We start from the raw sequence: 112709 nt of genomic DNA, 5'->3' as shown, positions 1-112709 counted from the left end.
GCAACACTGGCGAATCGTGCGAGACCTTGACGGCTTCGCGCATGTAGCGCTCGAGGTCGCGTTGCTCGTGGACGATTTCCATGGCGCGGCCGCCCAGCACGTACGATGGACGCACGACCAGCGGGTAGCCGATTTCCTGCGCCAGCGCCAGGGCGTCGGCTTCCGTGCGCGCGGTGCGGTTAGGCGGCTGGCGCAGTTCCAGCTTGTGCAGCATTTGCTGGAAACGCTCGCGGTCTTCGGCCGCATCGATCATGTCGGGCGAGGTGCCGATGATCGGCACGCCATTCGCTTCCAGGTCCAGCGCCAGTTTCAATGGCGTCTGGCCGCCGTACTGCACGATCACGCCCACCGGTTTTTCGATGGCGACGATTTCCAGCACGTCTTCCAGGGTCAGCGACTCGAAATACAGACGGTCCGAGGTATCGTAGTCGGTCGAAACCGTTTCTGGGTTGCAATTGACCATGATGGTTTCGTAGCCGTCTTCGCGCATGGCGAGGGCAGCGTGGACGCAGCAATAGTCAAACTCGATACCCTGGCCGATACGGTTCGGGCCACCGCCCAGTACCATGATCTTTTTCTTGTCGGTCGGATTCGATTCGCACTCTTCGTCGTACGTGGAATACATGTACGCCGTATCGGTCGAAAATTCCGCTGCGCAGGTGTCGACGCGCTTGTAGACGGGACGGATGTTCAGCGCATGGCGCTGCTGGCGCACGGCCGTGTCGGTCGTCTGCAGCAGGAAGCCCAGGCGGCGGTCCGAGAAGCCCTTCTGTTTCAACTTGTACAGGGTGTTCTTGTCCAGGTTTTCCAGCTTCTGCGTGTCCAGCCACAGTTCCAGGTCGACGATTTCCTTGATCTGGATCAGGAACCATGGGTCGATCTTGGTCAGGTTGTGCACTTCTTCCAGGGTGAAGCCCTGGGCAAACGCGTCGCCCACGTACCAGATGCGCTCAGGACCAGGCTCGCCCAGTTCTTCTTCGATCTTTTCGCGGTCCTTGGTCTTTTCGTTCATGCCGTCCACGCCCACTTCCAGGCCGCGCAAGGCTTTCTGGAACGATTCCTGGAAGGTACGGCCGATGGCCATCACTTCGCCGACGGATTTCATCTGCGTCGTCAGGTGGTGGTCGGCGGTCGGGAACTTCTCGAACGTGAAACGGGGGATCTTCGTGACGACGTAATCGATCGACGGCTCGAACGAGGCTGGCGTGGCGCCGCCCGTGATTTCATTGCGCAGTTCGTCCAGGGTGAAACCGACGGCCAGCTTGGCGGCGATCTTGGCGATCGGGAAGCCCGTCGCTTTCGAGGCCAGGGCCGACGAACGCGACACGCGCGGGTTCATCTCGATGACGATCATGCGGCCATCGACGGGGTTGATCGAGAATTGCACGTTCGAGCCACCGGTGTCGACGCCGATCTCGCGCAGCACTGCCAGCGAGGCATTGCGCATGATCTGGTATTCCTTGTCCGTCAGGGTTTGCGCTGGCGCCACCGTGATGGAGTCGCCCGTGTGCACGCCCATCGGATCGAGGTTTTCGATCGAGCAGATGATGATGCAGTTGTCCGCCTTGTCGCGCACCACTTCCATCTCGTACTCTTTCCAGCCCAGCAACGATTCTTCGATCAGCAACTCTTTCGTCGGCGAAGCTTCCAGGCCGCGCTTGCAGATGGTTTCGAATTCTTCTTCGTTGTAGGCGATGCCGCCGCCGGAACCGCCCATGGTGAACGATGGACGGATGATGGTCGGGAAGCCCAGGGTGCGCTGCACGGCCCACGATTCTTCCATCGAGTGCGCCACGCCGGAACGGGCCGAACCGAGGCCGATCTTGGTCATCGCGTCCTTGAACTTGGAACGGTCTTCGGCCTTGTCGATGGCTTCCGGCGATGCGCCGATCAGTTCGACGTTGTATTTTGCCAGCACGCCATTGTTGAACAGGTCCAGCGCGCAGTTCAGCGCCGTCTGGCCGCCCATCGTCGGCAGGATCGCGTCAGGACGCTCCTTGGCGATGATGCGTTCAACGACCGACCAGGTGATCGGTTCGATATAGGTCACGTCGGCCATTTCCGGATCTGTCATGATGGTCGCCGGATTGCTGTTGACCAGGATGACTTTGTAGCCCTCTTCGCGCAGGGCCTTGCACGCTTGCGCGCCGGAATAATCGAATTCGCAGGCCTGGCCGATCACGATCGGGCCAGCGCCAATAATCAGAATACTTTTAATATCTAAACGTTTAGGCATTTTTCTTTTTCTCCTCCGCAGCCATCAGGTTGATGAAGCGGTCAAACAGGTAAGCAACATCCATCGGGCCCGGCGACGCTTCAGGGTGACCCTGGAAGCAGAAGGCCGGCTTGTCCGTGCGGGCAAAGCCCTGCAGGGAACCGTCGAACAGCGATTCATGGGTCACGCGGCAGTTCGCGGGCAGAGTTGCCGCGTCGACTGCGAAACCGTGGTTTTGCGAGGTAATCAAGACTTGCTTGGTTTCCAGGTCTTGCACCGGGTGGTTGGCGCCGTGGTGGCCGAACTTCATCTTCAAGGTTTTCGCGCCGGAAGCCAATGCCATGATCTGGTGGCCGAGGCAGATGCCGAAGGTCGGGATGCCCTTCTCGATCAGCTCCTTGGTCGCCGCGATCGCGTAGTCGCACGGTTCCGGATCGCCGGGGCCGTTCGACAGGAAGATGCCGTCCGGGTTCAACGCCAGTGCATCGGCGGCGGAAGCTTGCGCGGGCAGCACGGTGACTTTGCAGCCGCGTGCCGTCAGCATGCGCAGGATGTTGCGCTTGACGCCGTAGTCGAAGGCGACCACGTGGTATTTCGCATCCGCATCGGCCAGCTGGCCGTAGCCTTGGCCCAAGGTCCATTCCGTTTCGCGGTATTCGTAGGCGTCCTTGCTTGAGACTACTTTAGCCAGGTCCATGCCGGCCAGGCCGGGGAAGGAGCGGGCCAGTTCCAGCGCTTGCGCGGCGGATGGCTCGTTGCCTTGCGTGCCGACGAGGATGGCGCCGCCCTGCGCACCTTTTTCACGCAGGATGCGCGTGAGCTTGCGTGTATCGATGCCGGCGATGGCGACGATATTTTCAGCTTTGAGGTAGTCGGACAGGGAGAGGGTGGAACGGAAATTGGATGCCAGCAATGGCAGATCGCGGATGATGAGGCCAGCGGCGTGAACCTTGGAAGATTCGACGTCTTCCGGATTGACGCCCGTATTGCCGATATGCGGATAGGTCAGGGTGACCATCTGGCGGCAATAGCTTGGGTCGGTAAGGATTTCCTGATACCCGGTCATCGAGGTGTTGAAAACAACCTCGCCCGTGGTATGACCGGCGGCACCGATCGAAAAACCTTTAAAGATCGTTCCATCAGCAAGCGCTAATATGGCTGGAACGGCAGGGCCAGAAAAAAATGGCGGCAAGGGCAACTCCTGATAAAGTTACCGTAGCTGCGCCACGTCAGACCGACCGCCTAGTTACCCGAGCCAGATGCACTCAGGGTGTTTCAACGGTCATTTTGAATGAGGGGATGGGTAGTCGCTACGGTATATGTGTGATTGGCTAAACCTTTGAATTATAACCAAAAGGAAGCTTTTCCACAAGGAAGAAAATACAGAAGCCCCGGCATTTTTTTGCGCAGCAGCATAAATCCTGCGCTCCATGAAAAAATCTATGGTCACCCTCCTTTTTGCAAGCTGATTTTGTATGATGTGAGTAGGCTTGCTTAAATCTATCCGGCGTCTGGTTGGAGATGGATCTCCGCGCCACGATGAGAGTCGCGCCTGTCGGTCCTTAAAAGCCGCTCGGCCTTTGACAGCCGATTTTTTAGCCAGGTTATCCGTCAGGCCGGTGTGCCGTTCACGTCATCCAATGTCAGCAGTCGCAAAACCAGGTAGGTGTGCTGTAAAGCAGTGAGTCTTGGGAGGCCCTCATGTTGTCATGGGCGCCTCTTTTATTTCAAATTCGGTATGGTGGGCCGCGATGGCCCATGCCGTGCGCGCCAGTTTGTTGGCCAATGCGCAGGCCACCACATTCGAGTGGCGTCGCGTGAGCATGGCGTGCACCCACTGCGCCAGGCGCCCACGTTGACGCTCCAGCCTCTGCATGTAAGCCCGCGCGCACTGCACCAGCAAGCGCCGCAGATTCTTGTCGCCGCGCTTGCTGATGCCCAGCAACTTGTTTTTACCGCCGGTACTGTACTGGCGTGGCACAAGCCCAACGGCGGCGGCGAAGTCACGCCCGCAGCGGTAGTGTTTGCCGTCACCCACTTCGGCGGCCAGCACGCTGGCCGTGATCGGACCGATGCCGGGCACTGTCATGAGTCGCCGGCCTAAATCGTCCTCGGTCACTTGCCGGGTCAGGTCCTTCTCAATATCGGCAATCTGCTTGTCGAGATACTTGAAATGGGCATGCAATCGCTCCAGCAGCAGCATCAACCGTGCTGGCAGGCCGCTGTTCTGCCAGCACGGAAGGCAATTTGTTGATCGCAGCGTGGCCAACCGGCAAGCTGATGCCAAACTCCAGCAGAAAGCCGTGGATTTGGTTGCTCGCCCTGACACGCTCGCGTACCAGCGATTCGCGCACGCGGTGCAGCGCCGAAAGCGTCTGTTGAGCCTCGTTCTTGGGCGTGACAAAACGCATGGCGGGACGGCTGGCCGCCTCGCAAATGGCTTCGGCATCGATGAAGTCGCTCTTATTGCTCTTGACGAAGGGGCGCACGAACTGCGGCGAGATCAGCTTGGCTTCATGGCCAAAGCCGGCCAGTTGCCGGGCGATGAAGTGCGCTCCGGCACAGGCCTCCATGATGATGGTGCAGGGATGGAAAGTGGCGAGAAACGCGATCAGTTGTGGGCGGCTGAACTTCTTGCGCAGCAGTGTTTTACCTTGGCGATCCTGTCCGTGGACATGAAAGCTGTGTTTGCCGAGATCGATGCCGATGAGCGTAACGTTTTCCATGATGGCCTCCTTCAGAAATGAAAACACCCTATAAGTTTAGTAACTTATAGGGTGGAGGGTGACCATCTCATTAGCCGCCCGGCTTGCGCGGAGCGGCTTGCAAAGCAATACCGGTTACTACTTACACTAGCGCCGCAATGCCCGCTTTCGCGATTTGTGCATCTTCCGCAGACTTGACGCCCGAGACGCCGACGGCGCCCACGTAGTGACCATCAAACACGATGGGCACGCCGCCTTCGAGCAAGCCGTCGATTTCCGGCGCGCTCAGGAAGGACACGCGGCCGCCATTGATCATCTCTTCATAGATGCGCGATTCGCGGCGGCCCAGCGCGGCCGTCTTGGCTTTCGATGGGGCGATGTGCGACGAGATCGGCGCCACGCCATCCATGCGCTGCAGCCACAGCAGGTGGCCGCCGTCGTCGACGATGGCGATCGTGACCGCCCAGTTATTCTTGACCGCTTCCGCTTCGGCGGCGGCAGCGATTTTCTTTACGTCGTCCAGGGTCAAAATCGGTTTCGATTGCATGGTGCATCCTTGTTATGTTGAAACAAAATTGTATACGAAATGCGCGGCGGCGCTATCCATCACTGCTCGCGTTTGGCTTTCAGCTTTTGCTTGAGCTGCGCCATCACGGCAAAGGTCGCCTGCTCGCCCGCCAGGATGGCCTGGTTGCGGCTGTTGAAATCGTTGCCCTTCATGGTGCCCAGGCTGGGCTGGATCACCACGTCCGCATCTTTCAGCTCGAACTGGTTGATGCGCTGGCCCATGATGGCAAACGTCTGCATCAGCACTTCCATCGAGCTGATGGCCTTTTGCGTATCCGTTTGCGACGAAATATTCACGGCGATGATGAAATCGGCGCCCATGTCGCGTGCAAAGCGCACGGGCACGGGAGCGACCAGGCCGCCATCGACATAGGTGTGACCGGCGATCGTCACGGGCTGGAACACGCCGGGCACGGCCGACGAGGCGCGCACGGCCATGCCGGTGTTGCCGCGCTGGAACAGGATCGGCTGGCCATTTTTCAAATCGGTCGCCACCACGCCAAACGGAATCTTCAGCTTTTCCAGCGGCACGCCGCCGACAGCCTTGTTGACATAGCTTTGCAGCGCTTCGCCTTTCAGCACGCCGGACGACTTGCCGAACAGGGGCAAGGCCCAGTCGGAAATAGCCGCCTCGTCCATGTCGAACGCCATCTTTTGCAGGGCGAAGCCGGAGTTGCCCGCCGCATACATGGCGCCCACCACGCTGCCGGCGCTGGTGCCCGTGACGATGTCAGCCTGGATGCCCTGCGATTCGAGCGCCTTGATCACGCCGATATGCGCGAAACCGCGCGCCGCGCCGCCGCCCAGCGCCAGGCCGATCTTGATCTTGCGCGGCGTGACGACGGTGGGTTCCGGCGGCGTCAATACTTGTATCGGTTTCGGGGCGGTGGTATCGCAGCCGGCCAGCGCAAAGGCGGCCAGGGCAAGCAGGGTCAGGCGTTTAGGGAACATGGTGGAGAGGGAAAACCGCGCGCGGCAGTGACAATAAAGGAGAGCCGATTGTAGCGCAAGCGGAGCCGCCCGCACTGAAGGCCATCTTAAATGTTTAAAAATGACAATATTTCGAACCGTGCGCGCCACGCCGGCTGCTAGACTGGCCCCTGGCTTCCCACCTCCCCCACTTCCATTGAGCGGCTTATGAAAACAGACCTGTTCCACCTCATCGCGCACCCATGCTTGGTCGTTGCAGCCCTGCTGGGTGCGGCCTGCGCCAACGCCGCCCCCGTCGCGGCGACGGAGCGGCCGGATAGCATCGCGGCGAGAATGGAGGGCTTTACTTGTACGGGGAACATACAAATTCCCAATGATACGCAGGAGCACACGATTGAGCTCAGCTTCGACGCCCCCGACCAGCATGGCGCGCAAGGCACCCACCTGGTTGACGGGCGCGGCAAAGCGGGTAACTTTTACGGCTGCCGGCAAAGCGGCGACAGCCTGTCTTGCACATATGACGCAGGGCCGGCCAGCGGCCCGCTGACCATGCACTTTACCGGCAACTTGACGCAGGTAAAGGGCGAGTTCAATTCCCCTTTCGAAAATAGCGCCACCATGCAATTTTCCGCACGCTGCCAAAAATCGGCGCCGTAGCAGCGTCCAGTTTGCCGAAACGGTCGTGGGCGGCGTGCGCGAAAACCTGCAGAACTTGCTCAAGGAAATAGCATTAATCGACAATCCCTCGTGACAATCGACTTGAGCGATATCAACACGCCGCGCCAGTTGCATGCGGCGCTGGCCGCCGCGCTGGGCTTTCCTTCCTTCTACGGCATGAACTGGGATGCCTTCCACGATGCCATCACGGGCCTGGTGGACATGCCGCAACAGCTGGAGCTGAGCGGCTGGCCAGCCTTCGCCGCGCGCCTGCCCGGCGAAGCGGCCATCCTGCAGCGCATTCTGGCGCGCATGGCGCAGGACATGCCGGACGAGGCGGCGCAGGTGCGCCATGCCTGAGCCTGCGACATTTTCTATTTCGAATACCCCTGCTCATTGAACTGTCCCGCATCCAGCGTCGCCCAGGCATGGCGGATGCCCCACCACATCAGATAGGCATTACCGCCGCCGCGCGCGCGGAACCACGGTTTCACGGGGTCGATGGGCCGCACCTTGGCAGGCGGCAGTATCAATACACCGGTCGTCTGGCCGGCGTCGCCGGTGCCCGCCACCAGCACGTTCTGGCCAAAGTGATTCGCCTGCGCGATGCCCAGCGCCACATTCGTCAGGGCCGTGGCGGCGCCCATTTCTCCCAGCAAGGCTGGCGTATTGAAGGTCTGCCGGAGGAAATCGAAGGCCGGCAATTCCATCGTCAAGGTTTGCGCCAGGTGAGCGATGCGATCCGATGACGCCGGATGCGTGTTGTGCGCGTCGTGGATCACATAGCCGATCTGCGTGTCCAGCTTGCGCCCGTTGCTGGCCGCTTGCGCCAGTGTCGCCTGCCACGCCTGCACCGTCGGCGGCGGCAAGCCCTTTTCCGCCGCAAAAGCGCTGACCTGCCGCGTGGCCGGATAGCCTATCCACGCCAGCGCATCGCGCTCCGTTTTGTAATGGGGGCCGGCCAGCACCAGCAAAACCATGTTTTCATTGATCTGCTCATCTTTCGGAAAACTGGGCGCATCCCAGCTCATCACCCACACCGTTTCCTTCGGATGCGCCTGCAGGTAATCGAGGGCGGCGGCCAGGGAAATGAATCCGGCATTCGCGCCACCGGCCGTCACGCGCACATCGGGCGGGGTGGATTTGGTCCAGGAGTTGGGGAAACTTGGATTCCCGATTGAAAACGTATCGATGATTTCCTCGCGCAGGACCTCGCCTGCCTGGGCAGAATCAAACCGTTCTGCAGGCACCGCGTATTCGACATGGATACCCGCCAGTTCATTCCAGCCTTTTTTGTGTTTGAAGTCGTGGGCGTTATAAAAATAAGTGGGATTGGAAAAATAGACCCCATGAAACCTCAAGATCATATTTGAAACATAAGAATAGTGAAAACTACTGAAATCGCTTTTACTTTTCTCCACTTGTGAAATATCTGAAACAAACCTGATTTTTGAAAAAATCTCTGGATATAGTTCAAACATATCATCTTTCTTATTTGGACGGACTCTCCCCAATGTCCACAAAAGCTGCCATTCTGTCGAATAATCCTGACGTTGCAAAGGATTTAACCATTGCACACCGACAACTTGCGCAATAAATTTCTCATCAACATTCGGTGCTCCTAATTTAGTGTTATCGGTAGGGAATTCGTGGGCAACTGTGTTGACGGACACTCCCATTGTCGCCATGATCGAAGCGATTGTAGATAATAGGTATTTTTTCACCATGACGGATCTTTCATAATTTAAAAGTAATACCCCATAGAAATATTTATACTTATTTGTTTTCTCGGCAATTTTTTATTTTTCCCGGAATGGATCCCTCTGTAGAAAATTTACTCCAGTCAATAACTGTTTTTCCCTCCAAATCTCCTTTTGCGAAATATCTATGAAATATTTTCATATCTTTATTATCTAACCGCCCTTCAAGAAACCGCCAATCCGCCATCGTCCGCAACTCCCGCAAATCCGTTTCCAGCAAATGACAACAGCCCACGGCAACGTCATACGCCAGGGCCTTTCTGGAGTGTTCGCTGTTGGTCAGGATGGTGGAATGATCGGTGGCATAAGTACCGACGTTACCGGCCAGGCCAGCCTGGATTTTCCGCTGGCGCCATGCCGTGTATTGCGCGCTTGCCGTCTCGGGATGGTCTTCTTCCGTGACTTGTTTGCCTTTCTCGACCTTGCCTTCGCGCTTGGCCATCATGCGCAGGGACGCGTGGTATTCGTATTGCAGGGCAGCTTCGCTCCCCTCGTTGCCGCGCGCGGCATCGGTGCGCTGTTGTTCGCCATGCAGGCCGCCGCGCGGTATCTGCAGCTCACGCTCGCCGTGCAAGGGGTCGCCCTCCGGGTGGGCCACATCCTTGTTGCGATCCCAGCCGTGCGGATGCAGGCCCATGTCGAAACTGGGGCAGATAGCGCCAAACAACTTCGCCTGCGGGAAGAAGGTCTCTGGCAGGTCGGGCGCTTCCAGCGGGATTTTCCAGTACTTGTCGGGCGAGGCATTGATACGCTTGCGCATCACGGTGGTGGCCACGATCGCGATGGGCGCAAACGCCACGGTGAGTATCCGGAACAGCCAGTTATCTTGCGCTTCCACACCCTTTTCCACGCTATAGGTGGAGATCATGGAAGGCGGGTTCCAGAAATGGTCGCTGCCAAAGTCAATGGCAGGACGATGGTCGCCCCAGTAGTCGTACGCGCCTTTTACACCGACGGGAAAACCCTCGGCAAACACGCGCTGGGTCAATATTCCCTCCCCGCCCGCTCTGGCGATTTCACCCGGATCGAGCTTGCCCTGGCGGTCTTTCTTCGGCAGGCCATTCTTGTCCAGCACAGGGCCGGCCAGGCCGCGCCAGCCGATGCCTTGCACCGTCAATGATGAGATCACCTGGTCGTGCGGATTGCAATACAGGGTCACGCGTCCCACGGTGGCGCCCCGCACGCCATAACTGTCAATATCGTGCTGCGCCTTGAACGGGTGGTTCGCACTGCTCATGGCCTGGTCGATTTTCCCGGCTGGCCATTGTGCGGCGCGCCGCTCGCCGATGAGGGCAAAGAAGGCCGCCAGCGTGTCGATGCGCGCCGCGGCCGTCTGGCGGCCAGTGCTGCCGTCCGCCGCCGTCAGATTCGACGACGTCCAGTTCTCCGCCATGTTGTCTTCCACCACGCTGTACGGCGGATTGCACAGAACATAATTATCGGCAATGCAAGGCCACAGCCGCCCTTGGGAGTCCGACACCTTGGGCAGGCGTTCGCCCAGGAAGGCCGCCGCCATGCTGACCATATTCCCCTGGCTATGGCATACGATGGTGATCGGCACGTCGGCCTGCTTTTGCCGGATGGCCTCGATCAACCGGGCCAGGCGGTAGGCGGCCAGCACGAAATACGGCCGTGGCGGGCAGGCATACACCTGCCTGTCATTGGTCGGGTTCATGTGCTGGATCTGCATCCACAGAAACAGCTGGTCCGACAAGCCTTCGCCCCACAGGTCCGGCAGCGACGTGCAGCCATTGGCGAAGGGTCCGCCGCCCCAGTAATTCTGTTCGTTCAGGAATATGCCATCGCCATACGCCTGCAACTCGATATCATTGGCTGCGTAACCCCAGCGAAAGCGGATCACGGGCGAATAGCCATCGCCTTCCATGAAGGTTCTGGGTTTCATCAGGGGATTGATGAAACCGTCGCGCGTCAGTTGCTGCAGATAGCGGGCCGGCGTCATGGCGATGCCCTCCTGGCCGCCGCGCCCGGCATCGTGTACGCGCCGGTGCAGGCGTGCATTCAATCCCGCGCACAGACCGGTTTCAGCCTCGTCATACCACTCGCCATCGGAGTTGACGCCATGCACGAAGATCATGATGCCCGGCAAAGGCAGGCGCGTGGTAATCGGCAGCGTGTCATGGTCGAAGCGCAGCAGGCCGTCTTTTTCGCCTATCTGCAAGTATTTGCTTTCATCGAAGGGCAAGGAACCCGCCTTGGGCTTGTGTACACTCATGCTTGACTCCCATTCATGACGCAGAACGTGCAATATCGTTGCTCAGTCGCGCGGCCTGAAAATACGCACCTTGAGTTTTTCCAGGCTGTCGCCCACGATGGCCGCGCCCTTGCCTTCGCTGTCGGCATCGACCACTTGCTGCGCGCCATCCTCGCGCTCGACGACGATCTTGACGCCACTGACGGGACTGCCATCGAGGCCGGAAAGCACCTGCGGCATGCGGCCCAGGTCGCCCTCGTCAAAGCTCGGCAGTTCAGCCTTGTTGCTGGCCGGTCCATTCCAGTGATGGCCGTCGGTCTTGATGGTCAGCGCACCCGGACCACCGAGTTCCACGCTGCCGCCCGCCAGTTTCAGATAGGCGCCGCCGGCTGTCATGAAGGTGATTTCATCCTGCGCCATGCCGATCAGGCGGGTATTTGCCGTCAATTTCAGGGCCTTGGCGGCGTTGAGCTGCATCTCGTCAAACTGGCTCTGCATGAGAAATTTGCCATGGTGCGCGATCTGGGCGATACCGCCCTTGTGGGCAAACACGGATACGCCATCGCCGGCCTGTACGCTGCAGCGCTGGCCCGCGATCACGTGCACATGCTGCTGCGCCACCGTGTCGACATTCACGCCGGCGTAGCTGACGATGGTCTTCGGGCTGCTCAGCGCCAGCCCCGCAGGCGCCGTCAGGCTGGCAGTGGGCGCCTCGGCACCAGCGACCGCCTCCTTCAAGGCGGCGGCGGGCGCCACGTCGACCGGCAGCGCCTGATGCGCGCCAGCGTACTCGCCCAACGATTTGAACAGGTTCAAACATTCCTGCATCAGGGCCACATGCTCCTCGGCCGATAACTGGCCGCCTGTGGCGTCAAGCCGCCGCCAGGCCGACAGCAGCAGTGCCTTGCCGCTGCGCACGGCGCCGCCATGATCGCTGCGCAACTCGAAACCATCGCCGCGCTGCCGGCCCGCACCGCCGGCACGCGGCTCGACGAGAAAGCCAAGGTTAAGCTCGGTGGTGGCGTGATCGCTGGCCAGCTGGGCACTGATCTGCCGGGGCGTATCGTCAAAACGCAGCTGATTGCCACCCTGGCCACGCACTTCGCGGCTGCGCATGCCCGCCAGGTAGCGGTTGCCCGGCAGCGCACAGCGCTTGCTGAGCGCCGGTGGCGGCGCCACGGCGTTGAACAATTGCCCCAGCACAATGGGCCGGTCAGGGTCGCCCGCCAAAAAACCGATCAGCACTTCCGACCCGACTCTCGGCAAGGCCAAGGTGCCGCACTGGTGCGCGCTGCCCTGTCCATCGCCAGCCCAGTTGCTGACGACGCGCAGCCAGGCCGTGTCGCGCTCCGTGTCCGAGGCGCCGGAACCTTGCGCATGCGCATGATCGGCGGCGCGCGTGGCGGGAAAGCGCACCTTGATGCGCCCTTGCTCGTCGCAATGCACTTCTTCACCGCTGGGTCCGACGACGATGGCGCTTTGCAGTTGCGGCTGGGGCACATCGCGCTGCGGATCGAATGCGGGGACCAGGACCACGCTGGTGCGCACGCAACTGAAGCGCATGCGATAACGCGGTGTTTGCGGCCCGAATGTTTCTTGCCCCGGCCAAGCGCTGGCGGCGAACAGGCGCGCAATGCGCGCATCCAGGGCTTGCGGCAGATTGTTGCTGGCATGCACCTCCAATGCCGTGACAAGGAAACGCCGGCCATCCGGCCGATGCTGGTCGATCTCGGCATGACCTTCCAGGCTGAACTGCTGGCCCGCGCACATCGAGCGCACCACGCCCTCGCCATGAAAACACTTGGTTTCGACGTCGTGGCGCGCCATCGCCAGCAAGCCCAGTTGTCGAAAATCCTCAACGTCATTGCCCATGTGCGGCGTCGCCACAAGATAGTCGTCGAGGCTGGCGGCAAAACTATTGCCGCTGGCCCCCTGATCCGCCATCCCGCCAGCTTCCACCTGCATGAACTGGCGATTGCGCGGCGCCGCATAATCCCAGCTGTGGTAGCCGGCTCTACCGGCTTGCAAGGTGCGCACGGCGCCCCAGGCCGTGATGGTATCGCTCTCTTCGGTGGCGTCCGCGCGGTGGTAGCGGATCACTGGCGCCACATTCTCCGGCAGGCGGCTGGCATCATCGAACAGCAACAGGACGTGCGAGGGCACGGCGTCGGACGCCCCGTTCTGCGCGGCGCCAGGCTGGATGACCCAGGAAATGCCGCGCCGCCGCAGCAGGCGCCGGATGAATGCGGCATCGGATTCATTGTGCTGCATGGTCAATTCACGGGCCGGAAAAGGACGGTCGGCCAGGGCCTGATCGATTTTGCAAGCGAACGTGGCGCCGATGATGGTGTTGCCTAGCCGCCATTCGGCAATCAGCAATTCGACGATCTCCAGCTCCGTCTTGCCTCGAAAAACCCGTGTAGTGCGGCGTTTTTCCATCAAGGTCAGCGTATCGTGCAGCACCAGCTGGTAGGTGGCGAGGCCGCCATCGCTCAGCCCGGCGGAAGCCTGCGCGACGATGCCGCACACGCTGCGCAATTGCCCCATATCGGTGACAATCTGCAACTCCGCCGGGACGCCGATGAACTGCTTGAGCGGCAAATTCGCGTCAAGCGAGACGCAACGTATGCTGTACTCGAGGCTGGCGCAAATGGCTTCGCGGCCATCTACCTGCTGCGGCAACAGGACATCGTCGTTGACGCCGTCCGCATACGCCAGCCGCAGGCGCAACGGCCGGTTACCGGAGTTCAACTCCTTCGCCGCCTGCATGAATTGCATGAATTCGTCCGCGCTATCCATTCACTCTCCCTGAATGCCGATACACATCGCCCCAAGCTCATCAGTATTCATACATTTACCAACGGCCAATTGCGGCGCATCAAGCGGCACCGGGAAATCGGACGCCATAGTGCATTGCGTCGCAGTCGCTGCCTGCCGCTCCCGCCAGCAAACGTGCTGCCTGCCCCAGGCGGGCTGCGCCCTGCTCCATCCTGGCCGTCAGGCTGCTGCCGTGCACATCGGCTGCGCGCAGGATCAGGCGGATTTCGTACTGCACGCAAGGCAGGCCAAACAGGCTCAACATGCTTTTCAACGCCAGTGCAGCTGAGTTTCCAGGAAGAAAATCGTCGAACTGTGCCCGCGTCAAAGGGCCCAGGTCCAGGCGCACGCGCAAATCCCGGCGCCGGCAGCGCGCACCGAGCATGGCGCCCTGCCCCAGGCTCACATTGCTAAGGTTGAGCAGGGAATACTCATCGCTTGGACGCAAGTGCCAGGCGCTGATGAAGGACTCGATGCGCAAGGACACGCCGAAATAGTCGCCCAGCACCCCGGCCATCAATTCGGCGCTGACGGGCCGCTGCCGCAGTGCCGCCGCATAGTAAGCGAGCGCTTCCGGCGGCAATGCGCCGGTGCCAGCCAAGTGCGACGGCCAGGCGCCAGCCAGCGCCAGTTGCAGTGACAGGAACCCGGGGCGGCCGCTTGCGTCGACCTGGCACTCGATCCGGCTGCCGGCCCAGGCCTGATACAGCAGCACGGGAGCGCGTTGCGACAGGGCGTCGAGAAATGCGCGCGCGCCCGCATTGCCCGTCGCCCGCTCCTGGCGCACCAGCCGCTCCGTATAGTGCAGGGGCAAGGTGCCGTTCACACCCAGCAAACCCGTGAAACTGGGGCGCAGGTGCAGGCGGCCATGCTCGCTGTCATGCCACACCGCCTCGATCTCGCAGGCAGGAAACACCAGGGCAACGCTATGATGGAAACGCACGCCATCGTGCAATGCGGAATCGGTGCACGCCCCCTGCCGGCATAGCCAGCGTTCGAGCAAGCGCACCGTCTGGAAGAAGCCGAAACGGTACGGCGCCTGGGACAACAGCGCGATTACGCCAGTACTTGCTGGCCATTGCGGGGCAGGCATCGCAGCAACTCCTTCCCACTTTTGTGCGACATCAGAAGCAAGCGGCAATAGCTGTTCACATGCACATACATGCCCAGCACATGGTCGATCACTTGCGCAAAGACATGCAGGCCGCTGCCGACATACGCTTCTTCCTCCACGGTCAGCAAGACGTCGATGCCAAATACCAGCACACCGCCACTGGCGTCGGGCATCCAGGTACTGCTGGCGCGGTGCGTCATGGCCTTGATACCTTGAATTTGCCGTTGCGACATCAAGGAAGCGGGCAAATCATGCAGCGCCAGCATTTCCTGAAACAAGGCCACACCATCGTCCAGCAAAGATTGATGATTCAAGGACAGCAATGCCAGCAAGCGGGCCTGCGCGGCCAAGTCGGCCTTGAAGCGATACGCCGGACTCGGCTGACGCAACAGGCGCACCGGTAACGCGCCAGCCGCCCCCTCGTGCCGCAAGTCGCCACCGGGCGCGCCGAATGGCAATGCGCTCGGCAAATCGCGATTGCTGCAGGTCAGGTCGACCGATACCGTCGCCATGCCGGCATGCGTATCGTCCTCGTCGCTGTCGACAAACGCCAGGCTGCTTTCGTAACCGGGATGGCTGAGCGCCCGCGCCTCATCGCGCCGCAACACCCAGTAGCGGCGCTTCGCTCCGCCAGGCTGCCCGTGGTGCATGGCATAAAACGGCTGGCATTGCGTGACCGTACTGGCATGCTCGCCCTGCCGCACCAGGCGCACGGCGTCGACACTATGGATGTCATACGCATGCGCGTATTTATGTTCGGCGAGCAGCGGATACTCGCTGTGCGTTTGCGTCAGCCTGATCGGCGCTGCTGCCTGCTGGAACAGGTTCATCACCGGCGTGCAGCCAAGCAGCAAATTTGTTGCCGATATGGAGCGCAGCAGACGTGCGGCAGCGCTGCTGGCAGCGATGTCCCGCAGGCCGAGGTGCAAGCTCCAACGCTCGCATCCAGGCGGCAACAGCGGTGTAATCAAGCCGAGGTCGATATCAAAAAACTGGAACTTTTCAGGGAAGGCAAAGTATTCGGTCAGCAAACAATAGGCACGATGCGTGCCTGGCTTGCGCGGCAACAGCGCTTCCTCCGGCAAAAAGCCGACGGCGCGCAGCGGCACTTGCGCCAGCGGCAACCGCACGCCGCCGGCCTCGATCCAGGCATGCGCGGCATGCAGGAACAGGGCATCGCGCAAGGTGGCGGTGAGCGATGGCGTGCCGTCGATGAAGACGCGCAAGGCAGGCAAGGTCAATTGCTCCAGCGTGCCGGTGGCTGACGTGGACACGATATCGATGGCGAGCGCGGTCGATATGTCGGGGGGCAGATGGATCGCCGCCGTCGCATCAATCATGGGAAGGAAACGCGCGCCAGCAAGGCTGAGCGGCGCCAGCACCACGTCATAGGCGGTGCGAAACTTGCAGACGACGCCCTGATACTGCGGTGCATGCATCAAGGTTCCACGCGGCAAGATATCGATGCCGTCGCGCGCCTGGCCCGGTGCGCCACCGGCGTCCACATGGGCAATCGAACACGCGGGAAACGGCCGCAGGTAGTGCGGAAAATTTACTTCCAGCATGGACTCGCTGAAAACATGGCGTGCATCATCGATCTTCTTGGCCGTGCGGGCATTACACAGGGCATACGCTTCGATCAGGCGTTCAATGTGCGGGTCCTGGCAGTTGCTGCCCACGATACCCAGTGCGGCAGCGACGCCAGGATAGCGAGCGGCAAATTCCTGCTGATGCGTACGCAACATGCCCAATTCCAGCTCATAATATTTCAGCAAAGATTCCATGCCGGCGACTCCCAAGCAGGACGGGCGACACACGTCGCCAGACGGAAACTGCATTATTCAACAATGATAGAAAAGTAAGTTGCGCGGGAACAATAAGTCGACCTGCGGCGTGGCAGCAGCGGCGTTTCCTGCTGAAATATGCTTGACAGTCCGGCCCAACTTCCCTTACATTGAGTGCATGTCCTCCTTTAAACATTCCTCCCCTTCCCTGCTGTCGCTATCGCGACTACTACTAGCACGCGCATAAGTTTGCCGCATTGCTTCGCCTGGCCACACGCCGGCGTGTTTCAAAAACCCTGGAAGGTTTGATGATGTTTGCACCATCCCCATTCGTACACATAATCCCCACTGCGACCGCCCCCGCTGGCATCGCTGCTGCACTGCTATCGCTACCGATCGCTTGCCTGGCCTAGTGTTGCGTGGCCGCCCGGCAAGCTTGCGCCACAACCATTGATTTCCCCCCTATCTTCAGGAGTACCCGATCATGATGTTGCAGAACCCAGCTTCCAAATACCGCGCCTTTCCTCCAGTTAAATTGACCGACCGTCAATGGCCGAACCAGATCATCAGCAAACCGCCGATCTGGATGAGCACCGACTTGCGCGACGGCAACCAGTCGCTGATCGAGCCGATGAGCGCGGAAAAGAAGCTGCGGTTCTTCGAGATGCTGATCGCCATCGGCCTGAAGGAAATCGAAGTGGGTTTCCCATCGGCATCGCAGACGGATTTCGATTTCGTCCGCAAGCTCGTCGATGAAGGCCGCATCCCGGACGACGTCACCATCATCGTGCTGACGCAGTCGCGTGAAGAGCTGATCCGCCGCACGGTGGAATCGGTCGTCGGCGCCAAGCGCGCCATCGTCCACCTGTACAACTCCGTGGCGCCCGTGTTCCGCAAGGTCGTGTTCGGCATGTCGCGCGAAGAAATCACGAACATCGCCACCACCGGCACCACCCTGGTAAAACAGCTGGTGGCCCAGCATCCGCAAACGGAATGGGGCTTTGAATACACGCCGGAATCGTTCTCCACGACGGAACTCGATTTCTCCAAGCATATCTGCGATGCCGTCAGCGCCATCTGGAAGCCGACGCCCGCCAACAAGATGATCATCAACCTGCCGTCGACCGTGGAATGCAGCACGCCCAACGTGTATGCGGACCAGATCGAATGGATGTCGCGCAAACTGGCGCGCCGCGATTCCATCATCATCAGCGTGCACCCGCATAACGACCGCGGCACGGCCGTCGCGTCGGCCGAGCTGGCCGTGATGGCGGGCGCCGACCGCGTGGAAGGCTGTTTGTTCGGCAATGGCGAGCGCACCGGCAACGTCGACCTGGTGACGTTGGCGATGAACTTGTACACGCAGGGCGTGCATCCGGGCCTGGATTTCTCCGACATCGACAGCGTGCGCAAGTGCGTGGAAGAGTGCAACCAGTTGCCCGTCCACCCGCGCCATCCGTATGCGGGCGACCTGGTCTTCACGGCGTTCTCCGGCTCGCACCAGGATGCGATCAAGAAAGGTTTTGCCAAACAGCAACCGGACAGCATCTGGGAAGTGCCGTACCTGCCGATCGACCCGGCCGACCTGGGCCGCAGCTACGACGCCGTGATCCGCGTCAACAGCCAGTCCGGCAAGGGCGGCATGGCGTATTTGCTGGAACAGGAATACGGCCTGGTCTTGCCGCGCCGCCTGCAGATCGAATTCTCGCGCGCCGTGCAAGCCGTGGCCGACGCCACGGGCCGCGAAATCGCCGCGCAGGATATCCATGAAATATTCCAGAAGGAATACCTGGAGCAGACGGCCCCATACGCCTACGCCTCGCACCGCATGGTGGAAGACACGAGCAGCGACGAATCCGTGCAGATCGACATCAGCCTGTCGCACCGCCAGACGCCGCTGGCCCTGCAAGGCGGCGGCAACGGCCCCATCGACGCCTTCGTCAATGCGCTCGGTCTCGACATCAAGCTGATGGATTACCATGAACACTCGATCGGCTCCGGCGCCAATGCGCAAGCGGCTTGCTATGTGGAATTGCGCCTCGACAACGGCCCGACCCTGTTCGGCGCCGCCATCGACAGCAATATCGTCACCGCCTCGTTCAAGGCTGTCTTGTCGGCTGTGAACCGCCGCATCGGGCAGACGGACGCCGAAAAAACAACAGCTGCCGACGTGGCTGCCAGCGCCGCCTGAGTCTTTTCAGCACGCTCCATAGGGAGAAAAAGCGGTACGGCTTGATCGCCGTGCCGCTTTTTCATTTCTACTGGGCAATTAGTAGTGCAAATCATGTATCGCCAGCCGTATAATCGATTCATAACAAGACCACCGGAGACAGATCATTAGCTACCGAGGGAATCAGTATGAAATTGACGGACATGAAGATAGGCGTGCGCCTGGGCGCCGGTTTTGGCGTGGTGCTGCTGCTGATGGCAGTGCTGGTGGGCACGGGCCTGCTGCGCCTGGACAAGATCGGCGCGCTCAGCGAAGCCATCATCGAGAAAGACTGGGCCAAGGCCGACGCCATCGCCACCATCCGTAGCACCACGCGTTCGAACGCGGCACTGGTGCTGGAACTGTTCATCCATGAAGATCCGGCCCGCGCCAACGCCATCCACGGCGAAATCGATGCCAACAAGGCCACCATCACCGATGCGCTGGTCGTGCTCGACCGCCTGATCGTGCTGCCCGAAGGCAAGGAACTGCTGGCCACCCTGAAGCAGCAGCGCAAGGCCTATGTCGTGTCGTTCAGCGAGGCCGACAAGCTGCTGGTGGCGGGACAGCGCGCGGAAGCGGCCGTGCACGTGCGCGACGACACCCTGCCCGCCCTGAATCAGTTGCAAAAGACGGTGAACCACCTGAATGAAATCCAGCGCGGCGTGGTCGTGCATGGCGGCCAGCAAATCAAGCAGAATATTTCCGCAGCGAATGTGCTGATGGCCAGCCTGGGCACGGCCGCGCTGCTGCTGGGCGTGCTCTTTGCCTGGTGGGTCACACGCTCGATCACCACGCCGATCGCGTATGCCTTGCGCGTGGCGCAAGCCGTGGCCGGAGGCGACCTGAGCAGTAAAATCGTGGCTGACGGCAAGGATGAAGCGGGTCAGCTGCTGCAGGCGCTGCGCGACATGAATACCAACCTGGCCACGCTGGTGGGGCAAGTGCGCGGCGGCACAGGCACGATTGCCGTGGCGTCGAGCCAGATTGCCAGCGGCAATGCCGACCTGTCGGCCCGCACGGAAGCACAAGCCAGCGCGCTGGAAGAAACGGCCTCGTCGATGATCGAACTGACGGGCACCGTGCGCAGCAATAGCGACAATGCGCGCCAGGCCGACAGCCTGGCCCGCTCGGCGTCCATCATCGCGCAGCGCGGCGGCTCGGCCATGGCGGAAGTGATCGGCACCATGGATGCCATCAATGCATCGTCGCGCAAGATCGTCGACATCATCGCCGTCATCGATGGCATCGCCTTCCAGACGAATATCCTGGCCCTGAACGCGGCTGTCGAGGCGGCGCGTGCCGGCGAACAGGGACGGGGCTTTGCCGTCGTGGCTTCCGAAGTGCGCAACCTGGCGCAACGCTCGGCAGCGGCGGCCAAGGAAATCAAGGAACTGATCGCCGACTCCGTCAGCAGGGTCGACCAGGGCGCGCAACTGGTCAGCCAGGCGGGTGCCACGATGGATGAAGTGGTGGCCAGCGTGGGCCGGGTCAGCGCCATCGTCGGTGAAATCAGCGTTGCCAACCACGAGCAAAGCGAAGGCATCGAGCAGATCAACGCCGCCATCATGCAGATGGACCAGACGACGCAGCAAAACGCGGCCCTGGTCGAGGAAGCGGCCGCGGCGGCGGCAGCCATGCATGAACAGGCGGGCGACCTGGAAACCCTCGTCAGCCAGTTCAAGCTGGAACAGAGCGCCGGCGACAAGACGCCAAGCCGTCCTGCTCCCTCCGTCCCGCGCTTGCACTAAGTTGCTTATTCTTGCTTATTCCACCTGGCGCGCCAGGCGGATGCCGGAAAATTGCCAGCGCGCACCAGCCGGGAAGAAATTGCGGTAGCTGGCGCGCGCATGGCCGGCCGGCGTGGCGCACGACGAGCCGCGCAACACATACTGATTCAGCATGAACTTGCCGTTGTATTCGCCGAGCGCCCCGGGCGCCGTACGGTAACCGGGATACGGCGCGTAGCTGCTGCTGGTCCATTGCCAGCAGTGGCCGAACATTTGCAGCAAGCCTGCACCCGGCGCGCCGGCGGCCGGATGCAGCTGGCCCGTTTCCACCGCGACGCCTTGCGCCGCCACTTCCCACTCCGCTTCCGTCGGCAGGCGCGCGCCAGCCCAGTGCGCATAGGCATCCGCCTCGAACAGGGACAAATGCGTGGCCGGCGCATGCGGGTCGAGCGGACGCAAGCCAAATAAGGTGAATTCCTGCCAGTGGCCGGCGTCATCGCGCTGCCAGTACAGCGGACATGCCAGTTGCTGCGTACGCACCCAGTCCCAGCCTTCGGCCAGCCACAAATGCGCCGTGCGGTAGCCGCCCGCCTCGATGAAGGCGAGATATTCGCCATTCGTCACCAGCGCGCTGGCCAGTTCGAACGGCGCCACGTATTGCGGATGGCGCGGCAGTTCATTATCAAAACAAAAACCATCGCCCGCATGGCCGATCTGCGCCAGGCCACCGTCAAAGGCGAGCCAGGCCGTGGGCTGCGCAGCTTGCGGTGCTGGCGGAGCGGCGTTGTCAAGATAAGCGGGAAACAGGGCGCTCTGCGCCAGCAGGTGCTTGACATCCGTCAACAGCAACTCCTGGTGCTGCTGCTCGTGTTCGAGGCCCAGCGCCAGCAGCATGGTCAGCCGTTCGCGCTCGTCGCGCGCCAGTTCGCCCGCCAGCAGGCGCGCGATGCGCGCATCGACGTTGGCCCGATAGGCGCGCACGACATCCATGCCGGGTCGCGTCAGCAAACCCCGCTGCGCACGCGGGTGCTTTTCACCCACGCCGTTGTAATAGGAATTGAACAGCACGCGGAAGGCGGGATGGAACGGCGCGAACGCCGCTTCCATGCTTTCCAGAATAAACGTTTCGAAAAACCAGGTGGTATGCGCGAGATGCCATTTCACGGGACTGGCATCCGGCATCGATTGGGCGCCGCAATCCTCGTTGGACAGGGGTTCGGCCAGCCGCAGCGAATGCTGGCGCACTTGATGGTAATGATCGATCAGCATCTGTTTCTTAATCCCTGATAACCCGCGCGTAAATGACGGCAAACCACTGCTGCGGGTCTGTCCAGACTTGCACGGTGGAAAAACCCGCCTGCTCCAGCAAGCCGACGAAGGTGGCGCGTGTGTATTTGTAGCTGTCTTCCGTATGGATGCGCTCGCCTTTCGCGAAGCGCCGATGACCACCTTTCCAGTGAACAATTTGTTCACTGCGCGCTTCCAGGTGCATTTCGACGCGGCGCTCCTCGGCGTTGAAAAAGCCGTGGTGCTGCCAGGCGCGCACGTCGAAGTCGGCGCCGATCAGGCCGTTCACGTGGCGCAGCATGTTCAGGTTGAAGGCCGCCGTCACGCCCAAGGCGTCGTCGTACGCCGCGTCGAGGATGGCATCATCCTTGATCAGGTCGACGCCGATCAGCAGGCCGCCATCGCCGTCCGCATTCGCACGCAGACGGCGCAGAAAGCTGGTCGCTTGCTCAGGCGCAAAATTGCCGATCGACGAGCCTGGATAGAAGAACAATCGCCGCGCGTCGCGCACGCTGTCAGGCAAGTCCAGGCGGCTGGAGAAATCCAGGCCCAGGCCCGTCATTTCGATGTGCGGAAAGCGTTGCTGCAGCCGGCTCAGCGATTCGCTGAGGAAATCATAGGAAATATCCACGGCCACATATTGCGCCGGGTGCAGCAGGGGGAACAGGCTGGCGGCCTTGGCGCAATTGCCCGCGCCCAGGTCGATCAGGGTGCTGCCCGGCCCCACGGCATGGGCGATCTCGGCGCCGTGTCGGGCGAAGATGGCCGCTTCCGTGCGCGTCGGATAGTACTCGGACAAGGCGCAGATGGCTTCGAACAGTTTCGAACCGAGCGCGTCGTACAGGTACTTGGGCGAGGTCCATGCATCGCGCGCCAGCAGGCCGCTGCTGATCTCGGCTATCGTGGCAGGAGTGGCGCTGGCCGCGCTGGCGTGGCTGGCGGGACGGAAATCGGACTGCTGTTGCGCAAGTGGCATGGTCATGGGCTGGCGTCGTCAATGTTAGGTTCACGAAGGGCTTGCACGGTCAGCCACCGGGCGCGCCGCCCCTGCCATAGCGGTTTGCGCGCGCCTTGCCGATGACTTTTTCTCATCATAGCGGAATCCGCGCAAGCCAGCCGTGCGGCAGGTAACTTAAGGTCAAACTGGCAGTGTGCACACAAAATTGGTATTGCCAAGCAAAAAGCATAAGCCTGTCGTATACTACACATTGCCGGCCAAACAATCCGCGCCCCTTTTGCAATTCCCAGGCCCCCCTCTCCCCCGCGTGCCTCCCTTTACGATAGCCGTTATTAATCAAGATCACCATGCTCGAATTGCGCCATCTGTCGAAGTCCTATGCCCATGCCCGTCCCGTGCTGGCCAATATTTCCTGCCGCTTCAAGGCCGGGGAATTCATCGCCATCATGGGCGACTCGGGTGTGGGCAAGTCGACACTGCTGAATCTGATCGCCGGCCTCGATACGCCCGACGCGGGTGCCGAAGCGCACCCTATCCTGGTGGACGGCATTGCCATGTCCAGCCTCGATGACGCCGCCGCCACCCGGCTGCGTCGCGCCCGCATGGGCTTTATTTTCCAGGCCTTCCACGTCTTGCCGCACCTGACCCTGCTGCAAAACGTGGCCCTGCCGCTGCTGCTCAACGGACTGCCCCAGGAGCGTGCCACCAGCATGCTCGAGGCGGTCGGCCTGGGCGGACGCGGCGGCGACTTTCCGCAGCAATTGTCCGGCGGCGAAATGCAGCGCGTGGCCATCGCCCGCGCACTCGTGCACAAGCCCGCGCTGGTGCTGGCCGACGAGCCTACCGGCAACCTCGACCCGGACACGGCGCACAGCATCCTGCAATTGCTGCGCGCCGAAATCAAGGCCAACGGCAGTTGCGCGATCATGGTCACGCATTCGCTGGCCGCCGCCGAAATGGCGGACCGGACCATGATCCTGACGAAAAGCGGATTACAAAATACAACAATCGTCAACCAAATTGATCAAACAATCAGTTAATTTAACTGACCATCTGTCACAAGTTTTGTTATCGTAGTATTATTTAAACACTTGCCTGGTTATCAATGTTGTAACGCAAATGGTGTACTACGTCACCCGGACAGCCGTACTGCGATGACGAACTATAGCCGGGACCGCGTAAAGTGGTCTCGTCCCTTGCATAACCTGAAGGAGGAGTAAATGAACGTTCGGCAAAAGAAGCTGGAAATGATTGAGGCGATGAACCGGGCGCGTGCGCTCGAACCATCGAGTTTTGTGCCCAACAAGCTGCTCGACACCCTGATCGAGAAGATGAACCTGAAAAATGATGCGGAGCTGTGCCGTGTACTGGAAGTGCAGCCTCCCATCATCAGCAAGATTCGTCACGGCAAACTGTCGGTCGGTGCAACGATTTTATTGCGCATGCATGAAAAATCGGACATCACCATCCGCGAACTGAAGGAACTGTCCGCCACGCCAGTCCATTGATATACCCGCTGTTGTAATGCCATGCCAGGCACCCAGGTCCCCGGCGCCATGAACTTTTGCCATACAATTCGCGCAGTTCGCTCACCGCACCGCATCCGGACATGATAGCGAAGAGACCCAGCCCAAACCATGCTGACCGTTTCTCTGCCTTCCCGCTCCCGCCCCCTCCCAGATTCTGCCCCTGCATTTCCACTCAAACTTGATCTGACACAACACGCATAGTCCGCGCAGGCATCAAGGTCAGCTTTTAACCAGCGATCCCAACCGCATGTCCAGCGATCCTCTTGCGCCGCCCGTGCTGCGCCTGACGCTCACGCGCGATCCCCTCGCCAAGGCCGGCGACTGCCCTGCCGCGCCCGGCTGGCATGCCGAAACCCACGTGCTGTCCGGCGCGCGCGGCATCGGCAGTTGCCGCATCGCCCTCGATATCGGCCCGGCCGACGTGGTGCAATTGCTGCTGTGCGATGGCAATTCCTTGCTGGCAGGCAGCCTGGACCTGCCACGCTACCTGGGGCCTGCCACATTGGCGCGCGATGGCGCGCCCGCCAGCATCGAAGTGGGGCTGGCCTTGCGCCCGCAGGCGGCGCGGCAGCCGCCCGGCGCCAGCCGCGACGGCCTGGGTGCCTGGATGCTGCGGGCCGTGCGCGTGTACCGCTGCGGTGCCGCCGCCATGACGGCGCTGGCGGCGGCGGGCGCCTTCCAGGACCGCCAGCTGGAACAGCGCCTGGGCCTGTACCGCTGCGGCATCGAGGCGGGCAGCATGACGGCCGTCCCCAGCCTGCCCGCCGGGCCGGAACCGGTGCTGCTGCTGTTGCACGGCACGGCCTCGTCGACCCAGCGCAGCTTTGCCGGCCTGTGGCGCAACGGCCTGGCGCCGCAACTGGCGGCGCAGTACGGCAACCGCATCTACGGCTATGAGCACCGCAGCCTCAGCGACAGCCCCATCGAGAATGCGCTGGCCCTCGTGCGCCAGTTGCCGCACGGCGCCGTGCTGCACCTGCTGAGCCATTCGCGCGGCGGCCTGGTGGGTGAATTGCTGGCGCGGGCGCAGCGCATCGACAGCCGCGGCGCCGTCGACCTGGCCGGCGACGGCCTGGAGCGGCTGAGCGAAAACACGGTGGGCGGCGAAGCGTTCAACAGCCACGATATCGAGCACTTCACGGCGCAGGCGCGGCTGGGCGGGCGCAGCGGCCACGACGCGGATGCGGCGCGCTTGCGCGCGCTCAGCGTAGAGCTGAAAACGCGCGCCATCCGCATCGCCCGCTTCGTGCGCGTGGCCTGCCCGGCGCGCGGCACCACCCTGATGTCGGGCCGGCTCGACCGCTGGGCCAGCGTGATGTTCAAGCTGCTGCTGCACGGCGGCGTACCCGACGGCGCCATGGCCTTCCTGCTGGCCGTGGTGCGGCAGCGCTGCGATGCGCGCATCCTGCCGGGCCTTGAAGCGATGATGCCCGACTCGCCCCTGGTGGCGCTGCTCAACGCGCCCGACGTGCGCGTGGCCAGCCCGCTGCATGTACTGGCCGGCGCGTGCAGCGGCGATGGCTTGCTGGGCTGGCTGGGCGACTGCCTCGACGACCAGCTGTACGGCGGCCAGAATGACCTGGTGGTCAATTGTGCCTCGATGGCCGGCGGCGCCACGCGCAGCACGCCGGTGCGGCAACTGCTGCTGCGCGGGCCGCACGCGCACCACCTGAACTACTTCGAGCGCGCGCCATCGAGCCAGGCCGCCGTGCAGGCACTCAGCGGCAACGAGACGGCCTACCAGCCGCTGCCCGGCATCGAGCAGGGCCCGCTGGCGCGCGGCGGCGAAGTACCGAAACGGCGCGCGCACGCGCCCATCGTGCTGCTGCTGCCCGACATCATGGGCAGCCACCTGCAAGTGGGCAGCAACCGCATCTGGTTCGACCCCGTCAACCTGGTCGAAGGGCGCATCGAACGCCTGGCCGTGGGCCAGCCGCACATTGTCAGCGCCGGCTGGGTCGAATCCTGCTATGAACCATTTGCCCGCTTCCTCGCGCAAAGCCAGGAAGTGCGGCCCTTTACCTATGACTGGCGTTTGTCGCTGCAGCACTCCAGCAGCGCCTTCCTGCCCGTGCTCGACGACGCCATGCGCGACGCGGAACAGCGTGGACAGCCGCTGCGCATCGTGGCCCACGGCATGGGCGGGCTGGTGGCGCGCCTGGCCCTGAAGGACCGCTGGCAGCGCTTCGGCACCCTGCCCGGCAGCCGCTTGCTGCAGGTAGGCACGGCCAACCGCGGCACGCAGGCGATGGTGCAAGTGCTGCTGGGACGCGACCGGCTGGTGCAGATGCTGGCAAGCTGGATAGGCTGGAAGCACACGCGGCGCCAGTTTCTCGGCTTCGTGCGCGCCTTTCCCGGCGTGCTGGACATGCTGCCATGGCCGCAGGCGGGCGGCATCGATTATTTCGACGCCGCCGCCTGGGCGCGGCTGGCCGCAGGCGATGTTCAAGCGGACCTGCCCGGCGGCTGGCAGGCGCCCGAAGCCCAGGCGCTGGCCGCGGCGCGCGCCACCGTGGCCCTGCTGGAAGCGGCCCCGCTCGACGCGCGCCATTGCAGCTACCTGGCCGGCTGCGCCGCCACGCCGGTGGCGCTGCGCCTGCGCGACGGCGGCATCGAGACGGCCTGGTCGCCGGACGGCGATGGCCGCACGGCCTGGCAAGGCGCGGTGCCGGACGGCGTGGCGGCCTGCTACCTGCCGGTGGCGCACGGCGACCTGCTGCTGCAAAAGGACTACTACCCGGCCATCGCGCAGCTGCTCGACAGCGGCCAGGCCGCCGCCCTGCCGCGCCACCCGCCGCACGCGCCCGGCGGCGTACCACCGCGCTTCCATCCGTATGCTCCCGACGCCACGCCGCTGTACCCGCAGCCGCAGGAATTGCTCGACGCGGCCCTCGGCGCCGCCGGCCCCGCCAGCGCGCCGGAGCGCCGCGCGCCGCAGCTGAGCCTATCCCTCATCCACGGCAGCATGGCCTCGGCCGACGCGCCCGTCATGAGCGGCTGCTACGCCTCCGAATCGCTGCGCGGCAGCATGAGCTTTCTCGACCGCCTGCTGGCCGGCAAGCTGCAGGAAATCCACGCGCTGGGGCGCTTTCCGCAGCGTCCCGACTCCGCCCTCGTGGTGCTGCAGCCCGACGCGGCGCGCCGGCCCGGCGGCGCCATCGTCATCGGCCTGGGCGCTCTGGGCGAGCTGACGCCGGGCGAACTGGCGCGCGCCTTTGCCGGCGGCCTGCTCGAATACGCGTGCGTCTGCCTGCAGGTGCGCGCCGCCGGCCATGTGGCCGCGCCGCCGATGGGCGAACACGGCTTGCGCGTGGCCAGCCTGCTGTCCGGTTCCGGCTATGGCGGCCTGAGCATCGCCCTGTGCGCGCGCGCCCTGATCGACGGCGCGCGCAGCGCCAACCGGCGCCTGGAAGACGCGGGCATGGCGTGCCGCATCGGCCACATCGCCATCTACGAACAGTCCGAGGCGCGCGCCATCGCCGCCGCCGTGGCCATCGAACAGATCATGGCCGAGGCGCGCTACCAGGGCAGCTTCACGTTCGAGCGGCGCATCCGCCACAGCCCCGGCGGCTACCGGCGCATCCTGCCCAGCCTGAGCGGCGACAACGGCTGGCGCCGCGTGCAGATCGTCGCAGCGGACCTTTCCGGCGCCTTGCGCTTCACCGTGCTGACGGACCGCGCGCACAACAGCGTCGACGAGGAGCCGAACCAGCGACAAGCCGTCGATGGCCTGATCATGGATGCCACCGACAACACCACCGACCAGCCGGGCCTGTCGCGCGCCCTGTACGAACTGATGCTGCCCAATGGCCTGAAGGCGGCCATCCCCGAGATGCGCGGCCTGATCCTGGCCGTCGACCAGAGCGCCGCCATCTATCCGTGGGAGCTGATGCGCGACGAGGCGGGCAGCGAGGAAAGTCCGTTGTCGACGCGCATCGGCATGGTGCGCCAGCTGGCCAGCCTGCGCGAACAGCCGCCCGCCGTCAGCCCGCCCAGCAACAGCGTGCTGGTGATCGGCGACACCGATTCCGGCCTGCCAGAGCTGCCCGCCGCGCAGGCCGAGGCGCAGGACGTGGCGCGCATGTTCGGCGCGTACGGCTACCAGGTACGCGAGCTGCTGCGCCCTCAGGCGCAGCGCGTGCTGGTACACCTGTTCGACGAACGCTATTTCGCCATCCACCTGGCCGGCCATGGCGAAGTGGCCGGCCCAGGCATCGCCCATACGGGCCTGGTGCTGGGACCGAAGACGCGGCTGACGGCGGCGCAGGTGGGTAAATTGAAGCGCGTGCCGCAATTCGTCTTCATCAATTGCTGCCACCTGGGCGACATGCGTCCGGACGCCATCGCACCGTGGTCGAAACTGGCCGCCAGCCTGGCCACGGCCTTCATTGAAATGGGCTCGCAGGCGGTGATCGCGGCCGGCTGGCGCATCGACGACCAGGCGGCCAGCATCTTCGCGCACAGCTTTTATCACGCCATGCTGAGCGGCGAATACTTCGGCGACGCCGTGCGCCTGGCGCGCGAAGCGGCCTACCTGCAGTTCCCCGCCTCGAACACCTGGGGCGCCTACCAGGCGTATGGCGACGACCGCTACCGCTTTCCGAATACCCAGAGCCGGCCCTGGCAAGCGCCCGACTATCACTACCACGGCCACTTGCTGGCCGACCTGGAAACCCTGCACGCGCGCCTGGCGGGCGCCGATCCTGCGCGCCGCGCGGCCATCGAGGAAAAGCTGGGCAGCATCGAGGAAGCCGTGCGCGCGCGCTTCTTCGGCTGCGCCGACATCCGCGAAAACATGGCCGCCGCGCGCGCCGGCCTCGGTGGCCTGGAAAACACCCTGCGCGCCATCGAACACTATCGGGCGGCGCACAGCGCGGCCGACGGCAAGGTGGGCTTGCGCGCGCTGGCGCACTGGGCGGAACTGGAGATACGCCAGGGCGCGGCCCTGTGCGGCCTCGATGCGGGCGCCGGCATCGCGGTGCCGGCCGTGCCCGACCCGGCGCAGGGACGCCAGTTGCTGCAGGATGGAAAACAGCATATCGACCTGCTGGTGGCGCTGGCACCCACGGCGCAGCGCCTGGCCCTGCTGGGGCGCTACTGGGCCTTGCAAGCGCGCCTGGCCTGCACCGAAGGAAGTTCGGGCGCGCCGGCACTGCGCGCCATGACGGACGCCTGCCTGGCCGCGCTGGACGAAGCGCGGCGGCGCAGCGGCGTGGCCGACTGCGACCTGATTTTCCAGGTGCTGGCGGGCGCCCTGCTGCTGAAAGCCCATGGCGACAGCGGCGCCTGGCGCGCGCTCGATCCGCAACTGGGCGATTTGCTGCACGACGCCATCGCCTATGCGCGCCAGCGCCACGCGGACGAACACCGCGCCATCGACGCCGGCGCCCCCGTGCGCGCCGCCCTGCTGGCGGCCCTGTGGCAGGTGCCGGACGGCCAGCCTTTCGACGCGCCCGCGCGCGCCGCCTTCCTGGCCCTGTACCACGACGCCGTGCGGCGCCACGGCAGCATCGGCGAACCCGAAACGATCACGGCGCCGCTGCGCTTCCTGCTCGAACTGCTGCCGCCCGACAGCGCGGACACCGGCTTGCGCAGCGCCGTGCAGGCACTGGCCAGCCAGCTGCAGGCCTCACTTCCCCGCGTCGGTCTTAGCCAGGCACCACCCCGTAATGGCGCGCATAGCGTTCGTCCAGATTCGCCAGCGGCATCATCATGAACATGTCGGCGCTTTCGAAATCAGGATCCCAGGCCGGTTCGCCGCAAATCCAGGCGCCCGAACGCAGATAGCCCTTGATCAGCGGCGGCACTTGCGGCTTGTGCGCCGCTTCCACCTGGTGGATGGGGAAAGGCAGGTGCGGCGTGACGCGGTATTCGCTTGGGGCCATGTGCTTTTCGGCCAGCGCCTGGTACACGGCGACGGCGTTATGGCCACCATCGGCCAGGCTGATGCTGGCGCAGCCGACCAGGTAGTCGCAGCGCTCGCGGCGCATGTACTCGGCCAGGCCCGACCACAGCAGCATGATCACGCTGCCGCCCCGGTATTTCGGGTGGATGCAGGCGCGGCCCGCTTCGACCATGCGTCCGCGCAGGTTCTTCAGGCGGCTCAGGTCGAACTCGTTTTCCGAATACAGGCGGCCGATCTTGGCCGCCTTGGCGGCGCTCAGCACGCGGTAGGTGCCCACCACTTTCAGGGTATCGGCATCGCGCACGATCAGGTGATCGCAGTGCGCATCGAATTCATCGCTGTCGAGGCCATCGGCGTTCGCCAGCGAGCTCAATCCCATGGTTTCGATAAACACCTTGTAACGCAAACGCTGGACTTCGCGCACTTCCGCCGCGGTAGTGGCCTGGCTCAGCACCAGTTGGACCGGCCGGGCCTTGGCTTCGTTTGATGCGACTATGTTCTGCATGGTTTCATCCCCTGTGATCAAGACGACTCCAGCGTACTTGTCTAATATGTCAGGAAAATGACAGCCGAATGTCATTTCCATGACGCAAGTCAATGTCATTCGGGGATCGTGCATAATTACCACACTCGCCCAGCCGAAAGAGCCAATGAAAGACCAGGACGCACCGCACATCACGCCCTATACCAAGCCTGCCGCCGGCTGGGATGCCTTGAAACACGTGGCCATCAGCCTGCGCCAGGAGCGCGTCGCGCCCGGGAATTTAAAGGCGCTGCTGGCGCAAAACCAGCCCGACGGTTTTGACTGTCCCGGCTGCGCCTGGCCCGACCGCAACCACGCTTCCACGTTTGCCTTTTGCGAAAACGGCGCCAAGGCCGTCGCCGCCGAAGCGACCAGCCGCCGCGCCGGCCCGGAGCTGTTTGCCAGCCATACCGTCACGCAGCTGCTGGAACAATCGGACTACGCGCTCGAGCAGCACGGCCGCCTGACCGAACCGATGGTGTACCATCCTGCCAGCGACCGCTATGTGCCAATCGCCTGGGACGACGCCTACGCCCTCGTGGGGCGCCACCTGCGCGCCCTGCCCGACCCGAACCAGGCCGCGTTCTATACGTCGGGCCGCGCCAGCAACGAAGCGGCCTTCTTGTACCAGCTGATGGCGCGCCTGTACGGCACCAATAACTTCCCCGACTGCTCCAACCTGTGCCACGAGGCGACCAGCCGCGGCTTGCCGGCCACCGTGGGCATCGGCAAGGGCACGGTGACCCTGGCCGACTTCGAACTGGCCGACACCATCCTCATCTTCGGCCAGAATCCCTCCACCAACCACCCGCGCATGCTGGGCGAATTGCGCGACTGCGCGCGCCGCGGCGGCAGCATCGTCTCCATCAATCCCCTGCGTGAACGGGGCTTGCAGCGCTTCATGGACCCGCAAAGCGCGCTGGAAATGGCCACCCTGGGCAGCACTCGCCTGGCCGGCCTTTTCGTGCAGCCCACCCTGGGCGGCGACTTCGCCCTGATCAAGGCCGTCGCCAAGAGGGTCGTCGAGCATGACGATGCGGCGCAAGCGGCCGGCGAACCCGCCGTCATCGACCACGCCTTCATCGCGGAACACTGCAGCGGCTTCGACGCCTTCCGCGACGACCTGCGCGCAGAGAATTGGCAACTGCTCGTGGCAGAATCGGGCGTGAATCGTGCGCAGATCGAGGCGCTGACGGACGTTTTTATTCATGGCCAGCGCATCATCGCCACCTGGGGCATGGGCCTGACGCAGCACAAGCACAGCGTGGCGGCCATCCGCATGCTGTCGAACCTGATGATGCTGCGCGGCCAGATCGGCAAGCCCGGCGCCGGCTTATGCCCCGTGCGCGGCCACTCCAACGTGCAGGGCGACCGCACGGTGGGCATCGAGGAAAAGCCCACCAGCGCCTTCCTCGACCGCCTGGGCCAGGTGTATGGTTTCGCGCCGCCGCGCACGCACGGCCACGACGTGGTGGCCAGCATCGAAGCCATGCAGCGCGGCGACGTCAAGGTCTTCATCGCGCTGGGCGGCAATTTCGCCGCCGCCACGCCGGACACGCCACTGACCTTTGCCGCGCTGCGCCAGTGCGCGCTGACGGTGCAGGTGGCCACCAAGCTCAATCGCAGCCACTTGGTCATCGGCAGGGAAGCCCTGCTGCTGCCCACCCTGGGCCGCACGGAGATCGACCTGCAGCACGGCGTAGCGCAGGGCGTGACGGTGGAAGACTCGATGAGCATGGTGCATATCTCGTACGGCCGCAATGCGCCCGCTTCGCCGCAGCTGCGCTCGGAAGTGGCCATCGCGGCCGGCATGGCCGAAGCGACCGTGGGGAGCAGCCTGGTGGACTGGCGCGCGTATGCGGCAGACTATGCGCGTATCCGCGACGATATCGAAAAGGTATTCGACGATTTTTACGACTACAACGCCAGGGTGGCGCAGCCGGGCGGCTTTCATCTGACGGTGGCTTCGCGCGAACGCGTGTGGAAGACGGCCAGCGGCAAGGCCAGCTTCCTGGTCGCCCCGCTGCCGCTGGACACGCCGCTGCACCGCGCTAGAGCGCGCCACGGCGAACGCCTGATGGTGTTAATGAGCACGCGCTCGCACGACCAGTACAACACCACCATCTACGGCATGGATGACCGCTACCGCGGCGTGTACGGCACGCGCAAGGTGGTCTTCGCCAACGCGGAAGATATCGCCATGCTGGGCTTTGCCGATGGCGAGCTGGTGGACCTGATCGGCGCCTGGGACGATGGCGTGACGCGCCGCGCCGATGGCTTCCGGCTGGTGGCATACGATATCCCGCGCGGCTGCCTGGGCGCGTACTACCCCGAGACGAACGCGCTGGTGCCGCTGGCCAGCACGGCCGACGGCGCCGGCACGCCGACGTCGAAATCCGTGCCCGTGCTGCTGCAACGCAGTGAAGTTAAAGCGTGATGCCTGGCGTGTAATCGACGTAGGCATCCTGGCGGCAAAAGCCCACCAGCTTCATGCCCGCCTGCGTGGCGATGGAAATGGCCAACGAACTGGGGGCGGAAATCGTCGCCAACAACGGAATCTGCATGCGCGCCGCCTTGCGCGCCAGCTCGTAGCTACCGCGGCTGGACAGGAAGACGAAGCCGCGCCGCATGTCGATGTCGTGCAGCGCAAGGTGGCCAATCAGTTTATCGAGACCGTTATGGCGGCCGACATCCTCGAACACGTGCACGATATCGCCGTCGGGCGTGCACCACGCAGCCGCGTGCACGCCGCCCGTTTCCCGCATCAGCGCCTGGTGTTCGCGCAGGCCTGCGGAGGCGCGCGCCAATGCGGCCGGCAGGTCGACGCGGATCAGGGACGGCGGCAGCGCTTGCGGCTGCAAGTCGAGCATGTCGATGCTGTCGATGCCGCACACGCCGCAGCCCGTGCGGCCCGTCAACTGGCGGCGCCGGTCCTTCAGGCGCACGAAATCTTCCTGGGCGATGCTCAACGCCACTTCGGCCGAATCAGCGCGCAGGAACACTTCGCAGTCAAAGATGGCGCCGGCGGAAGCGACCACGCCTTCCGTCAACGCGAAGCCATAGGCAAATGCCTCCAGGTCGCGCGGGGTGGCCATCATGACGACGTGGGAAATGCCATTGAAGACCAGCGCGACGGGGATTTCCTCGGCGACGTGGTCGATGGCTGGGGTAGAGACGCCCGCTTGGTGGCGGACGATGGCGCGCTCGACGAAGCCGGCGCGTTCGATATCTGTATCTTCTGACATGGCAACCATGGGGGAACTATCACAGGCCCCATGGTAAACCAGAACGGCCAGGCAGGGGTGCGGCCCCTGCCCGCGCCATCAATCCTTCTTCGGACGGCCCGTTTTCAGCTGCGGCAAGCCGGCCAGCACGTTTTGCAGGGTGGCCAGGTCGATCTGGCTGATCAGCGCCACGCCGATGCGCAGCAATTCGCTTTTCTTGATTTCGAAACCGGCCTTCAGGCAAGCTTTTTTCACCTGGCCCAGGACTTCGTATTCCGCTTCCGGCATGGTGAAGCTGTCGCGCACGAGTTTCGGCTTGCGGGCTTTTTCCTTGACGGCGGCGACCTTGGCGACCGGCGCTTTTTTCGCCGGCGCAGGCTTGGCAGCCGCTTTGGCCACCGGTTTCGCTGGCGGTTTCGCTGGCGGTTTCGCTGGCGGTTTCGCTACCGGTTTGACGGCGGCTTTCGCTGCAGGCTTGGCGGCGGGCTTCGCGGCAACCTTAGCCGCTGGCTTGGCAACGGCTTTGGCGACGACGGCCTTGGCCGCCGGCTTGGCGGCGGGCGCCTTGGCTGCGGCAGCTTTCGCTGCTATTGGTTTCGCTGCTACTGGTTTCGCCGCCACAGGCTTGGCGGCGACAGGCTTGACTGCGGCCGGTTTGGCGGCCACCGGCTTGGCCGCAGGCTTCACGGCTGGCTTGGCTGCAGGCTTGGCGGCTGGCGCGGCCTTGGCCGCTGCCGCATTGATCGAAGCGCTGGTGGGAAACATCGATACGGGTGCGCTGTCGGCTTTTTTCGCTGGGACGGTTTTGGTCATGGATTTTCCAATCTAGTAAATAATATAAACAATATATACTGTTTTTAAAAATATTGCTTGCTGCACATCAAGCCATGCGCACGGCATGGCGCAATGACCCACTATGCGCTGGCGCGGATGGTGAAATCGACCCCGACCTCATCCCAGAATTCCTGCTCCTTCTCGATCCAGAACGACACGGTGGGATGGTGCGCCACCCAGCCGCGCTTGATGTCGAGTTCAATGCGGTTCTTCATGCGCAGGCGCAGTTCGCTGAAATCGGCTTCGATGCGCGCATGCATGAGCAGGATCGACAGGCGCAAAGCCAGCACGGCCTTGGCAAAATCGGGATCGGACAGCACTTCGCCGATCTTGCGCAAGTTGCCCTTCTGCGCCAGGATCAGCCGGCTCATGGTCTTCTGTTCGCGCGTGGTAAAACCGGGCAAGTCGGCGTTTTCCACGATGTAGGAGGCATGCTTGTGGTAGCCCGTCTGCGACACGGCCAGGCCCACTTCGTGCAGCAGGCTGCTCCAGCGCAGGGATTTCACCAGGGCGTCGGAGGTGGGCTTGAGCTGCGCGTACATGGCCAGCGCCTGCTCGGCCACCCGGCCGGCGCGCTGCTGGTCGATATGGAATTTTTCCATGCAGCCCTGCACCGATTGTTCGCGGCGGTCACGCTTGGTCGAACGCAGGTACAAATCCCACATCACGCCCATGCGCAAGCCCGCTTCGATCGGCGTCATGGCGGGAATGGCCAGTTCGCGGAACAGGCCGATCAAAATGGCCAGGCCGCCGACGATGGTGCTGGCGCGGTCGGGGCGCAAGCCGGGCATGTCGATGCGGCTGGTGTGACCGAGTTCGATGAAGCGGCGCGCCAGCGCGTCGAGGCTGACGCTCGTGAGCAAGCCGTCACCGAGTTTGTTGCGGGCGATGATGTCGGCGATGGTGCGGATGGTGCCGGAAGAGCCGTAAGCCGTCTTCCAGTGCTGCGGGCGGTACGGCGGCGCGGCATCCTCGAAATGGCTGCGCGCCGACAGGATGGCCGCCTCGAACGACGGCGCGTCGATGCGCCCGCCGATGAAGAACGACAGGCTTTGCTTGACCGTGCCCAGGCTGAACGACTCGACGCGCTCGATATCGTTGCCGCGCCCCAGTATCAGTTCGGTCGAGCCGCCGCCGATATCCATCACCAGCCGGCGTTCGCCGGGAATGGCCAGCGCATTGGCCACGCCCATGTAGATCAAGCGTCCCTCTTCCTCGCCCGAGATGATCTCGATCGGATGGCCGATGGCTTGCTCGGCCAGCGGCAGGAAGACGGCGCCGTTGCGCGCCACGCGCATGGCCGATGTGGCCACCACGCGCACGGCATCGAGTTCAAAGCCGGCGAGGATGGCGCGAAAGCGCTGCAGGCAGGCCAGCGCGCCCTGCATGGCCGCTTCGGTCAGGTCGCCATTGGCGTCCAGGCCTGCGGCCAGGCGTATCGGGTCGCGCACGCTCTTGACCACGCGGATCGTGTCGCCATCATGCTTGCCGACGTGTAAACGAAAACTGTTGGACCCCAGGTCCACCGCTGCATACATACTGGCCTCTTGTCTTGTCATTACTGTGCCAACTGAAAAAGTTGGCAAACTCAGTTGCTAAACTATATAAATCATTTAAACGATTTAAAAATCCTACCACACTACCCCCATCGTATGACAGCGGCGTGACAGGATTGTGACAAAACGGCGAGCAACGGTAACGCTCAAGAACACCTGACAAAACCGTAGCGAGCGGAAGGAAGTTGTGGTTGAGACGCGCAACTGTACGAAGGTACGGGGACGCCGAGTCAGTGAGCATCGCAAACGATAAATTCCGACGCGCAGTAAGTTTTGACAGGTGTTCTACGGCACGATGGTGGTGAACAGATAGACAGCGAAAATCACCAGGTGCACCGTGCCCTGCATGACCGTGGTGCGGCCCGTGCCCAGCGACAGGGTGGCCACCATCAGCGACAGCAGCAACAGCACCGTCGACTTGATATCGAGACCCAGCGTGATCGTCAGGCCCGTGGCCAGCGACACCACCACCACGGCGGGTATCGTCAGCCCGATGCTGGCCAGCGCGGAGCCGAGCGCCAGGTTCAGGCTCGTTTGCAAACGGTTTGCGCGCGCGGCGCGCACGGCGGCCAGGCCCTCGGGCAGCAGCACGATGGCGGCGATGACGATGCCGACCAGGGTTTTCGGCGCACCCATGGCGGCAATCGCCGTCTCCAGCGCGGGCGCCAGCGACTTGGCCAGCAGCACCACGGCGCCCAGACACACCAGCAGCGCGCCGGCGCTGACCCAGGCGACGGTGGGCGTGGGCGGCGCCGCATGCACCTCTTCATCACCGACGGCTTCCTTGGGCAGGAAGTAATCGCGGTGGCGCACCGTCTGCACCAGCACGAAGGTGCCGTACAGGACGAGGGAAATGACGGCGATGAAGATCAGCTGGCTGGAATTGTAGAAGGGACCGGCTGCGCTCGAGGTGTAGTTCGGCAGCACCAGGGTCAGAACGGCGATGGCCGCCAGGGTGGCCAGCGACGCGCTCACGCCCAGCAGGCCGAAGGTCTGCTCCTTGTGGCGCCCGGCGCCCAGCAGCAGGCAGATGCCGACGATGCCGTTCAGGATGATCATGATGGCGGCAAACACGGTGTCGCGCGCCAGGCCCGTCGTTTCCGGCCCGCCGGCCAGCATCAGCGAGACGATGAGCGCCACCTCGATCAGGGTCACGGCCAGCGCCAGCACCAGCGTGCCATACGGTTCACCGATGCGGTGCGCCACCACTTCCGCGTGGTACACGGCGGCCAGCACGCTGCCGATCAGGCCCACCACCAGCAGGATCTGGTAGGCACCGCCGAGATTGAAGGTGGAACCGAACAGGAACAGCCAGCCGGCAATCGGCGCGGCAAGCGGCCATACAGGCAGGGATTTGAGCATTTTCATTATGGGCCTGGCAAGAGTAAAAAAGGGGAACTGCGGTGCGGACGGCTCAGGGCAGCCTGGCGTGCGCTCGATAGCATAACTTGCTTAGCTTAAATGAAAGTTAGGGTATGCACACGTTCGGGAACTGGTGCCCCGCGTTCCAGCGCCTTGCTGCAGTGCACCTGCTTGCTACCAGTAACTATAGTCCCTTTGGTAACATGCCGTTGCAATTTTCTTGTGTTTTTGCTTCCGGCTGGCGTCATAATGCAGAGCCAGCCCTCGCGGCACCGACCAAGGACAGACCATGATTTCCAAAAACAGCGCCGCCATGCGCACGTTCTTCTTCTTCGCGGGCAGCGTATTTTGCGCCGTCGCACACGCGGACGCACCGCCGGTGCGCGCAGCGCAGGTGGACGCGAACTGGGCCACCGCGCCCGCGCCTGCCGCGGAGGCGCGCTGGCAAGACAGCCTGCCGCCCGCGCCACCCGTGGAAGCACGCGAAGAAAAGATCCTGCCCAAAAGCGAATGGCTCACTGTCGAACCGATGAAGGCGCCTGACCGGCGCTGCGATCCCGGCCTCGATGCCTTGTTCCTGCCCAAGGAGTGCGGCAAGGAGCCCAGCTGGTTGGGCTCGCGCAAGAAATAAGCCGATTTAAATATCGAGGGTGCTGACACCCTGCGCTTCCACGACCCTGTTGCGGCCAGCCTGCTTGGCCGCCTGCAGCGCCTCGTCGGCCCGCTTGAACAGGCTGACGGTGCTGTCTTCGGCTCGGATGGTGGTCACGCCCAGGCTGGCCGTCAGTTGCAACACGGCGCGCTCCGTCTTGACGGGCAGCACCTCCACGGCGGCGCGGATGCGCTCGGCCACCATCAGCGCATCGTCCAGGGTCGTGCGCGGCAGTTGAATGGCGAATTCGGCGCCACCGAGGCGACCCATCAGATCGCTGTCGCGCAGTTGCTGGCGGCACGTGTCGACGATGGTTTTCAGCACCGCATCACCCACCGGATGGCCATAGCTGTCGTTGACTCTTTTGAAGTGGTCGATATTGAGCACCACCAGCGCCGTCGGCAAGCCGGGCCGGCGCGCCAACGCCATCCACGGCGCCAGCGCCTGATAAAATCCGCGCCGGTTCGGCACGCCCGTGGCCGCGTCGAGCACTTCCAGGCGCGCCAGCTCGCCGCCCAGCTTTTCGCGCGACAGCAGCAAATAGCCGAAGGCGTTCGTCAGCATCATCAGGTACAGGGCGCCAAAGCCGGCCAGCTGCAGCAGTTCCGCGTCAAAATCGGGGATCGTGGCGGCCAGCACGCCGCGCGCGGCGATCAGCAAGGACAGCAGGCCCATGCTGACGACGAGGAAACGGCGCAGCATGCTCGCCTCGCGCCATTTCAGGCACAGCGCGGCCACACCGGCGAGGAAGAAGCCGGCCACGATCAGCGAACCGCCGGCGCTGCGCAGCAGCGGCGCCACGTCGAACAGATAACAGGCGGCAAACAGCCCCACCGACACACCCAGCGCCGGCAAGACATAGCGGCGCCAGCCGCTGCGCCCGGCCGCCTGCCACAGCGCGCCCGCATCGAGCGCCATGCCGGCAAACAGCAGGCTGTTGCCCAGCAAGATGGAGAGGGAATCTGGCAGCACGCCGCGGAAATACAGCAGGCACCAGGCCACGGCCTGGCATTGCTTGGCCACCGCCCAGGTGGACATGCTGAGCGACTTCTTGCGCTCGTACTCGAAGAAGAACAGGGCCGCGCACAGGCTCAGGTTGCCGAGTGCCAGGGCCAGTACCAGGGTCTTGATATCCATGGGCTACGCCATCGCCGCGCAAGCGCGGCAGGCCAGGTCAGATTTCGTGTTCGACATTGGTGCTGCCGTCGCCGATCTTGCTGGCCCAGGCCTGCACGAAATACTGCTTTTCCACCTCGTTGGGCGCCTCGTGCCAGAACACGATGAGGGTGCCCTTGTGGTCGTGGATTTGCGCCACTTTTTCAATGAAGCCGAAGTTAGCGGCTACGTCGGCCAGCGCCGCTGCGTAACCGTACACGCGCGTCAACCGCTCGATGCGGTCGGGCTCCGTAAAACTGTTCGTCGCCGTAATGATGGGGTGATCCAAAAACATGCTTGTCTCCATGGTGCCCGACTGCGCAGCCGTGCCGCCACGCGCCGTATGCATATACATATACGCATGCTCGGCGCGGATTAATCGGGTATGCTCACGGGAGCTTATCAGATTTCTCTGAATGCAACAAAGCATCTCCCCCAGTCCACTCAGCGAAGTCGTCCCATGCCGGAAAACAGAAGCACCACCCCACTTGCCCCGCAGGTGCATACCTGTGGCGACCGGCGCCGCCTGGAATTCCAACCCGGCATGATCCAGAGCGAAATGCTGCTGTCGCGCCCCGACCATCTGCTGCTGCGCTATGCGCGTGCCATGATGTGCTTTACCCTGTTCGTGCCGCGCCCGCGGCACATCCTGATGGTCGGCCTGGGCGGCGGTTCGTTGCTGAAATTCTGCTACCGCCACCTGCCCGGGACGCGCATCACGGTGCTGGAACTGCGCGCCGACGTGATCGCCCTGCGCGAGCAATTCATGCTGCCCCCCGACGATGCGCGCCTGCGCATCATCGAGACGGACGCCGTCAGCTATATCCGCCAGCATCCGGGCTGCGCCGACGTGCTGCTGCTCGATGGCTACGACGAAACGGGTTTGCCGCCGGCACTGGGCAGCGCGCGCTTCTATGCAGACTGCCTGCGCGCCCTGCTGCCCGGCGGCGTGCTGGTGGCCAACCTGTTCAGTTATGACGAGCACTATCCCGCCATGCTGGCGCGCCTGATGCTGACCTTTCGTGGCGCCGTCTGCCACTTCGACGGCATCGCCGGCAATAACCGCATCGTCTTCGCCGCCAAGCCCGAACAAGGCGCCGACGGCCGCGCCGTGCGCGTGGTGCGCCTGGTGCGCTGGCGCCGGATATGCGGCCTGGCGTTCCTGAACCGCTGGCTGCCGGCATGGCAGTTGTGGCGTGTGCGCCGCCGGTCAGGCAGCGACAACGACTGAAAGTCGTCTTCCCCGGTCATAGATATTGTTGCTTATTAGCAGTGTTTTGGTGCAAAATCAGCATGATGGATGTGGTTTATGACAAACTACGGCCTGCGTGGGGCCGGCAGGCGCCGCCGAACCCATGTGTCCATGAAGTGAGATAGGAAAAACCATGCTGCGTGGCCGCCTGCCATTGTCGATTTCCGCCGCGGCCGCGCTGACCTTTGCCTGCGGCGTCAGCGTGACGGCCGTGCTGTTTGCCGCCATCAGCCAGCTCGAATACGACAAGATGAGCCTGAGCCTGCAGCAACGCGCCGGCGCCAGGGTGGCCGCCATCGAGCAGGGGCTCGACGATGCGGTCGAGGTGCTGACGACAACCAACCAGCTGTTTGCCGCCGTCGTGCCCGTCACGCGCGAACAATTCCACGATTTCACCACGCCGCTGCTGCAGCGCCACCCGTTCATCCAGGCCTTCAATTTCCACCGCATCGTGCCGCATGCGCAGCGCGCCGCCTTCGAGACCGAACTGCGGCGCATCGTGCCCGGCTACACCATGACGGAAATGCGCGATGGCGTCGTCGTGCCCGCCACGACGCGCACCAGCTACCTGGTGGTCGATTACCTCGAACCCCTGCAGGGCAACCGCCCCGCCTTTGGCCTGAACGTCAGCCCGAGCGGCGTGCTGGCGCGCGCGCTGGAACAGGCGATCATCAGCGGCCAGACCACCGCCACCGGCCTGCTGGCCCTGGCGCAAGGGCCGCAACGGGGCTTCGTCATCGTGCGTCCCGTCTACCGCCACGGCGTGCCCCTGCAAACGATACCGCAGCGGCGCGCGGCGCTGATCGGCGATACGGCCGTCATCGTGCGCGCGGGGGAACTGGTGCAGAAAATCCTCGCCGGCGCCGACCTGTTGGGCGACTCGCAGCTTGAACTCAGTGTCTACGCCGACGCCGGCGCCGATCCGCGCCAATTGATCTTCCGCCATGGACAGGCGCCTGCCGACGAACCGGGCGGCGCCTGGGAGTCGCTGCCCCGCTGGCTGCACTTTGCCTACCATAACCATTATGACCGGGCCTTCACTTCCGCCGGCCGGCCCTGGCACGTGCGCGTGGTGGCCCATCCGCGTCCCTTCCTGGCCGACCACCTGGGCTCATTGTTTACACTGATCACGGGCTTGCTGTTCAGCGCACTGACGGCCGCCTTCGTGCAGTCGCTGACGCAGCGCTCGCGCCGCGTGCAGCTGCTGGTGGAGCAGCGCACGGCCGACCTCAAGCGCAGCAATGAGCTGCTCAGCGCCGACGTGCGGGCGCGCCAGCGTACGGAGCGCGCCTTGCAGGAAAGCGAAAAGCGCTTCCGCCGCCTGCTGGCCCTGTCCTCGGACTGGTACTGGGAACAGGACGCCCACTTCTGCTTCACGCACATCACCAGCGGTTTCACGGACAAGTCGAACATGCCGCTGGAACGCTTCATCGGCATGACGCGCTGGGACAATAACGCGGAGATGCGCAATTCGCGCTGGGGCAAGCAGCATATCGCCAACCTGGAAGCGCACCTGCCCTTTTCCAACCTCGAATATGCGATGCAGGACCGCGATGGCCAGCTGCGCTGGTTCAGCATCAATGGCGAACCGCTGTTCAACGAACTCGGTGAATTTCGCGGCTACCGGGGCACGGGATCCGAAATCACGGAGCGCAAGCTGGCCGAGCAGCAAATCCAGCACATCGCCCACCACGACGTGCTGACGGGCTTGCCCAACCGCGCGCTGCTGCGCGACCGCCTGGCGCAGGCGATGGCCCTGTCGCGCCGCAAGAACCGCGCATTGTGGGTGCTGTTGATCGACCTCGACCGTTTCAAGTTCGTCAACGACAGCCTCGGACACAAGGCCGGCGACCTGCTGCTGAAAACCATCGCCACGCGCCTGCAGGCCAGCCTACGCGAAAGCGACACGGTGGCGCGCCTGTCCGGCGATGAATTCGTCGCCATCCTGTGCGAGCAGGCGGACGAAGTGCTCAGCGGCGCCATCGTGCAGCGCGTGATGGATGCCGTGGCCCAGCCCGTGCTATTGGACGGCAAGGAATTTTTCGTCACCTGCAGCATCGGCGTGGCCGTGTATGACATGTCGCGCTACGACGCCCCTGGCGACGTGACCCTGAATGGCGAGACGCAGAACCTGATCGAACAGGCCGACATCGCCATGTACTGCGCCAAGAAACAGGGCCGCAACAACATCAAGTTCTACACGACGGCCATGAACCAGGCCACCCTGGAGCGCCTGCGCATCGAGACGGCGCTGCGCAACGCGCTGGAACGCGAGCAGTTCGTGCTGCATTACCAGCCGCAGGTGGACCTGGCCAGCGGACGCATCGTCGGCGTGGAAGCGCTGCTGCGCTGGCAGCATCCGGATCTGGGCATGGTGGCGCCGCAGCGCTTCATCGCGCTGGCCGAAGATACGGGGCTGATCGTGCCGATCGGCGCCTGGGTCATGCGCGAAGCGTGCGCGCAGGTGAAGCGCTGGCATGCGGCGGGACTCGACACCTTGCGCCTTGCCGTGAACCTGTCGGCGCGCCAGTTCAACGAGCCGAACCTGGTCGCGTCGATTGCCGACGTGCTGCTGGAAACGGGCCTGCCGCCCGCCTGCCTGGAACTGGAACTGACGGAAAGCCTGTTCATGCACGACGTGGCGCTGGCCGTCAGCCAGCTGCACGACATGAAGGCGCTGGGGGTGCAGCTGTCGATCGACGACTTCGGCACCGGCTATTCCAGCTTTGCCTACCTGCGCACCTTTCCCATCGACGTGCTGAAGATCGACCGCAGCTTCGTCGGCGACGTGGCGCGCGACGCGGACGATGCGGCCATCGTCGTCTCCATCATCGCCCTGGCGCACAATCTGAAGCTGCGCGTGGTGGCCGAAGGCGTCGAAACGGCGGAGCAACTCGATTACCTGCGCCGCCATGGCTGCGACGAAGCGCAAGGCTATTACTTCAGCCGGCCGCTGCCCGCGCACGAGGTGGAAGCCCTGCTGCGGGCGGAAGAAACACCCGTCATGCTGTAGCCGGCGGCGGCACCCTGGCGCCCAATTGCAGCTCCTGCCAGTCGGACTCGATGCCCGCCTGCGCCAAAAACGACGCCACATCTGATGCGCGGGCCGGATCGATATCCTGTTGCGGATGCGCCCACAACAGATCGCACTCCGAGCAAACGATCACCTGTTGCTCCGTTTTGCGGATGGTCGCATGCAGCAGGTCGCCATATTCGCCGCAGGTGGGGCACTCCATGCTCTTCTCCGTCATGCCCGGCCTTACAGCTTCTGTTGCAGGAATTCGAGGAAGCAGCTGATGCGCTGCGCCAGCTGCGTGTTGCGGTAATACACGGCGTGGATCTGCTGCCGGTAGCCCGTATAGAACGGCTGCAGCACCTGCACCAGCCGGCCGGCCGCGATGTCGTCCTTCGTCATGAAGTCGGACAGGCAGACGATGCCCTGGTCGTGCAGGGCAAGCTGGCGCAGGGTTTCGCCGCTGGACGCGGCCAGCGCGGGCACGATCTGCAGGCTGTTGCCCGCTTCGTGGCGCAGCGGCCAGTTATTCCCCAGTTCATATTGCGCAAAGCCCAGCAGCGCATGGCCGGACAGCGCTTCCGGCGTGGCGGGTTCGCCGTGGCGCGCCAGATAGGCGGGCGTGGCCAGCACGTGCAGCGGACTGGCACTGAGGGGGCGCGCATGCAGGGTCGAGTCGACCAGGGCGCCGATGCGGATGGCGATATCGGTGCGGTGCTCGAGCAGGTCGGCGATCTGGTCGTTGCTGGTCAACTCCAGGCGGATGTCAGGGTACATGGCGCGAAATTCCGCCACGTGGGGCACCACGCAATGCAGCATGAAGGGCGAGGCGGCATCGACGGACAGGCGTCCGGCCGGCTTCTGGCGGCGGATGCGGATCGACTCTTCCACGTCTTCCATCGACGCGAGGATGGCGCGCGCCTTGTCCAAAAATAGCTGCCCTTCTTCCGTCAGCTCCATGCGACGCGTGGTGCGCGTCAAGAGCGAGGTGGCCAGCTTGTCTTCCAGGCGCGACAGGGCGCGGCTGACGCCCGAGGTGGTTTGTCCCAGGTGCACGGCGGCCGCGCTCAGGGTGCCGCTGTCGATGACGGTGACGAAGATTTTCAGGTCGTCCGAATTGATATCCATTGTTGCCCAATTTTCACATATCGCGCCATTATAATGGAATCATGGCAACAGTGAAGGCAGCAGGCAACGTCAGGCAACGTAGAACAAAATGGCGATAAAATGGCAGCTACTGCCGGCCAGCACGAACAGGTGCCAGATGCCGTGGCCATGACGCAGCTTGTGGTCGGTGGCATAGAAAGCGATGCCGCCCGTGTAGCACAGGCCGCCTGCCACCAGCCACAGGAAGCCGTTCCACTCGAGCGCCGCCAGCAGCGGCTTGATGCCGATGACGATCAGCCAGCCCATGGCCACGTAAATCACCAGCGACAGGATGCGCGCGCCTTTCGCGTACACATATTCCTGCACGATGCCAAGCAGCGCCAGGCCCCAGACAACGCCGAACAGCGACCAGCCCCACGGCCCGCGCAGTGTCACCAGCATGAATGGCGTGTAGGTCCCCGCGATGAGCAGGTAGATGGCGCAGTGATCGAGCCGCTGCAGCACGGCCTTGGCCTTGCCGCGCACGCTGTGGTACAGGGTGGAAGTGAGGTAGAGCGTGAGCAGCATGGCCGCATACACGCTGCAGCTGACGATTTTCCAGGCGTCGCCCGTGCGGGCCGCGACAACGATCAGGATGACGCCGCCGATGGCCGCCAGCGCGGCGCCCACCGTATGGGAAATGCTGTTGAAGCGTTCACCGTGGTACATGGCTTAATACCGCTTTGCCAAGACACAGCAGACATCCGGGGTCAGACCCGCCGGGTCTGACCCCGGCCCTACGCTGCGGGTTTTAATCAAGCAACTTCCGCCTTCTTGCGTGCCGGACGGCGCGCTGGCGTCTTGCGCGGCGCCTTGGCTGGCTTGTCTTCCGCTACAGGCGCGATTTCCACCGGTGCCGCTTCGACGACAGGAGCTGATTCCACAACATCGACCGCCTTCTTTGCAGGCTTCTTCGCCGCTGCCGCCTTGCGGGCCGGCGTACGTGGCTTGGCCTTCGGCTTCGCTTCGGCGACGGCTTCCACGATCGCTTCGGCTACCGGCTCAGGCATGGCTTCCACCACCGGCACCACCTCGACGTCGACAACTTCGGCGCGCGCTTCACGGGCGCCATCGCCATTCTTGCGGCCACCGCGGCCATTGCGGCGCGAACCGCGCTTGGCGTTGCCTTCTTCTGCCACCACCTCGGCGACGGCTTCGGCTACCTCGTGCTGCGCTTCCGGCTGCGGCGCCGGGGCATACTGCTCGACGACGACTGTTTCCACGTCGGCCACCGGCACGAAGGCCTGTGGCGCGGACTCACCGCGGCGTGGCTCATTCTGCTTGCGGCCGCCACGGCCATTGCGGCGTGAATCGCGGCGGCTGCCGCCTTCGCGATGATTGCCCTCTTCCACCGTCACGCCGGTCTCGCCGCTGGCGCTTGCCTCGCTGGCCACTTCGCCGTTCACGGCGGCCGGCACGGCCACCAGGCCGCTGCTGCGGTAGACATAGGCGCCCGATTTTTCATCGCGGCCAAATTCCAGCAAGCCGCGCGTCTGCGCTTCTTCCAGCAGGTTGCCGAAGGTGCGGAAACCGTAATAGGACTCGCTGAAATCGGGCTTGCGGCGCTTGATCGCTTCCTTCAGCATCGAAGCCCAGATCTTGCCGCTGTCGCCGCGCTCCGAGACCAGCGCGTCGAACGTTTCGACGGCCATCTCGATCGCTTCCGTCTTGCGCGACTCGTATTTTTCCTTGCGGCGCACTTCTTCGTCCGGCGAACGCTTGGCGGCCGGGGTTTCGCGCGCATCGCGCTTGGCGGCCGTACGGCGGCTTTCGCGCACCAGGTCATCGTAGAAAATGAATTCGTCGCAGTTCGCCACCAGCAGGTCGGAAGTCGACTGCTTGACGCCCACGCCGATCACCTGCTTGGCGTTTTCGCGCAGTTTCGACACGAGCGGCGAAAAATCGGAATCGCCGCTGATGATGACGAAGGTGTTGACGTGGGCCTTGGTGTAGCACAGGTCCAGCGCATCGACCACCAGGCGGATGTCGGCCGAATTCTTGCCGGACTGGCGCACGTGGGGAATTTCGATCAGTTCGAAGTTCGCCTCATGCATGGTGCCCTTGAAACTTTTATAACGGTCCCAGTCGCAATATGCCTTCTTGACAACGATGCTGCCCTTGAGCAACAAGCGTTCGAGGATGGGCTTGATATCGAATTTTTCGTAATTTGCATCTCGCACGCCGAGCGCGACGTTCTCGAAGTCGCAAAACACGGCCATGCTGAGGTTTTCTGGGGATGACGCCATAAGGGTGAATTCTCGCTGATGATAAGGGCGGACGGGAAGCGCAACGCCTCCCTTTTCGCCTAGTATATTCGCCCATCCCCCGTTTCGGCGACAACTATCGTGCGCGGCAGCCTATTGCGCACCGCCGGCGGCGCTCGCGCTGGCGCCGGCAACGGGCCAAACGACGCTTTCATCGACCGAATACAGCTGGCACGGCAGGCTGCTGCGCCGCTGGCACGAGGCCAGTGCGCGGACATCGGGACTTTCGCCCTCCTCGGCCCAGCCCCAGGCGCCGCTGGCCGACAGGGCAAAGGCGCGCGGCGCGGTTTTCTCCAGGAAGTCCCGGTAGGCGGCGCGCCCCTGCTCTTCCAGGTAGGGCACCGCGGCGATGTCGTCCTGCGGCGCGAAATGCGTGGCGGGCGGCGACGGCGCATCGGCCACGCGGTAGACCTGGCGCACCGGCATGCCGATCTGTCGCAGGAAGCGCTCGGTGGCAGGCAGCCACACGGCCACCCCATCGCGGCTGCCCAGGGTCAGGTGCGCGTCGCGCTTGAACGGGCCATAGGCGACCAGTTGCGCCTGCCCGCCAGACCCCGTGAACGAGCGGAACAGGCGCTGCGCCAGGGCCGGCCCGAAATACGAGTCGTTGGCGCCATACAGCCACAGGCTGGGGATGTGGTTGTAGGCGCCCAGGGTGGCGAAGGACTTGGTCAGCGCCCCTTGCCAGTCGCAGCCGGGCATGTCGACGCGCAAGCCGCCGGAAAAATTGAGCACGCCCCGTACGCCGGGCACCATCCGGGTGGCGAGCGCCAGCGCCGCCATGCCGCCGTACGACTGCCCCGCGACGACCATGCGCTGCGGGTCGACCCAGCTCTGGCGGCGCGCATACGCCAGCGCGGCCAGCAGGTCACGCGCCTGGCCCTGGGCGTTGCCCAGCATGTCGCAGCCGACATCGCGGTAGGCGCCCGTGGAGCGCGCAAAGCCGGCGCGCATGGGCAGCATCACGGCATAGCCGCGGCGCACGAATTCCGTGGCCATGTAGATAAAACGCTCGCGCTGCTGCAGCCGCGCAGGGCCGGCTTGCTTGCCGTGATTCATCAACAGCAAGGGAAACGGACCGGGGCCGGCGGGACGGAATACCGTCGTTTCCAGCACCTCGCGCAAGCCGTCGCCTGCCGGCACCATGATGACCTGCTCGTTCAGGCGCGCATCGAGCGGCAATGGCACACGCTGGGCTTGCGAAGAAAGGCAGAGCGAGCCCAGCAGCAAACTCGGCAAAAAAAGGCGGGCAATGCGGGAAATGGCAGACTCCGTGGATGACTTCCCTGCCAGTCTAGACAGTGAAATACCACAGAACAATATAAAAAAATTACGTGATGTATATATTTTTTGCGGCAACCACCTGTGGGAAAAATTGTTGCCTTGCACCAACCACTTTTTCCAATGGCGGGAGTAAACTGGAAGCCTACTGAAGGAGTTGCCATGTCCATATCCGCCCTCACCACCGGCACCTCGGGGCTGACCGCCAACCAGCGCGCGCTGGATGTGGCCGCCAACAATATCGCCAATGCGAATACACCGGGCTTCCAGCCGCAGCAAGCCCAGTTCCAGGAAGCCAGCCCGGCCGGCACGGGCGTGACCCTCTCCGTCGAAGGGCGCAAGCTGGCCGCCAGCGAAAGCGTCAGCGGCGCCAATGCGAATGCGGCCAAGGCGGCCGAAAGCCGGCCGAACGGCGTGGGCCTCGCGTCCGAGCTGACGGATAATCTCGTCTACAAGGCCGGTTTCAACCTGTCGGCGAATGTTGTCAAGGCGGCCGACCAGGCCCTGGGCAGCCTGATCGACGTCAAGACTTAAGCACAGCGACTATCGACAAGATAGTTTAATTTTTCATTTCCAGCGCCAACGGCGCCAGCGCCGGTTGAATCAGCGCCAGCAGCCGTTCGGCCGGAATGCCGTCGCGCGCCTGCACCGACAGACCGTGCAGCAAGGCCGCATAATAGTCGCCCAACGCCTGCACGTCCGCCTCCTCTTTCAATTCCCCTGCCAGCTGCGCCGCGCGCAGGCGCTCGATGACGGCTTGCGTGCGTGCGCGGCGGTGCTGCGCCAGCCAGTCGGCGATGCCCGCGTTTTCAGCGCTCGTGTTCGTGGCCGCAGTAACCACCATGCAGCCTTGCGGCTGGCCGCTGCGCGTATACAGCAGCACGGCCTCTTCCAGCATACGCGCCACCGCGTCGCGCACATTCAGGCTGGCCGCCAGCGCGTGCACGGCAAACGCCCCCTCGCCCGTTTCATACAGCTCCACGGCTTCGCGGAACAACTGCTCCTTCGAGCCGAACGCCGCATAGATGCGCGCCGAGGCGATGCCCAGCGCCGCCACCAGGTCGGCCATCGATACACCCTCGTAGCCGCGCGTCCAGAATGCGTCGCGCGCCTTTGCCAACGCCAGCGCGCGGTCAAATTCCCTCGGTCTTCCTGCCATTTTGATCCTCTGCTTGCGAACTGGCGGCCAGTATAACGCCTGGCGCCCACGGCACGTTCGCACTTTATTTTGCATCGGTGTCTTGACCGCGCCAACAATTTCGCCTATTCTTTGTCGATCGACAAACAATAGGAGCCGATATGAAAACCATCCAAGGACCGAGCCTGCACCTGGCACAATTCGCCGCCGACACGGCGCCCTTCAACACCCTGCCTGCCATCGCCGAGTGGGCGGCCGGCATGGGCTTCAAGGCCCTGCAGATTCCCGCTTGGGATGCACGCCTGTTCGACGTGGCGCAGGCCGCGCACAGCCAGGCATATTGCGACGAACTGGTCGCCATGCTGGCCGGCCATGGTCTCGTCATCAGCGAACTGACGACGCACATCCTCGGCCAGCTGGTCGCCGTGCACCCTGCCTACGACGCGCTGTGCGACAGCTTCGCGCCCGAACACCTGCACGGCCAGCCCGAAGCCCGCACGGCGTGGGCCATCGAGCAGGTAAAACTGGCGGCCATGGCCTCGAAGCGCCTGGGCCTGACCGACATGGGCACGTTTTCCGGCTCGTTCGCCTGGCCCTACCTGTTCCCGTTCCCGCAGCGCCCGCCCGGCCTGATCGAGACGGCCTTTGACGAACTGGCGCGCCGCTGGCTGCCCATTCTCGACGTGTGCGAGGAACAGGGCATCAACCTGTGCTACGAAATCCACCCGAGCGAAGACCTGCATGACGGCATCAGCTTCGAAATGTTTTACGAGCGCGTGGGACGCCACCCGCGCTGCAAGATGCTGTTCGACCCCAGCCACTTCGTGCTGCAGCAGCTGAACTACCTGGAATTCATCGACATCTACAAGGACCATATCCGCATGTTCCATGTGAAGGATGCGGAGTTCAATCCGACGGGGCGGCAAGGCATCTACGGCGGTTACCAGTCGTGGGAAAACCGCGCCGGGCGTTTCCGCTCGCTCGGCGATGGCCAGGTCGACTTCAAGGCGATTTTTTCCAAGATGGCGCAGAACGATTACGCGGGCTGGGCGACGCTGGAGTGGGAGTGCTGCCTGAAGGACCAGGAAGTGGGCGCGCGCGAAGGCGTGGCCTTCATCAACGCCCACATCATTCCCGTCACGGACAAGATCTTCGACGACTTCGCCGGCGCCCCCGTCAGCGCGCAACAGATCCAACAATTGCTGGGCATCCAGCACAACTAATCAAGGAAACCATATGAACGACTTCATTCACGACTACGTCCGCATCGACGGCCAGCGCCTGCATTGCGTCATCGCCGGCGAAGGCAAACCCGTGCTGCTGATCCCCGGCTGGCCGCAAACCTGGTATGCGTGGCGCCACGTGATGGCGGCGCTGGCCGCGAATGGCTACCAGGCCATCGCCATCGACCCGCCGGGCAGCGGTCACTCGGACCGCCCGGCCGGCGGCTACGACACGGGCGCCGTGGCGACTACCCTGCACCGTGCCATGTTGGCACTGGGGCACGCGCAGTACGACGTGGTCGGCCACGACATCGGCATGTGGGTCGGCTATGCGCTGGCCAGCGATTTCCCGCAGGCCGTGACGAAACTGGCGCTGACGGAAGCCGTGATTCCAGGCCTGGCGCCCGCGCCGCCGATTTTTGTCGCGCCGTCCGACAATATCTTCCTGTGGCACTTCATGTTCAACCAGGTGCTGGACTTGCCGGAAATGCTCACGGCGGGCAAGGAGCGCGAGTACATCCGCTTCATCTTCGACCGCTGGTCGTACCGCCGCGACAAGGTGGCCGTCGACGTGTATGCGGACGCCTACGCCACGCCGGGCGCCCTGCGCGCCGGTTTCGCCTACTACCGTGCCATACCCGAGACAATCAAGCAAAACCTTGAGCGGGCGAACAAGAGCCTGGCCATGCCCGTGCTGGCCATCGGTGCCGACCACGCGACGAATGACGCGCCCCTGCTGACCATGCAGGGCAAGGCGGACAATTTGAAAGGCGCCATCGTCGCTGAATGCGGCCACTTCATCATGGAAGAACAGCCGGAGGCGTTCATCGCCCATCTGCTGCCGTTCCTGGCCGGAGAACCAGTGTGAGTCTCGATCCGCTGATCGCCGCCTGGCTGGAACAGACAAAAGATGCACCGCCGCCCGCCTCGCTGGCACACTTGCGCGCAGCCACGGAAACGGGCTTGCGCCAGCTGCACGGGCCACTGGAAGACGTCGGGGCCATCAAGGATTACGTGCTGCCCGGCGAGCATGCGCTGGCCGTGCGCGCCTACGTGCCGGCCGGCGCGCAGACGGGCCAGCGCTTGCCCGCCATCGTCTTTGCGCATGGGGGCGGATGGTGTCTGTGCTCGCTGGACCTGTACGACAACCCGTGCCGCGCACTGGCCAACGCCACCGGCTGCGTGATCTTTTCCGTCGACTACCGGCTGGCACCCGAGCACAAGTTCCCCGTGCCGCTGGACGACTTTTACCGGGCAGTCTGCTGGGTGGCGGACCATGCCGAGGCGCTGGGCATCGATGCGAAGCGACTCGCCGTGGGCGGCGACAGCGCGGGCGGCAACCTGGCGGCGGCAGCGGCCCTGATGGCACGCGACCAGGCCGGTCCCGCGCTGGCGCACCAGTTGCTGCTGTACCCGGCGCTTGATTTTGCCTTCGATACGCCGTCCTACCAGCGCTATGCGGAGGGCCATTCGCTGACCCGCGAGGCCATGCGTTTTTGCTGGTCGGCGTATCTGAATGAACCGGCCGACGGCATGCAGCCTTACGCGGCGCCCCTGCGGGCAACTTCGCTCAAGGACCTCCCGCCGGCGACCGTGCTGGTATGCGAATATGACCCGCTGCACGACGAGGGGATTACGTATGCACAGCGGCTGCGCGACGATGGCGTGGCGGCCGAGTGCGTGCAGCTTGACGGCATGATCCACGCGGCTATGCACATGCTGGGCCTGGCGCCAGCGGCGCGGGGATTGTTCGACGTGGCGGGCCAGGCGATGAAAAAAGCACTGGCAATGTAAGAAAATCGGCCGCCGGGGATGGCTCCACGGCGGCCGATTTTGTCACTTCGTTACGTTACTCCACCAGTTTGCGCACCTCGATGGCATTGAGCCACTTCACGTGGCGCGGCCCCGTGCGAATATCCTTGGCCGAGATCAGCGCGATTTCGCCATCGTTGTCGTCGAGCGCCTTGCCATTTTTTTCGTAGTAGACGACCACGCCCTCGCCGGCTGGCGCGTTATACAGCTCGCCCCAGGAAAACACCACCGCGTAGCCATCGGTGGCGGTGGCGATGATGGCAAGCTTCTTGACGTCGTTGTGGCCGGGCGCGTCGAGCACCGCCTTGTCGAGGATGTCACGCAGGCGCACGCCCTTGTAACTGGTCATGGTCTCGGCCTTGTCGCCGTTATGGCGCGTGACGGCGATTTCCCCGCCGTTGGCCGGCGGCAGCTGGCGCAGGTCGGCCACCTTCAGGGTCAAGGGCGTTTCCACCATGCCCGTGACAGTCAGCGCGTGGCTCATGTTGTCGCGCGCCGGCGCCGGGTCGGCCCTCGCGGGCGCCATTGCCAGCAGTGAGGCCGAAACGAGGCCTGTCAGTATTGTCTTCAACATGCTGTGTCCTTTCATGGAACAATCAAAAAATCAGAACTGATACTGTGCATTAGCCAGCCAGGTACGGCCCGCGCTGGGGAAACCGTCAGCCAGCGCGTAATTGCGGTCGCCCATATTTGCCACACCCGCTTCCAGGGTCAAGGCTGGCAAGGGACGGTACACGGCCTTCAGGTTCAGCGTCGCAAAACCACCGAGTTCCAGGGTGTTCGAGACCCAGCGCCCGCTATTCGATTCCGCAATGGCCACCACGTCGACCTGGCGCGCCGCGTGCAGCACGGCATGCGCCGTCAGCTTGTGGCGCGGCACATCCGTCAGGCGCATGGCGCGGTCGCTGACGTTCTTCATGTCCGTGTAGGTGTAGTTGCCACCCCAGTCCAGCCAGGCGCCGGCGCTCCCGCGCAAGCCCAGTTCCACGCCGCTGATATGCGCCCTGCCCGCGTTGCGCATCTGCGCGCGCACGCCCACGACATTCGCCACGCTCTGGATCTTGTCCTTCACGTCGCTGTAGAACAGCGCCGCCTCCAGATTGGCGCCCTGCACGTTTCCTTGATACCCCAGCTCATAGTTCATCGCCTGTTCCGCGCGCAGGGCCGGATTTTCGATGTACGTGCCCAGGCGCTGCGAATAACGGTCCTTCAGGGTCGGCAGGCGCGACTTGCGCGCCACCGTGGCGTACACGCGCGATTCAAGACCGGTCTTGTGGAACACGCCCGCCTGCAGGTCGGTGGCAGATTGATTCTCTGGCAAGGTATACGCATTGCCGGCGCTGTAGACGGTGTCCGGGCGCAGTGCATTGCGCGACACGCCCAGCGACAGTTCCGTCGCCGCATTGAGGGCGATGCTGTCTTCCGCGCCCAGGGTCCACAGGGCATCCTTGTACCAGGTGGTGCGCACGCCCTTGGCGTCGAGCTCCTGGTGTTCGTCGGCCTTGTAGCTGGCCACAAAACGCAGGCTGTGCGCGGCCAGGCGGAACGATTCGAGTTCCACCGCGCCGCCATTCGTGCGGTCGTTATAGATGCTGCGCCCGCCGCTGACGCTGCCCTGACCGCTGGTTTTCAGGGTCGTGTAGCTGCCGTTCGTATAAGACGTGATTTCATTGTCGTAGCTGTCGTGGTACAGGCGCAGTTTCAGGCGCTCGGCGTCGCCCAGGCGCGTCTGCGAGACGAAATACACGCTTTCCTTGTTCCAGTACGGCCATTGCCAGTAGCGCGTGCCGACGGGATTCGTCGATGGCGGCTGGCCTTTTTCGCCATGCTGCTTGTAGTAGCTGAGCGCGTATTCGTCGCCCGCATGCGCGCCATCGGGCGTGTAGCCGACCTTGAACGACAGTTTATGGTCCTTGCGATACGCGTTGTTGCGCGTGCCACCATCTTCCGTGGCCGTCGGGCGGAAATCGGACGACAGGGGAAAGCCGTCGCTGTCGATGTACGACACGCCCGCCTGCAGATACCACAAGCCCTGGTTCGTGCCCACGTTGGCCGACACCTGGCGCTCGCTGCCCGAACCGAATCCCACTGACGCATCACCTTCCATCAACGCCGTCGGTTTGCGCGACACCAGGTTGATGGCGCCGCCCAGGGTATTGGCGCCGTAGGCCACGGAACTGTAGCCTTTCGCTACCTGGATGGCGGCCAGGTCGCCAGTCGTGAAGCGGTTGAAATCGACATAGCCGTCATACGGCACGTAGACGGGAATGCCGTCGATGTACAGGGGCACCTGGCGCGCATCGAAGCCGCGGACGGCGACGGTTTTTTCGTTGCGCGAATTGGTCGACAGCGACACGCCCGACAGCAGATTCAAGGCATCGCCCACATTGTCGCGGTTAAAGCGGCGCATCTCGGCGCGACTCACTTGCGCGCCCACCTGCTGTTCCATCTGGCCTGCCTGCTCGCGCTGGCCGACCACCGTCACCGTGCCCAGCACGAACGGCGCCGCCGCATCCGCGTCTTCCTTGCCAGCGGCCTGCTGGACCAGCGCCAGCATCACGGCGCCTGCCATTACCTGTTTCAACATCGTCTATATCTTTCCATTATCGTTGTATATCTTCCTATATAGCGATATACAAAAAAGTACAAAAAAAGCAGCCACGCATGCGGCGGCCTTCATCCAACAGCGCAATATACAGACGTATATAACGATGCTCAAGCGACAAGCGCCGAAACGCTTGCGCAGGTCAATTTTCGCAACATTTCTCCTGCACCGCACCATTTCGCTGTGCGAACGAATGTTTCACAAAACGATTGACACGTCCCATTTGGCTAGGCAAACTGATTTCCAGGGAGCCTGAAAATGAATGCCAATATGACAAATATTCAAGCCGCAGCAGATCCGGAACTCATCGTCTTCAGCGATGACGAGGAGGGCAAGGACCGCCAGTTCGTCAACGCGCTGGCGCGCGGGCTGGAAGTGCTGCGTTGCTTCCGTCCCGGCGAAGTCTATCTGTCGAACGCGGACATGGCCAAGCGCACGGGCATCCCGAAACCGACGATTTCACGCCTCACCTACACCCTCACCAAACTCGGCTACCTGAATTACTCGGACAGTCTGGGCAAGTACCAGCTGGGCGCCGGCGTGCTGGCGCTCGGTTACCGCATGCTGTCGAACCTCGATGTGCGCAAGATGGCGCGCCCCCTGATGGAAGAACTGGCCGAACATGCGCAAGCCTCCGTCTCGCTGGGCACGCGCGACCGCCTCAGCATGGTGTACGTGGAGACGTGCCGCAGCAGCGCCAACGTCACCCTGCGCCTTGACGTCGGCTCGCGCATTCCCCTGATGACGACGGCCATGGGCAAGGCCCTGCTGTGCATCCTGCCGCAGGCCGAACGCGACTACCTGATGGACCATGCGCGCGTCCACGAGACCGAGCGCTGGCCGCGCATCAAGGCCGGCATCGAACAAGGCTTCAAGGATTACCAGGACCGGGGCTTTTGCATCTCGGCCGGCGAGTGGCAGAACGACGTGCATGCCGTGGGCGTACCCATGCTGGGCGCGGATGGCGAACAGGTGATGGCTTTCAATTGCGGCGGCCCCGCCTTTTTGCTGTCGCGCGAAAAACTCGAGTCCGACCTGGGGCCGCGCCTGGTCACCCTCGTCAAGACAGTGGAAAAAAACCTGGGCCGCGGTTAGACTGCGCGCCCTTTCTCAACGATAGCTCAAATCAAAGCGCCGAGGAAACCGATGATACGCGACGAAGAAACCCTGAACATCCTGCTCGACAGCATCGCCCGTTTCGTGCGCGAAGTGCTGGTGCCGAACGAGGCGCTGGTGGCCGAAACGGATACGATCCCGCCCGCCATCGTGGCGCAGATGCGCGAACTGGGCTTGTTCGGCCTGTCGATTCCGGAAGCCTACGGCGGCCTGGAACTGAGCATGGAAGAGGAAGTCAGGGTCGCGTTCGAGATCGCCCGCACCTCGCCCGCCTTCCGCTCGCTGATCGGCACCAACAACGGCATCGGCTCGCAAGGCATCGTGATCGATGGCACGGAAGCGCAGAAGCTGCATTATTTGCCAAAACTGGCTGCCGGCGAGATCATCGGCTCGTTCGCGCTGACGGAAGCGGGGTCAGGATCCGATGCGGCCTCGCTGCGCACGACGGCCGTGCGCGACGGCGACTTTTATATTCTCAACGGCAGCAAGCGCTATATCACCAACGCACCCGAAGCGAGCATTTTTACCGTCATGGCCCGCACGGACCCCGTCAAGCGCGGCGCCTCGGCCATTTCCGCCTTCATCGTGGAAAAGGATACGCCGGGCCTCTCGCTGGGAAAAATCGACAAGAAGATGGGCCAGCAAGGCGCGCATACCTGCGACGTCATCTTCGAGAATTGCCGCGTGCCGGCCGCGAACATCATCGGCGGCAAGGAAGGCGTGGGTTTCAAGACGGCCATGAAGGTGCTCGACAAGGGCCGGCTGCACATCGCCGCCGTCTGCGTGGGCGCGGCCGAACGCATGCTGGCCGACGCGCTGGCCTACGCCATGGAGCGCCAGCAGTTCGGCCAGCCCATCGCGGAATTCCAGCTGATCCAGGCCATGCTGGCCGACAGCAAGGCGGAAATCTACGCGGCGCGCAGCATGGTGCTCGACGCGGCGCGCCGGCGCGACAACAAGGAAGACATTTCGACGGAAGCGTCGTGCTGCAAGCTGTTCGCCTCCGAAATGTGCGGCAGGGTCGCTGACCGCTCCGTGCAGATCCACGGCGGCGCCGGCTACATCAGCGAATACGCGGCCGAACGCTTCTACCGCGACGTGCGCCTGTTCCGCATCTATGAAGGCACGACGCAGATCCAGCAGATCGTCATCGCCCGCAACATGATCAAGGCAGCGCAAAAGTGAAGGAGGCCGCGATGGACATCCCTTCCCTGCTGGCCGGCTTGCCGGCGCGCCTGTCGGCCATTCCCGCCTACTGGGCCGCGCGTGCGCCGGACGCGCCGGCGCTGCATGAAGGTGGCTGCAGCTGGACCTACGCGCAGCTGCAGCATGGCGTGGAAAGTGCAGCGCAGCTGCTGCGCCAGCTGGACGTGCGCGCAGGCGACCGTCTGATGGTGGTGGGCGAAAATGGCGCGCTGCAGGTGGCGCTGATTTTTGCTGCCGCCAGCATCGACGCGTGGATCGTCAACGTCAATGCGCGGCTGTCAGCGCGCGAGATCGACACCATCGCCACGCACAGTTCCGCGCGGCGCGTGCTGTTCCTGGCCGGCGCCTCGCCGGAAGCGGCCGCGCACGCGGCGCGGCGCGGCGCCAGCCCTGTCACCGTCGATGGCATGGGCGAGCTGCTGGCGGGAGAGTTGAACGAAGCGTCCATTCCGGAAGCCTGCGTGCCCGGCAACGAACAGGTGGCCGCGCTGATCTACACGACGGGCACCACGGGGCAGTCCAAAGGCGTGATGCTCACGCACCGCAACCTGCTGTTCATTGCCGCTGTCTCCAGCACCTTGCGCGGCCTGACGCGCACCGACCGCGCCTACGGCGTGCTGCCGATTTCGCACGTGTACGGCCTGGCCTCGGTGGCGCTGGGCACCCTGTATGCGGGCGCCGCCCTGTACCTGGTGCCGCGCTTTTCCGTCGATGGCTTGCTCTCGGCCTTGAAGGATGACGGCTTGACCATCGTGCAGGGCGTGCCGGCCATGTACGCCAAGCTGCTGCAAACCCTGGGCGGCGCCGATACCCCGCTGCCGACGCGGCTGCGCTTTGCGTATGCGGGCGGCTCGCCGCTGGCGCCGTCGCTCAAGCACGAGGTGGAAAAGCTGCTGGGCACCGCGCTGCACAATGGCTACGGCATGACGGAAAGCGCACCCACCATCAGCCAGACGCGCCTGGAAACGCCGCGCCGCGACGATTCCGTCGGCATGCCGATACCGGGCGTGGAAGTGCGCGTGGTGAGCGTCGACGGCCTTGACGTGGCGCCGGGCGAGCCGGGCGAATTGTGGATACGCGGGCCGAACATCATGGCTGGCTATTACCGCGAACCGGCCATGACGGCGGCCACCATGCGCGACGGCGGCTGGCTCAATACGGGCGACATGGCGCGCCAGGACCCGGACGGCGCCCTCTTCATCGTCGGCCGCACCAAGGAATTGATCATCCGCTCCGGCTTCAATGTGTATCCGCTGGAAGTGGAAACGGCCCTGAACGCCCACCCGTCCGTGGTGCAGTCGGCCGTGGTGGGACGCACCACGGCCGATGGCAACGAGGACGTCATCGCCTATGTGGAACTGGACCCGCGCCAGCCCGCCAGCGTGGCACAATTGCAGGCCTGGCTGGCGCAGACCCTGTCGCCATACAAATGCCCGTCCGCCATCATCGTCATGGAAGCGCTGCCGGCCGCCGCCACGGGCAAGATTTTAAAGGGGCAGCTGCGGCAAATGGCGCAGAATGCACGATGAGTTGACCATGCAGTACCAGAACCGACAATAAAACCAAGCCACATCACCGGAGGAGACACGATGAAACGCACCTACACACGCATCGCCATGGCAGCGCTGGTTGCCAGCGCCTGGATGACGCAGGCCAGCGCCGACGAATTCCTGGTCGGCGCAGAAATCCCGCTGACGGGCAACCTGGCGCGGGTCGGCGCCGGCATGCAGGAGGGGATCATGGTCGCGGCCGAAGTCTTCAACAAGACCAACGGCAAGCACACCATCAAGATCATCACCGTCGACGACGAATCGGCGCCCGCCAAGGCCATCGCCGCCGTGGAAAAGCTGGCCAGCCAGGGCGTGGTGGCCATCACGGGCGGCTATGGTTCGAACAATATCTCGCCCGCCTCGGACACGGCGAACAAACTGGGCCTCGTCTATATCACTTCGGGCGGCGTGGACGACAGCCTGGTGGCCAGCGGGCGCAAGAATTTTTTCCGCATCAATAACACGGCCGGCTACGAAAAAGCCATGCTGGGATTGCTGCAGGACGTGGGCGCGAAATCCGTCTCCATCGTGTATTCGACCAAGGACGCCACCACGGGCCTGGCCAAGGATGTGGAAAAGGCCCTGGCGGCCAAGGGCGTGAAAGTGACGACGCACTCGTTCGACCCGGCGATCACGGACTTCAAGCCCATCATCAACAAGATCAAGCTGCAGGATAAATCGGAAGTCGTGGCCATGGTCGGCTACGAAAACGACTACGTGGGCATCATCCGCGCCGCCCGCGTCCTGAAGCCGAAGATCAAGGCCATGGTGGGCGTGTGGTCGCTGGCAACGCCGAAAATGGCGGCCGACTTCCCCGACCTGATGCCGAACGTATTCGGCACGGCCCTGCTGCCCTTCCCCACGGAATTCAAGACAGCCGACGGCAAGGCCTTCAGCGACGCCTACAAGCAGCTGTACAAGAAGGAGCCGGACTACCTGGGCCAGTTCGGCTATGTGCAGTCGATGCTGCTGTTCGAAGCCATCGCGCGCGCGGCCGACAAGGGCACCATCAAGAAAGGCGGCGTGGCCGAGGAAATGCGCAAGACGGACCGCGAAACCCTGATCGGCCGGGTGCAGTTTGCTGCCAACGGCGACAACCAGAATTTCGTGCACCGCATGGCCCAGCACCAGGACAAGAAAGTGGTGATCGTCTGGCCGAAGGAACACGCGACGGGCAAGCTGGCCTATCCCGCCCTGCCCTGGTAACAGCAGCCTCCCGCTGCACACGCGCACGCCTGCCGGGCGTGCACCGATGAACGGCAGCCCTGGCGCATCTTCGCGATGTCCTTGGGCTGCCTGACGGGATGACGACATGACAGAATTAATCTTGCAAGCCCTGTATTCGGGCTTGCTGCAGGGCGGCTCCTACGCCCTGATCGCACTGGGACTGGCGCTGGTCTTCGGCACCATGAAAGTGATCAACCTGGCGCACGGCGAACTGGTGCTGCTGGCCGCCTACATCGCCTACAGCGTGGAATCGGGCCTGGGACTTGGTCCCATGTTCGCCATTCCCATCGCACTGGTGATCGTCAGCCTCACGTCCGTGGGCGTCTACCTGATCGTCAGCCGCATCAAGAAGGACCGCGAAATCAATTCGCTGATCCTCACCTACGGCATCGGCGTCATCCTCACCAATTTCATCCTGCTGGTCTGGAAGGCCGACATCCGTTCGACCTCGTCGAGCTGGCTGCAGGAAGGCATCGAGATCGGTCCGTTCTTCAGCATGCGCAGCGAAGTGATTTTCTTTGGCGTCAGCCTGGTGCTGATGGCGGCCCTGTGGCGCTGGCTGGCCACCAGCTGGTATGGCCGCGCCGTGCGCGCCGTGTCCAGCAACCGCGACGCGGCCAAGCTGATGGGCATCGATCCGGGCCGCACGGAACTGGTGTCGTTTCTGGTCGCCGGCATCCTGGCCGCCTTCGCCGGCGTCGCCCTGTTCAGCTATGGCGTGATCCAGCCGGCCTACGGCGGCGCGCTGACGGTGAAAGCCTTCATCATCACGGTATTGGCCGGCATCGGTTCGATTCCCGGCGTGCTGCTGGCCGCCGTGCTGCTGGGCGTGGCCGAAGCCCTGACCGTCACCCTGGCCAGCTCCGCGCTGCAGGAATTGTCCGGCATGGTGCTGTTCCTGCTGGTGCTGTTCATCATGCCGAACGGCTTGTTCGGCGCACAACGGAGGCGCGGATGAAGCGCTCGACACTGATCTCCACGGCGGGCCTGCTGCTGGCCGCCTATATCGCCGTGCCGCTGGCCTTGGGCGGCAACCAGTATGTGATGAGCATGGTGGTGGCGGCGCTGATCATCGGCGGCGTGGCCATGTCCTGGGCCCTGCTGGGCAACCTGGGCGGCATGGTCAGCTTCGGCCATGCCGCCTTCTTCGGCGTGGGCGCGTATGTCTCCGCGCTGGCCACCGTGAAACTGGGCTTGCCCGTGTTTGCCGCCATGCTGCTGGGCGGCGCGGGCGCGGCCATCGCCGCCATCATCATGCTGCCCGTGCTGCGCCTGCGCGGGCCGTATTTTGCGCTGGCCATCCTCGCCTACGCGCACATCTTCCGCATCCTGGCCACGGAATGGAGCTCGGTGACGGGCGGCGCCGGCGGCATCAACAATATCCCGGCCTTGCCCACCGTCTTCGGCTTCGATCTGGCCAGCAAGACGGGTGCCTACCTGGTGGTGCTGACGCTGGTGGTGGCATGCGCCTTCGCCTACAGCCGCATCCGCGCCAGCCACTACGGCATCGCCCTGCGCGCCATGCACGACAGCGAAGACGCCACGCGCGTCGTCGGCGTCAACAGCACCTTGCTGAAAGGCGCGATGCTGCTCGTATCGGCCTTCATGGCGGGCCTGTTCGGTGCCTTCAACGCCCATTACATCAACTTCCTGGAGCCGGACTACGCCTTCAACAGCCTGTGGGTGACACTACCGATCGTGGCGGCCATCTTCGGCGGCTACCGCACGATACTCGGCCCCGTGCTGGGCGCCGTGGTGGTCTACCTGGTCGACCAGCTGATCTTCAAGTCGCTGATCCCCACGGGCCACCAGCTGGTGCTGGGCGTGCTGCTGGTGGCGATGATCGTCTTCAGCCCGAACGGTTTGCTGCCGCTACTGCGCAAACTGTTCAACGCGAAGGAGAAAGCACATGCTTGAACTCGATAATGTGTCCGTGCGCTTCGGCGGCCTGACGGCCGTCGACAGCGTCACGTTAAAGGTGGGCAGCCACGACGTGATCGGCCTCGTGGGTGCGAATGGCGCCGGCAAGACCACCCTGTTCAATGCGATTTCCGGCCTGGTGCGCCCCACCAGCGGCAGCATCCGCTTCGAGGGACGCGACATCATGGCCACGCCCATGTACCAGCGCGCGCGCCTGGGGCTGGGCCGCACCTTCCAGATTCCGCAACCGATGCATGAACTGACGGTGCGCGAAAACCTCGTCGTGGCGCAGCGCTTCGGCACCGGCAAGGTAGACCAGCGCAAGATCGATGAAATCCTCGATTTCACGAGCTTGGCGGACAAGGCGCAGCGCGACGCGGCCAGCGAACTGGCGCTGACGGAGTTGAAAGCGCTGGAAGTGGCCAAGGCGCTGGCGACCAACCCGAAGCTGCTGCTGCTCGATGAAGTGCTGGCCGGTCTGGAAACAAACGGCAAGCGCCGCTTCATGGGCATGCTGAAGGACTTGCATGCCGCCTTTGGCGTGGGCATCGTCATGATCGAGCACGATATCGAGACCATCAGCAATCTGTGCCAGCGCGTGGCCGTGCTCAATTTTGGCCAGCTGATCGCCGACGGCACGCCGGACGCCGTCTTCCGCGATCCGGCCGTGATCGAAAGTTATACAGGGGCAGCCCATGCTTGAGATAGAAAACCTGCGCGCCGGCTATGGCGCCATCAATGTGCTGTGGGATGTCTCGCTGTCGATCCAGAAGGGCAAGCTGACCACCATCATCGGCCCGAACGGGGCCGGCAAGACCACCCTGCTGCGCGCCATCATGGGCCTGCTGCCCGTGGGCGCGGGAAGCATCGCGCTCGATGGCCAGTCCATCAACGGCACGCCGACGTGGAAGATGAGCGACGCCAGGGTGACGATGATCCCGGAAGGACGCATGACGTTTCGCGACATGAGCGTGGAAGAAAACCTGATCATGGGCGCGTTTCCGAAGGAGCACCGCAGCCACATGCCGGCGCGCCTGGCCGAAGCCTACGCCATGTTCCCGCGCCTGCACGAACGGCGCAAGCAGCTGGCCGGATCACTGTCCGGCGGCGAGGCGCAGATGCTGGCCATGGCGCGGGGCCTGATGTCGGACCCGTCGCTGCTCATCATCGACGAGCCTTCGCTGGGCCTGGCGCCGCTGGTGGTCAACGAGCTGTTCGAGATCCTCGCGCGCCTGAACGACGGCAAGCGCACCATCATCCTCGTCGAGCAGAACACGGCGCGCGCCGTGGGCGTGGCCGACCACGTCTACCTGATGCAAAGCGGCAAGGTGGCGCTGTCGCAAAAAGCCGATGAGGTCGACCTCGAACACCTGCACGAACTGTATTTTGCGCGCTAATCGGCAGCAAACACCAGTCCCGGCATCCTGGCCACGCAATCGAGATTCAAGGGTGCACGCGGGTCGCGCAGGAAGGCCAGCGTCAGCTGCCCGCCGCAGCGGTTGAACATGGCGCCATGCGCCTGACCCGGTATCTGCACGAAACGCGCATTGGGCATGCTGCGCAGCAGGCGCCGGCCCCAGGCTGGCGGCGTCACCGGATCGAATTCGCCGGCCAGTATCAGCACCGGCACGTCGCTTTTCACGGCATCGTTTGCCTGCGCCGCGGCTGCGGCCATGCGCCCGGGCTGCTCGAACGGCATTTCCTCGCCGCACCAGACCGACAGGCGCAGCCCCCAGTTGAAGCTGGAAGGTACGCTGCGCAGCAATGGCAGCAAGCCTTGCGGGCGGCCCTGCGCCGCGTCGCTGATCAGGCGGGGCAAGGCGGGAATCAGCGCCGGCTGCTGCAAGCCCTCGGCCAGGGCGTTGACGATGTCGCGCCGGCGCAGCACGCGCCCGGGCGCTGCAATGCCGTCGCGGTCGGCGCGCGCAAGCAAGGTCATGAAAACGCCGCGCAGGTCCGGGTAGCGCAAGTCGCACGCCGGTTCCGTCGCGCAGCCGTCGAGCACCAGGTCGATGGCGCGCCGCAGCGGCGCGGCGGCCATTTCGTCATAGTTGATATCGACCGGCAGCACCGAGTCGAGCACCACGCTGCGCACACCCTCGGGATGGCGCGCCAGCACCGTCTGGGCCAGGCGCGTGCCGTAGGAGTAGCCGATCAGGTTCCACTGCGCGATGCCGAGCAGGCGGCGCAGGTCGTCGAGGTCGTCCGCCGATTCCGCCGACGTGTAGCCATCGAGGTCGATACCGGACGCCACCAAGTCGGCGCGGCAGCGCGCAACGGCCTCGGTCTGCACCGCCGGCGTGGCATCCGCCGCACGTAGCGCGTTCAGTTCAGGACAGGCCAGCGAAGGCTGCGCAAACTTGTTGCCGCGTCCTTCCAGCAATATCTGATCGCGTTCCAGCAAAAACGGATTGCCTTTGCCGCTGGTGCGCCCGTCGATGCTGCTCAGGCCCGGCCCGCCGGGCAGATACACGACGGGGTCGGCTGCGGGAGCTGCTGCACTGCTGCGGAAAATCATGACCGGCAAGGCGATGGCGCGGCTATCGGCCTTGCCCCGATGTTCGGGTACCGTCAGCATGCCGCACTCTATCTTTTCGCCCGGCAGCACCGGCACCGCACAGGCGGAAGGCGTAAAGGCCGGTTTGACCGGCAGCGTATCGGGCGCGGCAGCGGCCGCGCTTGAAAAACACGCGGCGGCAAGGATGGCTTGGCGAAATGGGAGCAAGGAACCTCCTGGCAGCATGGGCAGACGACAGGATCGAGTGGCAGGCTGGCTACTCAATTACTTGCCAGATTACTACACAATCGCGGCCCTGGCCGCAAGAGTCTGCTACCGGGGTGGCGCGGCGTTGACCGGCCTGCGGCCATCACTCCTCGTCATCCTCCTCATCCTCGTCGGCCAGCTTGTCGAACACCAGCAGCTCACTCTTGCCCAGTCCGGTCATCACGAAGGGATCGTCGCCAGGAAAGCGGCCCGTATCGACCAGCATGCGCAGCTTGCTCAAGCGGTCGCCCAGCGCCAGCGCTTGCGCCTGCGGATCGGCATCGGAATCTGCTTGCCCGGCCTGCCCGATCGCGCGGGTCACGGACTCGGGAAACTCCCATAATTCGGCGATCCGTACCGACAGGATGCGCGCTTGCGCAAACACCTGGGCAATGAAGGCGTCCGATTGCGGGAAGGCATCGGGCGCATGCATCTGGTCGATCAGGCGGAACGCCACCACCAGGCCGACATTGGCCAGCAATCCAGCCAGATAGGCGTCGAAGGCGTTGGCCTGCATGGCGGGCGCGACCAGGTTGGCCGCCAGCGCACATTTCTCGGACTGGCGCCAGATCAGCGGCGCCGTACGTATGGTCAAGCCGCCGCTTTGCATGCTGACGATGGGACGGAAGGCGACGCGGGCCAGCAGCATGCGCATGCCGTTTTGCCCAAGCAGCATGATGGCGCCTTCCATGTTGTTAATCGACGGGCTGGCGTTGTAGCGCGAATGGTAGCGGGGCCGGTTCGCTTCACGGTAAACCTCGGCCACCAGCAGCACGTCCTGGGCCAGTTGGCGCGACAGCTCGGCCGCGCTCATGTTTTCATTTTGCAAGGTCCGCATCAACTGCGGAATGATGGCCGGAATGCGCGGTATCAGCGCGGCGCCAGTGATCGGCTCACTGGCCAGGCGCGTCAATTCGTCCAGAATCTGCTGTTCCGCCTGCTTTGTCGCCTGCGCCGAACCGGCGGCCGCCAGCCAGCGGTAGTAGATGGCATCGATCTCGGTGATGCTGGCTGGCTGCCGTGCCATCTCGGGCGCCGCCGCTGCCGTGAGGGGCGCAAGCTTGTTTTTTTGGTCGCCGCCGTTCAGTAATTTTCCTATCCAACCCATTTTATTCTTCTAGCCCTATCTGCATCACTATCGCGACATCCGCCCCGCGATTTTACTTGATGACAGCCGTGCCGGTACGGCGGGCGTGACCAGCGTTGCCCATCTGCCGCAAAGTGCTACAGTGGCGCCCTCGCAGCTACCCTTCTTTGCAAGGTAAATCATGAGCAATATGCTGGCCCAGTACGTCACCACCCAGGCCTGCAACAACGCCTGGGCCAACCACCGCCTGCTGAAGGCTTGCGGACAGCTGACCCAGGCCGAGTTCCAGGCCGCGCGCGTCAGCTTTTTTCCCACCATCCAGTCCACCCTGAACCACATCCTCACATGCGACTGGTTTTACCTCGATGCGCTCGAGCGCGAGCTGCGCGGCGAAGCGCCGCATGCCGACTGCTATGTCTTCTTTGAAAAGGACGAGCCATTTACCGACTGCGCCACGCTGCAGGCGGCACAGCAGGCATCCGACGCGCGCCTGATCGCCCATTGCCGCAGCCTGTGCGACCTTGACCTGGCGCGGCCCGTGACGATCCTGCGCGACACGCCGCAAGTCGACACGCGACTGCGCATGCTGGCGCATCTGTTCCAGCACCAGATCCACCACCGGGGGCAAGTGCACGCCATGCTGGCCGGCACGCGCATCGCACCGCCCCAGCTCGACGAATTCTATTGCGCCGGCGAAGCGGACGAGCGGGCGCAGGATTTCCTGGAACTGGGCTGGACGGAAGACGCCGTCTGGGCTCCCCGCTGAATCACTCCTCGGCGTGGCAGCAGACGCACAGCTTGTTGCCATCGAGGTCGCGGAAGTAGGCGCCATAGTAATTCGCGTGGTAATGGAGGCGCAAGCCGGGCGCCCCTTCGCAGGTGGCGCCCAGCGCCAGCGCAGCCTGGTAGCTGCGGTCCACCTGGGCGCGGCTGGCCGCCAGGAGGGCCGTCATCTGCCCATTGCCGGGCGCGGCCGGCAAGCCGTCATGCGGCGCCGTCAGCACGAACAGGGGGCGCGGCGCCTGCTGCGCCATCCAGCCGGCCCAGGGTTGGGCGGGATCATGAAATTTCTCGATCAGATCGAGTTCACCCAGCAAGGCCGTGTAGAAGGCGTAGGCGCGGGGAAAGTCATTGGTGCCGAGGCAAATATGGGACAGCATGCTGCTCCTTGATGAATTCAGGCGGGTGTGCGGCGAAATGCGCCAGCTGATTATAATGGCGCATCGCTTTTTGACACGCTCCCATGCCAGACCTCGACCGCCTTCAGCTACACCCGCCGGCCAGCAGCGACCTTCCCGCCTTGCTGGCCTTCGAACTCGAAAACCGCGCGTATTTTGAAAACTGGGTCACGGCGCGCGCGTCATCCTACTATCACAGGGAAGCCATCGCCGCCGCCATCGAGCAGGCGCAGCGCGAGCGCCAGCAAGACCTCGTCTACCAGTACCTGGCAAAACTGGACGGGCAAATCATCGGCCGGGTCAACCTGACGGCCGTTACCCGCCCCTATTTCAATAAAGCAACGCTCGGTTACCGCATCGGCGAACGGTTCGGCGGACGCGGCTACGCCACCCGCGTGGTCGCCCTGTTGCTGGAAGAGGCTTTCGGCCCACTGGAACTGTGGCGCCTGGAAGCGACGGCGCGGCCGCAAAACCTGGGCTCGGTCGCCGTCATGCAGCGCAACGGCTTTCACCAGTATGGCCGCTCGGAAAAGGCCATGCGCTTCCAGGATACCTGGTCGGACTTGCTGTATTTTGAACGGCGCAACACGCAAACCATGGCCTGAGACGGCGCATTTTTCTGCCAGCAACACGACTTTTATCCTATCACCGGCGACTTTGTGCAAACGCAAAGCAGTGCGATATTGGACTGATAACTTCAAGGTTCGGGAATCTTCCCTACCTTGCCAAGTCCAACATGAAATTGCGGCTACGCCTGTTCGAACACGTGCTGGTGGTGCTGGCATTGGCCGTCGTCATCTTTGCCACCGCCATCGTGCTGGCACGCATGACACAGTGGGCGGAAGCGCGGGAACTGCCCGCCTATCTCGTGCAAGGCATGCACCTGGTTGGCAAGGTGCTGTTTTTTCTGGACGGCTGCATCGTCATTACCGTCAGCAGTATCCTGGCCGCCCGGCTGTTCCGCATGCTCACCAAGGAGGATGTATGAACGACTTTCACTACCTGCTGATCCTGCGGCATCCGCGCCGCTTCTGGTGCAGTGCCATCGTCATCGCCGTGGTCTCGGCCATCGTGCTGGGGCCATGGCTCGACAGCATGCCATGGCTGGTGGCGATCCCCTTCGTGGGCGGCGGCTTGCTGGTGGCGCTCGGCGAACTGTGGGATGACCTGCACGGCAAGCGCCTGCGGAACGGCGACGACACGCAGACACCGTGCCAGCACCCTTGATACCGGCGTAGTGATGCATGCACGCAACAGCGGTACGCCATGGCGCGCGCATTGGCGTGATTTAAGACTGGCTTCAGCCTCGCCGTGCATCGTGATATGGCGCCAGCAGCAATGGCGCCCCCTTCACCATCACGGGCACAGCCCAGCGAAAGAGCCGACATGAGCACATGGATGCGCGCCAACAAAGGTTTTTTGATGTTCCTCCTGCTGTTCGGCGTGTTCCGCACGGCCGTGGCGGACTGGAATCCCATACCGTCGGCGTCGATGCGCCCCAACCTGCTCGAAGGCGACGTGGTCTTCGTCAACCGCCTGGCCTTCAACCTGAAAGTGCCGCTCACCGATATCGTGCTGCAGCGCCTGGGCGAACCGCAGCGGGGCGACATCGTCACCTTTTCTTCGCCGAAAGACGGCACGCGATTGATCAAGCGCATCATCGCCCTGCCCGGCGACACGGTGGAAATGCGCAACGAGCAGCTGGTCATCAATGGCCAGCCCGCCCAGTACACCGCGCTCGACACGGCGCCGGAAACCATCGCCCACGTGGGCCAGCTGACGGCCCAGCGCATCAGCGAACGCAACCAGACCGAACAGCACCGCATCCAGGTCTTGCCGCAAATGACGGGCGCGGCGCGCAGCTTCGCCCCCGTGACGGTGCCGGCCGACCATTTCCTCATGCTGGGAGACAACCGCGACAACAGCGCCGACTCGCGCTATTTCGGCTTCGTGCCACGTGAATTACTGATCGGCAAGGCCGAGCGCATCCTCGTCTCGGCCAATATCCAGGACCATTGGCAGCCGCGGCTGCAGCGTTTCGGCATGAAGCTGGAATAAACATCACCCTTGCAACGGCGTCGTGCTTTTCGGTTAGCATGGCGCATCATGCAAAATTTTTCCTTCGCCAGCCAGCAGCCCGCCAGCGACGCTCTTGCCCTTGAGCAGCTGGCGCAGTTCCTGCAGCGCCATCCCGACGTGCTGCTGCTGACGGGCGCCGGCATCAGCACGGCGTCCGGCATACCGGACTACCGCGACACGCAAGGCGTGCGGCGCGGCAACGCACCCGTGCAAGGCCCCGATTTTCGCCGCCTGGAAGCCGTGCGCCGCCGCTACTGGGCGCGCAGCATGGTCGGCTGGCCAACCCTGGCGCGCGCCACGCCGAATCCCGGTCACCTGGCCATCGCGCAACTGGCCCAGCGCCGGAGAATAGGCGGCCTGGTCACGCAGAACGTGGATGGCCTGCATCAGCAGGCTGGCAGCCCAGCCGTCACGGAGTTGCACGGCAGCATACATGGCGTGGTGTGCCTCGATTGCCGGACCCGCCACACGCGCCGCCTGATCCAGGATCAGCTCGAACATGACAATCCGCAACTGCTGGGCGCCACGGCCACGCCAGCGCCCGATGGCGACGCCTTGCTGGAACCATCGCAGCTGGCCACCTTCCACCTGCCCGTCTGTCCCCGCTGCGGCGGCACCCTGCAGCCCGACGTGGTGTTTTTCGGCGATGGCGTGCCCGCCGCCTGCGCGGCCGAAGCCGAAAGCAAGATGCGCACGGCCAGCGCCCTGCTGGTAGTGGGTTCATCGGTCATGGTGTATTCGAGCTTTCGCCTGTGCCGCATGGCGGCCGAAACGGGCAAGCCTGTGGCCGCCATCAACCTGGGCAAGACGCGCGCCGACCATTTACTGACCTTCAAGACCGAAGCCCCGGCACAAGACATCTTGCCTGCATTAGCGGCCATGCTGGGCTGATCCCGTGCCGGCGCTGCGCCGCTCTCGCTATACTGTGCGATTAACGAGGAGAATTCATGCTGGAACTGTTGAGTGAACACGCCTGTTTTGGCGGCGTACAACGCTTTTATCGCCACGACGCGCAAGCCATCGGCTTGCCCATGCGTTTCTCGGCCTTCATTCCCGACACGACGCCAGGCGCCACTGCCACCACCAAACGCCCCGCCCTGTTTTACCTGGCGGGCCTGACCTGCACGGAAGAAACATTCATGATCAAGGGCGGCGCGCAGCGCGTGGCGGCCGAGGAAGGCGTGATCCTGATCGCCCCCGACACCAGCCCCCGTGGCGCGAACATTGCGGGCGAAAGCGACTCCTGGGATTTCGGCGTGGGCGCCGGCTTTTACGTGAACGCCACCGAGGCGCCGTGGAGCAGCCATTATCGGATGTATAGCTACCTGCTGGAACTGCGCGCCCTGCTGGAACAGGAACTGGCGATCGATGCGCAACGCACGGGTATTTTCGGCCACTCGATGGGCGGCCATGGCGCGCTGGTGCTGGCCTTGCGCAACCCGGAACTGTTCCGCTCCGTATCCGCCTTCGCCCCCATCGCCGCACCGAGCGAGTGTCCGTGGGGGAAAAAGGCTTTCACGGGCTACCTGGGCAGCGATGAGTCCAGCTGGCAACAGTACGACGCCAGCGCGCTGATGCGCGGCCTGCAAGGCAAACCGGCACTGTTTCCTAACGGCATTTTGATCGACCAGGGCCTGGCCGACAAGTTTTTACCGGAGCAACTGTACCCCGAAGTATTCGAAGCGGCGTGCCGCGACGCCGGCCAGCCATTACGGCTGCGCCGCCATGCCGGCTACGACCACGGCTATTACTTCATCGCCAGCTTCATGGAAGAGCATGTGCGCTTCCATGCGAAGAACTTGCGCGCCGCCTGAGCGCCAATCCAGCTACTGCGCCGTGCTGGTATGCCCGTTGAAATGGCGCGTGTACCAGTCCGTGGCCAGCAGGGCCGCCTGGTGACGCGTGTCGGGGCCGCCAGGCGCGGCGATCTGTTCCAGTTGTTTGTCGCAGCGCAAGGTGGCGAACGCCATGCGGTTCAGGCCGGCCACGTCGGGGTCGCGCCCGCCCACGATCAGCAACGATGGCACGCGCACGTTTTCCAGCGCCGCCTTGCCGGCCATTTCCACCTGGCCATCGCAGACGGCCAGCGCGGCGATTTCCGCGCTGCGCCAGGCCGCCAGCTGCATCACGACGGCAGCGCTGGTGCCATAGCCGTACAGGCCGCAGGGCAAGCGCCGCGTGGATGCGTCGAGCTGCAGCCAGCCCAGGGCTTTTTCCAGCTGGCGCGCCAGCAGCACGATATCGCTGCGCACGAAATACGCGTGGCCATTGCTGCCGCCGCCAGGCCCGACACCGCCCTGGTCGAAGCGCAGGGTGGCGATGCCCGCTCGCAAAAAATCCTGGGAAGTGGCATGGCTGGAGGCGCCCAGGTAGTCGCTGTCGGCGCCTGCGCCGTGGGCAAACAGGACGATGCCCACGGGCCGCTCGGGCATGTCAAGCACGCCATCCATTTGAAGTTCATCGGCCGTAATGCTGACAAATTGTTCTTGCATGGTTGCCTCCGCAATCGAGCTGGGATCAAGCTAAAGCTGAAGTCAAGCTGTGCGCTGATTTTACGCTGATCTTGCCGGGCCGGGGGACAGCCTGCATGCCCCGGGCGACTAAGCTCAGTGTAGCAGCCCACGGCCATTCCTGCGCGGCCGTTCACGCCTCGCCGCCAGGAAGGCAAGACTATACGGCGCCGTGCCGGTCCAGCCCCTTCAACACGGCTTCCGGGCGGATCGGCAAATGCCGCACGCGCGAAGCCACGGCGGCGAAGATGGCGTTGCCGATCGCCGGCGCCACGGCTGTCGTGGGCGGTTCGCCCATGCCCGTCGCCGTTGCCGTGCTGACCACAAATTCGATATCGAGCTCGGGCACGTCGGCCATGCGCAAGGGCGTGTAGGTATTCAGATTGGTATCCTTCACTTCGCCGTTCAGGAAAGCCGTTCCCTCATGCAAGGCCATGCTCACGCCCCACAGGGCGCCCCCTTCCGCCTGCGCCAGCGCGCCATCGGGATCGACGATGCTGCCCGCGTCGATCACCATGAACAGCTTTTCGACTTTCACCATGCAAGTGCTGCGATCGACCTTGACTCGCGCCACGCACGCCGTCCAGGTGGGCATGTCGCGTTCCTGGCCGAAGGTGGCGGCGATGCCCAGGCCCGTGTCGGGCGGCATGGCCGTGCCCCAGCCGGCCTTGTCCGCCACCCGCTGCAGCACGTGGGCCAGGCGCGCGGCGCCGCCGACGGCGTTCGGCGCGCTGCCCGCATTTCTCCCCGTGGCCTGCAGCAAGGACAGGCGGAACGCCAGCGGATCGACCTTGGCCGCCTGCGCCGCCTCGTCCATGAAACTTTCCACAGCCCAATTCGTCCAGCCCGGCCCCACGGAGCGCAGCCAGCCGGGGCGGAAACTGCTGTTGGCCAGGTCGTTCGACACGGCCCGCACGCGCTGCGCGCCCACCGTGTACCAGTGGTCGGCGCCGGCGATGGCGAACGGGTCGTACGGATGACCCTGCTTATCCTTGGCCAGGAAAGCGGGAATCATCGCTTGCGTGGGCCAGCCCGCGCTGGCCTCGTGCACCATGGCCGACACCTTGCCGGCGGCGTCGAACGCCATGCGCACATGCTGCACGGACGGCGAACGGGGCGAATCGAAACGGGCGTCGTCGGCCCGCGTGCAAATCATCTTGACGGGGCGCCCCACGGCTTGCGCCGCCAGCGCGGCCGGCACGCAATAATCGCCATTCAGGCGCCGCCCGAAACCGCCGCCGAGCAGATAGGTGTGCAGCATCACCTTGCTTTCCGGCACATTCAACGCTTGCGCCAGCACGGGCAGGATCAGCGATTGCCACTGATTGCCCGCATGAATGTGCCAGACGCCGTCGATTTCCTGCGCCAGGGCATTCACCGGTTCCAGCTGGAAATGCAACACGGTGCTGGTCGTATAGTGGCGTTCCAGTTGCAGGCTGGCATCCTTGAACGCTTGCTCCACGCCGTCATCATCGACCACGCGGGCGCCCAGGCTGGCATCGGCCAGCTGCTTGGTGGCATAGTTGAGAATATCCTGCTCCGCCACGTGGGCCGCCGGGCCGGCCCGCCATTTCACTTGCACCAGGTCGGCCGCGCGCATGGCGGCCGCATACGTTTCGGCCACCACCATGACCCAGCCGGGCACTGTGCCGCTGGGGTCTTGCAAGGCGAACGAGCGCAGGTAGCCCTTGACCTTTTTCGCGGCCGTATCATCGATGGACACCACTTTCGAGCCGTAGCGCGTGGGCGGGATCTTCGGACGCGCAAACAGCATGCCCTCGATTTCCGCATCGATTCCATACACGGCCGTGCCATTGATTTTCGCGGGGATGTCGAGCGCCTGCACCTGCTGGCCGATCAGGCTGCGCTGCGGCGGCGTCTTGAGCACGATGGCTTTCAGTTGCTCGGACGTGTACTGGCGCGCCAGCTTGCCACGGTGCACGATGTCGCCATAGCTGATCGACCGCCCCCGGCCATGCACGACGCCCAGTCTGGCGTGGCAGGCGGACACAGGCACGCGCAACAGGCGCGCGCCCTCCTCGACCAGCGCGAGGCGGCCGGCCGCGCCGGCACGGCTGAGCGGATCGAAATTCTGCCACACGGACCAGCTGCCACCCGTCACCATCAGTCCCCATTTCGGGTCCGTATCCACGTAATGCAGGCGCACCTTGCTCCAGTCCGCCTCCAGCTCCTCGGCAACGATACGCGCCAGGGCCGTGCCGATATGCTGGCCCATTTCCGCCTTGGCGATATTGACGGTGATCATGCCATCGACGCCGATATGGAACCAGATGCTGGGGTCGAACACGGGTGCTGAGGGCTTCGCGGGCGGCACGGATGCCGCCTTGCCGGCGGCCAGGGAGCTGTCAGCGCGCAAGAAGGCCAGAGTAAAACCGGTGCCTGCAGCGGCGATCAGGAAACCGCGCCGCCCCAGCGAGCTGGGACGGGCAGCAGAATTTTCTTTCGGCAACTTAAGCACCGGGCGCCTCCTGCATGCCGGCCGCCAGTTTAATTGCCTTGCGGATGCGCACATACGCCATGCAGCGGCACAGGTTGCCGCTCATGACGGCATCGATATTCGCATCCGTCGGCTGCGGATAGTCTTGCAACAAGGTGGCCGCCTGCATGATCTGGCCCGACTGGCAATAGCCGCACTGGGGCGCCTGCGTGGCCAGCCACGCCCGCAGCAAAGGGTGCGTGCCATCGGGCGAGAGGCCTTCGATGGTGGTGACGGCGCAGCCGGCCACGGCGGCAATCGGCGTGATGCACGAGCGCATGGCGCGGCCATCCACGTGCACGGTGCAGGCGCCGCACATGCCGATGCCGCAGCCAAACTTCGTGCCCTTTAAATGGACTTCATCGCGCAGCACCCACAGCAGGGGCGTCTCGGCGTCGGCCTCGGTGCCGAAGGGCTGTCCATTGACAATAAGGTTATACATGAGTGTTATACATAAGAAATTTTCAGAGATTACTTGCCGGCACGCGCGCGCGTCACGGCCGCTTCCAGATTCGTCCAGGCCGGCTGGTGGCTGCGGCTGCGGCGCAGATAGGCGGCCAGCTGGGCCACGTCATTGTCTGTCAGCGAGGCGGCAAAGCCGGGCATCAGCACGCCGGGCATGGCGTCATCCTTGCTGATGCCGTGCAATATCACCTGGATCAGGTTGGCAGGATCGGGCGCGCTGACGGCGCTGTTCAGGCTCAGTTCCGGGCGCAGGGACACGGGCCGGCCGTCGCTGTTCGAGTGGCACGACGCGCAGGCGGCCACGTACAGGCTGGCGCCGCGGTCGTTGTCGACGAGGCTGACGCGCTGCGAGCGCTCGATGCCAGCTTTCACCACGGTATCAGTATCGACCTGGCGTTGTTCCGCCCCGGCCAGGCCGGCAAAATACACGGACAGCGCGCGGATATCGCTATCGGGCGAGGCGCCCATGCCTTCGTGCACAACGGCCGACATGGGTCCGGCCGCCACGCCGTGCAAGGCCGTCGCGCCCGTCCGCAGGAAGGCGTACAGCTCGTCCTGCGTCCACGGCAGGGGTGCCGTATTGGCGCTGGTCAAGGCCGGCGCATACCAGTGGTCGATGGACGCGCCCAGATACGACGAGCCGGCAAGTTCGGCGCCGAGCGCATTGCGCGGCGTGTGGCAGGCGGCGCAATGGGCCAGGCCTTCGGCCAGGTAGCGGCCCCGGTTCCAGTCCAGTCCTTGCGCGGGGTTCAGTTGAAAGCTGGCAGGCTTGAAAAACAGCAGCTTCCAGCCTGCCTGCAAGGGACGCAAGTTCAGGGGGAACGGCACGCTGTTGGCGGGCGCGGCCGCATACACGGGTGGGCGCGTCATGAAATACGCGTACAGGGCCGTCAGGTCCGCATCCGAGACAAGATTAAAATGGGTGTACGGAAAGACGGGATACAAATGGGCGCCATCGCGGCCCACGCCTTCGCGCATGGCCCGCTGGAAGGCGGCCAGCGACCAGCGGCCGATGCCCGTTTGCCTGTCGGGCGTGATATTCGTCGCATAAATCGTGCCGAACGGCGTGGTCAGGCCGTGGCCGCCCGCGTACTCGGCGCCGCCCTTGGCCGTATGGCAGGCGGCGCAATTGCCCATGCCCGCCAGGATGCGACCCCGCTCCACCACTTGCGGAGAAAAGGCCGTGGCGGCAGGCGGATCGATGGGCGCCAGCGCGGGGCGCCAGTAATACAGATACGCGGCCAGGGCCGCCACGATGAGCAATGCCAGCGACAGCGCGAGGCCGGTGAAGATTTTCTTGAGCAAAACAGGAACCAGTGAAAAGTAAAGGCCAGGGTAAAAGCAAGGCGCATGGGCCGCCGGCCAATGGCGGCGGCAACTGGGCCACAGTGACAATCTTACCGCGATTGTGACTTGTTGTATGTACGCAATGACACGCAGGCGATGCCTGCAGGCGGGCTGCGCCTTATAATCAGCGTTTCAGCACGCCGCCGCTCCTTCATGCATACCGTTACCATCATCCTCATCCTCGTGTTGACCGTCGTCCTGTGCGGCTTTCTCGCCCGCTCGCGCTGGGTCAAGCTGCCGCTGCCGCTGATCCAGATTGCCGGCGGCACGGGATTGGCCGTGTTTGGCGTGCAAGTGCCGCTCGATCCCGACATTTTCTTCCTGCTCTTCATTCCGCCGCTGCTGTTTCTCGATGGCTGGCGCATTCCCAAGGGCGCCTTCTTTTCCGACGCGCGCTCGATCCTGATGCTGGCCATCGGCCTGGTGCTGTTTACCGTGCTGGGCATGGGCTTTTTCATCGACTGGCTGATTCCCAGCGTGCCGCTGGCCGTCGCCTTCGCGCTGGGCGCCATCCTGTCGCCGACGGACCCCGTGGCCGTCTCGGCGATCGCCGCCGGCAACCCGATTCCGCCGCGCCTGATGCACATCCTCGAAGGCGAATCCCTGCTGAACGACGCGTCGGGCCTGGTCTGCTTCACGTTTGCCGTGGGCGCCATGATGACGGGCGGCTTTTCCATCGGCGCCGCCTCGCTGAGTTTCCTGCAGGAAGCGGGCGGCGGCATCATCATTGGCCTGGCCATTTCGTGGGGCGTGGGCCTGGCAAATAAATGGCTGGTGAGCAAGGTCGGCGAAGAGCCTGGCCTGCAAATCCTCATCAGCATCCTGATCCCGTTCGCCGCCTACCTGGGCGCCGAGCAAATCCACGGTTCCGGCATCCTGGCCGCCGCCACGGCGGGCGTGTCCATGCATTACGCCGACCTGATCGGGCGCCCGCTGGCCGCCACGCGCACCCAGCGCAAAGCCGTGTGGGATACCGTGCAACTGGTCTTGAATGGCGTGATCTTCGTCATGCTGGGCGCGCAACTGCCCACCACCGTTGCCGGCTTGCCGGCCGCCTCGGCCGAAATCGGCGCCGGCAGCGCCTGGAAACTGCCCCTGTTCGTCATCGCCATCACCGTGGGGCTGACCTTCATGCGCTTTCTGTGGGTCTTCATTTCCATGAAGCTGACCCTGTTCAAGCACCACAAGAAGGTGGCTGGCGAATCGAAGGACGCGGCGCTGCTGGCCCGTCCCAGCCTGCGATTGCTGCTGGTGGCTTCGTTCGCGGGCGTGCGCGGCGCGCTGACCCTGGCCGGCATCCTGACCCTGCCCTTGTTCTTGCCAGACGGCACGCGCTTTCCCGCGCGCGACCTCGTCATCTTCCTGGCCATGGGCGTGATTTTATTGTCGCTGCTGCTGGCCAGCGTCACCCTGCCTCTGCTGACCAAGGGCCTGGTGTTCGCGCCGCCCGCGCGCCGCTCGACGGAAGAACGCAATGCCCGCGCCGCCGCGGCCGAAGCGGCCATCGCGCGGCTGGAAAAAGTGTGCGAGGGCATAGACAAGAATGACAAGCAGCAAGTCGTCACGGAAGCGGCCAACCGCCTGATCGAAGCCTACCGGCGCCGCCTGGCGTATGGCGAAAGCAGCAACGACGAGGCGATGCGGCTGCAGGAACTGGCCAAGGCCGAGCGGGCGCTGCGCCTGGAAGCGCTCAATGCCGAGCGGGACGAACTGTTCCGCCGCCGCATTTCGGGTGAACTGGACGACACCATCCATTTGCGCCTGCTGCGCGAAATCGACTTGCTGGAAGCGACACTGGAAGAATAGCAACACTCTGGCGCGCGACGGCAGTGTTGATAAGTAATTCTCATGGTAAAGAATGCAAGTTTTAACATTCGTGTTTATAATGCAAGGTTGTATGGCGTAGCGCCGTGATTTACTTTCAACCGGGACTTCCGTAGAGTCTGTGTTGCTGAGTAACATTTTAAGTAGCCACCCGACCTGAATAAAGACACCGACGCCGTGCCCTCCTTCCCTCGCCACCGGCAGCGCCATGCGCTGCCTGCCCTGTTCGCTGTCGCGCTGCTGGCCTCGTTGCTTGCCTGCAGCGCGCTGGCGCCGTGCGCGGCGTGGGCGCAAACGGGCGCGGCGGCCGACGCCAGGCGTCCGGCCGAGGTGGCCCAGGTCCTGTTTGGCATCATCAGTTATGTGCGCTGGCCCGTGGCGCGCCAGGAAGTGCGCGTCTGCATGGTCGGTGCGCCCCGCTACGGCGCGGCCATCGTCGACACGCCCGCCTCCAGCCTGGGCCAGCGCATCCGCGTGAAAATCCCGGCAGTGGCCAGCGCGGCCAGCGAATGCGACGTCATCTACCTGGGCAGCCTGCCCGAGGGCGAGCGCGAGCACCTGCTGGCGCAGATCATCGGCAAGCCGATTTTATCGGTCGCCGAACCGGGCACGTCCTGCACCGTGGGCACCATGTTCTGCCTGCGCCTGAACGAGGCGCAGATCGGTTTTGACGTCAACCTCGACGCCATCGCCCGCAGCGGCCTGCGCGTGCATCCGAACGCCTTGCAAATTGCACGTCGCAAGGGACCGCCGCCATGAGCGCCAGCATCCCAAAAAAACTGGTGCGCAAGCCCCGTCCCACGCTCGACAGCGTGCTGCGGCGCGCCCACCTGAGCGTGTCGCTGATCGCCGTGCTGGCGGCCGGCCTGACCCTGACGGCCGTGGCGCTGCTGGCCCTGCGCGTGTATTCGGACCAGAACCTGCGCCTGGTGGCCCGCTCGATGAGCTATACGGTGGAGGCGGCCGTCGTCTTTGGCGACCCCATGGCCGCCAGGGAAGCGCTGGCCCTGATCGGCGTCAATGAAGATATCGACCGGGCGCAGGTGAACGACAAGGCCGGCAAGGTGCTGGCCCGCTGGGAACGGGGCGAACATGGCACGCGCTACTACATCGAACGCGCGCTGACGGGCTGGATGCTGCCCGATTCGCTGGTTTTCCCCATCACGCACGATGAACAGGCCATCGGCAGCATCACCCTGGTGCCGCACAGCCGCAGCCTGCTGCCTTTCCTGCTCAGCGGCCTGTCCTGCCTGCTCGCTTGCCTGGTGCTCAGCCTGGCCGTCGCCGTGCGCCTGTCGCGCCGCATGGAAACGGAAATCACGTCCCCCCTGCGCCACCTGGCGGAAACGGCCCACCGCGTGCGGCGCGACCGCTCGTTCGAACTGCGCGTGCCGCCGGCCAATATTGCTGAGTTGAACCAGATCAATGACGACTTCAACGCCCTGCTCGACGAACTGGAAGCATGGCAAAGCCATCTGCAAAAGGAAAACGCCTCGCTGTCGCACCGCGCCAACCACGACAGCCTGACGGGCCTGTCGAACCGCGCCTTCATGGAAGCGGAACTGGAACGCGCCATCCTCGAAGCGCGGGTCGGCAATGGCAAGGTGGCCGTGCTGTTCCTCGACAGCGACCGTTTCAAATACATCAACGACACCTTCGGCCATGCCTCGGGCGACCGGGTGCTGGTGACAATCGCCGCGCGCATCAAGCAGCAATTGCGCGAGGGCGACCTGGTGGCGCGCCTGGGCGGCGACGAATTCGCCATCCTGCTCAAGCCGCTGCGCAACAGCAGCGATGCCATGCACATCGCCGACAACATCATCGCCGCCATGGCGCAAGCCATTGAACTGCCCACGGGCAACAGTATCGTCAGCTCGCTGACCATCGGCGTGGCCGTCTTCCCCGATCACGCCATCGACGCCGTCTCGCTGGTGGGCGCGGCGGATGAAGCCATGTACCGCGCCAAGCAGGCGCAACGCGGCACGCGCCAGGTGGCGCGCCTGCCGCAACCCCATATTCACCCCTGAACCAAGGAGCAACACCATGCAATTCATCTACACGCAATTACGCCGCAGCTTCCTCGGTCTATTCATGCTGGGCCTGCTGGCCGCCTGCCAGAGCACGCCAGAGACCAAACCGCTGTTCAACGCCGAGCAAGTCGCCACCCTGAAGGAGCAAGGCTTCAACCAGACCGACGAAGGCTGGGAACTGAGCTTTACCGACAAGCTGCTGTTCGAATTCGACGCCGCCAAGCTGATCCCGCCCAGCCGCGTCGCCATCCAGAAGATCAGCGCCGCCCTGCTGAAAGTGGGCATCACCCACATGCGCGTGGAAGGCCATACGGATAACGAAGGCACGGAAGCGTACAACAACAAGCTGTCGCTGGCGCGCGCCAACGTGGTGGCCGACGCCATGAGCGCATCGGGCATTCCGCGCGACAACATCACCGTCAAGGGCCTGGGCATGAGCAAGCCCGTGGCCTCGAACGCCAGCAAAACGGGCAAGGCAGAAAACCGCCGCGTCACCGTCATCGTTTCGGCGCCTTGAGCCTGGGCGTGCCCGCCGTGCGCTGGGTCGTGATGGGCGTGTCCGGCTGCGGCAAGAGCGCCGTCGGCAGCCGGCTGGCGGAAGCCTTGCGCGTGCCCTACGTGGAAGGCGACGACGTACATCCCTCGGAAAACGTGGCCAAGATGGCGGCCGGCATCCCGCTCGACGATGCCGACCGGGCCGGCTGGCTGGCCGCCCTGCGCGAGCGCATCGCCACGGCCCGCGCGCAAGGCAGCGGCCTCGTCGTCTCCTGCTCGGCCTTGAAACGCGCCTACCGCGACGTGCTGCGCGCAGGCGACCCGGCCCTGCGCTTTGCCCACCTGGACGGCCCGCGCGCCGTGCTGGAAAGCCGTTTGCAGCGCCCTGGTCACTTCATGCCGCCCAGCCTGCTCGACAGCCAGCTGGCCACCCTGCAGCCCCTGCAGGCGGACGAGGCCGGCATCGTGCTCGACATCCGCCAGCCGCTGGCCGTGCTGGTGGAACAGATCCTGCAAGCGCCCTGAGCGGCGGCCGCGCGGCTGGACAGCCCGCGCCCCCCTGTGTAGACTGGCGCGCACTTTCATGAGGGATTTTATGAGCACACCAACGACAAAACCAGCACCGGGCCCGGAATTCTGGGAACGCGCCGACCAGGTCATCGCCCTGGCCAATGAGCAATGCATGCACAGCGGCGGCAATGAAGTGGCCACCTCGCTGCTGTACGCAGCTGCCCGCTTCAACGCCTTCCTCGTCGCCAGCAAGAGCAACGACGTGGCCAAGATGCAGGAAGAAAAGGAAGGCGCCGTGGCCTTCTTCACGGAACAGTACAAGCGCATGCTGACCGACAACTTCAACGACTACATCACCAACTTCGACAAGTACACGCAACCGTCGTCGGCCCCCAAGGGTTGATAATCGCAGCCAGCCTGGACAGCCACCGCGCCCGCGCCACACATGCGCACAGCGTGCTAGACGGCACAGTGCGCTACGCGCCTTGGCCATCGCTGTGGCTGACGGCCATGCTGGCCGGCGCCGTGACGGGCGCCCTGTTCTTCTTCAGCTGGACCGGCCTGCTGCTGTTTGTGGCCGGCACGGCCATCGTCCTGCTGTTCGGCCACTCGCTGGGCAGCCACCGCAAACTGATCCACGACAGCTTTGAGTGCCCGCAATGGCTGGAATACCTGCTCGTGTACCTGGGCGTGCTGGTGGGTCTCAGCGGCCCGCTGGGCCTGCTGCGCCAGCATGAACTGCGCGACTATGCCCAGCGCCTGCCCGCTTGCCACCCCTATCTGCGCCACGGCGCCGGCTTCTGGCGCGATGCCTGGTGGCAATTATTCTGCCGTCTCGACCTTGACCACCCGCCGCACATCGCCATCGAAGCGCGCATCGCGCACGACCGCTTTTACCGCTTTCTGGAAAAAACCTGGATGCTGCAGCACCTGCCGTGGGCCGTGCTGTTCTACGTCTGGGGCGGCTGGGGCCTGGTCTGCTGGGGCGTCTGCGCGCGGGTCAGCGCCGGCGTGCTCGGCCATTGGCTGATCGGCTACTTTGCCCACAACCATGGCCAGATGCACTTTCATGTCGACGGCGCCGCCGTGCAAGGCAGGAATATCCGCCTGACGTCGCTGCTGACCATGGGCGAGTGCTGGCACAACAACCATCACGCGTATCCGGGCTCGGCCAGGCTGGGCCTGCTGCCGGGCGAATGGGACCCGGGCTGGTGGATGCTGCTGCTGTTGCGGCGCCTGGGCCTCGTGTCAGCCCTGCGCCTGCCGCAAGACCTGGCGCCGCGGCCGGAACTGCGCGAAACGGCAGACCGCAGATAGTTATTGACCAATCGTTCACCAATGCATATAGTGGTGGCAGACACGGGGCATCCCGCCCCGCCGCACACTTTGCACCGCTACCATGGCCAGACCGCGCAACTTTGACGAAGCCACCGTGACCAGCCAAGCCGCCGCCGTCTTTGGCAGCCTGGGCTACAACGCCGCGTCGATCGATGACCTGGTCAAGGCGACGGGTTTGCTGCGCGGCAGCCTGTACAAGGCTTTCGGCTCCAAGCGCCATCTGTTTGAGCGCGTACTGACACAGGCACTGCAGCCTGGCTGGCCGGCGCGGGAAGAAGCCGTCGATTTGCTGATCATCGCCTTGAAGGAACTGGCGCCCTCTGACGCCGCCATCACGGCGCTGTGCCGTGCCGCCGTACTGGACACGGGCGCCGATACGTCCCGCCTGCTGGGCGAACGCCTGTTAAGCCATCTGGATCAACCACCGAAGGAGACACCATGCCCAGCCTCGAATTGAACGACGATGCACTGACCATCCGCCTGGCCCTGTGGGAAAAGCTGGCATCCTTCCACGGCAACCTGTGCATTCCCCTGCGGCATGTGCGTGGCGCCACCGACGATGACGGTTTCCGCGGCGCGGCTCTGGGCTTGCGCGCACCGGGCACCAACTTGCCGGGAGTCATTTCGGCGGGTACTTACCACAAGGGCGGCGACCGCCAGTTCGTCTTCATGACGCGCGGCATGCAGCCACTGGTCATCGAATTGCAAGGCGAAAAATGGGCACGCCTGGTACTGGGCGTGCCTGATGCGCGCGCCATGGCGGCACGCATCAATGCGCTGGCCACGGCGCCAGCCTGACGCATCAGCCTGGCTCGCCAGCCAGGTAATTGTTCTTCACGCGCACGTAGTGTTCCGCTGAATAGCGCAGGTAGGCGATCTCCGCTTCAGTGAGCGCGCGCACCTTGGCGGCGGGGCGGCCCACGTACAAATGGCCGCTTTCCAGCACCTTGCCCGGCGACACCAGGCTGCCTGCGCCCAGCATCACGTGCTTTTCCACCACCACGTCATCCATGACGATGCTGCCCATGCCGATCAGGCACTCATCGCCGATGGTGCAGCCATGCAAGATGACGGAGTGGCCGATGGTCACGTACTTGCCGATGGTCAAGGGTGAACCGTCGGGCTTGGCCGCATTTTTGTGCGACACATGGCCCATGGAAAAGTCCTGGATATTGCTGCCTTCGCCGATGACGATGCGGTTGACGTCGCCGCGCAGCACGCTGTTGCACCAGATGGAGCAGTCGTCGCCGATCTGCACGTCGCCAATCACTTGCGCCGTGTCATGCAGGTAGACGCGCTCGCCCACGACGGGACGGGTATTCAGGTAGGAACTGACTGGCATCGCTTTCTCACTCTTCATTAAATTGAAACAACAGGATTCACACCCAGCCGGCGGCCAGCGCAAAAATCGCCAGGCCATGGGCCAGGGAGGCGCCCAGCAAGCCGGCACGGCAATATACCAGCCCCGCCACCACGCCTTCGATCACGGTAAACACGAGGATGGGCGCGCCCACCTGCGTGACAGTGGTGGCAAGAAAAGCGTGGCACAGGCCGAACAGCAGGCCCGACACGAGCGCCGCGCGCCAGCCCGGCAGCCAGGCGCGCAATTGCTGCTGCAGCAAGCCGCGAAACAGCAATTCCTCATAACAGTTGGCCGCCAGCGCAAAACCCAGCAGCAAGGGCAGCGCAGATGGCGCGACGGGTGGCAAGGACGGCAAGGCAAACAGGGCTTTCAAGCCCGTCGCCAGCGCGACGATCACGCAAGCGCCCGCCACGCCCAGCAGCAAGGACAGGGCCGGGCGCATGCCCAGCCAATGAATCTGGCGGCGCGCCTCGCTTTCCAGCCAGCAAGTACTTGCCACCAGTCCCAGCGACATGGCGCCCAGCGCCAGCAAGACCAGCGGCGGCGCCGTGAAGCGCAAGCCGCCCGCCGCCACTTGCCAGTAGCCGTGCGCCGTCATCGCGTCGCGCGCCAGCACGAAAAACAGCATGTGCACGAGCACGCGCAGCAGCGGGACCGTCCGTGGAGTGGCCAGCAGCAAGGCGGCGCAGACGAGGAAGGCGGGCGTGATCGCCAGCAGATACTGCGCCAGGGAAGTCAGGTCGGCCATCGCTCACATCGGGGAAAGTACGGTGCCAACGGGCACGGGCGCAGCAATTGTATGCGGCGACTGGCACAACGGGCAACATATCTTGCTATGCCGCCTTGCGCCAGCCATGCATCAGCCCATGCGCCGCCAACCCGGCCGCCAGCCCCCACAAGGCGCCGCCCACGCCCAGCAGGGTCACGTTCGCGGCCGTCGCCAGGAAGGTGATCAGCGCCGTTTCGCGCATGCGCACGTCCGCCATGGCCTGCGCCAGGCTGTTGCCGATGGCGCCCAGCAGGGCCAGGCCCGCCAGCGCCGTGATGAAGGGGCGCGGCAAGACCATGAACAGGCTGGCCAGGGTGACGCCGAAGATGCCCACCAGGATGTACAGCACGCCGCACGCCAGCCCCGCGACATAGCGCTTCGACGGGTCCGCATGCGCATCCTTGCCCGTGCAGATGGCGGCCGTGATGGCAGCCACGTTGAACGCATGCGCGCCGAACGGCGCCATGAGCAACGAACCGAGTCCCGTCACCGTCAAAATCGGATTGGCGCTGACCTGGTAACCGTCATTGCGCAGCACCAGCATGCCGGGCATGTATTGCCCCGTCAGGGTGATCAGGAACAGGGGCAACGCCACGCCCAGCAGGGACGCCACGGAAAAGCGCGGCATCTCGAGCACGGGCCCAGCCAGGGCCAGCTCGATGTCCTGCACGTCGATGCGCCCCTGCGCCAGCAGCAGGGCCAGGCCGATCAGCATGATGCCCACCACGGCAAAGCGTGCCGTGAAACGGCGCAGCACGGCGTACGACAGCAGCAATACCGCCACCAGCACGGGATCGGCGCTGGCGCCGCCAAACGCATTCACGCCAAACTGCAGCAGGATACCGGCCAGCAAGCCGGCGGCGATGCCGCCAGGAATCAGCCGCACCAGGCGCTCGAAGGCGCCGGACATGCCCAGCAGAATGAAGGCGATGGCGGACACCATGTAGGCGCCGATCACCTCGGCATATGGCGTATGCGGCATGACGGTGGCCAGGAAGGCCACGCCGGGCGTGGACCAGGCAGTGATGATGGGCGCGCGGTAGCGGTAGCTGAGCCAGATGCCCGTCACGCCCACGCCGATGCTCAGCGACCAGACCCAGGACGCCGTCTGCGCGGCGCTCAGCTGGGCCAGCTGGGCCGCCTGGAATACCAGCACGAAGGTGCCGCCATAGTTGACGAGGACGGAAATGAAGGCGGCCATGGCGGGGGACGCCAGGTCGCGCCAGCGCGCCCGGTCGGCCATGGCGGCGCTTGTTGTGGTTGTTGTCATGTATATGCCTCTGCCATTGAAAGCGAGCATATTAATGGCCACATGGACTGCTCAAGCAGGCCAATTCAAGCGCATACAACAGACCACTTTGACAGCATCAACCGAGGGCGCGGGCCAGGCGGACGATGCCGCTGTCAATCTCGTGCGGCGTGAGCGCCGCAAAGCCCAGCAGCCAGCCTCCACGGGCGGGCGGCGTCGCATACAGCCGGCTCAGGCCCGGCAGCACGATGCCCGCCTGGGCCGCCAGGCGCAGCGTCTCCAGCTCGTCCCTGCCTTCATGCAGCAGACAGGGCATCTGCAAGCCGCCCGGCGGCAGCTGCGCCGTGACCACGTGCGGCAAGTGCCGCTGCACGGCCTGCGCCATCGCATCGCGGCGCACGGCATAGACCTTGCGCATGGCGCGCACATGGGCCGCGAAATGGCCATCGGCGATGAAACGGGCCAGTGTCAATTGATCGAGTTGCGGCGTATGGCCATCGACAATGCTGCGTGCGTACGTCATCGGTTTCACCAGCGCGGGCGGCAGCACCATGTAGCCAAGGCGCAGCCCCGGATACAGCGATTTGGCGAAGGTGCCCAGGTAAATCGTGCGCTGCCGCGTGTCGAGCCCCTGCACGCACGCCGTCGGCCAACCTGCGTAGTGGAACTGGCTGTCGTAATCGTCCTCGATGATCCAGCCCTGGCGCTCGGCCGCCCAGGCGGTCAGGGCCAGGCGGCGTTCGAGCGCCAGGGTGGCGCCCGTCGGGTATTGATGCGACGGCGTGACGTACACCGTGTTCGCGCCGCTGCGATCCGCCCGCAGGTGCTCGATGGACAAGCCATCCGCATCGACGGGCACGGGCACGATTCGTAATTGCGCCATCTCGAACGCCTTGCGCGCGCCGAAATAGCCGGGGTCCTCCATCAGGATGGGGCCATGCGCGTCGGCCAGCACCTGCGCACACAGGTACAGGGCCTGGCGCGTGCTGCTCAGCACCAGCACCTGATCGGCCGTGGCCCGCGCGCCCCGCTCCAGGTTGACATAGTCGGCGATGGCCTGGCGCAATGGCTCGGCGCCTTGCGGGTCGCCGTGCAGCAGTACGCCGGCCTGGTGTTCGCCGGCCGCCTGGCGCCGCAAGCGCTCCCACACGTCGAGCGGAAAGGCCCGCGTTTCCGGCAAGCCCGTGGCGAAGGCCTTGACGCTTTGCTGATCAAGCACGCCGCCGCTGGCGAGAATCTGCGCGCCGCGCACGCTGAGGGCCACCGGCTGCACGGACAAGGCCGGCAGCGCCGTCGCAGGCTTGCCCAGCAAGCTCGCGCCTATGGTCGGCGACACAAAACTGCCCGATCCCGCTTGCCGCCGCAGATAGCCATCGAGGCGCAGCTGCGCATACGCCATTTCCACCGTATCGCGCGACACGCCCAGCGACTGCGCCAGCGCGCGCGTGGCCGGCAAGCGCAGGCCCGGCGCCAGCACGCCGTCGAGTATCAGCTGGCGCAGTGCGCGCTGCACCCGCACGCGCAAGTCGAGCGCCGCCAGTTCGGGCGCGGCGATGCGCATTTTCAGGGTGTCGAGTTCGAACTGCGGTGTCATACGGCCTTGGCGCGGGCGGCAGCAACGGCAGCCACGGCGGCCATGCTGCTGGCCAGCGAAAAACCGTGCTGCTGCAGCACCGCCACCAGCTGCTCGCCGGCGCAGCCCAAACGCAGGTTTTCCGCCACCCAGTCCTGCCATGCCGCGCCGATCTCCGGCATCGGTTCATCGTCCAGCGTGAGACCGAGTATGCATGTGGCCAGCAAGCCGTTGATGCGCTTCGTGTCGATCAGGTGCTGCACCACCGCATGGCCCGACTGCGGATACGGGTGCAAGGTGCAGCGGCCGAACGCGGCCAGGCGCTGCGCGTGCATGGCGTCGAGGTTGACCGATTCGCTGGCACTGGCGCCCGGATTGGCCACATCGGGCCGCGTGCCGAACACCAGGTGCAGCTGCGTGGCGTCCGTCGCCCTGGCGCGGCACAGGGCCGCCAGGTCGTAGTAGCCGGACGCTGGCGGGTCTTGCGCCAGCGACTCCATCACGGGCAGCCAGCGCAGCTCATGGTACAAGCGGGCCTGCCGCACGTCGAGGAAGGACAATGGCCCGAAGGCGACGATCTGCTGCACATCGAGCAGCAAGCCATACATGACGGCCGCGTACGCGCCCATGGACTGGCCGAGGGTCGTGACTTGACTGGGTGCGATGCGGCGCACGAGCTCGCGCAAGGCCTGCGCCGTCTCGTCGACGTGGTTGCCCAGGCCCGCGATGCGGCGGTGGTACCAGGCATTGCCCGAATCGCGCACGAGGATCTTGTTCAGCGGCTGGCCGCTGGCCTGCTCCAGCTTTCTCAGCCGGCCGTAAAAATCAAAGGCGGGACGCGTGGTCCACGAGACGAAGCCGAAGGCGATGACCAGCGGCGCGCCGGGCACGATACGGTCGACCAGCACGTCGTCGGCACTGGTGGCGACCAGTCGATTATCCAGCGCTTGCGCTTGCAGCATCGGCCCGGCTCCCCGATCAACGTTAAAAGAATAGAAAGCATGAGTTTAATGCCAGGACTGGCAAAATGGAAACAATCACCGCTACGGTACGCGGGCAGGCACGGGAAAACTGCTAGTCTGGCGGCTATTCCCCCATGAACAGGAGCCTCCCATGCTGCATCGCCTGAAATACCTGTCCCTCGCCGCCGCCATCGCCATGGCCGGCGGCTGCGCCGCCACGTCCGACAGCGCCAAGCCGGACACCGGCCTGACGCCCAGCTACAGCCTGACGAATACCTACTGGAAGCTGACGGAACTCGATGGCGCCGCCGTGACGATGGCGCCGGAGCAGGAGCGCGAAGTGCGCATCACCCTCACCGACGATGGCAAGGTACATGGTTTTACGGGCTGCAACCGCGTGATGGGCGGCTATACGCTGGCCGGGCAGGCCCTGCGCTTCACGCAACTTGCCGGCACGCGCATGGCCTGCCCGCCGCCCCTGATGCAGCTGGAAAGCGCGGTATTGGCCAACTTGAACAGCGTGACGGGCTACCGTTTCGAAGGCGTTTACCTGATCCTGCTCAAGGATGGCGCGCCCGTGGCCCGCTTTGAATCGGTCTACCTGTGAAATAAAAACCGGCTGCCGTTACAATGGCTTCCAGCCCATCATCTGGAAGGAAGCCATGTCCGCACTGCCCTCGCCGTCTTCATCCCCGACACCATCGGCCGCCGGCCGCTATCGGGCTTTTCTTTTTGACATGGACGGCACCGTCATCAATTCCATCGCCGCCGCCGAACGCATCTGGGGCACCTGGGCGCAGCGCCAGGGCCTCGATGTGGCGGCCTTTTTGCCCACCATCCACGGCGCGCGCTCGGTCGATACCATCGCCAAACTGCGCTTGCCCGGCGTCGACGCGCAGCGCGAGTCGCAGGGCATCACGGATGCGGAAATCATCGATGTGGAAGGGATTATTGAAATCGCGGGCGCGCTGCGCTTTTTAGAATCGCTGCCGCCCGCGCAATGGGCCATCGTCACCTCGGCGCCGAGGGCACTGGCCACGGCGCGCCTGAAGGCGGCCGGCATGCCGATACCCGCCATCATGGTGACGGCGGAAGACGTCAAGGCCGGCAAGCCGAAACCCGATTGCTACCTGCTGGCGGCTGAAAAACTGGGCGTGGCGCCCGCTGACTGCCTGGTGTTCGAAGATGCGTCGGTCGGCATCGAGGCGGGCGAAGCGGCTGGCGCGAAAGTCATCGTCGTCACCGCCACGCACGCGCACCCGCTGGCCACGCGCCACCCTGCCATCGACAGCTACGAGAACATCGTGGCAAGCGTCGATGGCGACGGCTTTATTGTCCTGGCCGAGATGGCTGCAGCACCCGCGACAAGATAGCCTGCTCCAGCGCGGCGAAGGCCGCATGGCCGCGCTGACGCGGTCGCGGCAAGTCCACCTGCACGTCCAGCGTGATCTGCCCATCCTCGATCAGCAGTACCCGGTCGGCCAGGGCCACGGCTTCGGCCACGTCGTGCGTCACCAGCACGGCCGTGAAACCGCGCGCCAGCCATAGCGACTCGATCAGCTGCTGCATCTCGATGCGCGTCAGGGCGTCCAGCGCGCCCAGGGGCTCGTCGAGCAGCAGCAGTTGCGGCTCGTGCACGAGGGCGCGCGCCAGCGCCACCCGTTGCTTCTGCCCGCCCGACAGGGCTGACGGCCAGTCATCGGCCCGCTCGGCCAGTCCCACCGTCCACAGCGAAGCGGCGGCCGCACCGACGGAACGGGGCAGGCCCAAGGCCACGTTGTCGAGCACCGTTTTCCACGGCAGCAAACGCGATTCCTGGAACATGATGCGGATGTCGGGCGCGCCCACGCCGCTGCCGATGGCGATGCTACCGTCATCGACGCTTTCCAGGCCCGCGATAGAGCGCAGCAAGGTGCTCTTGCCGCAGCCGCTGCGTCCCACGATGGCAACGAACTCTCCCGCTTCCAGCTGCAGGTCGACGTTCTTCAGCACGGGACGTTCGCCATAGGCCTTGCTCAATTGCGTCAGTTCCAAAGGCACGCCTCGGCGCGCCGAGGGAGCCTGCGGCGCGGTCCTGGCCTGCGGCGCGCTGGCCGGGTCGTACTGAACGAAGTGCGACAAAAAATCCGTTTCGATCTGGATGGGGGCGAGCAGCATGGTAGTTTCTTTCCTCATTATCGGTAGGCGGGATTCCAGCGCAGGCAATGGCGTTCCAGCCGGCGCGAGAACAAATCGGCCAGCTTGCCCAGCAAGGCGTACAGCAAAATCCCCACCAGCACTACGTCCGTTTGCAGAAATTCGCGCGCATTCATGGTCATGTAGCCGATGCCGGCCTGCGCCGAGATGGTTTCGGCGACGATCAGCAGCACCCACACGAGGCCCAGCGAAAAGCGCACGCCAACGAGGATCGATGGCATGGCGGCCGGCAGGATCACGTCGCGGTACAAGGGCCAGCCCGAAAGACCATAGCTTTTCGCCATTTCGATCAGCCCCTGGTCGGCCGAGCGGATGCCGTGAAAGGTGTTCAGGTAGACGGGAAAGAACACGCCGACAGCCAGCAGAAACAGCTTGGCCGTCTCGTCGATGCCGAACCACAGGATCACCAGCGGGATCAGGGCCAGGGCCGGGATGTTGCGCACCATTTGCAGGGTCGTGTCGAGCAGGGTTTCCGCATGGCGGAAGCTGCCCGTCAATAGGCCCAGCAGCAAGCCCAGTCCCGCGCCGATAACGAAACCGACCGTCGCGCGCCACAAGCTCGTTTTCAGGTGCAGCCACAATTCGCCCGACACGGCCAGGTGCCAGAAGGCTTTCGCCACGGCCCACGGCTCGGGCAGGATGCGGCTCGACAGCCAGCCCCACTGCGCCGCCAGTTGCCAGGCCAGCAGCAGCGCCACGGGCAAGGCCCACGGCGCCAGCACATTACACCAGGACGTTCCTGGCTGATGCTTGACGGCGGCCGTCGCCATCTCAGGCCGCCTTTTTCTGTGGCGCGACCGGCACGATATTGCTGGCCATGACTTCGCCGAATGGCCCCGTCAGTGACTGCTCACCCACGGCCTTGCCCTTGCCCAGCAAGGGGAATACCAGTTCTGCAAAGCGGTACGATTCTTCCAGGTGCGGGTAGCCCGAGAAAATGAAGGTGTCGATACCCAGGTCGGCATACTCCTGCATGCGCGCCACCACGGTCGGGCCGTCGCCGACGAGGGCCGTGCCCGCGCCGCCGCGCACCAGGCCCACGCCGGCCCACAGATTCGGCGACACTTCGAGCTTGTCGCGCCGTCCGCCATGCAGGGCCGCCATGCGCTGCTGCCCCACGGAATCCATCTTGCCGAAGGCCGCCTGTGCCTTGGCGATGATGTCGTCGTCCAGGTGGCTGATCAGTTCATCGGCCGCGCGCCAGGCCGCCTCGTTCGTTTCGCGCACGATCACGTGCAATCGGATGCCAAACCGGACCGTGCGGCCTTTTTTTGCGGCGCGCGCGCGGATGTCGGCGATTTTCTCGGCGACTGCGGCAGGTGGCTCGCCCCACGTCAGGTACACGTCCATCTGCTCGGCCGCCAGTTCATGCGCGGGCTCCGACGAGCCGCCGAAATACAGGGGCGGATATGGTTTCTGCACGGGCGGATACAGGGTTTTCGCACCCTTTACCTGGATATGCTTGCCCTCGAAATCGTAGCCGGCCGCGCCGCCCTCGCCCGCCAGGGTGGCGCGCCACACCTTGATGAATTCATCGGAAATTTCATAGCGCTTGGCGTGGTCGGCAAACAGGCCGTCCGCTTCGAGTTCGCCCTGGTCGCCGCCCGTGACGACGTTGATCAAGAGGCGCCCGTTCGACAGGCGGTCAAAGGTGGACGCCATGCGCACGGCCAGGCCGGGCGTGGACAGGCCGGGGCGGATGGCGACGAGGAATTTGAGCTTTTGCGTCACGCTGATCAGCGACGAAGCCACCACCCATGCATCTTCGCAGGAGCGGCCCGTCGGCAACAGTACGCCGTCGTAGCCGAGCGTGTCGGCGGCCACGGCCACCTGGCGCAAATAATCGGCATCGACGGGACGCGCGCCCTGCGACGTGCCCAGATAGCGGCTGTCGCCGTGCGTAGGAATAAACCAGAATATATTCAATGACATGGCGTTCTCTATCTCTCTTTGTTTATTTGGTAGCGACTTGCTTGACGGGCAGCAGCGCATCCTTGACGACAATCGGTTTGGGAATCAGCTTCAGGCTGGAAAAGGCGTCCGCCACCCTTTGCTGCGACGCGATGACGTCGACCGACACGGGTTTGACGCCATACGCATAGCGCGAGGCGGCCAGCGCCACCACATCCTTGCTTAAGCCCGTCTGTGCCGACAGGATCGTCGCCACTTCTTCCGGGTTGTTGCGGCCCCAGTCGTCGACCTTGGCCACTTCATCGAGCACGATGCGCAGGATCTCGGGATTTTTTTCTGCATACGTGCGCGAGGCCAGATAAAACTGGTAGTTCGCCACCAGGCCCTTGCCATCGGCCAGGACGCGCGCGCCCAGCTGCTTCTCGGCGGCCGCCAGGAACGGGTCCCAGATGGCCCACGCATCCACGCTGCCCCGCTCGAAGGCGGCGCGCGCATCGGCCGGCGGCAGGAACACGGGCTGGATGTCGGCGTACGCGACGCCGGCCTTTTCCAGCGCTTTCAATAACAGGTAATGTACGTTCGAGCCCTTGTTCAGGGCGATTTTCTTGCCCTTCAAGTCGGCCAGGGTGCGCAGGCCGGAGCCCTTGGGCACGACGATGGCTTCGCTGGCCGGCGACGCCGGTTCATTGCCGACATACACCAGGTTGGCGCCGGCCGCCTGGGCAAAGATCGGCGGCGCCTCGCCCACGGTGCCGAAATCGATGCTGCCCACGTTCAAGCCCTCCAGCAGCACGGGGCCGGCCGGGAACTCCGTCCATTTCACGCCCACGCCCTGCTCGGCCAGGCGTTTTTCCAGGGTGCCGCGCCCCTTCAGCAAGGTCAGGGTGCCGTATTTTTGATAGCCGATACGCACCTCTGCCTTGGCTTGCGCCTGCGCCGTGACCGGCATGCCGGCCGCCATCACGCCGGCGGCGGCGACAAACAGCAAGCCCAGAGTGGTACGGCGCGAGAGTCGTTGTGCGTGGCGGTGTGTCATGACAGGTCCTTGGTCGGTGAATAATCAGGCGGCTTGATAGTGGGATGCGTAAGGCTGGTCTTGCAGCGAACGCACGGGGAGCGAAATATCAACCGGCGCGGGCGGACGCTGCCCCTGCAGCACGAACAGGCCCGTGGAGAGCTCCTCGATGCCGGCCTGCACGCGGTCGGCAATCGGCGCATCCAGGCTCAGGCCCCCTTCTTCGTGCCACGCCAGTTGCTGCGCATTCGCATAGATGCTGGTGAACACTTGCTTGGCGCCCAGCGCATGCAGCACGGGACGCAGCGCATAGTCGAGCGCCAGGGTGTGGGCATGGCCGCCGCCCGTGGCCAGCGGCAGCACCAGCTTGCCGGCCAGGCCATCTTGCGGCAGCAAGTCGAGGAAGGCTTTCAGCAGCCCTGTATACGACGCCTTGTAGATGGGTGTGGCGATCACGATGGCGTCGGCATCGGCCACGGCGCGCACGGCGCGGGCAATCGCCGCGTCGTCGTAGTCGGCGAGCAGCAAGGCGCGCGCCGGCAGGTCGCGCACATGTAGCTTGGCGTAGCTATGGCCCTGCAGCGCCAGCTGTTCGCCGATATGCAGCAGCAGGCGGCTGGAACTCGATGGGAGTTGCGGGCTACCGCCCAATAACAAGATGCTCATGTGATGCCCGTCCCTGTAGGTTGTTGAAAGTGGCGTTGCTCGGATGCTTGCAGCCTATCGCCATCAGCAGCCGTGTAAAACGAATGCTTTCGCGCTTCGATATGCGTTTTTTGACTATCCGGGCCTGACGCCCCGCACGCCATCGTGCATTCAGCCGCACGGCTTTTTTCGCATATCCATGCGCGGTTTTCTTCGTGTACGGCGCGTGCCTGGCGGTGCAATATCGGCGTCATCGTCTTTCTGGAATGTCACTCATGTCTAGCGTTTTTCTCCATGCCGCCCGTCCCCAGTCGCCTGTACCGGAACCCCTGCAGGACGCGATCAGCATCGCCACGTCGCTGGCCGCGCGCCTGGCTGAAACGGCCAATGCCCGCGACCAGGCCGGCGGCCATGCGGCGCAGGAACGCGAATGGCTGCGCGAATCGGGCTTGCTGACCCTGTCGATCCCCGTGGAATTCGGCGGCCAGGGCGCGTCGTGGCCCCTCGTGTACCAGGTGATCCGCATCCTGGCGCGCGCCGACAGTGCGCTGGCGCATGTCTTCGGCTTCCACCATTTGCAGCTGGCCGGCCTGCAGCTGTATGGCAGCGCCCAACAGCAGCGCCGCCTGCTCACCCTGACCGTTGACGAGCGCCTGTTCTGGGGCAATGCCTTGAACCCGCTCGACAAACGGGTCGCGGCGGCCGACAGCGACGACGGCTATATCCTCGATGGCATCAAGAGCTTTTCTTCCGGTTCCGTGGGATCGGACTGGCTGACCGTCTCCGCCTGGCATGCGCCCACGCAGACGGCGCTGATTGCCGCCCTGCCCACGCACCAGGAGGGCATCACCGTGCAGGCGGACTGGGACGCCTTCGGCCAGCGCCAGACGGACAGCGGCAATGTGCATTTCCAGGCCGTGCCCCTGCCGCGGGAGCTGGTGCTGCAGGCGCCCGCGCAGGCCGCCACGCCGCAAGCCACCGTGCGCTCGCAGATCGCACAGCTGATCATGGCCAATCTGTATTTGGGCATCACCGAAGGCGCATTCGAGGCGGCGCGCCAGTACACGGACGAGCAGGCGAAAGCGTGGTTTGCCTCGGGCGTGGACAAGGCAACGGACGACCCATTGGTGCAGCACCGCTACGGCCAGCTGTGGCTCTTGCTGCGTCCCGCGCAGGTGCTGGCCGACGCGGCGGCGCAGGAACTGGAAAAGGTGTTCCGCAAGGGTGCGCTGGTGACGGCGCGCGAACGTGGCTTGCTGGCAGTGGCCGTGGCCGAAGCCAAATGCCTGGCGCACAAGGCGGGACTGGAAATCAGCAGCCAGATGTTCGAACTGACGGGCGCCCGTTCCACCTCGGCCCAGTATGGCTTCGACCGCTACTGGCGCAACGTGCGCGTGCATACCCTGCACGACCCCATCGACTACAAGCTGCGCGACCTGGGACGCTTTGCCTTGAATGGCACGCTGCCCGAGCCGACGGCGTATTCCTGATTCACCCACCAAGGAGTCACCATGACCATCGCCCGCCGCAGCATCCTCCTCACCGCCCTGACCCTCGCCCTGGCGAGCAGCTTCGTCCACGCCAAGGACCCGAAAGACATCACCATCGGCACCAGCGCGGGACCGTACGCGGACCAGATCAAGCTGGGCATCAAGCCTATCCTGGAAAAGCAGGGCTACAAGGTCAAGCTGGTGGAATTCAATGACTACATCCAGCCGAACTTCGCGCTGGCCGAGGGTTCGCTGGACGCCAACGTCTTCCAGCACATCGTCTACCTGAAGAAATTCGCGCTGGAGCACAAGCTGGCCCTGACGGACCTGATCACGATACCCACGGCGCCGATTGCCATCTACAGCAAGAAGCACAAGACCCTGGACGACGTGAAGGAAGGCACGACTGTGGGCTTGCCGAACGATCCGACCAACCAGGCGCGCGCGCTGGTGCTGCTCGACCAATTGGGATGGATCAAGCTGCGCCCCAGCTTCGACCCCGTGCGCGCGTCGGAAAAGGATATCGCCGTCAACACGAAGAAAATCAAGCTGCTGCCGCTGGAAGCGGCGCAGTTGCCACGTTCACTGGGCGACACCGATTACTCCTTCATCAATGGCAATTACGCGCTGGCGTCGGGATTGAAGCTGACGGAGGCGCTGGTAGCCGAGAAAATCTCGCCCAACTACATCAACCTGGTGGCCATCCGCACGGCGGACAAGGACAAGCAGTTCGCCAAGGATCTGGCGGCCGCCTACCGCTCGCGCGAATTCCTCGACATCACGAATAAACACTTTGCCGGCTATTCGAAACCCGACTACCAGCAAGCCTTGCAGACGGCGGCAAAATAAGCCATGGCAAAGACGATACGCTTCAACGCCTTCCAGATGAATACCGTCGGCCACCAGTCGCCGGGCCTGTGGACGCATGCACGCGACCGCAGCCACCGCTACACGGACCCCGCGCACTGGACGGAGCTGGCGCAGCTGCTGGAAGCGGGCCTGTTCGACGCGGTGTTCCTGGCCGACGTGCTGGGCGTGTACGACGTGTACCGCAGCAGTCTCGACGCGGCCCTGGAACACGGCGTGCAGGTGCCGCTGAACGACCCGCTGGCCCTCGTGCCCATCATGGCGCAGGCGACCACGCACCTGGGTTTCGGCGTCACCTGCGCCCTCACCTATGAACACCCGTACACGTTCGCGCGGCGCATCTCCACCCTCGATCACCTGTCGAAAGGGCGCATCGGCTGGAATATCGTCACCGGCTATTTAGACAGCGCGGCGCGCAACCTGGGCTTGAGCCAGCAGTTGGGCCACGACGAGCGCTACGACCTGGCCGACGAATACCTCGACGTCGTCTACAAGCTGTGGGAAAAAAGCTGGGACGACGACGCCGTCGTCAACGACAAGGCGCGCGGCATCTACGCCGATCCCGCCAGAGTCCATCCGATCAACCATGCCGGGCGCCACTACCAGGTGCCCGGCATCCATTTGTGCGAACCGTCGCCCCAGCGCACGCCCCTGCTCTACCAGGCAGGTACCTCGCCGCGCGGCACGCGCTTCGCGGCGCGCCATGCGGAAGCCACCTTTGTCAGTGGCCCCAGCAAGACGGTGGTGAAGCGCTATGCGGACGACCTGCGCGCCGCCGTGCGGCAAAGCGGGCGCGATGGCGACGCGCTGCTGATCTACGCGCAGGCGCTGGTCATCACGGGCGCCACGGAAGCGGAAGCGCACGCCAAGCACGCCGACTACCTGCGCCACGTGAATATCGAGGCGTCTCTGGTGCTGCTGTCGGGCTGGACGGGCGTCGATTTCAGCCGCTATCCGCTCGACGCCACCATCGACTACATCGATTCCCCGGCCGGCCGCTCGGCGCTGGCCTCATTCAGCCAGGCCGACCCGGACCGCACGTGGACGGTGCGCGAAGCCGCCGAATACATCGGCCTGGGCGGACGTGGCCCGGTACTGGTGGGAGATGCGCACCAGGTGGCCGACCAGCTGGAAAGCTGGCTCGATGAAACGGGCATCGACGGCTTCAACCTCGCCTTCGCCGTGGCGCACGACAGCATGGCCGACGTGGTGGAACACATCGTGCCGGAACTGCAGCGGCGCGGCCGCTATCGCACGCATTACGAGGAAGGCAGCTTGCGCCACAAGGTCTTCGGCCAGGGTCCGCGCCTGCCCGCCAACCATGCAGGCCGCCTGGTCAGCATCGCACCGGGCAGCGCCACCCTGGCAGCGGCTTGACACATCCAATTCCCCATTCAAGGACACCATGAAACGCAGAAGCATCTTGCAACTGGCCGCCAGCGGCGCCGCCCTCGCCGCCTTGCCCGGCCTCACCCGCGCCGCCGCGCAAGCGCCGCTGAAGGAGCTGCGCCTCGACTACGCCTATTATTCGCCCGCCAGCCTGGTGCTGCGCCGCTTCGGCTGGCTGGAAGAAGCGTTCAAGCAGGACGACACCAGCATCAAGTGGGTACTCAGCGCAGGCAGCAACCGCGCGCTCGAATACCTGAACGCCAACAGCATCGACATCGGTTCAAGCGCCGGCCTGGCCGCCCTGCTGGCGCGCGCCAATGGCAACCCTATCCGCGCGCCGTATATTTTTTCGCGTCCCGAGTGGACGGCGCTGGTGGTGCGCAAGGATAGTCCCATCCGCAGCATCGCCGACTTGAAGGGCAAGAAGGTGGCCGCCACCAAGGGTACCGACCCGTATCTGTTCCTGCTGCGCGCATTGAAGACGGCGGGCCTGAAACGCGGCGACATCGAACACGTCAGCCTGCAGCATGCGGATGGCCGCGCGGCGCTGGAGCAGGGCAAGGTCGATGCCTGGGCCGGACTCGATCCGCACATGGCCGCCAGCGAACTCGAAGCGGGTTCCCGCCTGATCTACCGCAACGTGGCCTTCAACACCTACGGCTTCCTGAACGTGCGCGAGGAATTCCTCGCCAGCCGGCCGGCCGAAGTGGGCAAGGTGATCCAGGCCTACGAACGGGCGCGCGCCTGGATACGCGCCTATCCGGCCGAGGCGGCGAAGATCCTGTCGGAGGAAGCCAAGGTCAGCCTGCCGGTGGCGCTGCTGCAGGTAAAGCTGCGCAGTGACTTCAGCAATCCGCGGCCGTCGAACGAACACGTGAAGGCCCTGCTGGTGGCCGCGCCCATCCTCGTCGATGAAGCGCTGGTCAAGCCCGGTGCAGACCTGAACCGCGCCATCGCGGACCTGGTCGACACCCGCTTCGCCACCCCCTTCATCAGCAAGGCGTAAGCGGTCATGACCAGAGACACGCTCGCCGCGCCAGCGCCGGTCCACGACACGGGCGTGCGGCACCGGCTCTTGCGCCAGCCTTTGCCGCGCGCGGCGCTTGGCCTGCTGCTACCCGCCCTGGCGCTGCTGGGGGCGGAACTGGGCGTGCGCATGGGCGCCATCCCCGCCAACCTGCTGCCGGCGCCCAGCGACATAGCCGCCACCATCGCCGAGCTGGCGCGCCAGGGCCTGGCCAGCCACGTGCTGGCCAGCACCGTGCGCGTGGCCATCGGCTTTGCGGGCGGCGCGCTGCTGGCCATCGCGCTCGGCGCGGCCGTGGGCCTGAACCGCACGATGGAAGCGCTGCTCGACCCCACCTTCCAGGCCCTGCGCGCGATTCCCTCGCTGGCCTGGGTGCCCTTGCTGCTGCTGTGGCTAGGGATCGATGAAGCGCCCAAGCTGGTCCTGATCGGCATCGGCGCCTTCTTCCCCGTCTACATGGGCGTGGCATCGGGCATCCGCGACGTGGACCGCAAGCTGATCGACGCGGCCCGCATGTACCGTTTGAGCCGCCCCGCGCTGGCGCGGCGCGTGCTGTTGCCAGCCGCCCTGCCCGCCATCTTCACGGGTCTGCGCAATGGTTTGAGCCTGGCCTGGATGTTCATGGTGGCAGCCGAATTGATCGCCGCCAGCCAGGGCCTCGGCTATCTGCTCAGCGACGGGCGCGAAACGAGCCGCGCCGACATCGTGCTGGCCGCCATCGTGCTGCTGGCCGTGCTGGGCAAGGCCAGCGACAGCCTGATGCAGCGCGTGGAAACCCGCTTGCTCGCCTGGCGCGACAGCTATGCCACCACCTGACGAAAGCCTCCACGCATGACCGCCCTGCTTGACATTGCCATCCATGACAAATCCTATGGCGCGCGGCGCGTGCTGCATAACCTCCAGTTGCAGCTGCGCCAGGGCGAGATCGTCAGCCTGATCGGCGCCAGCGGCTGCGGCAAGAGCAGCCTGCTATCGATCGTGGCAGGCCTCGATACGGACTTCCGCGGCACCCTGCGCCTCGACGGCAAGCTGCTGGCGGGCGTGCACGCCGACATCGGCCTGATCTTCCAGGAACCGCGTTTGTTTCCCTGGCTGACGGTGGCGCAAAACATCGCCTTCGGCCTCGGTGCTGGCGGCGAAGACGATCCCAGGGTCGCGCAATTGCTGGAGGAAGTAGGCTTGCAAGGCCACGCGCACAGCCTGCCCAAGCAGCTGTCGGGCGGCCAGGCGCAGCGCGCGGCGATTGCCCGCGGCCTGTTTGGTCAGCCCCGCATCCTGCTGCTGGACGAACCGTTTTCCGCCGTCGACGCTTTTACGCGCATGAAGCTGCAAGACTTGCTGGCCGCCGTCGCCGCGCGCCATGGCTTGAGCGTGCTGCTGGTGACGCACGATATCGATGAAGCGCTGTACCTGAGTGATCGCATCGTCATGCTCGACACGCGCGCCGGACCGCCACGCGCCCAGTACGACGCAAGCGCACCCCGGCCCCGCCTGCGCACGCCGGCGGCGCAAGCCCAATTAAAGGAGGCCATCCTCGGCGAACTGCACGCCGCGCACGCAATCTGACACCAGGCGCCATTTGCGTCCAGCCCCGTTCCGTGTCAGCATATGCCACCCTGGCACCACGGATAAGGATCGCAATGCCCCCCACTCTTACACGCACGCTGGCACTGGTGCTGCTGGCAGGCCATGCTTCCCTGGCATGGGCGCAGGCGCCAGTCACGCCACCGACGCCAGGCTGCGAGGTCTGCGCCACCTGGAACGCGGACCAGGCGCCGTTCCCCATCTTCGGTAATACCTATTATGTGGGCGTGAAAGGCCTCAGTTCCGTGCTGGTGACGTCGCCGCAGGGCCACGTGCTGATCGACGGCGGCTTGCCGGAATCGGCGCCCAAGATCATCACCAATATCGCCACCCTGGGCTTTCGCATCGAGGACGTCAAGCTGATACTCAATTCGCATGGGCATATCGACCATGCGGGCGGCCTGGCCGAACTGCAGCGGCGCAGCAATGCGCTGGTGGCCGCCAGCCCGTCGGCCGCGCTGGACCTGGCGTCGGGCGAAGTGGGCCCGGACGACCCGCAATACCACGCGCTGCCCAAGTACCCGCCCGTCAAGGACATGCGCCTGGCGCGCGACGGCAGCCAGTTCAACGTCGGCCCCGTCAACCTGACGGCGCATGCCACGCCGGGCCACACGCCCGGAGGCTTGAGCTGGACGTGGCAATCGTGCGACGGCCCCCGCTGCCTGCACATGGTCTACGCGGACAGTGTCAACGCCGTTTCGCGTCCCGGCTTCAAATTCAGCGCCAGCAGCGAGTATCCGAACGCAGTGGCGGACTTGCGCCACAGCTTCGAGACCCTGGAAAAACTGCCTTGCGACGTGCTGATCTCCGCCCACCCGGAAGCGTCGCAATTGTGGCAACGGCTGGAGGCGAGCGCCACGGCCGGCAGCGTAGCCTTTATCGACCCGCAGGCTTGCCGCGCCTACGTGGCGGCGGCGCGCACCGTGCTCGAGGCGCGCCTGGAGCAGGAACGGTAGACTTGTCAACCGTGCACGCTGGCGCGGCGCCAATCTGCTACGCTGGCGCCATTCATTTAAAGAAGGAAATGCCATGTTCAAACTCGCCAGCCTGATTCCCCTCGCCGCCATCGTCGCCATCACGGCCGGCTGCGCGCAAACGCCCGTGCGCAGCGACGCTGCCGCCGCCGCGCCAGGCGCCACGTCGCCCGCCAAGCCGGCGCCGAAGCTGACGGGCACGCAGTGGAAACTGAAGGAATTGAAGGGCAAGCCAGTGGTGCGCAAGGCGCCCGAACAGCGCGAAGTGACCCTGCAGCTGGCCGAAGGCCGCGCCAGCGGCAACAGCGGCTGCAACCAGATGATGGGCGGCTACACCAGCGATGGCGTCAGCACCCTGAACTTTGGACAGATGGCCGGCACCATGATGATGTGCCAGCCGCAGGACATGGACCTCGAGCGCCTGCTCCTGAGCACCCTGGGCGAAGTCAATGGCTACCGCTACGCCGACCAGGAATTGCTGCTGCTGAAGGATGGCGTGCCCGTGGCGCGGTATGAAGTCTTGACGGTGAAGTAAGTAATTACAAAGCCAGGACTCCCCTGGCGTGAAGAGTGATCGAAAAACGTTCAGGCCAAGGCGCTGCAACGCCGCCATGGGCGTTTTCTCGTCCGCTCTTCAATCATTGCGCATCTGCGCCTGCGATACATTGCTATTCGCTGGCACGCTCTGCGTCAGCCACACATTTCCCCCGATAGTCGATCCCGCGCCGATGGTGATGCGCCCCAGCACGGTCGCACCCGCGTAAATGACCACGTCATCCTCGACGATGGGGTGGCGCGGCGTGCCCTTGATCAGCGCGCCGGAAGCATCGGCTGGAAAACGCTTGGCGCCCAGGGTGACGGCCTGGTACAGGCGCACCCGCTGGCCGATGATGGCAGTCTCGCCGATCACCACGCCCGTGCCATGGTCGATGAAAAAGGAGGCGCCGATGTGCGCGCCCGGATGGATATCGATGCCCGTCAGGGTGTGCGCGATGTCGGCGATCAGGCGCGCCAGGAACGGTGCACCGAGCGCGTGCAGGCGGTGGGCCAGGCGGTGGTACAGGATGGCGATGGTGCCCGGGTAGCACAGCATGATCTCGGCCACCGAGGTGGCGGCCGGGTCGCCTGCGTAGGCGGCCTGCACGTCCGACACCAGCAGGGCGCGGATATCGGGCAGGCTGGCGGCGAACGCGCGCGTGATGTCGCGCGCCTGCTGCGCCAGGGCCGCGTCGTCGCTGGCGCCATCGCCCTCATCGCCGGCCGGAACGGCGTGAGCCGGAGCCGAGAACAGCAAGCCGCGCCGCACCTGTTCGCTGAGGCGGTTCAAAGTGGTATTGAGGGTGTCGCCGACAAAGTAGTCGATGCTTTCGTCCGTCAGGTTGGGTCGCCCGTAATGCGTGGGGAACAGGGCCGCCGACAAGCCGTTGACGATGGTGGTGAGGGCTTCGCGCGACGGCAGTTCACGCACCCTGCCGTTATGGCGGATCTTGTGCTTGTCTTCGCGCGAGCTGCGCAAGGCCTGGATCACGGGTCCCAGGTTCCACTGGGCCGTGTCGTCGGCGGGCGCCGCGGGATAAATGCTGTGCATGGCGTATCACTTCCAGAAAACGGCGAACAGGCCGGGTCGCCCCAGCTTAGCGGTGGCGACAAGCGATGCAAACGAAGAATTTCAAGGTTGCATATGCGAAAAACGCATATGGATCGCGTGGCGGCCAGCGATCAAACCCGATTGTTGCCACTAGCGTAAAATGACGGACTAACAAAAACACTCTTCAACATGACTAAATTATTAACATGGATCTTGGCGGGCCTGGCGATGGTCGGACCGCTTGCAATTGACACCTATCTGCCGTCTTTCCCCGCCATCGTGCACGATTTCAATGCCAGCCCCCTGCTGGTGCAGCAGACCCTGAGCTTTTTCCTGTTCACGTTCGCCTTCATGATGCTGTTTTACGGCACCCTGTCCGACTCGTTCGGCCGCCGTCCCGTGATTCTCGTCTCGCTGGTGCTGTATGTGATCGCCTCCGTGGGCGCCGCGCTGGCGCCGTCGCTGGGCTGGCTGCTGGCCTGGCGCGTGCTGCAGGGGCTGTCGGCGGGCGCCGGTTCCGTGATCGGCCGCGCCATCGTGCAAGACCGCTATTCGGGCGCCGCCGCGCAAAAAATTCTTTCCCACATCATGATGGTGTTCGCGCTGGCACCGGCCATCGCGCCCGTGCTGGGCGGCTGGCTGCAGGTGGGCCTGGGCTGGCGCTGGATCTTCTGGTTCCTCACGGCGTTTGGCGTGCTGATGTTCGTCGTCGTCTGGCGCGCGCTGCCGGAGAGCCTGCCGAAGGAGCAGCGCCACGCCTTCCACCTGGGCGACATCGCCGTCAATTACTGGAAAGTGCTGTGCCACCGCCAGTTCCTGCTGCTGTCGACGGCCATCGGCGCCGCCTTTGGCGGTTTCGCCCTGTACATCGGTTCGGCTGCCTACTTCATCATCAACATCCTGCATTTGCCGGAAACGGCGTTCGCCTGGCTGTTCATTCCCTTAATTAGCGGCATGGTGTTCGGTTCGGCCCTGTCGGCGAAAATCGCCCACCGCTACAGCCAGCGCCAGATGATCTGGGCCGGCTTCATCTTGATGCTGGTGGCGGCTGCAGCCAACATCGGCTACAACTATGTCTTTGCCGCCGAAGTGCCATGGGCCGTGCTGCCCCTGTTCTTCTATTCGTTCGCCCTGTCGATCGCCATGCCGCCGATGACTTTGATGGCCTTGAACCACTTCCCCAACAACAGCGGCCTGGCGTCGTCGATGCAATCGTTCATCCAGATGCTGCTGTTCGCGCTGGTCTCGGGCCTGGTGGCGCCGCTGCTGTTCGACAGCGCCTTGAATCTGGCGTATGGCGTGATGGCTGGACTGCTAGTGAGTTTATTGTGCTGGGTGTTTGCGCAGGGCAAGGCCAACGAGTAGGTCGGATCAGGGCCACGGCGCAGGCGTCACATCCTGGTATTGCGCCCCGCCCTGCTCCGGTTCGGCCTCATCATTTTGCGCCGGCTGGTTCAAGGAACCGGCCGGCGAACGCAAGCTCAATATCTCCTTGCGCGCCTCGACGAAGTCGGCCGAACTGAGGGGGTGCTGCTGGTCCGGCCAGTGGCTGACGGCCCATTCCTGCAACGCTTCGTAGCGCCGCCACAGTTCGGCGATGAATTCGCGGCGCGCTTCTTCCTGCGCTTCTTCCTGCTGTGCCGGCGTCTTTTCGGCGCCGTCCCCGATAGGTACTTGCATGGCTGCTCCCTGGCTGATCAATCGTCCTGCCAGCCTACGCAGCAGCAAACCATACGTCTGTTCGCGAACGAACACAGAACTTATACAGGCATCTTGCGGAAGCCCACGGCCAGGCGGTTCCAGGTATTGATGGAGCCGATGGCCAGAGTGATGTTGACCATTTCCGCCGGTGTCAATTGTTCCGCCAGCGCCGCATACACGTCATCCGGTGCCTGGCTTTGCGGCAGCAGGGTCAACGCTTCCGTCCAGGCCAGCACGGCCCGCTCGCGCGGCGTGAAGAACGGTGTTTCGCGCCAGACGGACACGGCATACAGGCGGCGCTCCGTTTCGCCCGCCTTGCGCGCGTCGCTCGTGTGCATGTCCACGCAAAAGGCGCAGCCGTTGATTTGCGAGGCGCGCAGGCGGATCAGTTCGAGCAGCGAGTGTTCCACGCCGAGCTTGGCGATCGCCGCTTCCAGCGCGTACATGGCCTTGACGGCGTCCGGCGAAGCTTGTGTGAAGTCGAGTCGTTGCTGTGTCATGATGCATTCCTTGAGAGAGTAAAGATGCACCATTGTAGAAGCGCAAGCAGTACGCGCGGCAGGCCAATCCTCCCGAAAAACAGCAGACCACCAGCAGACACACCATGGAATTACATATCCTGATCGACGGCACGCGCGACCTGGGCGGCCAGCTGTACCGCCAGCTCAGCGAGGCCATCCGCTCGGGCCGGCTGACGGACGGCCAGCAATTGCCGCCCTCGCGCCTGCTGGCCAGCCAACTGGGCCTGTCGCGCAAGACGGTATCCGACGTATATGACAAGCTCGGCTATGAAAAGCTGCTGGTCGGCAAAGTAGGCGTGGGCAGCTTCGTGCAGACGCCGCACGCGTCGCCGCAGCGCCGCCACGCCAGCACGCCGCTGGCCAGCGCGCAGCGCATCGCCCGCTGGGAAGCGACGCCCACGCCCCTGCGCCGCGCCAGCCAGGAAACGCCAGCGCGCTACGCCTTCATCGGCGGGCGCGCCACGCCCGCGCACTTCCCGCAGGATGAATGGCGCGCCTGCATGCTGCACGCGCTGCGCCAGGGTGGCCAGGCACGCGGCCGCTATGGCCCTGTCGCCGGCTTGCCGTCCTTGCGCGCGGCGATTGCCGGCCATGCCGCCTTCAGCCGCGGCATCCATTGCACCGAAGAACAAGTGCTCGTCACCAGCGGCGCACAGCAAGCCTTGCACCTGCTGGCGCTGACCTTGCTGGAAGCGGGCGACACGGTTGCCGTGGAAGAACCCGGTTACCCGGTGGCACGCGCCGTGTTCGCCAGCCAGGGCGCCCGCGTGGTGGGCGTCGACGTGGACGAGGATGGCATCATCGTCGGGCAAATCCCGGACGGCACACGCTTGATCTATGTCACGCCCGCCCATCAATTTCCGCTCGGCATGCCGATGAGCATGGCGCGCCGCCATGCCTTGCTGGAGCGGGCGCATCAGCTGGGCGCCATCATCATTGAAGACGATTACGACAGCGCCTTCCGTTACGAAGGCCGGCCCGAGGATTCCCTGCAAAGCATGGACCGCTACGGCGTCGTCGCCCATGTGGGCAGCTTTTCCAAGATCATGCTGCCGGAATTGCGGCTCGGCTATGCGGTGCTGCCGCAAGCCATCGTGGCCGCCGTGGAAACGGTGAAATACCTGAGTGATTGCCATACGGCCACCCTGGGCCAGCATGCGCTGGCCAAATTCATCGGCGATGGCCATTTGCTGCGCCACATCCGCCGCTGCCACGATATTTATGCGGGGCGGCGCGAGCGGCTGCAGCACTGGTTCAACGGCCCGCTGGCGCCGTGGTTCCGCCTGGTGCCGGCCAGCGCCGGCTTCCACGTGGCGGCCCTGGCCCAGGCGCCGCTCGATATCGCCGAATTGCTGCGCCGGGCGCGCCTGGCCGACGTCAGCCTGTATGCGCTATCGGGTTTTTATCACGGAGAGGCGCGTCATGCAGGACTGTTTCTCGGCTATGGCGCCATCGACAAGCTCGATATCGACACGGCGCTGGCCCTCGTGCTGGCGATCCTGCAGGAAATAGCACCGCTGGCCATCAACGGGGTTGCCAGCGATAATGTCCCGTGATGGGATAGCTGAACAGAATATTTTCCTCGCGCGCGCCCTCGCCGATGTTGTGGATGATCAACGGCACGCCGCTCCACGATTGCTTGTCGCTGACGATGCCGATGTGCGTGAGATTGCGCGGCAGGCGCCAGGTGACGATGTCGCCCGCGCGGTAAGCGTTCGCTTCCTTGCTTGGCGGCAAGCTGGTGCCATGGCGGGCAAAGTACGTGCCCAGGTTCGGCACGCGGCGATGGTCGATATTGCGGTCCGGCCCCTTCATTTGCCAGCGTCCCTGCTGCTGGTACACCTGCCACGCCTTGCGCATGTCTTCGTGCACCAGCACCTGCAAATCCTGCCCCAGCTGGCGGTAGGCACGCACGACCACGTCCGTGCACACGCCCCGTTCGAGCGGCACGTCGCCGCCCGGATAGGCGAGCCGTTCATAGCGCGGATCATATTGCAGGGTGACGCCCACCTGCTTGCGGGCGGCGGCGACGAGGGCTTGCGGGGTGGCAGGGATTGCCGACGCGAGCATGGGCGCCAGGACAAGCATCAGGGTGGAAAGCAGTTTAATTGGCATCAACGTCGGTGGTCGGATGGAAATGCCAACTTTACCGCAGTGGCAAGGAATACGCCGTACGCTTAGACGCCGGCCAGTTGCGCCAGGTGGGCAGGAAAATCCACGGCCGGGCCAGCCGCATTAATGGTATCAAAATAATCATGCCAGCCCGTGGCGGCGATGCCGTCCAATAAGGCGTCCAGTGCCGCCTCGTCCGGGAAGCGCCAGACGGCATAGAATTGCTGGGCAGCCGCATGCAGCTTGCCACCATCGATGGCGCCCATGGCCAGCGCTTCGGCACCCGTTCCGGACAAGGCCGCCATGCCGGCGCCCACCATGTCGAAATACGCCTGGCGCGCGGCGCCGTCGAGGGCCAGCCAGGCCGGTTTCGGGCTGTACAGTTCTAACAGGTATTGCATGTTTTTCCTCCAAAAAAATTAAGAAATCGAACGCTGTGCCCGCTTGCAGATGCGCTGTGTGGCGGCAACGGGGCTTTCCAGCAGCCATTGCGCGCACAGGCTGCGCACCCAGTCCGGCTGGCTCTTGGCCGCATCGTTGAGCCAGTTGGCCACGGAATCCTGCACATAGACGGCCGGGTCGGCACGCAAGGCTTGCAGCACGGGCAAGGCCAGCTGCGGCTGCTCTTTTAGCCGGGCAATATGCGCGCACCACACGCCGCGCGGGCGCAGCGCTTCGCAGGCGAAACGGCGCACTCTTTCCGACGGGTCTGCCGTCCACGGCGCCAGCAAGGCAATCGCCTCCTCAAGATGCGCAGCCAGATGGGGCCGCAGCGCCAGCCAGGCCCATTCGCGCACGCCGAAATGGCCATCATCGGCCAGCGGGCGCATGGCGGTCAGCTGCTGCGGCAAGGGCCAGCCCGCCTGGCTGGCGATGGCAAAGCAGGCCCAGCCGCGTACCGTGTCGGAGGCATGTGCTTGCAGCAGCGCCAGGTCGGTGTTGGCCTCGAGCAGCAATTGCGCCGCCAGTGCCATGCGTCTGGTGATACCGGCTGCGGCCTGCGCGCGCAGTTGCTCCAGGCGCGCGGCGCCGATAGCGGGCACGGCCGCGGCCAGCAACTGGGCGAAATCGATGGCCAGCCCTTCCGTCAGGGTGGCGCTGGCCACGCTGCCCCCGTTCAGCAGGGCCAGGCGCGCGGGAGCGATGTCGGCGACGCCACGGCTCATGCGGCACCTCGATCCGTCTTGCGCCAGGCTTTTTCCAGCAGCGCGCTCAACAACTGCATTTCCTCAGCCGTGAAATCGGCAAACAGGCTGGCGATCCATTGCGCGTGCTCATCGACCAGGCTCGCGGCGGCCATTTCTCCCTTGGCGCTCAGGCGCACCAGCAGCTTGCGCCGGTCGACCTGGTCTGCGTGACGCGCCAGGAAACCGTCGCGCTCCAGGCCGTCGAGCAAGCCCGTGATGGTGCCGCGCGTCACGCCGGCCCGCTCGGCCAGTTCGTGCGGCGACAGTCCGTCAGGCACGTCGCGCAGCAGGGACAACAAGACAAATTTGCCTTCCGACAAGCCGTGCCGGCCCAGGCGCGCGGCGCAATCGCCATCGATGGCGGAGGCCAGCCCCAGCACTTCAAAGCACAGCCGCAACTGGCCGATGGACCGCGTCATGTCGAGACCGCTGGCGCGGCGCTGCACGTCGCCAAGCAGGGCCGCGTATTTTTGTTCGAGTTTTATCATATGGCGCAATATAATATGGCACCATACTAAATGTCAAATGGAAAACCGTCACGGTTTTCCTGTCGGCTCAAAAGCGGGCTTTGTCCCGCGCCCACGCGATGATGGCTTGCGCATCGATGGCGCCTGGCTGGCGCGCCACTTCCACGCCTTTGCGGAACAGCGCCAGGGTGGGAATGCTGCGGATATTGAAACGGCTGCCCAAGTCCGGCGACGCTTCCGTATTCACCTTGACGACGCGAAACGCCGGCTCCAGGGTCTTCGCGGCTTGCACATAGAATGGCGCCATGCTGCGGCAGGGGCCGCACCACGGCGCCCAGAAATCGACCAGCACGGGAATGTCGCTGCGTTCGATATGCTTGAGGAAGCGGGCGCTGGCCAGATCCACGGGCTGGCCCGTAAACAAATCCTTCTGGCACTTGCCGCAAGTGGGCTGCTCAATCAGGCGGGCGGCCGGCAGGCGGTTGACGGCGTCGCAATGGGGGCACACGATGTGCAGGGAGTCTGGCGTGGTCGAGGTCATGGCATTCCTGGAAAGGGTAGCGTACAGTTGCCGGACATTTTACGGCGTATCATGCAAGGCCGTCGGCACGCTGGCGGCACTTATCCGGATAGTCCACTATAGTGCGGTGGAACGGCGCGCACATTGCCGAGCCAGCCAAGGAAAACAATGCCTGATGTCGCAGAAAATAGGGAACTGAGCACCGACCTTGCCGCGGTCCTGGCCGTGCAGCGTGCCGCCTGCCTGGCCCGACCCGTGCCGAGCCTGGCCGAGCGCAAACGCGACCTGCAAACCTTGCAGCGCTTCATCCGCGACCATAAAGACGCGCTCTGCGAAGCGATCAGCGCCGATTATGGCAACCGTTCACGCCACGAAACCTTGCTGGCGGAGATCTTTCCCGCCATTGACGGCATAGCCCATGTATTAAAACACTTGAAGAAATGGATGCGGCCGCAGCGCCGTGGCGTCGACTGGCGCAATTTCCCTGGCGCCCGTAACCGCGTGCTGCCGCAGCCGCTGGGCGTGGTGGGCGTCATCGTGCCGTGGAATTTTCCCGTGAACCTGAGCCTGGTGCCCTTGACCTATATCTTTGCCGCCGGCAACCGCGCCATGGTCAAGATGAGCGAAAACTCGCGCCACCTGGCGCGGCTGCTGATCGACAAGATGCCCGCCTACTTTCCGCCTGAAAAACTGCAATTCTTTGACGAGACGGGCGGCGTGGGCATGGCGTTTTCGCAATTGCCGTTCGACCACCTGCTGTTTACGGGTTCCGGCCAGACGGGCCGGGCCGTCATGGCGGCCGCCGCGCGCAATCTGTGCCCCGTGACCCTGGAGCTGGGCGGCAAGGCGCCCGCCATCGTCTGCGCCGATTTCGATGTGCGCACAGCAGCCGAGCGCATCCTATTCGTCAAGTACCTCAACGCGGGGCAAATCTGCACCTGCGTCGACCACGCCTGGCTGCCCGAAGCCAGCATCGCCGCCTTCGTCGACCATGCGCGCCAGATCATGCCGGCCCGCTATGCCGGGCTGGACACGCCCGACTACACCTCCATCATCGACGCGGCTGCCTTTGAGCGCCTGCTGCAGGCACTCGACGAGGCGCGCACACGGGGCGCGCAAGTGATTTCGCTGTTGCCGGGGCCGTCATATGACCGCGCCACGCGCAAGATCGCGCCGCACATCGTGCTCGACGCGCCCGAGGACAGCCTGCTGCTGACGCGGGAAATCTTCGGCCCCATCCTGCCGCTGCGCGGCTATACCGACCTGGAAAGCGTGATCGACAGCATCAACGCGGGGCCGCGCCCGCTGGCCATCTATCCATTCAGCAATGATGCCCGCACGGTGCAGCTGCTGATCGACCGGGTGATGTCGGGCGGCGTGTCCGTCAACGACGCCCTGTACCACGTGGGCCAGCACGACCTGCCCTTCGGCGGCGTGGGCGAGTCCGGCATGGGCCACTACCATGGCGTGGAAGGTTTCCACACCTTCAGCAAGCTGCGGCCCGTGTTTTATCAGGCCCGCTACAGCGCCTTGAAACTGCTGTGGCCGCCGTATGGCAAGCTGGCCAGCCGCGTGCTGGCCTTCCTGACGCGCTGATGCTTTACAGGAACAACGAAGCGGCGATGGCCCACATGACGAGGGCGATGATGCCGTCGAGCACGCGCCAGGCCATGGGCTTGGCGAACACGGGTGCCAGGTAGCGGGCGCCAAAGCCCAGCAGGAAGAACCACAGGGCCGAAGCCATGATGGCGCCGCCGGCGAAGTAGAAGCGTCCCACGCCTTCATGCTGGCCGCCGATCGAACCGAGCAGGATGACCGTATCGAGGAAGGCATGCGGGTTCAGCAGGCTGAACGCCAGCGCCGCGCCGATCACGGCCCAGTAGCCTTCCGGCGACTTGGCGGCCGACACCGTCAAGGCCGTTGGGCGCCAGGCGGACTTGGCGGCGCGCAAGCCATACGCGATCAGGAACGTGGCGCCGCCGGCCTTGGCCCACAGCAGGAAATTGGGGTTGTCGGCAATGAAGGTGCCCATGCCGGCCACGCCTGCCGTGATCAAAATCGCATCGCACACGAGGCAGACCAGGATGCAGGTGAGCACGTAATGGCGTTTCAAGCCCTGCTTGAGCAAGAAGGCGTTTTGCGTGCCGATGGCCACGATCAGGCTCGCTCCGAGCCCCATGCCTTTCAAGAAGATTGCGCTGTCCATATCGATTCCTTTATTGCTTTCCATCACGCGCACGGCCGCCCACGCTCTGCCGGCAACGGCAAAGTCATCAGAGGTAGGTGGAGGGTGGTGCGGAACCAGGAGGACCGCGCGGAAGAGTGGAGTTGTTACCCTATTTCAACAGTGTAAAGAAAAAGTAAATATAAGTATAATGAATGATTCTAACCATATATAAGAGAAACTTATGCGCGTCGTCGATTACCGTGGATTGGCCGCCCTCGACGCCGTGATCGGCCTGGGCAGCTTTGAAAAGGCCGCGCAGGCGCTGGCGATCAGCCAGCCGGCCGTGTCGCAGCGCATCCGCACCCTGGAAAACCTGGAGGGCACCTTATTGATCATCCGCAGCCACCCGCCCCTGCCGACGGAAGCGGGCCAGCGGCTGATCGCCCACTACCGGCAAGTCAAGCTGCTCGAAGCGGCGCTCGACGCCCAGCCCGGCCCCACCACGCAACTGCCGGAACTGGCCATCGCCGTCAACGCCGACAGCGCCGCCACCTGGATCCCGGAAGCGCTGGGGCCGCTGCTGTCGCCGCCGTCGTGCCTGCTCGATATCCGCCTCGACGACCAGGACCATACCCTGAGCCAGTTGCGCGAAGGGCGCGTGTTTGCCTGTGTCACCAGCGCCAACGACCTGGTGGCGGGCACGACGGCCACGCCGCTGGGCGGCATGCGCTATCTGTGCGTGGCCTCGCCCGCGTTCGCGCAGCAATGGTTTCCCCATGGTTTTACGGTGGAAGCCGTCAGCCAGGCGCCCGCCATCACGTTCGGCAGCAAGGATGCGCTGCACGAGCGCTATCTGCAGCACCGCCTCGG

At 64.3% G+C, this 112709-nt stretch carries 105 protein-coding genes and 1 pseudogene (2 of these 106 cut by a window edge); 53 read left to right on the top strand and 53 right to left on the bottom strand.

What is annotated here, in order from left to right; genetic code table 11:
* From carB to AC3IQ7_RS12715, 5 genes and pseudogenes are all read right to left on the bottom strand, one after another.
* Window positions 1-2236: the 5' portion of a carbamoyl-phosphate synthase large subunit gene (carB, locus tag AC3IQ7_RS12735; protein WP_489209919.1), read on the bottom strand. 995 nt of this gene lie to the left of the window's left edge; only the first 2236 of its 3231 coding nucleotides appear in the window; the start codon lies at window positions 2234-2236; its stop codon lies off the left edge, out of view.
* Window positions 2229-3407: a glutamine-hydrolyzing carbamoyl-phosphate synthase small subunit gene (carA, locus tag AC3IQ7_RS12730; RefSeq protein ID WP_176388329.1), complete on the bottom strand. Its 1179-nt coding sequence runs from the start codon at window positions 3405-3407 to the stop codon at window positions 2229-2231. Before carA ends, carB begins: the two co-directional genes overlap by 8 nt.
* A 507-nt stretch (window positions 3408-3914) precedes the next feature.
* Window positions 3915-4941, bottom strand: a pseudogene (locus tag AC3IQ7_RS12725) (IS110 family RNA-guided transposase).
* Window positions 4942-5062: 121 nt separating this feature from the next.
* Complete coding sequence (locus AC3IQ7_RS12720; RefSeq protein ID WP_034757420.1) at window positions 5063-5467, bottom strand: GlcG/HbpS family heme-binding protein; 405 nt, start codon at window positions 5465-5467, stop codon at window positions 5063-5065.
* 59 nt (window positions 5468-5526) lie between these two features.
* Complete coding sequence (locus tag AC3IQ7_RS12715) at window positions 5527-6438, bottom strand: patatin-like phospholipase family protein (protein ID WP_099379580.1); 912 nt, start codon at window positions 6436-6438, stop codon at window positions 5527-5529.
* A gap of 186 nt (window positions 6439-6624) precedes the next feature.
* Here AC3IQ7_RS12715 and AC3IQ7_RS12710 point away from each other — a divergent pair, with 186 nt between their 5' ends.
* On the top strand, window positions 6625-7074 hold the full coding sequence (locus tag AC3IQ7_RS12710) for a hypothetical protein (protein WP_489209917.1): 450 nt from the start codon (window positions 6625-6627) through the stop codon (window positions 7072-7074).
* 90 nt (window positions 7075-7164) lie between these two features.
* Window positions 7165-7434 (top strand): barstar family protein, encoded by a 270-nt coding sequence (locus AC3IQ7_RS12705; protein WP_489209915.1) that lies wholly within the window; start codon window positions 7165-7167, stop codon window positions 7432-7434.
* 14 nt (window positions 7435-7448) lie between these two features.
* Here the strand turns inward: AC3IQ7_RS12705 and AC3IQ7_RS12700 are convergent, their stop codons facing one another.
* The 5 genes from AC3IQ7_RS12700 to tssF all read right to left on the bottom strand — a co-directional run bounded on the left by AC3IQ7_RS12700 (window position 7449) and on the right by tssF (window position 16722).
* The gene (locus tag AC3IQ7_RS12700; RefSeq protein WP_489209913.1) at window positions 7449-8801 is read right to left on the bottom strand and encodes a hypothetical protein; all 1353 of its coding nucleotides are present in this window, start codon (window positions 8799-8801) and stop codon (window positions 7449-7451) included.
* A gap of 49 nt (window positions 8802-8850) precedes the next feature.
* The gene (locus AC3IQ7_RS12695; protein WP_489209911.1) at window positions 8851-11067 is read right to left on the bottom strand and encodes a T6SS effector phospholipase Tle3 domain-containing protein; all 2217 of its coding nucleotides are present in this window, start codon (window positions 11065-11067) and stop codon (window positions 8851-8853) included.
* 42 nt (window positions 11068-11109) lie between these two features.
* The gene (locus AC3IQ7_RS12690; protein WP_489209909.1) at window positions 11110-13845 is read right to left on the bottom strand and encodes a type VI secretion system Vgr family protein; all 2736 of its coding nucleotides are present in this window, start codon (window positions 13843-13845) and stop codon (window positions 11110-11112) included.
* Window positions 13846-13924: 79 nt separating this feature from the next.
* Window positions 13925-14956, bottom strand: a complete 1032-nt coding sequence (gene tssG / locus AC3IQ7_RS12685; protein WP_489209907.1) for a type VI secretion system baseplate subunit TssG — start codon at window positions 14954-14956, stop codon at window positions 13925-13927.
* Complete coding sequence (gene tssF, locus AC3IQ7_RS12680; RefSeq protein ID WP_489209906.1) at window positions 14920-16722, bottom strand: type VI secretion system baseplate subunit TssF; 1803 nt, start codon at window positions 16720-16722, stop codon at window positions 14920-14922. The genes tssG and tssF overlap by 37 nt, the downstream gene beginning before the upstream one ends.
* A gap of 523 nt (window positions 16723-17245) precedes the next feature.
* Between tssF and leuA the strand changes: the two genes are divergently transcribed.
* Both leuA and AC3IQ7_RS12670 read left to right on the top strand, forming a co-directional pair.
* Window positions 17246-18952 carry a 2-isopropylmalate synthase gene (leuA, locus tag AC3IQ7_RS12675; protein ID WP_322428836.1) on the top strand — a complete coding sequence of 569 codons (1707 nt, stop codon included), beginning with the start codon at window positions 17246-17248 and terminating at the stop codon, window positions 18950-18952.
* Window positions 18953-19119: 167 nt separating this feature from the next.
* On the top strand, window positions 19120-20721 hold the full coding sequence (locus AC3IQ7_RS12670) for a methyl-accepting chemotaxis protein (RefSeq protein ID WP_489209903.1): 1602 nt from the start codon (window positions 19120-19122) through the stop codon (window positions 20719-20721).
* Between the two features lie 15 nt (window positions 20722-20736).
* On the opposite strand, the gene egtB is transcribed toward AC3IQ7_RS12670, so the two are convergent.
* Window positions 20737-21969, bottom strand: a complete 1233-nt coding sequence (gene egtB, locus AC3IQ7_RS12665) for an ergothioneine biosynthesis protein EgtB (protein ID WP_099402395.1) — start codon at window positions 21967-21969, stop codon at window positions 20737-20739.
* Between the two features lie 7 nt (window positions 21970-21976).
* A complete protein-coding gene (gene egtD / locus AC3IQ7_RS12660; protein WP_489209900.1) occupies window positions 21977-22969 on the bottom strand; it encodes an L-histidine N(alpha)-methyltransferase in 993 nt (330 codons plus the stop codon).
* A gap of 323 nt (window positions 22970-23292) precedes the next feature.
* Here egtD and AC3IQ7_RS12655 point away from each other — a divergent pair, with 323 nt between their 5' ends.
* The 3 genes from AC3IQ7_RS12655 (at window position 23293) to AC3IQ7_RS12645 (ending at window position 30190) form a co-directional block, all read left to right on the top strand.
* A complete protein-coding gene (locus AC3IQ7_RS12655) occupies window positions 23293-23985 on the top strand; it encodes an ABC transporter ATP-binding protein (protein ID WP_099379591.1) in 693 nt (230 codons plus the stop codon).
* 180 nt (window positions 23986-24165) lie between these two features.
* Window positions 24166-24453, top strand: a complete 288-nt coding sequence (locus AC3IQ7_RS12650) for a hypothetical protein (RefSeq protein ID WP_034786045.1) — start codon at window positions 24166-24168, stop codon at window positions 24451-24453.
* Window positions 24454-24721: 268 nt separating this feature from the next.
* Complete coding sequence (locus AC3IQ7_RS12645) at window positions 24722-30190, top strand: CHAT domain-containing protein (protein WP_489209897.1); 5469 nt, start codon at window positions 24722-24724, stop codon at window positions 30188-30190.
* On the opposite strand, the gene AC3IQ7_RS12640 is transcribed toward AC3IQ7_RS12645, so the two are convergent.
* The gene (locus AC3IQ7_RS12640) at window positions 30123-30884 is read right to left on the bottom strand and encodes a GNAT family N-acetyltransferase (protein WP_489209896.1); all 762 of its coding nucleotides are present in this window, start codon (window positions 30882-30884) and stop codon (window positions 30123-30125) included. The two genes, AC3IQ7_RS12645 and AC3IQ7_RS12640, sit on opposite strands and share 68 nt — an antisense overlap.
* A gap of 145 nt (window positions 30885-31029) precedes the next feature.
* Here AC3IQ7_RS12640 and AC3IQ7_RS12635 point away from each other — a divergent pair, with 145 nt between their 5' ends.
* Window positions 31030-33339, top strand: coding sequence for an FdhF/YdeP family oxidoreductase (locus AC3IQ7_RS12635; protein WP_489209894.1), 2310 nt, complete (start codon window positions 31030-31032; stop codon window positions 33337-33339).
* On the opposite strand, the gene fdhD is transcribed toward AC3IQ7_RS12635, so the two are convergent.
* The 4 genes from fdhD to AC3IQ7_RS12615 all read right to left on the bottom strand — a co-directional run bounded on the left by fdhD (window position 33329) and on the right by AC3IQ7_RS12615 (window position 37884).
* Window positions 33329-34156 carry a formate dehydrogenase accessory sulfurtransferase FdhD gene (gene fdhD, locus AC3IQ7_RS12630; RefSeq protein WP_489209892.1) on the bottom strand — a complete coding sequence of 276 codons (828 nt, stop codon included), beginning with the start codon at window positions 34154-34156 and terminating at the stop codon, window positions 33329-33331. The genes AC3IQ7_RS12635 and fdhD overlap by 11 nt on opposite strands.
* 69 nt (window positions 34157-34225) lie before the next feature.
* Window positions 34226-34939: a hypothetical protein gene (locus tag AC3IQ7_RS12625; RefSeq protein ID WP_489209890.1), complete on the bottom strand. Its 714-nt coding sequence runs from the start codon at window positions 34937-34939 to the stop codon at window positions 34226-34228.
* A gap of 101 nt (window positions 34940-35040) precedes the next feature.
* Window positions 35041-36498, bottom strand: a complete 1458-nt coding sequence (locus AC3IQ7_RS12620; protein WP_099379596.1) for a Ppx/GppA phosphatase family protein — start codon at window positions 36496-36498, stop codon at window positions 35041-35043.
* A gap of 303 nt (window positions 36499-36801) precedes the next feature.
* Window positions 36802-37884, bottom strand: coding sequence for a calcium:cation antiporter (locus tag AC3IQ7_RS12615; RefSeq protein ID WP_099379597.1), 1083 nt, complete (start codon window positions 37882-37884; stop codon window positions 36802-36804).
* Window positions 37885-38167: 283 nt separating this feature from the next.
* Between AC3IQ7_RS12615 and AC3IQ7_RS12610 the strand changes: the two genes are divergently transcribed.
* Window positions 38168-38509 (top strand): hypothetical protein, encoded by a 342-nt coding sequence (locus AC3IQ7_RS12610; RefSeq protein ID WP_322428514.1) that lies wholly within the window; start codon window positions 38168-38170, stop codon window positions 38507-38509.
* A 6-nt stretch (window positions 38510-38515) separates the two neighbouring features.
* Here AC3IQ7_RS12610 and AC3IQ7_RS12605 read toward each other — a convergent pair whose 3' ends face one another.
* Together AC3IQ7_RS12605 and AC3IQ7_RS12600 are read right to left on the bottom strand one after the other, a co-directional pair.
* Window positions 38516-39667 (bottom strand): GGDEF domain-containing protein, encoded by a 1152-nt coding sequence (locus AC3IQ7_RS12605; RefSeq protein ID WP_322428515.1) that lies wholly within the window; start codon window positions 39665-39667, stop codon window positions 38516-38518.
* Between the two features lie 37 nt (window positions 39668-39704).
* Window positions 39705-39980: a hypothetical protein gene (locus AC3IQ7_RS12600; protein WP_099379688.1), complete on the bottom strand. Its 276-nt coding sequence runs from the start codon at window positions 39978-39980 to the stop codon at window positions 39705-39707.
* 165 nt (window positions 39981-40145) lie between these two features.
* On the opposite strand from AC3IQ7_RS12600, the gene AC3IQ7_RS12595 reads away from it, so the two are divergent.
* The gene (locus AC3IQ7_RS12595; protein ID WP_489209886.1) at window positions 40146-40916 is read left to right on the top strand and encodes a spermine/spermidine synthase domain-containing protein; all 771 of its coding nucleotides are present in this window, start codon (window positions 40146-40148) and stop codon (window positions 40914-40916) included.
* A 154-nt stretch (window positions 40917-41070) separates the two neighbouring features.
* Complete coding sequence (locus tag AC3IQ7_RS12590) at window positions 41071-43950, top strand: bifunctional diguanylate cyclase/phosphodiesterase (protein WP_489209884.1); 2880 nt, start codon at window positions 41071-41073, stop codon at window positions 43948-43950.
* Here the strand turns inward: AC3IQ7_RS12590 and AC3IQ7_RS12585 are convergent.
* The 5 genes from AC3IQ7_RS12585 to AC3IQ7_RS12565 form a co-directional block, all read right to left on the bottom strand.
* Window positions 43940-44188 carry a hypothetical protein gene (locus AC3IQ7_RS12585; protein WP_489209882.1) on the bottom strand — a complete coding sequence of 83 codons (249 nt, stop codon included), beginning with the start codon at window positions 44186-44188 and terminating at the stop codon, window positions 43940-43942. The two genes, AC3IQ7_RS12590 and AC3IQ7_RS12585, sit on opposite strands and share 11 nt — an antisense overlap.
* 8 nt (window positions 44189-44196) lie before the next feature.
* Window positions 44197-45078 (bottom strand): LysR family transcriptional regulator, encoded by an 882-nt coding sequence (locus tag AC3IQ7_RS12580; RefSeq protein ID WP_035817724.1) that lies wholly within the window; start codon window positions 45076-45078, stop codon window positions 44197-44199.
* A gap of 69 nt (window positions 45079-45147) precedes the next feature.
* Window positions 45148-45765 carry a PAQR family membrane homeostasis protein TrhA gene (trhA, locus tag AC3IQ7_RS12575; protein ID WP_099379604.1) on the bottom strand — a complete coding sequence of 206 codons (618 nt, stop codon included), beginning with the start codon at window positions 45763-45765 and terminating at the stop codon, window positions 45148-45150.
* Between the two features lie 86 nt (window positions 45766-45851).
* The gene (locus AC3IQ7_RS12570) at window positions 45852-47342 is read right to left on the bottom strand and encodes an NYN domain-containing protein (protein WP_489209879.1); all 1491 of its coding nucleotides are present in this window, start codon (window positions 47340-47342) and stop codon (window positions 45852-45854) included.
* Window positions 47343-47453: 111 nt separating this feature from the next.
* Entirely contained in the window at window positions 47454-48548 is a 1095-nt protein-coding gene (locus AC3IQ7_RS12565; protein WP_489209877.1) for a dienelactone hydrolase family protein, read from the bottom strand.
* 255 nt (window positions 48549-48803) lie between these two features.
* Here AC3IQ7_RS12565 and AC3IQ7_RS12560 point away from each other — a divergent pair, with 255 nt between their 5' ends.
* Window positions 48804-49175 carry a flagellar basal body protein gene (locus AC3IQ7_RS12560; RefSeq protein ID WP_034757354.1) on the top strand — a complete coding sequence of 124 codons (372 nt, stop codon included), beginning with the start codon at window positions 48804-48806 and terminating at the stop codon, window positions 49173-49175.
* Between the two features lie 25 nt (window positions 49176-49200).
* On the opposite strand, the gene AC3IQ7_RS12555 is transcribed toward AC3IQ7_RS12560, so the two are convergent.
* Window positions 49201-49800: a TetR/AcrR family transcriptional regulator gene (locus AC3IQ7_RS12555; RefSeq protein ID WP_099379607.1), complete on the bottom strand. Its 600-nt coding sequence runs from the start codon at window positions 49798-49800 to the stop codon at window positions 49201-49203.
* 140 nt (window positions 49801-49940) lie between these two features.
* Between AC3IQ7_RS12555 and AC3IQ7_RS12550 the strand changes: the two genes are divergently transcribed.
* From AC3IQ7_RS12550 to AC3IQ7_RS12540, 3 genes are read left to right on the top strand one after another with little or no spacing between them, the layout of a single operon-like run.
* Window positions 49941-51002, top strand: coding sequence for a sugar phosphate isomerase/epimerase family protein (locus AC3IQ7_RS12550; protein WP_099379608.1), 1062 nt, complete (start codon window positions 49941-49943; stop codon window positions 51000-51002).
* Window positions 51003-51015: 13 nt separating this feature from the next.
* On the top strand, window positions 51016-51870 hold the full coding sequence (locus tag AC3IQ7_RS12545) for an alpha/beta fold hydrolase (protein ID WP_489209874.1): 855 nt from the start codon (window positions 51016-51018) through the stop codon (window positions 51868-51870).
* Window positions 51867-52796, top strand: a complete 930-nt coding sequence (locus AC3IQ7_RS12540; protein WP_489209872.1) for an alpha/beta hydrolase — start codon at window positions 51867-51869, stop codon at window positions 52794-52796. Before AC3IQ7_RS12545 ends, AC3IQ7_RS12540 begins: the two co-directional genes overlap by 4 nt.
* A gap of 55 nt (window positions 52797-52851) precedes the next feature.
* Here AC3IQ7_RS12540 and AC3IQ7_RS12535 read toward each other — a convergent pair whose 3' ends face one another.
* Both AC3IQ7_RS12535 and AC3IQ7_RS12530 read right to left on the bottom strand, forming a co-directional pair.
* Window positions 52852-53388 (bottom strand): molybdopterin-dependent oxidoreductase, encoded by a 537-nt coding sequence (locus AC3IQ7_RS12535; protein ID WP_099379611.1) that lies wholly within the window; start codon window positions 53386-53388, stop codon window positions 52852-52854.
* A 30-nt stretch (window positions 53389-53418) separates the two neighbouring features.
* Window positions 53419-55401, bottom strand: coding sequence for a TonB-dependent receptor plug domain-containing protein (locus AC3IQ7_RS12530; protein ID WP_489209870.1), 1983 nt, complete (start codon window positions 55399-55401; stop codon window positions 53419-53421).
* Window positions 55402-55689: 288 nt separating this feature from the next.
* Here AC3IQ7_RS12530 and AC3IQ7_RS12525 point away from each other — a divergent pair, with 288 nt between their 5' ends.
* The 8 genes from AC3IQ7_RS12525 to AC3IQ7_RS12490 all read left to right on the top strand — a co-directional run bounded on the left by AC3IQ7_RS12525 (window position 55690) and on the right by AC3IQ7_RS12490 (window position 63835).
* Window positions 55690-56514, top strand: a complete 825-nt coding sequence (locus tag AC3IQ7_RS12525; protein ID WP_099379613.1) for an IclR family transcriptional regulator — start codon at window positions 55690-55692, stop codon at window positions 56512-56514.
* Between the two features lie 51 nt (window positions 56515-56565).
* Window positions 56566-57720, top strand: a complete 1155-nt coding sequence (locus AC3IQ7_RS12520) for an acyl-CoA dehydrogenase family protein (protein ID WP_322428527.1) — start codon at window positions 56566-56568, stop codon at window positions 57718-57720.
* Window positions 57721-57731: 11 nt separating this feature from the next.
* Window positions 57732-59270, top strand: a complete 1539-nt coding sequence (locus tag AC3IQ7_RS12515; protein ID WP_489209868.1) for a class I adenylate-forming enzyme family protein — start codon at window positions 57732-57734, stop codon at window positions 59268-59270.
* Window positions 59271-59330: 60 nt separating this feature from the next.
* On the top strand, window positions 59331-60497 hold the full coding sequence (locus AC3IQ7_RS12510) for an ABC transporter substrate-binding protein (RefSeq protein WP_099379616.1): 1167 nt from the start codon (window positions 59331-59333) through the stop codon (window positions 60495-60497).
* 106 nt (window positions 60498-60603) lie between these two features.
* Window positions 60604-61476, top strand: coding sequence for a branched-chain amino acid ABC transporter permease (locus AC3IQ7_RS12505; protein ID WP_099379617.1), 873 nt, complete (start codon window positions 60604-60606; stop codon window positions 61474-61476).
* Window positions 61473-62435 carry a branched-chain amino acid ABC transporter permease gene (locus AC3IQ7_RS12500; protein WP_322428530.1) on the top strand — a complete coding sequence of 321 codons (963 nt, stop codon included), beginning with the start codon at window positions 61473-61475 and terminating at the stop codon, window positions 62433-62435. Before AC3IQ7_RS12505 ends, AC3IQ7_RS12500 begins: the two co-directional genes overlap by 4 nt.
* Window positions 62428-63141 carry an ABC transporter ATP-binding protein gene (locus tag AC3IQ7_RS12495; protein ID WP_489209865.1) on the top strand — a complete coding sequence of 238 codons (714 nt, stop codon included), beginning with the start codon at window positions 62428-62430 and terminating at the stop codon, window positions 63139-63141. The genes AC3IQ7_RS12500 and AC3IQ7_RS12495 overlap by 8 nt, the downstream gene beginning before the upstream one ends.
* Entirely contained in the window at window positions 63134-63835 is a 702-nt protein-coding gene (locus AC3IQ7_RS12490) for an ABC transporter ATP-binding protein (RefSeq protein WP_099379620.1), read from the top strand. The genes AC3IQ7_RS12495 and AC3IQ7_RS12490 overlap by 8 nt, the downstream gene beginning before the upstream one ends.
* On the opposite strand, the gene AC3IQ7_RS12485 is transcribed toward AC3IQ7_RS12490, so the two are convergent.
* A complete protein-coding gene (locus tag AC3IQ7_RS12485; protein ID WP_489209863.1) occupies window positions 63832-65163 on the bottom strand; it encodes an alpha/beta fold hydrolase in 1332 nt (443 codons plus the stop codon). The genes AC3IQ7_RS12490 and AC3IQ7_RS12485 overlap by 4 nt on opposite strands.
* Window positions 65164-65305: 142 nt before the next feature.
* Window positions 65306-66229 (bottom strand): HDOD domain-containing protein, encoded by a 924-nt coding sequence (locus AC3IQ7_RS12480; RefSeq protein WP_489209861.1) that lies wholly within the window; start codon window positions 66227-66229, stop codon window positions 65306-65308.
* A gap of 241 nt (window positions 66230-66470) precedes the next feature.
* On the opposite strand from AC3IQ7_RS12480, the gene AC3IQ7_RS12475 reads away from it, so the two are divergent.
* Complete coding sequence (locus AC3IQ7_RS12475; protein WP_489209859.1) at window positions 66471-67055, top strand: DinB family protein; 585 nt, start codon at window positions 66471-66473, stop codon at window positions 67053-67055.
* 1 nt (window position 67056) lies between these two features.
* On the opposite strand, the gene AC3IQ7_RS12470 is transcribed toward AC3IQ7_RS12475, so the two are convergent.
* Window positions 67057-67449, bottom strand: a complete 393-nt coding sequence (locus AC3IQ7_RS12470; RefSeq protein ID WP_489209857.1) for a VOC family protein — start codon at window positions 67447-67449, stop codon at window positions 67057-67059.
* Between the two features lie 83 nt (window positions 67450-67532).
* On the opposite strand from AC3IQ7_RS12470, the gene AC3IQ7_RS12465 reads away from it, so the two are divergent.
* From AC3IQ7_RS12465 to fghA, 6 genes are all read left to right on the top strand, one after another.
* Entirely contained in the window at window positions 67533-68072 is a 540-nt protein-coding gene (locus tag AC3IQ7_RS12465) for a GNAT family N-acetyltransferase (RefSeq protein WP_489209855.1), read from the top strand.
* A gap of 131 nt (window positions 68073-68203) precedes the next feature.
* A complete protein-coding gene (locus AC3IQ7_RS12460) occupies window positions 68204-68455 on the top strand; it encodes a hypothetical protein (RefSeq protein ID WP_489209853.1) in 252 nt (83 codons plus the stop codon).
* Window positions 68452-68694: a hypothetical protein gene (locus AC3IQ7_RS12455; protein ID WP_099379627.1), complete on the top strand. Its 243-nt coding sequence runs from the start codon at window positions 68452-68454 to the stop codon at window positions 68692-68694. Before AC3IQ7_RS12460 ends, AC3IQ7_RS12455 begins: the two co-directional genes overlap by 4 nt.
* A 159-nt stretch (window positions 68695-68853) precedes the next feature.
* Window positions 68854-69525, top strand: coding sequence for a signal peptidase I (gene lepB / locus AC3IQ7_RS12450; protein WP_489209851.1), 672 nt, complete (start codon window positions 68854-68856; stop codon window positions 69523-69525).
* 48 nt (window positions 69526-69573) lie between these two features.
* The gene (locus tag AC3IQ7_RS12445) at window positions 69574-70437 is read left to right on the top strand and encodes an NAD-dependent protein deacetylase (protein WP_322428540.1); all 864 of its coding nucleotides are present in this window, start codon (window positions 69574-69576) and stop codon (window positions 70435-70437) included.
* Window positions 70438-70493: 56 nt separating this feature from the next.
* Window positions 70494-71360 carry an S-formylglutathione hydrolase gene (gene fghA / locus AC3IQ7_RS12440; RefSeq protein ID WP_489209849.1) on the top strand — a complete coding sequence of 289 codons (867 nt, stop codon included), beginning with the start codon at window positions 70494-70496 and terminating at the stop codon, window positions 71358-71360.
* 12 nt (window positions 71361-71372) lie between these two features.
* On the opposite strand, the gene AC3IQ7_RS12435 is transcribed toward fghA, so the two are convergent.
* From AC3IQ7_RS12435 to AC3IQ7_RS12420, 4 genes are all read right to left on the bottom strand, one after another.
* The gene (locus tag AC3IQ7_RS12435) at window positions 71373-72038 is read right to left on the bottom strand and encodes a dienelactone hydrolase family protein (RefSeq protein ID WP_099379631.1); all 666 of its coding nucleotides are present in this window, start codon (window positions 72036-72038) and stop codon (window positions 71373-71375) included.
* A 178-nt stretch (window positions 72039-72216) separates the two neighbouring features.
* Window positions 72217-74535 carry a xanthine dehydrogenase family protein molybdopterin-binding subunit gene (locus tag AC3IQ7_RS12430; protein ID WP_489209847.1) on the bottom strand — a complete coding sequence of 773 codons (2319 nt, stop codon included), beginning with the start codon at window positions 74533-74535 and terminating at the stop codon, window positions 72217-72219.
* A complete protein-coding gene (locus AC3IQ7_RS12425; RefSeq protein ID WP_099379633.1) occupies window positions 74528-74995 on the bottom strand; it encodes a (2Fe-2S)-binding protein in 468 nt (155 codons plus the stop codon). The genes AC3IQ7_RS12430 and AC3IQ7_RS12425 overlap by 8 nt, the downstream gene beginning before the upstream one ends.
* Before the next feature lie 29 nt (window positions 74996-75024).
* Window positions 75025-76323: a cytochrome c gene (locus AC3IQ7_RS12420; RefSeq protein ID WP_489209845.1), complete on the bottom strand. Its 1299-nt coding sequence runs from the start codon at window positions 76321-76323 to the stop codon at window positions 75025-75027.
* 195 nt (window positions 76324-76518) lie between these two features.
* On the opposite strand from AC3IQ7_RS12420, the gene AC3IQ7_RS12415 reads away from it, so the two are divergent.
* The 9 genes from AC3IQ7_RS12415 to AC3IQ7_RS12375 all read left to right on the top strand — a co-directional run bounded on the left by AC3IQ7_RS12415 (window position 76519) and on the right by AC3IQ7_RS12375 (window position 83360).
* Entirely contained in the window at window positions 76519-78171 is a 1653-nt protein-coding gene (locus AC3IQ7_RS12415) for a Na+/H+ antiporter (protein ID WP_099379635.1), read from the top strand.
* A 195-nt stretch (window positions 78172-78366) separates the two neighbouring features.
* Window positions 78367-78948: a regulatory sequestration protein YfiR gene (gene yfiR, locus AC3IQ7_RS12410; protein WP_233516276.1), complete on the top strand. Its 582-nt coding sequence runs from the start codon at window positions 78367-78369 to the stop codon at window positions 78946-78948.
* Window positions 78945-80216, top strand: a complete 1272-nt coding sequence (dgcN, locus tag AC3IQ7_RS12405) for a diguanylate cyclase DgcN/YfiN (RefSeq protein WP_099379636.1) — start codon at window positions 78945-78947, stop codon at window positions 80214-80216. Before yfiR ends, dgcN begins: the two co-directional genes overlap by 4 nt.
* Before the next feature lie 16 nt (window positions 80217-80232).
* Window positions 80233-80736 (top strand): outer membrane lipoprotein YfiB, encoded by a 504-nt coding sequence (gene yfiB, locus AC3IQ7_RS12400; protein ID WP_489209842.1) that lies wholly within the window; start codon window positions 80233-80235, stop codon window positions 80734-80736.
* Between the two features lie 32 nt (window positions 80737-80768).
* A complete protein-coding gene (locus AC3IQ7_RS12395) occupies window positions 80769-81239 on the top strand; it encodes a gluconokinase (protein ID WP_489210442.1) in 471 nt (156 codons plus the stop codon).
* A 70-nt stretch (window positions 81240-81309) separates the two neighbouring features.
* Window positions 81310-81627: a DUF3144 domain-containing protein gene (locus AC3IQ7_RS12390; RefSeq protein ID WP_034782889.1), complete on the top strand. Its 318-nt coding sequence runs from the start codon at window positions 81310-81312 to the stop codon at window positions 81625-81627.
* A gap of 53 nt (window positions 81628-81680) precedes the next feature.
* Window positions 81681-82541: an acyl-CoA desaturase gene (locus tag AC3IQ7_RS12385; protein WP_489209840.1), complete on the top strand. Its 861-nt coding sequence runs from the start codon at window positions 81681-81683 to the stop codon at window positions 82539-82541.
* Window positions 82542-82656: 115 nt separating this feature from the next.
* Window positions 82657-83019, top strand: coding sequence for a helix-turn-helix domain-containing protein (locus tag AC3IQ7_RS12380; RefSeq protein ID WP_489209838.1), 363 nt, complete (start codon window positions 82657-82659; stop codon window positions 83017-83019).
* On the top strand, window positions 83001-83360 hold the full coding sequence (locus tag AC3IQ7_RS12375; protein WP_099379639.1) for a hypothetical protein: 360 nt from the start codon (window positions 83001-83003) through the stop codon (window positions 83358-83360). The genes AC3IQ7_RS12380 and AC3IQ7_RS12375 overlap by 19 nt, the downstream gene beginning before the upstream one ends.
* Before the next feature lie 4 nt (window positions 83361-83364).
* Here AC3IQ7_RS12375 and AC3IQ7_RS12370 read toward each other — a convergent pair whose 3' ends face one another.
* The 5 genes from AC3IQ7_RS12370 to AC3IQ7_RS12350 all read right to left on the bottom strand — a co-directional run bounded on the left by AC3IQ7_RS12370 (window position 83365) and on the right by AC3IQ7_RS12350 (window position 88478).
* Window positions 83365-83904: a gamma carbonic anhydrase family protein gene (locus tag AC3IQ7_RS12370; protein WP_099402430.1), complete on the bottom strand. Its 540-nt coding sequence runs from the start codon at window positions 83902-83904 to the stop codon at window positions 83365-83367.
* 37 nt (window positions 83905-83941) lie between these two features.
* Entirely contained in the window at window positions 83942-84673 is a 732-nt protein-coding gene (locus AC3IQ7_RS12365; RefSeq protein WP_489209835.1) for a CPBP family intramembrane glutamic endopeptidase, read from the bottom strand.
* Window positions 84674-84758: 85 nt separating this feature from the next.
* Entirely contained in the window at window positions 84759-85937 is a 1179-nt protein-coding gene (locus tag AC3IQ7_RS12360) for a benzoate/H(+) symporter BenE family transporter (protein WP_489210440.1), read from the bottom strand.
* A 124-nt stretch (window positions 85938-86061) separates the two neighbouring features.
* Entirely contained in the window at window positions 86062-87537 is a 1476-nt protein-coding gene (pdxR, locus tag AC3IQ7_RS12355) for a MocR-like pyridoxine biosynthesis transcription factor PdxR (RefSeq protein WP_489209833.1), read from the bottom strand.
* On the bottom strand, window positions 87534-88478 hold the full coding sequence (locus tag AC3IQ7_RS12350) for a hypothetical protein (RefSeq protein ID WP_099379644.1): 945 nt from the start codon (window positions 88476-88478) through the stop codon (window positions 87534-87536). The genes pdxR (AC3IQ7_RS12355) and AC3IQ7_RS12350 overlap by 4 nt, the downstream gene beginning before the upstream one ends.
* 151 nt (window positions 88479-88629) lie before the next feature.
* Between AC3IQ7_RS12350 and AC3IQ7_RS12345 the strand changes: the two genes are divergently transcribed.
* Both AC3IQ7_RS12345 and AC3IQ7_RS12340 read left to right on the top strand, forming a co-directional pair.
* Entirely contained in the window at window positions 88630-89085 is a 456-nt protein-coding gene (locus AC3IQ7_RS12345; protein ID WP_489209831.1) for an META domain-containing protein, read from the top strand.
* A 55-nt stretch (window positions 89086-89140) separates the two neighbouring features.
* A complete protein-coding gene (locus tag AC3IQ7_RS12340; RefSeq protein ID WP_489209829.1) occupies window positions 89141-89851 on the top strand; it encodes an HAD-IA family hydrolase in 711 nt (236 codons plus the stop codon).
* Here the strand turns inward: AC3IQ7_RS12340 and AC3IQ7_RS12335 are convergent.
* Genes AC3IQ7_RS12335 through ssuE form a run of 5 tightly spaced genes read right to left on the bottom strand, consistent with a single transcriptional unit; the run spans window position 89808 to window position 94266 of the window.
* The gene (locus tag AC3IQ7_RS12335; protein WP_099379647.1) at window positions 89808-90635 is read right to left on the bottom strand and encodes an ATP-binding cassette domain-containing protein; all 828 of its coding nucleotides are present in this window, start codon (window positions 90633-90635) and stop codon (window positions 89808-89810) included. The two genes, AC3IQ7_RS12340 and AC3IQ7_RS12335, sit on opposite strands and share 44 nt — an antisense overlap.
* Window positions 90636-90652: 17 nt before the next feature.
* Window positions 90653-91444 carry an aliphatic sulfonate ABC transporter permease SsuC gene (gene ssuC / locus AC3IQ7_RS12330; protein WP_489209827.1) on the bottom strand — a complete coding sequence of 264 codons (792 nt, stop codon included), beginning with the start codon at window positions 91442-91444 and terminating at the stop codon, window positions 90653-90655.
* 1 nt (window position 91445) lies between these two features.
* Window positions 91446-92606, bottom strand: a complete 1161-nt coding sequence (gene ssuD, locus AC3IQ7_RS12325; RefSeq protein WP_099379649.1) for an FMNH2-dependent alkanesulfonate monooxygenase — start codon at window positions 92604-92606, stop codon at window positions 91446-91448.
* Between the two features lie 22 nt (window positions 92607-92628).
* A complete protein-coding gene (locus AC3IQ7_RS12320; RefSeq protein WP_489209825.1) occupies window positions 92629-93621 on the bottom strand; it encodes a sulfonate ABC transporter substrate-binding protein in 993 nt (330 codons plus the stop codon).
* A gap of 24 nt (window positions 93622-93645) precedes the next feature.
* Entirely contained in the window at window positions 93646-94266 is a 621-nt protein-coding gene (gene ssuE / locus AC3IQ7_RS12315) for an NADPH-dependent FMN reductase (RefSeq protein WP_489209824.1), read from the bottom strand.
* Window positions 94267-94520: 254 nt separating this feature from the next.
* Between ssuE and AC3IQ7_RS12310 the strand changes: the two genes are divergently transcribed.
* The 8 genes from AC3IQ7_RS12310 to AC3IQ7_RS12275 all read left to right on the top strand — a co-directional run bounded on the left by AC3IQ7_RS12310 (window position 94521) and on the right by AC3IQ7_RS12275 (window position 102111).
* Entirely contained in the window at window positions 94521-95735 is a 1215-nt protein-coding gene (locus AC3IQ7_RS12310; protein WP_489209822.1) for an acyl-CoA dehydrogenase family protein, read from the top strand.
* Window positions 95736-95756: 21 nt separating this feature from the next.
* On the top strand, window positions 95757-96584 hold the full coding sequence (locus AC3IQ7_RS12305; RefSeq protein ID WP_489209820.1) for a MetQ/NlpA family ABC transporter substrate-binding protein: 828 nt from the start codon (window positions 95757-95759) through the stop codon (window positions 96582-96584).
* 3 nt (window positions 96585-96587) lie between these two features.
* Window positions 96588-97979 (top strand): LLM class flavin-dependent oxidoreductase, encoded by a 1392-nt coding sequence (locus tag AC3IQ7_RS12300; RefSeq protein WP_489209818.1) that lies wholly within the window; start codon window positions 96588-96590, stop codon window positions 97977-97979.
* Window positions 97980-98007: 28 nt separating this feature from the next.
* Complete coding sequence (locus AC3IQ7_RS12295; RefSeq protein WP_489209816.1) at window positions 98008-98997, top strand: aliphatic sulfonate ABC transporter substrate-binding protein; 990 nt, start codon at window positions 98008-98010, stop codon at window positions 98995-98997.
* Between the two features lie 6 nt (window positions 98998-99003).
* The gene (locus AC3IQ7_RS12290) at window positions 99004-99834 is read left to right on the top strand and encodes an ABC transporter permease (protein ID WP_489209814.1); all 831 of its coding nucleotides are present in this window, start codon (window positions 99004-99006) and stop codon (window positions 99832-99834) included.
* Between the two features lie 15 nt (window positions 99835-99849).
* Complete coding sequence (locus AC3IQ7_RS12285) at window positions 99850-100584, top strand: ABC transporter ATP-binding protein (RefSeq protein WP_489209813.1); 735 nt, start codon at window positions 99850-99852, stop codon at window positions 100582-100584.
* 74 nt (window positions 100585-100658) lie between these two features.
* Window positions 100659-101558, top strand: a complete 900-nt coding sequence (bla, locus tag AC3IQ7_RS12280) for a subclass B3 metallo-beta-lactamase (RefSeq protein WP_489209811.1) — start codon at window positions 100659-100661, stop codon at window positions 101556-101558.
* A 73-nt stretch (window positions 101559-101631) separates the two neighbouring features.
* Window positions 101632-102111, top strand: coding sequence for an META domain-containing protein (locus AC3IQ7_RS12275; RefSeq protein WP_322428564.1), 480 nt, complete (start codon window positions 101632-101634; stop codon window positions 102109-102111).
* Between the two features lie 99 nt (window positions 102112-102210).
* On the opposite strand, the gene epsC is transcribed toward AC3IQ7_RS12275, so the two are convergent.
* Window positions 102211-103164 (bottom strand): serine O-acetyltransferase EpsC, encoded by a 954-nt coding sequence (gene epsC / locus AC3IQ7_RS12270; RefSeq protein WP_489209809.1) that lies wholly within the window; start codon window positions 103162-103164, stop codon window positions 102211-102213.
* A 189-nt stretch (window positions 103165-103353) separates the two neighbouring features.
* Between epsC and AC3IQ7_RS12265 the strand changes: the two genes are divergently transcribed.
* Complete coding sequence (locus AC3IQ7_RS12265; protein WP_099379659.1) at window positions 103354-104529, top strand: multidrug effflux MFS transporter; 1176 nt, start codon at window positions 103354-103356, stop codon at window positions 104527-104529.
* A gap of 6 nt (window positions 104530-104535) precedes the next feature.
* Here the strand turns inward: AC3IQ7_RS12265 and AC3IQ7_RS12260 are convergent, their stop codons facing one another.
* Together AC3IQ7_RS12260 and AC3IQ7_RS12255 are read right to left on the bottom strand one after the other, a co-directional pair.
* Complete coding sequence (locus tag AC3IQ7_RS12260; protein ID WP_489209807.1) at window positions 104536-104844, bottom strand: hypothetical protein; 309 nt, start codon at window positions 104842-104844, stop codon at window positions 104536-104538.
* A gap of 80 nt (window positions 104845-104924) precedes the next feature.
* A complete protein-coding gene (locus AC3IQ7_RS12255; protein WP_489209805.1) occupies window positions 104925-105365 on the bottom strand; it encodes a carboxymuconolactone decarboxylase family protein in 441 nt (146 codons plus the stop codon).
* Between the two features lie 104 nt (window positions 105366-105469).
* Here AC3IQ7_RS12255 and pdxR (AC3IQ7_RS12250) point away from each other — a divergent pair, with 104 nt between their 5' ends.
* Window positions 105470-106942 carry a MocR-like pyridoxine biosynthesis transcription factor PdxR gene (gene pdxR / locus AC3IQ7_RS12250; RefSeq protein WP_489209803.1) on the top strand — a complete coding sequence of 491 codons (1473 nt, stop codon included), beginning with the start codon at window positions 105470-105472 and terminating at the stop codon, window positions 106940-106942.
* On the opposite strand, the gene AC3IQ7_RS12245 is transcribed toward pdxR (AC3IQ7_RS12250), so the two are convergent.
* The 5 genes from AC3IQ7_RS12245 to trxC form a co-directional block, all read right to left on the bottom strand.
* Window positions 106911-107456, bottom strand: a complete 546-nt coding sequence (locus AC3IQ7_RS12245; protein WP_489209801.1) for a DUF1287 domain-containing protein — start codon at window positions 107454-107456, stop codon at window positions 106911-106913. The two genes, pdxR (AC3IQ7_RS12250) and AC3IQ7_RS12245, sit on opposite strands and share 32 nt — an antisense overlap.
* Before the next feature lie 107 nt (window positions 107457-107563).
* On the bottom strand, window positions 107564-107899 hold the full coding sequence (locus AC3IQ7_RS12240; RefSeq protein ID WP_489209799.1) for a DUF6616 family protein: 336 nt from the start codon (window positions 107897-107899) through the stop codon (window positions 107564-107566).
* Between the two features lie 18 nt (window positions 107900-107917).
* Window positions 107918-108664: a HEAT repeat domain-containing protein gene (locus tag AC3IQ7_RS12235; RefSeq protein WP_489209797.1), complete on the bottom strand. Its 747-nt coding sequence runs from the start codon at window positions 108662-108664 to the stop codon at window positions 107918-107920.
* Window positions 108661-109170, bottom strand: coding sequence for a MarR family winged helix-turn-helix transcriptional regulator (locus tag AC3IQ7_RS12230; RefSeq protein ID WP_442778341.1), 510 nt, complete (start codon window positions 109168-109170; stop codon window positions 108661-108663). The genes AC3IQ7_RS12235 and AC3IQ7_RS12230 overlap by 4 nt, the downstream gene beginning before the upstream one ends.
* A 70-nt stretch (window positions 109171-109240) precedes the next feature.
* The gene (gene trxC, locus AC3IQ7_RS12225; RefSeq protein WP_099379667.1) at window positions 109241-109693 is read right to left on the bottom strand and encodes a thioredoxin TrxC; all 453 of its coding nucleotides are present in this window, start codon (window positions 109691-109693) and stop codon (window positions 109241-109243) included.
* A gap of 147 nt (window positions 109694-109840) precedes the next feature.
* On the opposite strand from trxC, the gene AC3IQ7_RS12220 reads away from it, so the two are divergent.
* Complete coding sequence (locus AC3IQ7_RS12220) at window positions 109841-111268, top strand: coniferyl aldehyde dehydrogenase (RefSeq protein WP_489209795.1); 1428 nt, start codon at window positions 109841-109843, stop codon at window positions 111266-111268.
* 4 nt (window positions 111269-111272) lie between these two features.
* Here the strand turns inward: AC3IQ7_RS12220 and AC3IQ7_RS12215 are convergent, their stop codons facing one another.
* Entirely contained in the window at window positions 111273-111878 is a 606-nt protein-coding gene (locus tag AC3IQ7_RS12215; RefSeq protein ID WP_034785705.1) for a LysE/ArgO family amino acid transporter, read from the bottom strand.
* 202 nt (window positions 111879-112080) lie between these two features.
* On the opposite strand from AC3IQ7_RS12215, the gene AC3IQ7_RS12210 reads away from it, so the two are divergent.
* A protein-coding gene (locus AC3IQ7_RS12210; protein ID WP_099379669.1) for a LysR family transcriptional regulator ArgP crosses the window boundary here: on the top strand, window positions 112081-112709 show its 5' portion. It continues 262 nt past the right edge of the window; only the first 629 of its 891 coding nucleotides appear in the window; its start codon is at window positions 112081-112083; its stop codon lies off the right edge, out of view.

The sequence above is a fragment of the Janthinobacterium sp. GL_088 genome, assembly GCF_057837845.1.
This window is presented reverse-complemented; position numbering and strand designations above follow the sequence as displayed.

Coding starts and splice junctions, on each gene's coding strand:
- AC3IQ7_RS12600 (WP_099379688.1), bottom strand. CDS start 39,980: ATGTTTTTGGATCACCCCATCATTACGGCGACGAACAGTTTTACGGAG.
- AC3IQ7_RS12620 (WP_099379596.1), bottom strand. CDS start 36,498: ATGTATGCAGCGGTGGACCTGGGGTCCAACAGTTTTCGTTTACACGTC.
- AC3IQ7_RS12370 (WP_099402430.1), bottom strand. CDS start 83,904: ATGCCAGTCAGTTCCTACCTGAATACCCGTCCCGTCGTGGGCGAGCGC.
- AC3IQ7_RS12340 (WP_489209829.1), top strand. CDS start 89,141: ATGTCCGCACTGCCCTCGCCGTCTTCATCCCCGACACCATCGGCCGCC.
- trxC (WP_099379667.1), bottom strand. CDS start 109,693: ATGACCTCGACCACGCCAGACTCCCTGCACATCGTGTGCCCCCATTGC.
- AC3IQ7_RS12460 (WP_489209853.1), top strand. CDS start 68,204: ATGAAATTGCGGCTACGCCTGTTCGAACACGTGCTGGTGGTGCTGGCA.
- AC3IQ7_RS12545 (WP_489209874.1), top strand. CDS start 51,016: ATGAACGACTTCATTCACGACTACGTCCGCATCGACGGCCAGCGCCTG.
- AC3IQ7_RS12505 (WP_099379617.1), top strand. CDS start 60,604: ATGACAGAATTAATCTTGCAAGCCCTGTATTCGGGCTTGCTGCAGGGC.
- AC3IQ7_RS12320 (WP_489209825.1), bottom strand. CDS start 93,621: ATGACACACCGCCACGCACAACGACTCTCGCGCCGTACCACTCTGGGC.
- AC3IQ7_RS12625 (WP_489209890.1), bottom strand. CDS start 34,939: ATGACCAAAACCGTCCCAGCGAAAAAAGCCGACAGCGCACCCGTATCG.
- AC3IQ7_RS12510 (WP_099379616.1), top strand. CDS start 59,331: ATGAAACGCACCTACACACGCATCGCCATGGCAGCGCTGGTTGCCAGC.
- AC3IQ7_RS12520 (WP_322428527.1), top strand. CDS start 56,566: ATGATACGCGACGAAGAAACCCTGAACATCCTGCTCGACAGCATCGCC.
- AC3IQ7_RS12415 (WP_099379635.1), top strand. CDS start 76,519: ATGCATACCGTTACCATCATCCTCATCCTCGTGTTGACCGTCGTCCTG.
- dgcN (WP_099379636.1), top strand. CDS start 78,945: ATGAGCGCCAGCATCCCAAAAAAACTGGTGCGCAAGCCCCGTCCCACG.
- AC3IQ7_RS12390 (WP_034782889.1), top strand. CDS start 81,310: ATGAGCACACCAACGACAAAACCAGCACCGGGCCCGGAATTCTGGGAA.
- AC3IQ7_RS12275 (WP_322428564.1), top strand. CDS start 101,632: ATGTTCAAACTCGCCAGCCTGATTCCCCTCGCCGCCATCGTCGCCATC.
- AC3IQ7_RS12345 (WP_489209831.1), top strand. CDS start 88,630: ATGCTGCATCGCCTGAAATACCTGTCCCTCGCCGCCGCCATCGCCATG.
- AC3IQ7_RS12605 (WP_322428515.1), bottom strand. CDS start 39,667: ATGGATATCAAGACCCTGGTACTGGCCCTGGCACTCGGCAACCTGAGC.
- leuA (WP_322428836.1), top strand. CDS start 17,246: ATGATGTTGCAGAACCCAGCTTCCAAATACCGCGCCTTTCCTCCAGTT.
- egtB (WP_099402395.1), bottom strand. CDS start 21,969: ATGCTGATCGATCATTACCATCAAGTGCGCCAGCATTCGCTGCGGCTG.
- AC3IQ7_RS12360 (WP_489210440.1), bottom strand. CDS start 85,937: ATGGCCGACCGGGCGCGCTGGCGCGACCTGGCGTCCCCCGCCATGGCC.
- yfiB (WP_489209842.1), top strand. CDS start 80,233: ATGCAATTCATCTACACGCAATTACGCCGCAGCTTCCTCGGTCTATTC.
- AC3IQ7_RS12495 (WP_489209865.1), top strand. CDS start 62,428: ATGCTTGAACTCGATAATGTGTCCGTGCGCTTCGGCGGCCTGACGGCC.
- AC3IQ7_RS12525 (WP_099379613.1), top strand. CDS start 55,690: ATGACAAATATTCAAGCCGCAGCAGATCCGGAACTCATCGTCTTCAGC.
- AC3IQ7_RS12365 (WP_489209835.1), bottom strand. CDS start 84,673: ATGGCCGACCTGACTTCCCTGGCGCAGTATCTGCTGGCGATCACGCCC.
- AC3IQ7_RS12260 (WP_489209807.1), bottom strand. CDS start 104,844: ATGCAAGTACCTATCGGGGACGGCGCCGAAAAGACGCCGGCACAGCAG.
- AC3IQ7_RS12635 (WP_489209894.1), top strand. CDS start 31,030: ATGAAAGACCAGGACGCACCGCACATCACGCCCTATACCAAGCCTGCC.
- AC3IQ7_RS12220 (WP_489209795.1), top strand. CDS start 109,841: ATGCCTGATGTCGCAGAAAATAGGGAACTGAGCACCGACCTTGCCGCG.
- fdhD (WP_489209892.1), bottom strand. CDS start 34,156: ATGGTTGCCATGTCAGAAGATACAGATATCGAACGCGCCGGCTTCGTC.
- AC3IQ7_RS12310 (WP_489209822.1), top strand. CDS start 94,521: ATGTCTAGCGTTTTTCTCCATGCCGCCCGTCCCCAGTCGCCTGTACCG.
- AC3IQ7_RS12470 (WP_489209857.1), bottom strand. CDS start 67,449: ATGCTGTCCCATATTTGCCTCGGCACCAATGACTTTCCCCGCGCCTAC.
- pdxR (WP_489209803.1), top strand. CDS start 105,470: ATGGAATTACATATCCTGATCGACGGCACGCGCGACCTGGGCGGCCAG.
- AC3IQ7_RS12480 (WP_489209861.1), bottom strand. CDS start 66,229: ATGGCACGGCAGCCAGCCAGCATCACCGAGATCGATGCCATCTACTAC.
- AC3IQ7_RS12295 (WP_489209816.1), top strand. CDS start 98,008: ATGAAACGCAGAAGCATCTTGCAACTGGCCGCCAGCGGCGCCGCCCTC.
- AC3IQ7_RS12710 (WP_489209917.1), top strand. CDS start 6,625: ATGAAAACAGACCTGTTCCACCTCATCGCGCACCCATGCTTGGTCGTT.
- AC3IQ7_RS12475 (WP_489209859.1), top strand. CDS start 66,471: ATGAGCAATATGCTGGCCCAGTACGTCACCACCCAGGCCTGCAACAAC.
- AC3IQ7_RS12570 (WP_489209879.1), bottom strand. CDS start 47,342: ATGGCGTCATCCCCAGAAAACCTCAGCATGGCCGTGTTTTGCGACTTC.
- AC3IQ7_RS12550 (WP_099379608.1), top strand. CDS start 49,941: ATGAAAACCATCCAAGGACCGAGCCTGCACCTGGCACAATTCGCCGCC.
- AC3IQ7_RS12580 (WP_035817724.1), bottom strand. CDS start 45,078: ATGGATATCAATTCGGACGACCTGAAAATCTTCGTCACCGTCATCGAC.
- AC3IQ7_RS12515 (WP_489209868.1), top strand. CDS start 57,732: ATGGACATCCCTTCCCTGCTGGCCGGCTTGCCGGCGCGCCTGTCGGCC.
- AC3IQ7_RS12650 (WP_034786045.1), top strand. CDS start 24,166: ATGAACGTTCGGCAAAAGAAGCTGGAAATGATTGAGGCGATGAACCGG.
- tssF (WP_489209906.1), bottom strand. CDS start 16,722: ATGTTGCGTACGCATCAGCAGGAATTTGCCGCTCGCTATCCTGGCGTC.
- epsC (WP_489209809.1), bottom strand. CDS start 103,164: ATGCACAGCATTTATCCCGCGGCGCCCGCCGACGACACGGCCCAGTGG.
- AC3IQ7_RS12425 (WP_099379633.1), bottom strand. CDS start 74,995: ATGTATAACCTTATTGTCAATGGACAGCCCTTCGGCACCGAGGCCGAC.
- AC3IQ7_RS12350 (WP_099379644.1), bottom strand. CDS start 88,478: ATGCTGCAAGCGCAAGCGCTGGATAATCGACTGGTCGCCACCAGTGCC.
- AC3IQ7_RS12435 (WP_099379631.1), bottom strand. CDS start 72,038: ATGCAAGAACAATTTGTCAGCATTACGGCCGATGAACTTCAAATGGAT.
- ssuC (WP_489209827.1), bottom strand. CDS start 91,444: ATGGCGACGGCCGCCGTCAAGCATCAGCCAGGAACGTCCTGGTGTAAT.
- AC3IQ7_RS12590 (WP_489209884.1), top strand. CDS start 41,071: ATGCTGCGTGGCCGCCTGCCATTGTCGATTTCCGCCGCGGCCGCGCTG.
- AC3IQ7_RS12655 (WP_099379591.1), top strand. CDS start 23,293: ATGCTCGAATTGCGCCATCTGTCGAAGTCCTATGCCCATGCCCGTCCC.
- AC3IQ7_RS12290 (WP_489209814.1), top strand. CDS start 99,004: ATGACCAGAGACACGCTCGCCGCGCCAGCGCCGGTCCACGACACGGGC.
- egtD (WP_489209900.1), bottom strand. CDS start 22,969: ATGACCATGCCACTTGCGCAACAGCAGTCCGATTTCCGTCCCGCCAGC.
- AC3IQ7_RS12715 (WP_099379580.1), bottom strand. CDS start 6,438: ATGTTCCCTAAACGCCTGACCCTGCTTGCCCTGGCCGCCTTTGCGCTG.
- AC3IQ7_RS12305 (WP_489209820.1), top strand. CDS start 95,757: ATGACCATCGCCCGCCGCAGCATCCTCCTCACCGCCCTGACCCTCGCC.
- AC3IQ7_RS12530 (WP_489209870.1), bottom strand. CDS start 55,401: ATGTTGAAACAGGTAATGGCAGGCGCCGTGATGCTGGCGCTGGTCCAG.
- AC3IQ7_RS12690 (WP_489209909.1), bottom strand. CDS start 13,845: ATGGATAGCGCGGACGAATTCATGCAATTCATGCAGGCGGCGAAGGAG.
- AC3IQ7_RS12245 (WP_489209801.1), bottom strand. CDS start 107,456: ATGCTCGCGTCGGCAATCCCTGCCACCCCGCAAGCCCTCGTCGCCGCC.
- bla (WP_489209811.1), top strand. CDS start 100,659: ATGCCCCCCACTCTTACACGCACGCTGGCACTGGTGCTGCTGGCAGGC.
- AC3IQ7_RS12215 (WP_034785705.1), bottom strand. CDS start 111,878: ATGGACAGCGCAATCTTCTTGAAAGGCATGGGGCTCGGAGCGAGCCTG.
- AC3IQ7_RS12555 (WP_099379607.1), bottom strand. CDS start 49,800: ATGGCAGGAAGACCGAGGGAATTTGACCGCGCGCTGGCGTTGGCAAAG.
- tssG (WP_489209907.1), bottom strand. CDS start 14,956: ATGCCTGCCCCGCAATGGCCAGCAAGTACTGGCGTAATCGCGCTGTTG.
- AC3IQ7_RS12615 (WP_099379597.1), bottom strand. CDS start 37,884: ATGAAAATGCTCAAATCCCTGCCTGTATGGCCGCTTGCCGCGCCGATT.
- AC3IQ7_RS12595 (WP_489209886.1), top strand. CDS start 40,146: ATGCCGGAAAACAGAAGCACCACCCCACTTGCCCCGCAGGTGCATACC.
- lepB (WP_489209851.1), top strand. CDS start 68,854: ATGAGCACATGGATGCGCGCCAACAAAGGTTTTTTGATGTTCCTCCTG.
- AC3IQ7_RS12240 (WP_489209799.1), bottom strand. CDS start 107,899: ATGCAATACCTGTTAGAACTGTACAGCCCGAAACCGGCCTGGCTGGCC.
- AC3IQ7_RS12535 (WP_099379611.1), bottom strand. CDS start 53,388: ATGTTGAAGACAATACTGACAGGCCTCGTTTCGGCCTCACTGCTGGCA.
- fghA (WP_489209849.1), top strand. CDS start 70,494: ATGCTGGAACTGTTGAGTGAACACGCCTGTTTTGGCGGCGTACAACGC.
- AC3IQ7_RS12465 (WP_489209855.1), top strand. CDS start 67,533: ATGCCAGACCTCGACCGCCTTCAGCTACACCCGCCGGCCAGCAGCGAC.
- ssuE (WP_489209824.1), bottom strand. CDS start 94,266: ATGAGCATCTTGTTATTGGGCGGTAGCCCGCAACTCCCATCGAGTTCC.
- AC3IQ7_RS12585 (WP_489209882.1), bottom strand. CDS start 44,188: ATGACGGAGAAGAGCATGGAGTGCCCCACCTGCGGCGAATATGGCGAC.
- AC3IQ7_RS12560 (WP_034757354.1), top strand. CDS start 48,804: ATGTCCATATCCGCCCTCACCACCGGCACCTCGGGGCTGACCGCCAAC.
- AC3IQ7_RS12255 (WP_489209805.1), bottom strand. CDS start 105,365: ATGACACAGCAACGACTCGACTTCACACAAGCTTCGCCGGACGCCGTC.
- AC3IQ7_RS12375 (WP_099379639.1), top strand. CDS start 83,001: ATGCCCAGCCTCGAATTGAACGACGATGCACTGACCATCCGCCTGGCC.
- pdxR (WP_489209833.1), bottom strand. CDS start 87,537: ATGACACCGCAGTTCGAACTCGACACCCTGAAAATGCGCATCGCCGCG.
- AC3IQ7_RS12640 (WP_489209896.1), bottom strand. CDS start 30,884: ATGCAGAACATAGTCGCATCAAACGAAGCCAAGGCCCGGCCGGTCCAA.
- AC3IQ7_RS12335 (WP_099379647.1), bottom strand. CDS start 90,635: ATGCTGCTCGCCCCCATCCAGATCGAAACGGATTTTTTGTCGCACTTC.
- AC3IQ7_RS12610 (WP_322428514.1), top strand. CDS start 38,168: ATGATTTCCAAAAACAGCGCCGCCATGCGCACGTTCTTCTTCTTCGCG.
- AC3IQ7_RS12285 (WP_489209813.1), top strand. CDS start 99,850: ATGACCGCCCTGCTTGACATTGCCATCCATGACAAATCCTATGGCGCG.
- AC3IQ7_RS12490 (WP_099379620.1), top strand. CDS start 63,134: ATGCTTGAGATAGAAAACCTGCGCGCCGGCTATGGCGCCATCAATGTG.
- AC3IQ7_RS12455 (WP_099379627.1), top strand. CDS start 68,452: ATGAACGACTTTCACTACCTGCTGATCCTGCGGCATCCGCGCCGCTTC.
- AC3IQ7_RS12300 (WP_489209818.1), top strand. CDS start 96,588: ATGGCAAAGACGATACGCTTCAACGCCTTCCAGATGAATACCGTCGGC.
- AC3IQ7_RS12720 (WP_034757420.1), bottom strand. CDS start 5,467: ATGCAATCGAAACCGATTTTGACCCTGGACGACGTAAAGAAAATCGCT.
- AC3IQ7_RS12700 (WP_489209913.1), bottom strand. CDS start 8,801: ATGGTGAAAAAATACCTATTATCTACAATCGCTTCGATCATGGCGACA.
- AC3IQ7_RS12695 (WP_489209911.1), bottom strand. CDS start 11,067: ATGAGTGTACACAAGCCCAAGGCGGGTTCCTTGCCCTTCGATGAAAGC.
- AC3IQ7_RS12265 (WP_099379659.1), top strand. CDS start 103,354: ATGACTAAATTATTAACATGGATCTTGGCGGGCCTGGCGATGGTCGGA.
- trhA (WP_099379604.1), bottom strand. CDS start 45,765: ATGTACCACGGTGAACGCTTCAACAGCATTTCCCATACGGTGGGCGCC.
- ssuD (WP_099379649.1), bottom strand. CDS start 92,606: ATGTCATTGAATATATTCTGGTTTATTCCTACGCACGGCGACAGCCGC.
- AC3IQ7_RS12395 (WP_489210442.1), top strand. CDS start 80,769: ATGGGCGTGTCCGGCTGCGGCAAGAGCGCCGTCGGCAGCCGGCTGGCG.
- AC3IQ7_RS12235 (WP_489209797.1), bottom strand. CDS start 108,664: ATGAGCCGTGGCGTCGCCGACATCGCTCCCGCGCGCCTGGCCCTGCTG.
- AC3IQ7_RS12670 (WP_489209903.1), top strand. CDS start 19,120: ATGAAATTGACGGACATGAAGATAGGCGTGCGCCTGGGCGCCGGTTTT.
- AC3IQ7_RS12500 (WP_322428530.1), top strand. CDS start 61,473: ATGAAGCGCTCGACACTGATCTCCACGGCGGGCCTGCTGCTGGCCGCC.
- AC3IQ7_RS12445 (WP_322428540.1), top strand. CDS start 69,574: ATGCAAAATTTTTCCTTCGCCAGCCAGCAGCCCGCCAGCGACGCTCTT.
- AC3IQ7_RS12645 (WP_489209897.1), top strand. CDS start 24,722: ATGTCCAGCGATCCTCTTGCGCCGCCCGTGCTGCGCCTGACGCTCACG.